Source organism: Nostoc sp. DedQUE02 (genome assembly GCF_034531035.1).
Lineage (GTDB): Bacteria > Cyanobacteriota > Cyanobacteriia > Cyanobacteriales > Nostocaceae > Nostoc.
Window position 1 is genome coordinate 1 of the sequence record NZ_JAVRBY020000005.1, and the last position, 115,343, is coordinate 115,343.

The window sequence follows — 115,343 nt, forward strand, 5'->3', positions numbered from 1 at the left end:
TATGGGTCAGCCACTTTATATAGTACATAAATACTATAAAATAGCGATCACGCTGTGCCAGTTGCGTAAGTCCTGAGCATCTTTGCGCGAGGTTCTAAAACAAAATTAAATACCGCCTAAATCGTTCTAGGCGGTATTGTAAATCTCTCAGTTTTTAAAAGAGTTGGAGTTAGGAATTATGGATTATAAATTGTAACCAATTCTTATCCATCATTTATCACTCATTACTCTTTATCTTCCCACACCTACATATTGGAATCCTGCGCGTACCAGAGTTTCGGGGTCAAGGAAGTTACGACCATCGATGATAACGGGGTGAGCCATCAGTTTTGCCATCTTCACATAGTCGAGGGTGCTGAACTGTTGCCATTCGGTAACAAGTACCAAGGCATCGCAGCCATCAGCTAGTCTTTCGGCATCGGTTTCTACTAACACGCCAGAAAGACCATGACGCATACCTGTTTGGGAGATAATGGGGTCATAGGCTTTGACTTTGGCTCCCAGTCGGTTTAGCTGCTCAATTAAAATGAGTGCTGGAGCGTCACGCAAGTCGTCGGTATCTGGCTTGAAGGTCAGTCCAAGTAGTCCGACTGTTTTGCCTTTGAGAATTTTTAGAACTTGTTGAAGTTTCTCCAAAGCAATCAATCGTTGACGTTCGTTAACACTGACAGCAGATTTGAGTAGCTGGGCTTCATAACCATAGTCATCAGCAGTGTGAATCAGAGCGGAGACATCTTTGGGGAAACAAGAACCACCCCAACCAATGCCAGCTTGTAAAAACTTGTTACCAATGCGGGAGTCTAGACCGATACCTCTGGCTACTTGGGTGACATCAGCACCAACGCGATCGCAAATATTAGCAACTTCGTTAATAAAGCTAATCTTAGTGGCTAAAAAGGCATTAGCGGCGTATTTAATCATTTCCGCCGAACTTAGGTCTGTTGCCAAAATTGGCACTGGAGGTAAAGATTGGTCTTCAGCGTACTTGCGTTCCACAATTGGGGCATACAGTTGTTGCATCAAAGCTACTGCCCTTTGACTATTGCCCCCTAGTACAATGCGATCGGGGTTGAAGGTGTCGTGAACTGCCGAACCTTCTCGCAAAAACTCTGGATTGCTGATTACGTCAAAGTGGGCCGCAACCTCAGGTAATTTGTCATCACTCGGCACTCCACCTGCGGGTATCAGTGTTTTCTGCCGCTCTGCAATACCATCTAGAACAAGCATCCGCACCCAGTCACCTGAGCCAATAGGTACTGTAGATTTATTCACTATGACTTTATAACCACCGTTGAGATTTTCGCCAATCCCACGAGCTACAGCTTCGACGTAACGAGTATCACTTTCACCAGTGGGTAAAGGTGGCGTTCCTACAGCAATAAACAGAATTTCTCCGTGGGAAACTCCAGCAGCAAGATCGCTAGTAAAATGAATCTTCTCTGTTTGAATGGCAGACTGCATAATTTCTGAGAGTCCCGGCTCAAAAATTGGGGACTGCCCAGACTTCATTAATTTAACTTTTTCTTCGTTGTTATCTACGCAAATTACATCATGCCCAATATGAGCCAAGCAAGCACCTGTAACCAAACCAACGTAACCAGTACCAATCACGCAAACACGCATTTTTTAACTCCTCATTTTTTTGGGCTTAGTTTTCAAAAAGAAGTTCTCAATTTGACACTTATACACTGGCAGTCAACTCAACCACTAAGGATAGTAATCCAGGGTGAGCCTGCATGAAAATTCAGAGCGACGCTAGACGCCACTCAGGTAGTTGAATTATTGACATCGCTTTGAATGCGATCGCGAAAATCTTCTATTGTCAGTTTTAACCCGTCTTGCAGAGGAATGGTAGGTTCCCAATTTAACCAAGTTTTTGCCTTTGTGATATCAGGCTGACGACGCCGGGGATCGTCCGAAGGTAGTGCCTCAAACTTAATCTGCGCGTCTGGATTGATCATATTTTGCACAGTTTGTGCCAATTGTAAAATCGTGTATTCACCAGGATTTCCCAGATTGACTGGGCCAATGTAGTCGCTATTCATTAGGCGGATGAATCCTTCTACCAAATCAGAAACGTAGCAGAAACTACGAGTTTGTGAACCATCACCGTACACGGTTAAAGGATTGCCCCGCAAGGCTTGAACTATAAAGTTGCTCACCACCCGACCATCGTTTTCTAACATTCTCGGCCCGTAGGTGTTGAATATCCGAACAACTCGAATATCAACTTTGTTTTGCCTGTAGTAATCAAATGCTAGAGTCTCAGCAATTCTTTTACCTTCGTCGTAGCATGAACGTATTCCAATGGGATTGACGCTACCTCTATACTCTTCAGTTTGGGGATGAACTTCGGGATCTCCGTATACTTCACTAGTTGAAGCTAAGAAAAACCTTGCTTTCACACGTTTAGCCAGCCCCAACATATTCAGTGTTCCGATTACGTTAGTTTTAACAGTTTTAACTGGGTTGTACTGGTAATGTACTGGTGAAGCTGGACAAGCTAAATGATAAATTTGATCCACTTCTAACCGAATTGGTTCAGTTATGTCGTGGCGGATTAGTTCAAAGTACGGATTACCTAACCATTTAATGATGTTACGTTTATGACCAGTGTAGAAATTATCCAAGCATATTATTTCATGCCCAGCTGCCATTAGTCGGTCGATGAGATGGGAACCAATAAACCCAGCACCGCCCGTTACCAAAATTCTCATAGTTTCCCAGTTACTTACAAATATTTTCAGTAGCTATTGCACTTACTTTTAGATTACCCAGCTTAAGGACAAAAATACAAAGCTAAAAAAGAATAAGGCTTAATCAAAAAGTATTATTGAATTTACCTATTTGTTTACACTTGTAGTTTTGTGATGTTTTTACCTGCTTTCTTAATAATTTCACTAGTAAAATAACAAACATTGTCTAAAAATTGTGGTTTTTTTACCCAAAGTTCATCAAATCTTTAACAAGATAAAGGGTCTTTAGTTTACTCAGTACTGCTGTACTTGATAAAATCCTTGCACGGAAGTTTATCGCATTTAGGGAGACCCCAAACGATCTTTATAAGACGCTACGTCTTATAGAAAGTACCTGGACTCTTTAATACCTTTGGGAGACCGCGCTGCCTTTCTTTGGGGGCGAAATCTTTTTGCTAAAAGCAACTAGACTGAACCTGGCTGAAATTATACAGCAGATGTAATGCTAGGAACTGTATTAGAAGTAATTATATTAGTTTGAGTGCGTTGCGGTTCTCCAAGCATGATTATGGAGCAAGTGAGTTGTCTAGCTAGCTGGGTTGTGACATCGCTAATGGCTAACCCTCCAGGACTGGTACGATTACGTATAAAAGGTAAAACGACTAAATCATATAATCGTGCTGCCTGCAAAATTGCTTGGGCAACATTTTCGTGAGCGATAATTTGAATTTCTGGGGCATTGGTCAAAGCTAATTTAGATACTAGTAAGGAAAGATGCGATCGCCTCCAAGCAATTTTACTAGAACTAGTGCGGCGATCGCACACATTCAGCACAGTAATGTGGCTCTGATTTGCCTCTGCCAACATCTGAGCAAATTGTACAGGCTGTAATGTCGGTGCTGTTAAATTTTCTACTGGTACTAAGATGCGCTGAATTTTTTTTGGTGATTCCACTAAACGTGTCACTGCTACTGGACAATGGGATGCCCAAAGTACACCATCAATCACATTCCCAAATAAACGCGCTCGCAACCCAGTCCGTTTACCCCAACCCATAACAATTAAATTAGCCTTTTGTTCACGAGCAGCTCTGCTAATTCCTTGAGCAAAGGCATCATCAATTCGCAGCACTGGTTCTGCGGCTACGCCCAAGGCTCGACTTTGTGTCGTGGCTTTAGTCAATAACCACTCACTCCGTTGTAGAGAGGTTTCCAACTGGGGTGCATCCATGTGAGCAGCAGCAGTGGCGATCGCCAGTGGTATAATTTTCCCTTGAGACTGACGCGCTAATAACGCCGCCATTTCAATCAAATACTGCTGGGTCTGAGGATTATACACAGGGACGACTATAGTAAAAGCATTCTCTGTTTCTGATGCGTTCTCGTTAGGTTGGGGTGGTGCTGGATCTTCGGCTGGTGAGGAATTCAAACCAACAGCTATTCGACTGGTCATTAACGGCCCCAAGGTTGATGTGACAAGCATTAAGACAATGACGCTGTGTAATACTTCTAGTGGCAGCAACCCAGCTCGATATCCAACTAACGTTGCTGCTAAGGTTGTACCAACCTGGGGAAGTGACAACGACCACATGGTTAGCATTTCTTGCCACTTGTAGCGGTAAACCAGTTTTGTCAAGAAAGCTGCAATCAATTTACTGGCAATCAAGCCGACTATCATTAACAGTGTTAACTTGAGCGTGTCTAGGTTGTTCCCAAAGGCAGGTAGATTGATCAGTAAGCCAAGGTCAACAAAGAAAATGGGAATGAACAGCACACTGCCAATAAATACCACCTTTTCTTTGACTGGCCCTTCACCCACAGCTTCATTCACCGCTAAACCCACTAAAAAGGCACCAACAATTTTTTCTATCCCAATCAATTGAGCGCCCACAGCTGCCAGAAACACAGAAAGCAACACAAATAAAAACTTGTTTCCTTCATCGTCTCCAGACCGCTTGAAAAATTCTTTGCCTGCCCAATCAAAGCCTGTGACAACGGCAACAGAGTAAATAATTAACCAACCCGACAAGGTGAGTAGTTTAGCAAAGCTGAATGCCCCAGCATGAGAGATAGCTACACAAACGGCTAATATCAGCACTGTACCAATATCTGTAAAAATTGTAGCTCCGATGGTGACAGTAATAGCTTCATTGTTTATCACTCCCAAACGGCTGATTATCGGATAAGCCAAAACGGTATAGGAAGCAAATAAAGAGCCAATTAAGATTGAAGTATTCCAGCCATACCCTAAAATCAACCCTAATGAGGCTCCCATCATCAGGGGTAGACTGAAACTCAAACTAGCAAATCCAAAGGCACGACTTTTTCTTTGGCGGAACTTTTCTAGATCAACTTCTAGCCCAGCGACAAAGAGCAAATAAATTAACCCAATGTCTGATAGCAGGTTAATCATTGGTGAGTCAGACTGAAATAGATTCCAGCCTGAAGGCCCAAGCACTAGCCCTGAGAAAACCAAACCCACTAATCCTGGTAATCTTAGCCGCTCAAACATTATGGGTATAACTAAGATAACCACCAGCAAAATAGCAAAGGGAACAATGGGTTCCTTGCCAAGAACTTGGGAAGTTGGTTCCAGAACAAGAACTTGTGATAAGAGTTCCATAGGTAGGAATTGAAGGGGCTATGGTAAAACTGCGATTACCTTGGGGCGATCGCCTGAGCGATATAAATAATAAATAGAGAAGCCACCTGAAAAAAATCAAAAATCTTAACTTACACTAACTAGGTAATTATTTTAGAACTAACTACCTACGGGTGGATTTGACTCAAAATGAACCGCAAGCGATCGTAGTCGTCTTTAAGTAGCACACTTAAGCTACGTCCAGCTTTAATTAGCCATTCTCGGTCAGCTTTGCGTAACTGGTATATATCTCGAATGGCAGCTGCGGTTAAAGACTCTATTGGCGCACCATTGATACAAAGTAGTGTCCGTAAAAAATCGAGTTCTTCAGTAAATTTAATGATAGCTTCTGGCTCACATTGATAAACAGCTTGATGAATTTGCGGGGGACGGGGTGGAAGATACTGATATACTCTTCGGTTATAACTTTGATTTTGCGAAGATAGTTCAAATCCGACGATCGCAGCCCTAAATTCTGTGCGGAGCATAGCAAATATTTGGGGTTGTTCCTCCCGTAAGTTTTGCAAGGACAACCCCAACGCTCTCGCCCGGTGTACAGAATCTATGGGCATAGTTGTGGCATAATACACTACCGCATAAATTTGATTGCCAGATTCTTCATCTACAGAACAGACCCAACTACCAAAGGGTGGCATGGAGGGAAAGCTTAAATCTTCCGGCTCTAAACACTGAGCTAAAAATTCTGTACTGGTAGTTTCAATCACCTCTGCAATGTGGTTCGGATGGCGATCGCCAGTGGCAAACTGTGGTAAAGGGAGGCGCATATTAATTTAGTCATTAGTCATTGCTCATTAGTCATTAGCCTTTGTCAAATGACAAAGAACTAATGACTAATGACTAATCTATTTAGCTTTTTTACGTCCGGCTGTGGTTTCTACAAGTTCTAACTCGCTCAGACGGAAGGTAACTAATTTATCCCAGTTCCCACCTTCAAATAATACGGCTACTTTGCCATCACTCAGCCGTTGCACGAGTCCTTCGTAGCGATAATAGGTATCTGCGGGATTGTTGACGCGAACAGTTGCTCCAGGCAGGATCATATTTTTAGCCTCGCTTGTTTCCTTTTAATAGCTTAATACTTGTGATTGGTCATTAGTCTTTGGTTCTTACAAATGACCAACGACCAATGACAAATGACGAATTAATAATACTTCTGCCTTTGTCGAAAATTTGCTACCGATTCGACTATTCCCAAAGAAATGAAGTTCGTCAGCATAGCAGAACGCCCATAACTCATCCAAGGTAAAGGGATTCCTGCCACAGGCGCTAAACCAACAGTCATGCCAACGTTCACAATAACTTGAAAAACGATCATGGACAAAACGCCAATAGCCAATAAGGAACCAAAGTTGTCTTTGGCAGTTTGGGCAACATGCAGCAGCCGCCAGCTAATTAAACAGAAAATAAACAGCACTACCAAGCAACCAATAAAACCGAATTCTTCCCCGACTGCCGAGAAAATAAAGTCTGTATGCTGTTCAGGCACAAAATTTAATTGCGTCATTGGCCCCTTGAATAGGCCCCATCCCCAAATTTCACCAGCACCAATAGCAATACGAGATTGAATTAAATGATACCCAGCGCCGAGGGGATCGTGATCGGGGTCCATGAATACGGTGAGCCGATTTTTTTGATACGGCTTCAGAATGTGGTTCCAGGCGAAAACTCCTAATTCGCCACCCAGTATATTGAGACTCCATGCACTGATAGCACCAAAACCAAATCTACGCCAGGGAAGAGTTTGCCAGCCCAGAATAGCCATCGCAACTGACCAAATTAGCCCTAATGGGCCAAAAGATAGTTCTTTGAATAAAACTATTGGCTCTGCTAATGGCCAAGATATACTAAATAAAATGGCAGCAACCACCGGAGAAATCATCAAAATTAACCAGCCTGGGTTAGCATTTGCCCAATAAAGCATTCCCAAGACGATCGCACCAAATACCATTGATGTTGCTAAATCGGGCTGCAAAAAGACTAATCCCCAAGGTATAGCGGTGATTGCCAGAACGCGGAAAACACTTTCCAGGCTAGAAGCAGTGCGTCTGTGTAATAAAGCTGCTAAGGTGATGATCATCCCTACTTTGGCAAATTCTGAGGGTTGCACGTTAAACCCAGCGATACTAATCCACCGTTGCGCTCCTTTGGCGCTAGTACCAGCAATCATCACGGCGATTAAACTGAAGTTCGTTAGTGAGTATGTTACCCAGTGCCACTGCATCAATAGTTCGTAACGGATGCGAGATAAAAACAGGGCTATAAGCACACCGATACCTGCTACCAACCAGTGCCACCACCAATCAGTTACTGGCTGCTTCAGTTCCGTACTGAGAATCATGACGCCGCCAAAGATACTGATAGCTATAGGCAAACAAAATAGTAGCCAATCTACAGACTGCCAGGGCTTAACCCAAGACTTCCAGCGAATTTTGGGGAGCGATCGTTTTAACAACATTGTGTCAGTTTAGACTTTAGCTTTAATTATTGGGAATTGGGAATTGGGCATTGGGGATTAGGGATTGGGCATTGGTTATTAGTTATTCTCCATTGCTTTTCTGCTCTCCTACTTCCCCACTTCCTAATACCCAGTCCCTAGTATTCCCAAGCTATAGCCCAGGAAGTAGATAGAAATTAAAATTTATAATTATGTCAGGGCAGCAACTGATACTTTACCAGCAATGGTAAGAGCGATCGCTGTTAATGCTTTTGCCGAAGCCGAATCTGGATCGCCAACAACTATTGGCACACCGCTATCACCACCGACTCGCGTGGAAATCTCTAACGGCACGCACCCCAACAGTGGCACTCCCAATTCAGTAGCTGTTTTGGAGCCACCACCAGAACCAAAGATGTCATATTGCTTATCTGGTTGATCGGGGGGAATAAAATAGCTCATATTTTCCACGATCCCCAATACCGGAACATTCATCTGCTGGAACATCCGCAATCCCTTACGAGAATCTAACAGAGCTACGTTTTGCGGTGTGGTGACAATTACTGCCCCAGCCATCGGCACTGCTTGCGTTAAAGTTAACTGAGCATCTCCTGTTCCTGGTGGCATATCTACAATCAGATAGTCCAGTTCACCCCATTCAACTTGATAGAGAAACTGGCGAATTACACCATTGAGCATAGGCCCCCGCCAAATTACTGGTTGATCTCGGTCAATCAAAAAGCCCATTGAAACTAATTTAACGCCGTGATTAAAAGCAGGTTCCAGGATCTCGCCTGTTTCACTAGAACGCACTGTAATTTGAGCATCAGACAGACCCAGCATGGTGGGATCATTGGGCCCGTAAATATCAGCATCTAGCAAGCCTACTTTTGCCCCAGTTTGAGCTAGAGCCACTGCTACATTCACTGCCACCGTACTTTTACCGACCCCACCTTTGCCGCTAGAAACAGCAATGATATTTTTGACTCCAGAAATGCCAGTGCGATCGGGTAAACTTTTTTGCTGCGGTGTTTCTGCCGTCACTTCTATGCTGACATCTGTAACGCCTGGGAGTTTTTTGACAGCTTTCTGACAGTCTTCGACAATGAATTCACGTAAAGGACAGGCAGGAGTGGTTAACACTAAAGTGAAACTAACCTTACCACCGTCAATTGTGACGTTGCGAATCATATTCAGTTCTACCAGACTTTTACGGAGTTCTGGGTCTTCCACTGGTCGCAAAATTTCTAAGACAGAACGGGAATCGAGGACATCGTACATAAAAATTCAAAATTCAAAATGAATAAATACATTTGTGGCGAACATCTTAGCTATTAACTGGATGCTTTCTTAAGTAAGGTCAGCTTAGTGTTATCACTGTCACTGCCGTAATAAAACTTAGCAAATTGCATTATCACCTAATAGAATCTTAACTTTCTTTGGGCATTGGGAATGGGGACACTTCGACTGCGCGGTAGTTGAATCTCGACTCACAACGACTACACGGTAGTTGAGCGTAGTCGTTGTGTCGAAACTCAGTGCATCCCTGGGGATTGGGGATTGGGGATTAGGCATTGGGCAAAAAAGCAGAGGAGAAAGACTTACTACAACTTCTCCCTTGCCCCCCTGCTCCCCTGCCCCCTTGCTTCTTCCCAAATCCTCAGTACTTAAAAATCAAAACAACTGTCATTAAGGGATTTTTTCTTCCCAGATACCGTTGGTAATGCTGTCTTTTCTACTGCTTCGACTAAAGACCTGGCAACGCGGTCTGCATAAGGACGGGATAAAGACCAAATCAGGGGCGATAACCAACCCCGTAGCGTTACCGAATAAGACAAACAAGTACCACAAACAGTTGACTCTACTTGATAAGTCAGTCGTTCCTCTATTCCAGGAATTGCCATCACTCGGATACTCAGCATTTCTCTAGGATTGACACGTTCCACAAAAATTCTGATGGGAATCGGCGAAAAGCGTGTAACAGCTTGAAAAATTAATCCTGGTTTGGGTACTAATCCGTGGGGAACATTAGTACTCTTAAGTTGTGGATGCCAGGAAACATCTGTTAAGTCAACCACTTTTTGCCACAGCTCATCTACAGAAGCAGAACTAATCTCTCGATACGTCCACACCAGAGAAGCGCAAAACCGACGACGTTTACGGTGGATGAATTTGGATAACCAACCTTGCATTTTCCTAATCCTCCTCCTCTCTAGACACTTTCTGGTAACTCTGGTATGGTGTGCAACTACGCTCAACCCCTAAATTAAAACTTTCTCAAAAATGCCTGAAAAATAGCAAGCCTCAATTCGGTACAAACCTTAACAGCCAATATCAGCAATATGGCAAAGAAGTTTTGAGCAGGCAAGTTTTACCCTTGATAATTAAAGGTTACGATTAAAGTCTAGTGTTTATACCAGAATGTTCCAATTAAGAATTTCAAAAAAAACTCATTCAATATACAAGCCTATACGCATTTGAGGGAAAATAACTCTAGTGATGCCCATCAATCGTATAAATGCTTAACCAGTAAGAAAAAGCGGGTTGGGCAAATAGAGCTTGATTGTTGGCGCGTGTTTTCCCCAAATTTTAAGATAAGAAATTTGTGGCTTTCTGGAAATTGTAATTTAGGTTCGGGAATCTATGTTGACCAACTCGCAAATACCAACTGTAGCAACAGAATCATCCAAGTCTTTGCCAGCAGCTGACGCTCAGACTAGGGTCAGTCAGTTTATGAAACAACTGCAAGACGAAATTACCGAATCATTGGCAAAACTAGATGGTGTGGCTAAGTTTCATGAAGATAGTTGGGAACGCCCAGAAGGAGGTGGAGGGCGATCGCGCGTGCTGCGAGATGGTGCAATATTTGAACAAGCAGGTGTAAATTTTTCTGAAGTTTGGGGTTCCCATTTGCCAGCCTCAATTTTAGCCCAACGCCCGGAAGCCGCAGGGCATGGCTTTTATGCTACAGGCACTTCAATGGTATTACATCCTCACAATCCTTACGTGCCCACAGTTCATCTAAATTATCGCTACTTTGAAGCAGGGCCAGTGTGGTGGTTTGGTGGTGGTCTTGACTTGACACCTTATTACCCCTTTGCGGAAGATGCGGCACATTTACACAAAACGTTAAAACAGGCTTGTGACAAACACCACCCAGAGTATTACCCAGTGTTTAAGCGGTGGTGCGATGAATATTTTTATCTGAAGCATCGTGACGAGACACGGGGTGTAGGCGGTCTGTTTTTTGATTACCAAGATGGTCAGGGTGCTTTATATCGCGGGCCAAATCCCAATGGAGAAGCGGCTATTTATAGCAATCAGGTGGGAACACCAGCAACCCGCAATTGGGAAGATTTGTTTGGCTTTGTGCAAGATTGTGGCAGAGCATTTTTACCAGCCTACGTACCAATTGTAGAACGACGACATGGGATAGAGTATGGCGATCGCCAACGGAATTTTCAACTCTACCGCCGCGGACGATATGTAGAATTTAACTTGGTTTATGACCGAGGCACTATTTTTGGTCTACAAACTAATGGACGCACCGAATCAATTCTCATGTCCCTACCGCCTTTAGTGCGCTGGGAATACGGCTATCAACCGGAACCCAATTCCCCCGAAGCCGAGTTATATGAAACTTTCCTTAAGCCTCAAGATTGGATCAACTGGACATCACCAACATCATCTCATTAGTGACTTGAAAATCGGGTATGGGGCATAGGGCAAAACGGTTCCGAGTTCGAAGTTCCGAGTTTTGAGTAAAGAAGTAAGATTCCCTACTCAGCACTGGCTCAACCTTAGCTAATCGCTAACAGCACTCATTACTCAGAACTCTTGAGGGGCATTGGTTATTAATTATTCTTCCCCTGCCTCCCCTGCCTCCCCTGCTCCCTCATCTCCCCCACTCCCCACTCCCCGCTATTTTGCTGAGTTAAACTACTAAAGTTAAGCACTTAGCAGAAAAAGGTGACAATTTTAGCTATGGCTTGTTAATCTCAAGTGACAGCATTACAAAATTCTGTAACTAGTTAATCTTAAAAGGAATGTCACGGGGAGGGCTTTAGTGATTCATATAGACCAAAAAACTTATACAACGCAAGACGGAAACACTGTTATTGTCCTGACACCAGCAGGCCGTCTGGATATAACCACTGCTTGGCAATTTCGCCTAAAGTTACAGGAGTGTATTTCCAAACTTAGTCGCCATGTAGTTGTAAATCTGGCTCAGGTAAATTTTATTGATAGTTCTGGTCTTACGTCTTTGGTAGCTGGAATGCGTGATGCTGATAAAGTCAAGGGCAGTTTCCGCATCTGCAATGTACATCCAGAAGCCAAACTCGTGTTTGAAGTGACGATGATGGATACTGTTTTTGAAATTTTTGAAACAGAAGAGGAAGCTTTAGAAGGTGTACCTCGTAGCATTGCCAGCTAAAAATGAGTAGGAGTTTGGAGTACAGACGCGACGCCAGTCGCTACAACGGGGGGAACCCCCGCAACGCGCTGGCTCATTAATCGCGTCTGTACAGGAGTTAATTCAAAATTCATGACTCATAACTTTATCTTATTTAATACTGATTTCGCTTGGTGTAGCGATAAGGCCCCATAATCGCTCCCCAAGTTGCTTTTCCAGTTGCTGGATCAATTCCTTTGTCGTAGCTGTGAAATTCTGTCGCTGTTGCTGCAAAACCTAAGGAAACAGAGATGGTATTGCCAAGATAAGTAAATCTACAAAGCGTCTCTGGTGGTGGGGTAGCAGTAAACTTATAGCGATCGCCAGCTAGTTTTTCCTGAGTAACTGTTAAGATACAACCTGGTAGTAAATCTAATTGTTGTGGTGTCAGTGTGTTCAAAAGAGCAGGGTTATGACCTGCGCCTCTTAATGCACCTGGATCTTGAGGCATATAATATTGTACTTCCACGGTTGTGTCAGAGTCGCTCCCCTGACGCAACCGAATAATTCGCTGGCGGTAAGGTTGATCTAGGGTAGTAACGTTAGCCTGTTCGGCAAACAAGGTAATGCTATCTTCTGTGAACAGATTAACTGGTCTTTGCCACAGGCAAAGGTGAACATACCAAACTGGTTCTGCTATGGCTTGTTCCCGATTATCAAATTCCCCAGCTAGGTACTCACCTAAAGCAATTAACTGTGGCGAGAAGTTCATAAATGCGATCTACGAATCATTAAGGATAATAATTTTTGGCTAGTTTTTTAGGAGAAAAGGTCTTATTTCCTGCGGCTACTAGCTTCTAAAATACTTTTGATGTGTCTATATTGTAAATGAAACCGTCCCCCGCTAAAAGCTCAACTTGGCAAAGTAGCCTTTAAGCGAGAAAATAAAGATACGTCGCCCTTAACATTTCTTTTTTCTTTGTGAATAACGTCCGTACAGTCTCTGATACAAAGCGAACTTTCTACAATCTTCACACCCGTCCGATCAACACTATTTATCGTCGGGTAGTAGAAGAGTTGATGGTGGAAATGCATCTGCTGTCAGTAAATATCGATTTTAGCTACAATCCAATTTATGCCTTGGGTGTCGTCACTACTTTTGATCGCTTCATGGAAGGCTATCAACCAGAACGGGATCAAGAATCAATTTTTAACGCCTTATGTCAGGCTATAGAAAAAGATCCGCAACGCTATCGAGAGGATGCCCAAAGATTGCAAGCTGTAGCTAAAGGTTTGCCAGTTAAAGATTTAATTGGGTGGTTAGCCCAAACTACTTACTTAGATAGAGATGCTGACTTGCAAGCACAACTGCAAGCGATCGCCAACAATCCTAACTTTAAATACAACCGTTTGTTTGCAATTGGTGTATTTTCGTTATTAGAACAGTCCGATCCTGAATTGGTTAAAGACGAAAAGCAACTCACTGAGGCGCTAAAAGCGATCGCTGCTGGTCTGCACATCTCCGATGACAAACTCAACAAAGATTTGGAGTTATACCGTTCTAACCTAGACAAGATGGCGCAAGCACTGATAGTGATGGCAGATATGCTCTCAGCCGATCGCAAAAAACGCGAGCAACGTAAACAACAATCAACTACCCCAGCTGCTCCTCCAAGTTCCAACGAATAGTTAGGAGATAGGAGTGATGAGTTAGGAGTTATGAGTGAGGAATTATTAACAATTCCTAACTCCTAACTCTTAGCTTTAGACGCCCAAGATTTTGTAAATTAAGCTGTTAATTATAGTCAGTGCAAATGCCCCGATAACAGCACTCCAAATGCCATAACGTAAGCGAAAGCCCTCTACTAACCAAGCAGCAATACTAAAACAAACCACGGCAATCATAAAGGTAAAAATGCCGGATAATAAGTCTAAGGTAAGCAAATTTGGTACTGCAAAAATAAGGCTTAAAATCGGTCTGACTATTGCCGTCACGATACCAAGCACTGCGGCAGAAAAGAAGGCTTTACCTGGAGTGTCAATTTCGACTCCCAGAGGCAATTTGCTAATTATCAACAAGCTGATAGCTGTTACTATCCAAACAATTAAAAGCGTCACGATATTCATGCCACAATCCCTGAAACGTGAATGGCAATTGGTGATAAATCACTTCAATTTATCGGTGGAAAAATCTTTAAAGTTCAACCAATTACTTATAAATTAGCAGAAAATTTTTCTCTAACCAAATTTTATTTTAGATATCTTTAGGTTTGGGAAAGAGATTGAATAGAAGTGGAGAGTGGGGAATGAGGGGCAGGGGAGCAGGGGAGAGTTCTTTTACAAGTTCTTTCTCCTCTGCCCCTTTGCCCCTCTGCCCCTCTGCCCTTATTTCATCTTTTAAGAGTAGGTTGGGTTTGTTTAGGTGCTACAGGTGCTTGGGATGTTGGTGGGTTAGAAATACCAGGATTGATAGGACTGATGCCTTGTCTAATTGGAGGTTGACCAGTTACCGTGGGCAAGGGTACGGAATTAGGGGCTAAGGGAAATTTAGGGGTAATATTCCCTTCGGAATTGACATCTGGAAGTGGTGTAGCACCAGGATTGATTGGGAAAGAAGGGATAGCAGGTTGGTTAAGTGAGTTTGTGGGTAGTTGAGATGGGCCAGGAATAATTCCTAAAGACACGCGATCGCCCCCTACTTGGCGCAGTAAATCCAATGTCTCAATTACATCATTGTAAGTTGCAGTTCGCGAAGCGTTCAGCACAACAACAGCATTGGGATTTTGTTGGAGATACTGTTTTAAACTCTGTCTCAAATTTTCCTGTTTTACAGGCTGTTTTTCTATGTAAGTATTGCCAACGGCATCGATAGTCACAATCACACTTCCACTCTGTGACGTTATTCCAGAGACTGTACTGGGACTGGCTTTAGGCAAATCAACATTTATTGCCTGTTGCCGTGTAAATTGTAATGCCGCTAATAAAAAAAACGTCAGAATACAAAAAACGACATCAATTAAAGGGATGATTTGAATTTGGACTTCTTCAATTGGAGTATGTAGATTAACTTTCATGTGTCACTCTAAAGCCTGGTTTGGGGGTTGAATTTTTGACTATTAATTAGCTGTATTCGGGGGTTCAGGAGGTTCAGGAAGCCTATTCTTTCCTGGCTTGCGGGGTGGAGTGAAATTTTCTTGTACGATCGCTGATGTACTATTGCTAAAATCAGGAGGAGACTGACGATAGAGCAATTCCATCTCATTCCCCGCCTTGCGAAAAACTTTGACTTGGTTGACTACAAAACTTTGAAATAGGCGGTAAAATACCAAACTAACTATGGCAACTATTAGCCCTGTTGCCGTACTAATCAAGGATTCACCAATACCAGTAGTTACCCCGGCGGTAGATTCAGTTCCCAAATCACCAATCCGAATTGAGCGCAGAGAGTGGATTAAACCCAAAACTGTGCCCAACAATCCTAGCAACGGCGCTAGGGCAATCACGGCTTCTAAAAGTTTTTCACCCCGCCGCATCCCAGCTAATTCGTCTTCTGCTGTAGCCTCCAGTGCTAGTCGAAAGGTTTCTGGATCATTTTTCGTTAAGCGTAGAGGGGCGTAGAGAAAACGCCCGACAGGCTGATCGTTTGCTTGTTTAGCAATGTCCGCAGCTACTTGCCAATTATCCTGGGCAGCATCTAAGATGCGATCGACTATTTGTTTTTCCTGAGTCAAAATTCGCAGCCAGAACCACAAACGCTCGAAAATCACACTCAAAGCCAGAATCGAAAGAACAAGCATTGGCCACATCGCTGGCCCGCCTTTATAAAACAAATCTAAAATATCCACTGTTTAAGTTTCCTCCCTCCATGACTAGAGCAAATGCGCTAAGGCATTTTAATTTTAGAGATTAATGCAAAATGAGGGGCTTCCAAAATATAAATTTCTCAAAAACCTCAAAAAACAGTGCAAGTATGGCCTATTTGATTGAGACTGCTATGGGAATCCGGTTTGATTACTGTAATCACTTGGCTTAGTTGGCAATAGGCAATAGGCAATAGACAATAGGCAAGAGAATTTTAGAAGATTAAGGTGTACCGAATTTTTTTCACGCAATCAAATATGAGTCCTATATACAAACTTGCTGCTGGGTAAGCAATTGAATGATAGATCGATAATTTTTGGCATACTTTTGCTAGACTTCCTTGTAACCTGGAGTTTAACTACAGGATATTTTCACGTAAAGGAGAACAAATTTTGGCAGCAGTCCGAGTCCGCCAGCATGTTAATCCACTTGGTAAAAAGTATCAAACACCAGCAAGTCCCCAAGACTGGGAAAAAATTTATGCAAAGCCAAATCAATCACTACATTTAGATATTGGCTGCGCTAAAGGACTATTTTTACTGAATATGTCCAAGATAGAACCCAATTGGAATTATTTAGGCTTGGAAATTCGGGAACCACTGGTGCTAGAGGCGAATAAGTTACGTTCTGAGTTCGGTTTAACAAACCTGCACTATTTATTTTGCAATGTGAATAACTCACTGCACTCACTTTTATCTTCGCTGCCTCCAGGAAGTTTACAACGCGTTACAATTCAATTCCCCGATCCTTGGTTTAAAACCCGCCATGCTAAACGTCGTGTAGTCCAACCAGAATTAGTCGCCGATTTAGCTACTTATCTTGCAGTTGGGGGAATTGTATTTCTGCAATCAGATATGGAATTTGTCGCGGTGGAAATGCGCGATCGCTTTGCTGAAAATCCAGCTTTTGAGAAAATTGGTACAGGAGAATGGTTGGCTGAAAACCCTCTACCAGTGCCTACAGAACGGGAAACATATACTCAAAACAAGGGTGAACCGGTTTATCGAGCTTTGTTTGAAAGAGTGAAAATTACAGATTAGAGATATTTGTAATCTCAACTCTGCCCCACAATAGCGGTAAACTTCTTCTAGTATTACTAAAGAGTGAGGCTTCATTAACTCAAAGAATGACGATTGCCTCATTAGCCCTATTATCTAGAAACCTAACTTTTATTGCTTACTAATATGCTTAATCTCCTAGTAAAGGGAGGGTGACGGTAAAGGTTGTACCGACTCCAACTTGACTATTGACTACAATCTCGCCTCCCTGTGCATCGACACATTTTTTGGCGATCGCTAGCCCCAAGCCAGTACCAGGGATGGTTCCAACATTATCTGCACGTTGGAAAGGTTGAAACAGCCGCTTTTGGTTTTCTTGAGGAATGCCAATTCCCCAATCTTGAACTCGGAAAATTACCGCTTTTTCCTGACCAATTAGTTCAAAACGCACTATGCCGCCCGGTAGTGAATACTTAATCGCATTACTAAGTAAATTGCCCAAAATGTGCCGCAGTAAGCTTTCATCCCATAGTGCATCGTCTAATTGCCCAAAACTGGCGAATACCAAAGTTAGATGCTTCTCATTTGCGAGCAATCGAACTTCTTCAACCATTTGGCGGCAAAAACCTTCTAAATCTAAGCAGATGAGGTCATACCCCAGTCTACCGGAATCAGCTTTGCCGATAAATGTAACCTCATCCAATAGCTGCGCCATGTTTTTGATTGCCGAACGAATCATTTGTAAATGATTCAGTTTTTTCTCTTTGGTCAATCTTTCATCTTGGTTTTGTAGTAATCCAGCAGCCAAGAGAATAGTATTTAAGGGATTGCGGATGTCATGGGAGAGCATCGAGACAAATTCAGATTTGAACTGGTTAAGTTCATTGGCTTTCACCAGTTCAGCAGTTCGTTCTTCAACCCGGGTTTGTAACGTTTCATTGACTGTGCGTAATGATTCTAAAACCTGCTTACGCTCGATCGCATAACGTAGCGATCGCACTAACACATCTACATTTACCTGGCGCTTGACTAGATAATCTTGCGCCCCTTGCCGCACTGCTTCAATTGCTAGCTCTTCGTCATTAGTATTTGTTAAAACAACGATCGGTATGCTTGGCGCTTGACCAATTAGAGGAGGTAAAGATGACAATCCTTGGCTATCAGGTAGAGTTAAATCTAATAAAATAACATCATAATTACATTGGCTTAGTTCCTGAAGTGCTTCGCCCAATCGCGTCACATGAACCAGAGTAAACTCTTGGGACTGGGCTTGCGTCAGAAACTCTTGCAACAACCTAGCAGAAGCGAGGTTATCCTCAATTAACAAGATTTTTACTGAGTAGCTCACAACCATAATCTTCAGGTTTTACCCCCTATTGCTGCTCTATCTTGTCATTTGTCATTGGTCATTGGTTATTCTCCCCCTGCCTCCCCTGCCTCCCCTGCCTCCCCTGCCCCCGGTCACTGAGCGTAGCCGAAGTGCTGCCCCCTGCCTCACTCCGATGGTAGCGTCACAGTAGAAAGCCAAAAATCTTCAATACTCTTGACAATTTGGAATAGCTGGCTAAGGTTGCGGGATTTAGTGATGTAGCAATTCACATGTAAATCGTAGCTGTGAAAAATATCATCCTCGTTTTTTGAGGTTGTTAGCACAACAACTGGAATACGCTTCAGTAGTGGGTCGGCTTTTATTTCCGCCAGCACTTCTCGACCATCTTTTTTAGGCAAGTTCAAATCCAGCAGAATCAGGTCAGGGCGGGCTGCATCAGCATATTCACCTTCTTGGCGTAAATAAGCCATAGCATCTATACCATCCCTGACCGTTACCACTTGGTAAGGAACTGAACTATTTTTCAACGCTTCTTGGATTAAGCGAATGTCAGCTTTATTATCCTCGACCAAAAAGATGGTTTTGTGTCTTTCTCCCGTTTCTACGCTCAAGTTCGCGTCCTCCAACTGGAATCGTAAAGTAGAAGGTTGCGCCTTCACCCAGTTCTGACTCTACCCAGATCCGCCCCCGGTGACATTCGACAATCTTCTTACAGATGGCTAAACCCATACCTGTACCAGTATATTCATCCCGTGTGTGTAAGCGCTGAAAAATTACGAAAATGCGATCGCTAAATTTCGGGTCAATGCCAATTCCATTATCCCGAACTGAGAATAGCCATGCATCTTCTATTCTTTCTGCTCCCACATGGATTTGTGGCGACTGGTTACTGTGGAACTTGATGGCGTTACCGATGAGGTTTTGGAATAGCTGCATCAGTTGGGTGCTGTCAGCCATGACTACGGGTAAAGGATCGTGGGTGATAGTGGCCCCAGTTTCATTAATGCGTTGACGCAAATTGCCCAACCCCCGTATTAAGGCTGTCTCTACATCGTTCATTTGAAATGCGATCGCTTGCATATCCACTTTCGAGTATGCCAACACATCATCAATCAACGTCTGCATCAGGTTAACTCCCTGCACAGCGTAGCTAATAAACTCCTGAGCATCTTCGTCAAGTTCTTCGCTATACCGCATCTCCAACAGTTGCACGTAATTCACGACTTGATTGAGCGGTTCTTGCAAATCATGGGAGGCGACGTAGGCAAACTTTTTCAGTTCGGCGTTAGAACGTTCTAAATCTTGTGCTAACTGGGCTAATTCATCGGCTTGACGCAGCACAATATTAACAATTGCTTTCCGCAATTCTAATGCTGCTTTAACTTCTACATCTTTCCAAGGTAAAGATGTTAAGCGAACCGTTTCTTTCCACAGTTCAAATGATTTGCGCGGACACAGACGGACATTTCCTTCTGACTGGTTAACTTCAAACGCCTTATTAGGATCGCCACCCCAATTTACAGTTTGAATTACTTCCGGTCGGAACCACAAAACATAATTGCGCTTGGCGATGGGAATAGCTAATAAACCACTGGCGACATTTTTAAAACTTTCGGCATCTGGATAAATCTGTGGCAAAGAATCTGTATAGAAAACTTCTTCTTCAACATTATTTTTCAGCCATTGGACTAAAAAATTCAAATCTTCTTCTCTAGGTGTTTCGCCAACTACCGTGCAATTTCCGCCAAAACACACGGCTGCACCTTGAGCGCTAGCCAAATCTAAAAGATGCTGCGGGTTTTTAACTAAACCATCTATGAAGTTTTCTTCTTGAGACATGTATTCAATCAAGATTGATTGAAGGTGTGTCAAATTTATCCGGTGATAGTAGTCTTCTGTCTCTTCTCTAGCCGAGATTTCTGCAAATATTACTCGCCCCAAAAATTCGCAGGCTTTACGCAATTCATAGGAAACTTGTTTCGGGGATTGGTGATGACAAGCAATTAATCCCCAGAGTTTTTGGTCTTTAATTAAAGAGATAGTAAGCGAAGCACCAACACCCATATTATGCAAGTACTCTGTATGACAAGAAGCAGCACTTCTGAGAATAGAGTTGGTTAAATTAATGGGGCGATCGCTAATTGGATTATTGACAGGAAAAAGTTTTACTGGCTGAGAATAAGCATCTGGGATAATTCTGATCGAATTGGCAGCAAATAATTTTCTCGCTGGTTTGGGAATATCTGACTCTGGGTAATGCAGCCCTAAGTATGGTTCTAGGCTTTCTAATTTTTCTTCAGCGACAACGGAACCATGCCCATCATCATCGAATTTATACAACATTACCCTGTCAAATTCCGTTATTTTCCGAACTTCTTGAACGATAACTTGACAAAAGTCCCGGAGATTTGCTGTTTTTTCTAGTTGATTTATAGAAGCTCTAGCTAGATGATAAAAGCTTAAAAACGGAATATTTTCTTGAGTAAGAGCAGGTTCTAGCTCTAGGATTAAAAATCCTTCAGTATTGCGGTGAAATACTGCATCAAATACTACGTATTCATCACCTTTTTTTCGCACCCAAACTTTGGTGGGATTGATGAAATCAAGATTTTCCCCGGATAGCCCTGTTTTAATTCTCTCTATTTGAAAGGGATCTAGTAAATCTTCTAGTTTTTTGTGCAACATGTTTTCGGGAGCAATTCCGAAAATCTTTAATGTATTAGTGCTAACTTGTAATATTTTTAGCTCCGGCTCCTCTAAGACTAAGAGGACACCATGAGGCTGAATTTGGCTAGAAATATGAATCGGTGCCTCTTTCAAGCTAATTAAATTAATACCTGGGAATTGTAAGTTTATTTCCATAACGATCCTCCACTGTTGTCTGGGAGCATCAAAACTAGAGTATCTATAATAACGAAGAATGATGAATGTAAAAAATTTTGTAATTTTTCATTCATCACTTTTACTTAGTATCTAATTTCCCATGCCCTGATATTGCGTTTTGCAGTATTAGTTTTATCTGCTTGCGCTTTGAAAAGTCTAACAGTCAGTAAACTTACATAGCGATAAGAAATGTGAAAACCATGTGATTAAACAATTCTGTATATGTGTAGCTATGTTAACAAACAGAATTCAGAATTGAGTTCTGCGTAAATATCAGCTAGCGACTACTAGAGATATGAGTGAAAAAGAATTAGCACTGCTACGTCTCTATAAGGGTTATAGGTAACGCATATTTAATCTCACTAGATAACTACTAAACAAATGAGTGTAGAGACGTTGCAATGCAACGTCTCTACAAGTGTTTCAGCTAACGCATAATTAATTTCACCAGGTGACTACTGAATTCTGACTCCTGAATTCTGACTTCTGAATTCTGACTTCTGAATTCTGACTTCTGAATTCTGACTTCTGAATTCTGACTTCTGAATTCTTCTTGAATCAAATCCAAGAGTTGAACCACATTCGCAGCTTATAATCGTGAGGTGAGAGGGGTAAACCCAAATAAATGGGCATCCAGAAAATAAAAGCAGCCAGAATCATAAAAGTAATGGTGACACCTAACACCCGGAGTTGTTGATAATAACTGCGAAGACACTGATCAACAAACCAAGTGATCGCTAAAAATACAAACACCACTGCACACATATAGTGGTAGATAAAAACGCACCTCGTAACTTTCACCCAAGGTAATAAGTTAGCAGCATAATTTATAACCAAGTACAAAGCAATCCAAGTATCAACGCTAAGAGTTTCAGGCACAGAAAAACGCTTTTCCTTCACCCAAGGAATTACGACTTGCGATACTAGCATTCCTACTAAAAACAACATAGCAGCATCACCAAACCACCATAAAAATGGATTACCCATTGCATGGACATCATAAATAACTTGTCCAGCACCAGCAGGCAAAGGTGGCCCCATTACAGGTAATGGTTCGGTGATACTTTCTGCCGTTTGATAATAATATGCCATTGGTCGAGTCATCAAAGGCCATTTATACCAGGCAGCACAATAAGGATGCACGTTAGGACTATTGCCACCTAAATGTAAATGAAATTTCAAAATTTGCTGATGTACTGCAATAAATCCATAAGTTTTATCTAGTTGGAGGTGGGGAATCCAGATGATGCTGTAAATAAAAGCTGGGATAATTCCTAGATAAAACAGCATCTGAAAAATATTTAGCTGAGTCAAGTTTTGTAGTGGTGTCTGAGATGCAGAAAATGACGGAGATGAGGGGGAATAAGTACTAACTCCTGACTCCTGACTCCTGACTTCTGAATCACTTTGATTACGCTCAGTGATCACCTGGCTTCTTTCCAATGAAGGGGATGTAAAAAGAAGTTTGGAGTTAGAAAAAGAATGTATCAAATGAATTACCCAAGCTGCTATCCAAATTAGATAAGCACCTGACAGGAACCATAAACCGTTCCACTTAGTACCGACTGAAGCACCAAAAGTAATGCCAGCAAAAACTAACCAAAAAGAACGCCGTCGGTTTTGGTTATCTAATGCCAATAATAAAAACCAGTGACCTAATAAACCAAAGATGACGATATAAATATTACTTAAAGCATAGCGAGACTCAACTAGAAAAATGCCATCACAAGCTGTGAAGAAACCTGCAAGCAGAGCAAAGCTACGCCGATAACTCAATTGATAAGCGATCGCAGCTACAACTAAAGGTATAAATGAGCCAGTAAGAGCATTTAACCACCGATAAGTCCAAGGCGATCGCATTGAACCTGTCAGTCCATTTACCGTATCTTGCCAAAAAGGAATATGACTGCCAATCCAAATGCCGATGCCGATCATATATTGACTTAGCGGCGGATGAGCATTAAAAAATGGCGTATGCGTGAGATAATTATTACCAAATTTTGCAAAGTAAACTTCATCAAATACCAGAGTGTTGAATCGCTCCAGCCCCCAAAACCTTAAGGCAAGTGAGAAAAGAAATACACTTACCATCCCAATTCGGAACCACTTTTTAGTCATTAGTTATTAGTCATTAGTCATTGGGCATTGGGCATTGGTTAATAATTAATATCCCCTATTCCCCGTTTCCCTCTATTTTTACAGGTGCATCTAGTTGAAACAGGAGTAGTTCAATGCCGTAATACTTGTTTGTCCGCCCTATTTGTTTCATACCCAATCGTTCTGTTACACGGATTGAAGCATGATTTTCTGGCTTCACTACGGCATAAATCACTGGCAAGTTCAGCACACGAAATCCATAGTTGAGCATAACTCGTCCTGCTTCTGTTGCATACCCTTTACCCCAAGAAGCTCGCCGTAAGTGCCAGCCTACCTCATAATCTTGAGTAGGTAAACCATCTTTGTCGGGTAATTGTTTAAGAAGGATAGTTCCTACAATTGTTGTACTTTCCTTTTCGACAATTGCCCAAGATCCAGTACCATTGTTGCGTTGATGCATTCGCTCGATGCCTTCAATCAAGCGCTGATGCTGTGACTCAATACTTGCGGGGCGAGAAGATTTACCAAGAAAGTGCGTAACTTCAGGGTCACTGTAAATTATAAAGGCTTGTTCGGCATCGTGTTCGGGTATCCAACTGCGAATGATCAAGCGTTCGGTTTCCAAAAGATTTGTCATCTTGCTTTTGGCTAAACTAAATTGCCATTCTGCAAAATAGTAAGATACTTATAGTTAAGCAGTCAAAAGTTTTATAGACAATTACATAAACAAAATATGGCGATCGCTATGCTATGGGCAAGTATCCAGAAGTTTAACTACCGTTGGCTATGCGATGGCAAATTCTGAATTTTTCCGCAGTTCTTCAGACCGAAATCCCAATACAATCCGATCCTTCGGCACACCAGCCCTTACTAATTCTGTTGCTAACCCCTCTTCAGTACCATCACGTTGAATCCAAATTTTGTCATCAATAATATCAATGTGAATTAGACAGCCGTGAACACGACGCGTTGCAGTTGGAGAGAGTTCTGGCACTGGCTCTCGACCAAGAATCATTACCAAATATCGATCCTGTTCTTTATCAAAAATAGTTTCATGCTGAATATTGCCGTAAGAGTAAGGAATCTTTGTATGTTCAGCAAGAATGCTGCAAATTAGCTGCCTGTATTGCTCCAGATTAGCCATCGGACAATAACCTCCCGCTTTGGATTAAAAACGATGAGAGGAATTTTGTAATCTTCCAATATAAGTTTACCAAGCGGTTCTTCCTCAAAAATGTCAGTAAAAACATCCTCATGAACAGCGATATACAAAACCCTATCTGGATAATTGCGGGACATTACAGCAAGATAGGTAAAGTACTGACCAATCGCCTGTTCTAGGTCTGCTACTTCTGAGTCACCACTGAAGGTTTTGATTTCTACAGCAATCTTTTGTGTTCCTTTTTCGGCGATGAGCAACTTTTCGGCTGCCAAATCCACGTAAAGATCCTTTTTTCCCCACTTCAAATGAAATGGATCGTCGGTAATCGTCCAGCCATCTTTGATTAGGGCATTTTTGACGTTTTCGTGGTAGCGGTCTTTATGGCATAAATTACTCGAATTACGAACTTGTACTGAGCGTAGCCGAAGTATTACTACCCTCGACTTTTGCCACTTCCAGCATCGTCTTTAAAACCGAATCAGGATTGAGACTAATTGAGTCAATTCCTTGTTCAACCAAAAACTGAGCAAATTCTGGATAGTCGCTGGGTGCTTGTCCACAAATGCCGATTTTGCGATCGCATTTTTTCGCTGTTTCTATGACCATTTTCACCATTCCTTTCACAGCTGGACTACGTTCATCAAACAATCTCGCTACCAACGCCGAATCTCTATCTATCCCTAGTGTTAGTTGAGTTAAATCATTAGAACCAATCGAGAAGCCATCAAATACCTCAGCAAATTCCTCAGCCAGAATAACGTTACTAGGCAACTCACACATCACATAAACCTGCAAATCGTTAACACCTTGCTTTAAACCATTTTTTGCCATCTCTGTTAAAACCAACCGCCCTTCATCGGGAGTACGACAAAACGGAATCATCGGGATAACATTTGTCAAACCCATTTCTTCCCGTACCCGTTTAATAGCATCACATTCTAGAGCAAAAGCTTCTCTGTAGCCTTCATCATAGTAACGCGCCGCCCCCCGCCAACCCAGCATAGGGTTTTCTTCGTGGGGTTCAAACTGTCGCCCACCTAATAAATTGGCATATTCATTACTTTTAAAATCTGACATTCGCACAATCACAGGTTTGGGATAAAATGCCGCCGCAATTCTACCGATACCTTGAGCTAATCTATCTACAAAATACTGGGGTTTATCGTCGTAAAGTGCAGTAATTTCAACAATTTTAGCTTTGGCAAATTCATCTTTTAATAAATCAAAATGAATTAATGCCATTGGATGAATTTGAATTTGGTTAGCAATGATAAATTCTGTCCTTGCTAAACCTACCCCATCGTTGGGAATTGCCGATAAACTCAATGCTTCTTGGGGATTACCCACATTCATTAAAATTTGAGTGCGGGTGCGGGGTAAGTTTTCTAAAGGAACTTCTTCCACTTCAAAAGGTAATAAACCTGCATAAACTTTTCCTTCTTCCCCTTCAGCGCAAGAAATTGTTACCTCTTGACCAGGTTTTAAGATTTCTGTAGCATTGCCACATCCCACGATCGCAGGTACACCCAATTCTCGGGCAATGATTGCTGCATGGCATGTTCTACCACCAGAATTAGTAACAATTGCACTGGCGCGTTTCATAATTGGTTCCCAATCAGGGTCAGTTCTCTCTGTCACCAAAACTTCCCCAACTTGGAACTGTTCGAGTTTCTGAACATCCAAAATTAGGCGTGCTTTCCCTTGACTAATCGCTTCCCCAATCGCCCGCCCCGTAACAAGGGGGAGTGGAGATTGGGAAGATTTTTCTCTATTCCCTAATAACAACCGATAACTCCGCAAGACATTTCCCGTTTTCTGCGACTGCACGGTTTCGGGACGCGCTTGCACAATAAAAAGTTGATTTGTAATTCCATCTTTTGCCCACTCGATATCCATTGGAGTGGAAATACCGTGGACTTGAGAATAATGGTCTTCAATTAAACACGCCCAATTTGCTAGTTGTAAAATCTCCTCATCATTCAGGGCGAATTTACCTCTTTCTCTGGGCGGAACAGAGACATTTTTCGTAAATTTGGAGCCGTCATCATAAATCATTTTTAGTTCTTTACTACCCAATTTTTTATCAATAATTGGGCGGAAACCAGCTTTTAAAGTTGGTTTAAAAACATAATATTCATCAGGATTTACAGAACCTTGAACAACGTTTTCACCTAACCCGTAAGCGGCTGTAATTAGTGCAGCATCCTTAAATCCGGTTTCTGTATCAAGGGAGAACATCACCCCAGAGGTTGCTAAGTCAGAGCGCACCATTTTTTGCACACCCACAGCCAGAGCAATGCTAAAGTGGTCAAATCCTTTGGTATGACGATAAGAAATGGCGCGATCGGTAAATATGGAAGCAAAGCACTTGTGACAAGCTGCTAAAACTCCTTCAGCGCCGACAACATTGAGGTAAGTTTCCTGCTGTCCAGCAAAACTAGCATCGGGTAAGTCTTCGGCGGTGGCGCTAGAACGGACTGCAACATCTGTCTCTGCGTTGTATCGTTCACAAAGACTTTGATAAGCTGTAGCGATCGCCTCTCGCAATTCTACAGGAAATGGGGTGTGGATTAATAGCGATCGCGCTTTTTTCCCCCGTTCTCGTAAATTTTTGACATCTTCAACATCCAAGTCAGCAAAGAGTTTGCGTAGCTTTGCTTCTAACCCTGCTGATTTGATGAAATAACGATAAGCGTAAGCAGTAGTGGCAAATCCTGTGGGAACGTTAATACCTTTGGGCGTTAGCTGTTGAATCATTTCCCCCAGTGAAGCATTTTTACCACCAACTACGGGGATATCAGCAATACCAACTTCATCAAACCACAAGATGAGCGATCGCTCTTGGGAAGATAGAGATAATGTGCTTGTAGATACTGTAGTCATAATTACCTTTTAAATTTATACTCAGTTTCTCGGTGCGTAACCACTAACCACAAGGCAGAAGTCAAAAGTTGACCCTGAGCGTAGTCGAAGGGTCAAAAGTATTATGGAATAAGCTCTTTAGTAATTTTTAATGGTTGATCTATTTCCGCCGTGGCGTACTAGTATATTTTTCCCATATTCAATTTTAGATATTACAGCTAGTAGCGTGATTTTGGATTATGAAATTAAATACCATACAGTTTATAAATAACAATTATTCGGGATAATGGCTTTATTGTTATATCGGATGTAATACATAATGGCGCAGCTAGAACGACTTCTAAAAATGGCAGAAGATGAGCTAACTGAGTACAGCACTGATGCCCGTAAAATTGAAAAGCTACGGCGCAAAATAGGTTTATCAGTGTCCGCAGCCGAACAGCGACAAGTCAAAGAGGCATTACTCGCTAGTAAGCAATCTTCTAATATGATTACTCAAATTGTGGAAGAACAAAGACAAGCAGCAGCTTTACCATTTTGGGGAATTGCTGGATTGGGTTTATTATTCGGAATTTCTTTAAATCAACCTGTATGTTTGTTAGCTGCTATAGTTGGAACTGTATTAGCTTTTAGAATTCAGAAATGGGGTTGGCAATTACAGGCAAGTCGTCTATTGTTACAAACATTGGAAGATATTGAAGCGCGTATTGCCCAACCGAATAAGTAACAAAACAGATCCATTTTATAGAGAAAATATCTCTATATACTTGTATTTTAATATACAAATTTATCGCATGGTCACTTGATTGACACCTCTTAATTACTTAACAATTCCTTTGGGATCACCATAGCAAAAAAAATTACATATTGGATTTGATTCAGATATTTATTCATATAATTTTTGTGCAATAAATGCTACATGACTTATTGACAGTAGGTATTTACCATAACTATGGGTTGTTTCAACTTCAAAGCCCACGCGCTGGAGTTCACTTTCAACAGTTGTCGCTTCGTATAACCGCAAGTAGTGTACTTCGTCAGATCGTCTATAGTGTTCCCCTAGTTTGCGGAAGCTAGATAATTCGTCGAATCAAAGTTTTTTGCTCTTGATCCTCTTCCCTCCTACCTCCTGCCTGGTTGTTGAGCGTAGCCGAAACACTACCTCCTGCCTCAAAACCCGAAATTTTGTACTTGATGCAAATGAAAATTGCTGTATTATTCCTTATTGCCTCTTCACATAAATTGTGTAACTAGGTAGATGTGAGGCATCTGTTTGAGTTTTCACAAGTCGCCAGTCAATATCTATATATAAATGCTCAAACACTTGAGAAGTTGCTAAGTATGTTTTTTTTAATTCATTAGCATGATTTACCTCTAGATTTTCTAATTTGAGGGCTTGAGGCAAATCCTCTTTTGACGCATTCAGTTTGACTTTAGTATTAACTACATTAGTAAACCATTTGTAGACTGATTCTAACGTTAAAGGAACTTCTCTATTTTTAAAAGCCTGAAATCTATCAATGTTTTGAAGATCCCATTTTCCATTTTGAACTCCATATTTTTGGAGGATCATGAAATCATAAGCTGGTAATTTTGATTGAGAATTATCGGATAAAGACGACTCTTTTCCCAGTATATAGCGAGCTATATTTGCACAGTAACCATCATGCTGAAAAATTTGGAATGACTGCTCTTGTATTCTTTGCGGTAAACTTTCATGAAACGATATGGTAGACCAGATTGGTGTCCAAACACCCACCAAAAGCCGTAATTGCTCTGTAACACTAACAACAGGATTGTATTGATTCAACTTTATAAAATAAGGAAGTAATTCAGTTTTATAAAAATTAATTTCGGCATTCAAACTTTCTAGTTCTCGACCTTGAACTCGTGCTAAAATCTCTTTTTTGACTTTTAGTGTTTTTTTAGCACTTAATTTATCTTTTAATAAAAGGTCGAGCATTACTATTTACCTTTTTCTAATTTTTTTAGATGACTTGGTTAAGAATTAAAAACTAGTGATAGTGCTCATAAAGGTATTATGCATCCTTTGCTTTTGTAAAAGTTAGAGCCTCTTCGCTCCTGCTTTTGACAGTTATTAAATATTTATGTGCTTGATATTATCTATATTTTACTCAGAAAATAGTGTGATCCAGATCACTGTAAACTATTACACTATGGCGCACACTGCGGTTCAATACGCTTATTTGTGTATATTTTTGTTACTTAAAAATTTTAAATAATAAAAAGTGAAGAATTAAAATTTTAATCCTTCACTCTTCATACTTCATTCGATATTTATTTCTATGATTCTCTTCCCGATGCCCAGGTATCACGCCATTTTACAGTACCTTCTTTGGCAATCACCCAACGGCGATTTACAAGATTTTCGCGCAGGGGCGATCGCCCTTCCCGCCACATGGCATATTTATAAGAAATCAGCTGACCAGCACTCTCATTAAAGGGAATTTCAGCAAACCAAGTATTGGTGTTGATGTACTCTAGGGGATAGGCTTTGCCAATATCCCAGTTACCTAACTCTGGACAATCTCCTGTCACCACAATAATTTCACCAGGTTTGGTTTCCACACCATTGAGTTGGACGCGGACAATTGTTTGTGCTTTTATGCGTTCGCCAACGTGGCTGAAAACAATCACTCCCCGTTCTTCTAGTACTAGGTCATGAATCTTGCCATCTTTCACCTCATACTTGTTGCGAGTCACCACGCAGGTATGTTCGCCATCGGGCAATTCTGTTTCTACTTCTGGTAAAGTAACTTCTCCTCCCCGGTTTAAAGCGACAAAACACGCGGAGTCACGATAGCGGCGTACATAGCAGTAAACATCCGGTGTTAAGTATTTTTGCCAGTGGCTACCCATTGACACGGCTGGATTCAATCGTCGTAAGCCAGACAGCAGCCTGATGCAACGATAAATCTCACTCTCAGTATCCCAACTTTCCATCATCGGGCGGTTATATGGGTCGTTACCGCCATCAGTATCGTTATGCAGATATTGTTCTGTGCCGTAATATATGCAGGGAATGCCGCGACAGGTCATAATTAAGGCGATCGCCACCTTCAGCATCGCTGGATCGGGATTCAGCGATTGGAAACGGGACATATCATGGTTATCAATGAAAGTAATTAGTTCTGTTGCCCCTTTATAGCGATAATCTTGGTCAAAAATATATTGAATTGTTTCAAATCCCATTTCTGAACCTTGCCCTAGTGCAGCTCGAATTGCCACGCACAACCCAAAGTCTAGAAGTGTCATGCCTGAGTGATTGGCAAATTCTACTGAGCGATCGTCATCAGGATTACTATAAATCCATTCACCAAATATAAATACATCTGGTTTGTGATTGCTCATCTCGCCAGTGAATTCTTGCCAAAACCAAATCGGCATGTGCTTGACAGTATCCACCCGCAGTGCATCCACACCCCGGTCTAACCATTGTTTAATTGCTGACTTAATATACTCCCGATATTCTGTATTATTTTCATTAAAGGTTGCCAGACCAGATAGTTCACAGTTTTGTACTTGCCAATCATCTTCCCAATTTTGCACTTCACCATAGTGGTGATACCAATTATTAGCATCATTATTGAAATCAGCAATTTTGACACCATCATCATACAATTCACCTTTACTACCGCTAGTATCAGGTGTACTATGGTTGCAGACAATATCCAGCACTAGCTTCATATTGCGCTTGTGCATTTCTGTAATTAACCGATCGAAGGTTGTATTTTTTTCTTCTTGAGTGGCGTTTAAAGAAGGGTTTTCTCCCTCCGCAATGAATCGAGGATTAATCCGTTTAAAGTCTTTTGTCCAATAGCCATGTATTGCTGCATTGCCAACAAATAATTCTTCAACCTGCTCAAACAGGGGAGTTAACCAAAGAGCGGTAACTCCCATATTTTTGAGATAATCTAATTTATCGATGACACCTTGCAAGTCGCCACCCCAGTACTTACCCCAATCCTGCCTAGTTGGATCGTACAGTTCTGAGTTTGCACCTTCGCTGTTATCTGGATCGCCATCATAAAAGCGATCAACTACGAGAAAATAAATTGTTTCCTGACGAAATTCAATATCTCTGGTGTAAAGAAACTCTAGAGCAATCTCAATATCTAACTGCGGTTCTTGTATAAGAGCGTCTACATTTTCCTTTGCAGGATCTACTTTATATTGATCTGGTGAGAACTGGGATGGTGGGGTTTGTACCATAAAAAAACTCAAAATTTCATCTAATTCACACTTGCAGAACCAACAGTACAACGTTTTGAGTATTGTCTGTCACTACAAACTTCGGTATTGTTACATCCTGCCTACGGTGTAGGTATCTATCGCTAGCTAGTTTATAATTCTATCGATAGATATAATTCATCTGCTAGAGGATAAAAACGAAGAAATATAGCAGTTATTGACGATAATTGCTTGATTACAAAAATTTACAATATTTAATTAAATTGACTTGCGGTAAACATTGAGCCTAGCTCGTGTTTAAGTGTATATTCGACAACAGATTTTAGAACACCTCAACTCCTTGGAGATTAGCTCTCAACAAGGTTTAGTTAGACTTGAGCAATACTGAGTAAATCACGTCGTTAGCCAACTTTTTCTCTAGAAGATTCGCTCCATTGGTAAACTGACCATTGTCACTTTCAATCTGTTATTACTATCAAGGAATTAATTTAGGTAGCAATTATGACCAAATATGACAAGGTTTTTAACTCACCAAAGACATCAGAGGAATCACTAAGTCCAGAGGAAGCGGTGGCGGCGATCGCAACTGTGACTGCGATCGCTGATTCATTGATTGAAGATGTTGATGCAGATAGTTTAGCGGGTATCCTCTGGGAATTCGAGGTTTTTGAGGAATACTCAGAAGATGAAATCGCAGAAATAGTTGATAGACTTATCTCTATTGCCGAAGAAGAGGGAATTGGGCCCCTGTTTAATGTTGCTAAAATATCTCTCTCAGATGAATTAGTGCTGGATGGTTTTGCAGCTGGGGTAATAGTACTGTTAGACGATAATCTCGCCATCCCCAAACCGAAACAAGCCTACCTCAAAAAGCTACAAGCAGCCTTAGAACTTGAGGATGAAGAAGCAGAGGAAATTATCAAGGAGGTAATCGCAGCCTTTAAAGAAGCAGAAGAGGAAGAATATGCAGACAATGAAGATGAGGCAGTAGTCATCGAAGATTTTAGTCAACAGAGCTATGAATCTCCATTAGGTAATTTTACCGTGCCAATTCCCGTTGATCCGCAGCAGGGCGGTAGAATTCAGAGCCAGGAAGGAGTAGTGGGCTTTTCTGATGACATCGGTACTTTGCTGAGAATCGATTATTATCCTTTTCCCCTAGAACAGTTAGAGGAACTGGAATCTGTTGGACAAGAAGAATATTTACAAACAATTTTAGTAGACAAGTATGTACCCCAAGCGATTTTCGCCAATGTACCAGATGCTTCTGTGGAGTATAGCGAATATCTAGAAAATACTTTGCGAGGTGCTTACTACGTCTTAATCGATATGCCCAAAGGTTCCACGATTTCTAAGCAAGAAAATAATGGAACTGCGATGAGATTAGATGCGTACCGGGGGCTGCTCACCTTTATCAGTGGTGAATTTTTGTATATAGTTAGTAGTCAGCACAGCTTTATTAACGGCGAAACTCCCGATTCCATTGAAGAAGAAGCCGAAGACATCAAAGAGAGTATTTTAGAGTTTGTTGAGACTATAGAGTTCACTTAGTACAGCATTTTATTCATTCGTAGCGAATTAAATTTGGTAATACTCTGTAATGCCAATGCATCGGCTTGCATTAAATTTGCATTAAATATGTGGTGAAAAGAATCTAGAGACGTAGCTGTGATACGTCTCTACAAGGATTCTGGATAACGCATATTTCATTTCTAAAAATGTCTATTCGCTCTGGCTTTACTTATCTGATGTACATTTGGAAAGGGCGATGTCTGACGACAAGCCTAGAGAAGAGAGGAAGTCTCCGGCTTTGCACTGGGTGTCTACGGTTATAATTTTTCATGACAATAACCCTGCTGAACAATCGCTATCAAATTATCCAGGTAATCGGTGCTGGTGGGTTTGGCGAAACCTTTCTAGCAGAAGATGTCCACATGCCTTCTCGCCGTCGTTGTGTAATTAAGCAACTAAAACCGATAACCAATAATGACCCGCAAACCTACCAGCTTATCCAACAGCGTTTTGAACGAGAAGCAGCAACCTTGGAGTATTTGGGTGAAAGTAGTCACCAAATTCCTAAACTTTACGCTTACTTTTCTGAAAATGGGCAATTTTACCTTGTCCAAGAATGGATTCACGGTCAAACCCTGACAAAAATTGTCGAAGCCAAAGGATTTGAGAGTGAAACTGCTGTTCGGCGAATTCTCTTGAGTCTGCTTTCAGTTTTAAATTATGTCCACAGCAAAGGCATTATTCACCGGGATCTCAAGCCAGATAACATTATTCTCCGTTCTGTTGATGGTGAGCCAGTTTTGATTGATTTTGGTGCAGTCAAAGAAACAATCCGTTCAGTGGTGAATTCTCCAGGATACCCCACGCGATCGCTCGTCATTGGTACGCCTGGATATATGCCTAGCGAACAAGCCGTTGGCCGCCCAGTTTACGCCACTGATATCTATAGTTTAGGTTTAACAGCAATTTATCTGCTGACTGGCAAACACCCACAAGAACTAGTAACCGATCTCAAAACTGGGGAAATACTTTGGCAAGATCACGCCCCTCATATCTCTTCCCAATTGGCTGCGGTACTCAATCAGGCAATTAAGCCTCATGCTGGCGATCGCTACAGCACTGCCAGTAAAATGCTACATGCCTTGCAATCTACGAGTAATATACCTCCTGAGTTAGCTGCAAATACTCCCACAGTTGGTTTTTCTCCCACTACATCAAGACAAACTCAGCCATTATATTCTCCGCAAAATAATTCTGCGATTCCAGGTTCTTCCACTCCTAGAAACTGGCAAAAATCGGCTGTGATTGTTGGTAGTTTGCTGGTAGGCGGCTTGATTGGTGCAGTAGTAATTCCTAGCATCATTCGTCAGCAACAACCAGAAACAATCATTGCCACAAATCCTACACCATCGCCAGAATCTTTTCCGACTCCTGCATCTCCCGAACCGCCCGTTTCTTCGCAAACTTCTCCAGTCCCAGTTATCCCTAGTTCACCACCACGACAGCGAGTAATTCCCAATCCTTTGCCAACCTCTAATTTCCCAGTTGTATCTATACCAAAACCAGAAAAAGAGCCTGTTACTTCAGATACTCCAGCACCAGTAGCAGTATCAACACCACAGCCAAAACCAAAGAATGAGGCGACAGTTCCTATACCAGAAGTGCGTTCCACACCACAAAACAACGATCCGTCACCTAGTAAATTAGTTACCACTATCAGCAGTCGAAACGTTCCCGCATTTCCTACAGGCACACCAAGAAGCGCCGTAGAAGCTACCCTCGGCAAACCAAATCAAGATTTAAAAGGCGCATGGGGCAAGACTCGTGCTGTGGTTTACAAACTAGTGCCAAACAAAATTGACCTTGGCTACTTATTTGATCGTAATTCTAAAGCGTTGCGCCAAACTGAGGTATCTTTTGCTCAATCAGTAGACCCACAAGTAATGGAAGCTACCTTAAATGGAATGTTAGGTGGACAAGCCACTGAAGAAATAATGCAGGGACTTAAACAGGTACAACAGCGCCAATCTGATAATTTTAGTTTTAAGAATGGCTCAATTAAAGGTCAGATTATCCGCCAACAATGTGATTTTATTTACATCAGCATTTGGGATGCAAATTTACATGATTTTGTGAATCCATCTACAGCTAAACAGTGTTAATTTCCTGAAAAACATCATTCTCAAAAGTTAGATTTTTGTATCCTAGAAGACAGATTCAGTATTCAATATAGTGCTTACAAAACTAACTTTATTGGGCTACAATCAAGACAATTTCAGTCTTCCCAAGCACAAAAACCCAATTTTTAGAATCAGTGGATTTGTTTTCTAGGTTTTACAACTAAACTCATAAAAATCTATCTTTCCCATACCCAATGCCAATCTCTACTTTCAAACTGAGTTTCAAATTCTTAATCTTCATAAAGTTATAAATATCATTATTAAGTTTTTAATAATACTTGTCTCAACTTCTACATTCATGTCGTAAAGTGCGATCAAAATTGTGTAATCTGAAGACAGCAAAGCTAAATTATTCAATTGAGGTCTGATGACTCCTACAATCATGCGTCAGCTTTGGTCAGTGGTTGAAACCGCCCAAGCCAAGCTCCTCTTACAACTGGATGATGCTAGCTTGGTGCAGTGGTTAGTGAAACAAACCGAAACGCAAGTGTTGTTAGATTCTAACGAAACTGATTATCTGTGCCACTACATTCAATCTCGGCTAGCCCTTATACGCGATCTTGCCCATGAACGTCAGTGTTCATAATACCTACGGCGGGCTACGCCAATGCAAAATCACGATTAGTTGATTGATAGTCAAGTGTTATTACTATTGACTATTAGCTTTTTGAGGAAAATAACCTTCTACTAAACAGTCAGAGCCTACTACACGCCAACGAACACGTTCTAAAGACAATGCCTCAGTCATGGTAGTAAAACCTAAATCACCCACTGGTGTGGGAGCAATACTACCACCAATGATTTTCGGGGCAATAAATGCCAAAACTTTTTGCACTGCTCCTTGAGCGATCGCACTAGCAGCTAGGGTACCACCACATTCCCACAGCACGCTACAAAAACCTCGTTCATATAAGTACGCCATTGCCTTATCCGGTGTAAGTGATGTTAATTCCACCACCTCCACACCCTGCTTGAGCAACAGTTCTTGAAAATCGGGGTTAGCACCTTTCTGTGTCAACACTAAAGTTTGAGCATCCGCAGTTTGCCACAGATGGGCACTTTCCGGTAAGTTGAGATGGCGACTCATCACCACCCGCAGGGGATTATGTGCCCCCACTTGGTGGCTAGTTAAATAAGGATTATCCTGTCGTACTGTATTACCGCCGACAATTATGGCATCGCAACCCGCCCGCAGTTGATGTACTTCGCTGCGGGCTTCTTGGCTTGTCACCCAAGCGCTATGACCAGAGGTAGTAGCAATTTTGCCATCTAAAGTCATGGCATATTTTAAAATTCCCAAAGGTCGCTTGTAGAGAATGCGATGCACAAAAGCTTCATTTAGCTGGCGACAGGCTGACTCTTCTACTCCTACCAACACTTCGATCCCCGCCGCCCGTAAACGGGCGATACCACCTCCTGCAACTAGGGGATTGGGATCAACCATACCCACCACTACTTTTGCTACCCCTGCTTCGATCAATCCTTCCGAACAAGGGGGAGTACGCCCATAGTGATTGCAAGGTTCGAGGCTGACATAAATTGTTGCACCACGAGAGCGATCGCCTGCTGCTTTTAAAGCAAACACTTCTGCATGAGGCTCACCTGCACGAGGATGAAACCCTTCGCCAACAATCTCGCCATCCTTGACAATCACTGCTCCCACTAAAGGATTTGGCGAAGTCCGCCCTAAAGCCCGACGAGCAAGTTCCAAACACCGCAACATCATGCGAGAGTCAAAATCACTTCCTACTCTTTTCTCAGTTGAATCCACCGGAGGCGTATTTTCTGGAGTGTAGTTAGATAGAGATGCATCTGCTTGAGCAACCACTGGGGAATTATCCATAATTTTAGGCAACACTGTAAATATTCTGCACGCGATCGCACAGCCTCTCCACAAGAGAATCGCGCTTTGTTCCTGATAATTAAACAGTAATATCTAGGCGCTATTATTGGCTGTGTTTACTTGCATCAGCCTGTAATATTCACATTACAGTTCAGGGTAACTTGAATCCATATTGCCAGAGGTTGCCCAAATTCCATAAAAATTTAGGTTACAGGGTACAGAAGATAATTTTCTTTACTGTCACCTGTAACTTATCCCTTGTTAAGTGCTAATTCTTGTACAGACAAGGGTTAATCGCGTCTCTCTTTTATTGCTCTAACAATTTCATCCGTTGCCACCAAAGATTCAGGGGATAATAGACCACAGGTGCCCACAGACTACTCAGAATGGCAGAGGCTAGGGCGACACGCTGATAATATGTCCAAATATCTGTCACTTTGCGTTCGTTGCCGAGCAAAGTTAATTGCAATCCAAAGATAGTTTCTGCCAAAACTGCCAAAACAAAGACAATTACAGCAATTGAAATAAAATCTTCTTCGATAAAACGCTGTTTTTGGAGCAGACCAGTTAAAGCCCCCACTATACCTAAACTGATGGCATGAGTCGGGCTAAGTGATGTCATCGAATCTTGAAGTAGCCCCAGAACTATACCTGCCAATGCTCCGGCAAACACCGTGCGCTTCACACTCCAAGCTACCACCCAAATTAACAGCCAGTTAGGGCCAATACCCAATAATTCCATACCTGGGAACCGGGTTGGCAATAATAGTAAACATAACAGTACAGAACTAGCCGTCACTATCCAACCCAACAGCTTACGTACACCGGGATGCCAACGAGCAAGCGGCTGAATTCGGAATTTCGATTTTCGCTCTGACGATTTTGGCTTTTTCTGCCTGCTACCACCAAATGCAGGAATCTTCATTTTTCTATGGATTTTTTCAAAAAATTTACTTAGACTTTTGCGGCACTTGATTTGCCGACTCTTGGTTTTCTGGCTTGGGATAAACAGCTACCCAATCGAGAGAGCGGATTGGCGGAAAAAGCTCAATTTTCGCCACTGATGCCGGGAGTTTCTTTAAATCCAGCGACTTAATTCGTCCTACTGCCAAACCGGAGGGAAATTTTTGACTATAAGTAGATGTGGAAACTAAATCTCCTACCTTCACATTTGGGACTTTTTCATAAAATTCCAATACAGCCTCCGCAGAAGAATCTCCTCGCAAAACGCCTTTAGCTGCCGTGCGGCTAACCGATACACCCACTTGACTTTTGAGGTCACTGATTAACAACACACGGCTAGTATTGGGAGTTACACTCTCCACTAAACCTACTAATCCACCTTCTGCCTTAACTATGAAGCCTTCCTGAATCCCCGCATTCGCACCGCGATTCAGAGTCACTTGTTGCCACCACTGGTCAGCACTACGTCCTACTACCCGTGCTGGAATTGGCCGTGATGCCAATGGCTCTTTTTCCACATAGCCTAATAAATCTTGTAACTTTGTCTTTTGACTTTCCAAATCTACTATACGGGTTTGCAATTCCATTATCCGGGCATCTCTGAGACGCTCTTCTGGAGTTGGCCCTGACTGCAACATCTCTAATGGACGGGTAATTGCCTGATATGTCTCAAGTACCAATTCACCTTGAGTCTGTCGCAATATCCAAGCACTACCAACTACTAAAGCTAACAGCCCAATTTGCAACCCTTTACGATCCCACCAACGCCGTATTGTCACCATATATACCTACATGTACTTATATAAATTAAGTTCTACTTGGATTCTATGTATATAAAACCCAAATAGAACTCAAATAGAACTCAATTCTGATATTTTTTTTGTTACATATTGCGAGAGCTTTCGATAACAACTCGTTCCAACTGTTTAAAGTTTTCTAACACACGACCTGTTCCCAGCACAACACAGCTCAAAGGATCGGCAGCAATGTGGGTAATAATCCCTGTTTCATGGCTAACAAGGGTATCTATGCCTTTAAGCAAAGCACCGCCACCAGCTAACATAATACCTCTGTCAATAATGTCTGCTGCCAGTTCTGGCGGTGTGCGTTCCAATGTCCGCTTCACAGCTTCGATAATTACTGATAGCGGTTCCATCATACTTTCACGGATTTCCGGCCCTTTGATTGTTACAGTTCGCGGTAGACCAGAAAGCAGGTGTAAACCTCGGACTTCCATCATGGCGTCATTGTCATCACTAGTCGGATATGCAGAACCCATCCGAATCTTGATTTCCTCGGCAGTACGTTCACCAATGACTAAGTTATGAACTTTTTTAATATACTGAATAATCGCATCAGTCAGTTCATCTCCGGCAATGCGTACTGATTCGCTGATCACCGTACCTTGAAGACTCAGTACTGCAACTTCTGTTGTCCCACCACCAATATCGATAATCATGTTACCAGTTGCTTCGGCAACAGGTAATCCTGCACCAATGGCCGCAGCTACAGGTTCATCGATTAAATAGACTTTTCTGGCTCCTGCTTGATGAGCTGCATCCATAACAGCTCGCCTTTCTACTCCTGTAACACCACTGGGAATACCAATGACAATTCGGGGTAGGATTAGAGATTTACCTTCATTTACACGCTGAATAAAGCTTTTGAGCATCAGCTCGGCTATATCAAAGTCAGCGATTACACCATCCCGCAAAGGACGGAGAGCAATCACATTTCCCGGTGTACGACCGAGCATTTTTTTGGCTTCTTCTCCTACTGCTAGTGCCACCTTTTCATTGACATCGATAGCAACTACAGAAGGTTCTTGTAGTACAATACCTTTACCAGATACATAAACCAGGGTGTTAGCGGTACCGAGGTCGATACCCATATCCCATGATGTGCGAAAGTTCCTAAAAATACCCACGCGTCTGTAAGCCCCCTATGTGCGATACTTCTTGACTACAACGGTAAGAGTTAATCGTGCTTGATTCGATTATGTTTGTATCCTAAGTTGAGTAAACTAGACAATATTTTTATATGATTCCCAGAAATATTTAGTATGTCTCAAGCTTCGTACTTTTTGATATTCTCTGGTTAGATTAGTATATCCGTATATTTTTATGTGTTTACTCCAAATAATGTGTATAAATTTTCAAGTCAATTATATTGTTAACTGTTTAACACATTATTTTCAAGTCTTTCACAATTCGCTATGATGAAAGTCAGAATTTCTAAGTACGTTTGTACTGAAAGGTAACACGATGAGTATCAATGTTGTCAACCTCATTGGTCGTGTAGGCGGCGACCCAGAGATTAAGTATTTTGAGTCTGGTAGTGTGAAGTGTAGATTGACACTAGCTGTTAATCGCCGCACAAAAGAAGGCGAACATACCGACTGGTTTAATTTAGAACTATGGGGAAAAACGGCGGAGGTAGCAGGTAATTATGTACGCAAAGGCAGACAAATTGCTGTCAAAGGTTCTCTGAAGTTTGACACATGGAGCGATCGCCAAACAGGAGCAAACCGCTCATCACCAGTGATCCAAGTAGATCAACTGGATTTATTAGGCTCTAAGCGAGATGGAGAAGGCGGTACAGGAGATATGTCTCCAGAACATTTTTAATTGGGCATTGATTATTAGTCCGTTGCCTTTACAAATGATAAAGCGCAAAGTCGAGCCAGTCGCTTGGGCGGGTTTCCCGACTTGGGCTAACTGGCGTTGAGCGCCGCAAGTCGGCGCTCAGACTTTGTTAAGAGAGGACTAATGACAAATGACTAATGACTAATAACTAATTTGCAGCGTCACCGATGCTTCTACTTGCTGTTCACCACCAACAATAGGGGTGGAAGCATCAGCCGACTTAGCAGCCTCAGCCCGTAAAAACATTGGTGGTGGTGGAGGCGCACTAGCATTATTAACTTGAATGCTGACTATTTCTTTGGATTTAAAACCTAAGGCACTGAAAACGGCATCGGCTTGCTGCCGCGCGTCTTGAGTAGCTTCTTTTAATGCTTGCTTTTGAGCAACGGCGATCGCTTCATCATTCGCAACAAAACTGATACCGTTAATTTGCGTCGCACCGGCTTTGACTGCATCATCCAATAATGTCCCAGCTTGCTCAACAGGAATTCTAAAGCTTACAGTGTTAGTGGCAGCATAGCCTGTAATTTGCTGCACATTATTGGTGTAGCTGTAAACTGGGTTGAGGCGAATACCAGTAGTTTGTAATTTTTCAACATTTTTGCTCTTGAGAAACGCAACCACAGCAGATGACCTTTGGGCAGCTTCTTGCTGTACCCCCTGGGCTGTTTTCCCCTGAATCTCTACTCCTAAATTTACTTGCGCCAGGGTTGTCGGAATTGTTTCTACTCCCCGACCACTAACACTAAGGGTTCGCCACAATTTATCTTTTTCTTGTGCCAACGCAGGTAAGACAAAAGTTGCACATAAAAGCATTGCTAAAGGCAGTATTTTCCACAAGTTTCCCGATGAAAACTGAGAACCGGGTAAAGCGGATCTAGTCATAATATTTGCACTCCTCAAAGTATCCACAGATGTTTCTGATCAAGGTATGTAGCAATCTGGTGGTGGCTATTGAAAATCAACAACCACCACAAGTTTTTCACAACTCAAGTGCGATCGCTAGATACGATTTGTATGTTCTTACTTTGACACTGCGATCGTTAAAAGTTGAAATGGTTACATTTTTGGAAACTAAAAAAATTACACTCGTACTTTCTCAAGCTAGTTTTAAGGGTTTGTAGTAAGTACTTTAGTGCTGATAAAATCAAAGACTGAAGCCTTTACACACGGAAAAGTTAGTCGCTTATGGGGAAACCCAAGACCGCGCTAACTCACTACGAACTTGACACAAATTAATTTTAAAGAAGCAGCTGATAGCGTTTCCATAGGATGTTTTTCAGAAACGCGTCAAAATCAAAGAGAAGGATTTTCAGAGAACCCATGCATTTGTTAGATCCAATCAGCTTCTCTTTTCCTCTGTTGGCCAGCGCAACACAAGCCGCAGACAGTTCAATGGTAGTAGCAGCAGTGCTATTAAGCTTAGTAGTCGTTTACCTCGCCAGCAAAGTTGGTGGAGAGTTATCAAACCAAGTGGGTTTGCCGCCTGTCTTAGGCGAACTAGTAGGTGGTGTAGTAGTAGGCATCTCTGTTTTCCACCTTTTAGTGTTTCCAGAAGGCAGCACAGACAGTTCTAACTCTTTGATCATGTCCTTCCTGCAAATCACTGCTGGTTTAACGCCTGAAGCCAGTCCAGCAGTGTTTGCAGCCCAGTCTGAGGTCATTTCGGTTTTGGCAGAATTGGGTGTGATTATTCTGCTGTTTGAAATTGGCTTGGAGTCGAATTTAAAAGACTTAATGGCAGTTGGTATCCAAGCCACTGTTGTCGCAGTAGTTGGGGTAGCAGTACCCTTTGCTGCTGGTACTGTGGGACTGATGACTTTGTTTGGTATTAGCGCTGTACCCGCAATTTTTGCGGGGGCAGCTTTGACTGCTACTAGTATCGGTATTACTTCTAAAGTGCTGTCAGAATTGGGGCGACTCAATTCTAAAGAAGGGCAGATTATTCTCGGTGCTGCGGTAATTGACGATGTTCTGGGAATCATCGTTTTAGCGGTAGTTGCCAGCCTAGCTAAAGATGGCGTGGTGGATGTCAGCAAAGTCATTTATTTGATTATCAGTGCCACTGGTTTTATTTTGGGAGCAATCCTACTAGGCAATGTTTTCAATAAGTCCTTTGTCGCGATCGCCGATCAACTCAAAACACGCGGTGGACTGGTAATACCAGCATTCATCTTCGCTTTTGCTATGGCATACTTGGCCGCCGTCATCCACTTAGAAGCAATTCTGGGAGCTTTTGCGGCGGGTTTAGTCTTAGAAGAGACAGATAAGCGCAAAGAATTACAAAAGCAAGTCTGTCCCATTGCTGATATGTTAGTGCCAATTTTCTTTGTAACTGTCGGGGCAAAAACCGATTTGGGCGTATTAAACCCAGCAATTCCCGACAATCGTGAAGGTCTAATTATGGCAACCTTCCTGATCCTAGTAGCCATTCTCGGTAAAGTAATCACAGGTTTAAGCGTGTTTGGTCAACCGGGAATCAACCGTTTAGCGATCGGTGTGGGGATGATTCCCAGAGGTGAAGTTGGATTGGTGTTTGCTGGTGTCGGCGCAGCCAGTGGCGCTCTCTCGAAACCATTAGGAGCAGCAATTATCATGATGGTTATCTTGACAACCTTTTTAGCTCCTCCCTTATTACGATTTGTATTTCCAGACCCAAAAACGGCAGATGCAGGATCAGATCAACTGATTTTAGACGGTTCTTCTGGGACTTCATTGGTAATTGAATCACCTCAGTCGAAGATGCCAGCATCAAATGACAGTGGCAATTTGGAAATAACCCCAGAATCTAGCGATCGCTAATCAAATTCTTGGGTAAATTATGACTGAGTTCTGAGCATAAATTACTCAGAACTCAGGACTCTGAATTCAGTACTATCACCGTGCTGTGAAGATTTGACGATTATGCAGTGGAAACTTCTGTTCCTAAATTTCCGTCCCGTCTGATTGTAGAATAATCGTCTGTTTATAATTTCTACCAGCATTCGGAATGTTATTTATTTCCAGTCTCCCTTGGCTTGTGAGCCTTTGTTTGAATATTTTCCAGGTAATTAGGGAGTAACACCCATAAGTTTTGCTAGATCATCTGACAGTAATGGGAATTATTTACTTAGTGCATTGATGGCAAAAAATAAAAAACAGTTATCAGTGAACGGTTATCAGTTATTTGTTTTCTAGCTTCCTTAGAAGCCAGAATTCCTACCTCTAAAGGTGGAAAATTTCACATGGGAATTTAGACCCAATATAAAACCTGATAACTGATTTAAGCGTGTCTTTATACCAGCTTAAAAATCAAAAAAAGGCATCAAAAATCAAGTCTAGGTGATGGCGGTGTGATGATTTACCAATGAGTTGAGATATTGACGGCTCCCATGAACGTGAATTAGGAGAAAGGACTGTGAAATTACACTGGTTACTACCCAGCACGATTGGAACTATCTTCATGCTATCGTCGCCGGTAATGGCTGCGAGGCTTGAATCTTGGCGCTTTGATGCCAATCAAAACAGGCTGGAAATTAATACTGTAGGAACTGTTCAACCCCAGGCACAATTAATTTTCAACCCGACTCGCTTGGTAATTGATTTGCCAGGAACCACATTTGGCCGTCCGCAGCTAACCCAACAGGTGGGCGGTGGAATCCGCTCGATTCGTGTTGGACAGTTTGATATAGATACAACACGTATAGTTGTCGAACTGACTCCTGGTTATACTTTAGACCCCAAACGAGTGCAATTTGTTGGCACAACTGGCGATCGCTGGACGGTGCAATTACCTAGACCGGAAGCCGATAAAGTCGCATCTTCTCCCAGAAGTGCTTACAGTGTAGTTACCCCAGACTCTAAACCTCAACCTAATATTTCAAGGGTTGCCACTACTACACGAGGGGCGACTCAAATTGAGCATTTACAAGTAACAGGTGATGGGTTGTTCATTCGTACCAGTGGTGCTAATCCGCCAATTCAGGTAATTCGCAGCCGCGATCGCGCTACCATTTTCGTGGATATCTCTGGCGCATCTCTATCACCACGTCTGGCGCAGCAGAGTAGTATACCCGTTAACAAACATGGTATTAGCCGCGTCGAATTCACCTCATTGCAAACTCAACCTCCTGGCGTTCGTCTGGCTTTGCGGGTAGATAAAAATAGCCCAGATTGGCGAGCAAGTAATAGTAACAGTGGTGGTTTAATAGTTTTACCTAATCGTGTTGTCACCTTGCCTGGGAGTAATAATTTAAACAACCTATCGGACAATCAATCACAACCACCGTCCTTTCCTAGTAGATCATCTGCCAACAACTCGCCAGCAACAATTGAGTCTGTGCAACTGGCTGATAATGGCACACAACTGCTAATTAGAGGCAACCAACCGTTATCTGCAACGGGAACCTGGGATAGATCCTCTGGTGTGTTTCGCGTCACAATTACCAATGCGAAACTTGCTCCCAGAGTCACAGGCCCGACTTTTGCTCCCAACAGCCCAATTCTCCGGGTACGTCTGCAACCCCAACAATCTAATACTGTCGTTGTCTTAGTTCAACCGGCAGGCGGTGTGCAACTTGGGCAACCCAAGCAAATCGGCGAGCAACTTTTGGTACCAATACAAGGCTCTCGGCGGGTTGTCAGCCTTCCCGGAAGACCCCCCTTTGCTTTACCTGGGCTACCACCGCCAAACCGGGGGCCATTCCCAGACCCAAACAATCCTAATCCCCAGCCCCTAACCCAACCACAGCGCCGAGTTACCAATGGGCGAGTGGTAGTGATTATTGACCCTGGACATGGTGGTAAAGACTCAGGAGCGCTTGGCATTGGAGGGGCACGCGAAAAGGATGTTATCTTACCTATTGGTAAAAGACTTGCTGAGATTTTGCAGCAAAATGGCGTACAAGTAATTATGACGCGGGATTCTGACTATTTTGTTACCCTTCCAGGACGGGTGCAATTAGCAGAACGAGCTAATGCTGATGTGTTTGTTAGCATCCACGCTAATTCCGCAGGTGCAAGTCGTCCCGATGTTAATGGCTTGGAAGTCTATTATTACGATAGCGGACTGGATCTAGCTCGCGTCGTCCGTAGTAGTATTCTCCAAAGTATTGGTACTCTCAAAGACAGGGGAGTACGACGAGCCAGATTTTATGTCCTCAGAAAAAGTTCCATGCCTTCCATTCTCGTGGAAACGGGTTATATGACTGGTCGAGAGGATATGGCGAGACTCAGAACCTCAGCTTACCAAAATCGAATGGCAGAAGCGATCGCTCGTGGCGTTCTTCAGTATCTAAAGAGAAGATAAGTAATTTAGTCTAAATTATTGAGTAAATACATCTAATCTTTACCATTTTTATCCAATTTAGTAGTAAAACAATTTAAGTATTCTTGCGGCGGGATAGGAGTAGCTTCTTTGTTATTGTCATCTGATGCAATGCCAGTAAAAAAATTTTGGATTTTAGACTTCGGCTACGCTCAGTCGAACGATTTTGGATTTGTATCACCTACAAGAGGTGTTAGTGTAGCAGGACGCTAATCTGGCAGAAAACTAAAATCGGGAATCTAAAATTTAAAATTGGCAGTCTAATTTATCTAGGCTAATGGCATGGCAAAATCTGAGGAGCGTGCTATATTTTACGCCATTAGCTGTGTCTTAATAACAGCGCAAAACTCAATTGTGCTCGGTGACGGTGTGAGGATTTGCCAATATGTTGAGATGTTGACGGCTCCCATAAATGTGAATCAGGAGAAAAGACTGTGAAATTACGCTGGTTACTATCCAGTACTATTGGAACCATCTTCATGCTATCGTCGCCGGCAATGGCCGCGAAACTCGAATCTTGGCGTTTTGATGCCAATCAAAACAGGCTGGAAATTAATACTTTAGGGAATGTTCAACCCCAAGCACAATTAATTTTTAACCCTACTCGTCTGGTAATTGATTTGCCAGGAACCACATTTGGCCGTCCGCAGCTAACCCAACAGGTAGGCGGTGCAATTCGTTCGATACGTGTTGGGCAGTTTGACGAACAAACAACCCGCATAGTAGTTGAAATCACTCCTGGTTATACTTTAGACCCCAAAGCAGTACAATTTGTTGCGACAACTGGCGATCGCTGGACAGTGCAATTACCTACGCCAGAAGCCGAAAATTTACCCTCAAAAAACACTGAGGGGCAACAAGAACAAGCTATAGCCACAGCAACTTCACCCAGAACATCTCCACCAGCATTTCCCCCAAGGAATATTTACAATGTGGTAACGACAGGCTCTTTCAATCCACCTAACAACAGAATGCTTGTCGCCAGGGTTACTCAAATTGAGAACTTACAAGTCACAGGCGATGGTTTTTTTATCCGCACCAATGGTGGTAATCCTCAGATTCAGGTAAATCGTAGCAATGATCAAAAAGCAATCAACATCGACATTGCTGGTGCAACTTTATCACCAAGTTTAAAACAGCGTGATTTGCCGATTAATCGCTATGGTGTCAGCCGTATTCAGCTCACCCAACTGCAAACAAGCCCATCTGTTGTTCGTCTGACTTTACAAGTGGACGAAAATAGTCCAAATTGGCGAGCAACCACTAGCAGCGTTGGTGGTTTTGTGATTCTACCTAGTCGTGGCGTTGCCCAATTGCCTGGAAATAACAGTCCACGCCCCATACAACAACCTAGTAACACCTCAACCGCTACCATTCAGTCTGTGCAACTGGCTAATAATGGCACACAATTGCTGATTAGAGCCGACCAAACTTTATCTGCTATAGGAGGCTGGGATAGAACCTCTGGTCTTTTCCGCATCACTATCAACAATGCTAAGTTAGCTCCCAAAGTCACAGGCCCTACTTTTAATCCTAATAGCCCGATCCTGCGGGTACGCCTGCAACCACAAGAATCTAATACTGTCACTGTTTTAGTTCAACCAGCAGCCGGAGTGCAAATTGGGGAACTCAACCAAGTTGGCGACCAGCTTTTAGCTTTAGAATTACGCCGTGGTAGCAGCATCACAGCGCCAATTACTTTACCTCCCCTGCCATCACCAGACCAAGGTCAATTACCAAACCCTATAGATAATCCCCGTCCCATCTCCCAGTCCCGGCCACGTCCCTCGGTTCCGAGAGGGAAATTGCTAGTAGTTATTGACCCAGGACATGGTGGAAAAGACTCAGGCGCTCCTGGTCTAGGTGGACTTTTAGAAAAGGATGTAATTCTGCCTATTGGTAAAAGGGTAGGAGCAATTTTAGAGCAAAATGGTGTACAAGCGGTGCTAACGCGGGATGCCGACTTTTTCGTAGAACTTCAGGGACGGGTAGACATTGCCAAGCGAGTTAATGCGACTTTGTTTGTCAGCATTCACGCTAATTCCGTTGATAATCGTCCTGATGTCAATGGCTTAGAAGTATATTATTACGATAGTGGTTACAATCTGGCTGAAGTAGTTCGTAAAACCATCCTCCAGGATATCGGTACTATCAAAGACCGAGGAACCCGCAAAGCCAGATTCTATGTTCTGAGAAAAAGTTCTATGCCTTCGATTTTGGTAGAAACAGGCTATATGACTGGTTACGAGGATAATCCTCGATTAGGAACACCAGAGTATCAAAATCGGATGGCAGAAGCGATCGCTCAAGGCATTCTCAAATACTTACAGCAGAGGTAATATAGTACAAATTACTAATTAAAGAGGTGGTATTTAAACTTCTTTGACATACAAAATTTAGTGGTCAATTTGCAGATTGTCTGCTAAATTCTGTATTTTAAATCCCAAAACCTAAATTAATATCTGCCTGTGTATTCATCTTCCATCTTTGAAGCGAATCTTGACGATTTTTCTGAGCAAGAACCCCAACGTGCCCCAATTGGTATCTTTGATAGTGGTGTGGGTGGGCTGACAGTACTGCGACAAATATATCGGCAACTCCCCAATGAATCAATTGTTTACTTTGGGGATACAGCTAGACTTCCTTACGGAATTCGTTCACAAGCAGAAATTTTACGATTTACACGTGAAATTATTACCTGGCTACAACAGCAGCAGGTAAAAATGGTGATTATGGCTTGCAACACCAGTTCTGCCCTAGCCCTAGAAACCGTGCGTCAAGAATTCAGCATACCGATTTTGGGAGTAATCCTACCGGGTGCAAAAGCTGCCGTGCAGCAAGGAAAGCGGATTGGTGTAATTGCTACTCCAGCTACAGCAAAGAGTAATGCTTATAAGCACGCCATACTCGAAATTGCTCCTGATGTCCAAGTCTGGCAAGTTGGATGTCCAGAGTTTGTGCCACTGATTGAGCAAAACCGCATTCACGATCCTTACACTGCTGAAGTAGCACGAGCCTACCTAGAGCCTTTATTAGAGCAGGAAATTGACACCTTAGTTCACGGCTGTACCCATTATCCTCATCTAACGCCAGTACTGCGATCGCTCCTCCCCTCTCAAGTCCAGTTGGTCGATCCAGCTGTTCATGTTGTGGCAGCTTGTGCCCAAGAGCTAGACTTACTAGGCTTAAGAAATACTCACTTACCACTGCCAACTCGCTTCGCTGTTAGCGGTTGTCCGCAACAGTTTTCCCAATCAGGAGTGCAGTGGCTAGGCTATACCCCAATGGTTGAAGAGGTTTCCTTCACTGATATAGCTATTTCTCAACTCTAATAAACTAATTAGTCCTTAGCCCTAGTCTTTGGAATCAAAACAAATGACCAAGGACTAAGGACTAAGGACTAAGGACTATTGCCTATTGCCTATTGACTATTAACTGATATCTCCTGCTTGTGTTTTCCTTCAGCAGATGAAGGGAAACTTCTAGGAACAGTCTTTGTACCTGTTCGCTTCGCCAGTGCTAATAACAGGTAGACTGTGAACAAATATCCAGAGGCTAAAATAAAAATCATCATAGGTATATTTCCGTAAATCATTGTTCTACTAGCACCCTTCTAAACGAATATAAAATTACATAAAATTAGTAGAACCTCAGCCAAGCAAGTGCATTCTTGATGGCTGTAGTTTCATACAGTAAAATTACCTATAGAGATAAAATCCTCTACGGACAAAGAATTTATGATTTAATGCGATTTCTTGCAGACCATAGATCCCACAGCAGTTAGATTGCCGTTTAGCAATCTAAAACTGCGATTCTCAGCGATCTACTTGATCTGCTTTATTTTTGCTCAAACTGCTGTGAAAAGAGCAATGTTTGCGCTCAACGTGCGCTGATGACGTGTAGCGGCTTCCCATAGGGATATCACATAGCTCCAAACCAGGAGTTTCGCATATCGTCGAAAAAATTAAAGAATTTATTCCTTTAATCTAACCAACGAATATTTATTTTAGACTCACAACACTAAGTCAGTAAAATCAACTAGTAGCTGACTTACTTTTGGGATGTGAATAGCTTACAAAATTTAAAATTCCTATATTTTAGCGTAACACAACGACCCGGAATTTTGAGCCTATTCGGCTGCTAAATTTCAAATTTTTTGAGGAGCTACACCTCAATCTGGAGAAATTTAGCCTTACCGATTGATGATAAGTATAGATACTCTTACTTTTGTCAATAAGTAATATTGCTTAAATCATCTTTTGAACTGTGACAGTAAAGGTGAGACGATCAACTACTTAACACAATTTCATTGAATATTTATTTTCGTGTACTGAGAATTCATGTTTTGAGTTAGTTTAAAATCTGAGTTCACATAAAATAAGCACAATTACTTATTGACAAACGCATTAACAACCTTAATTATCACCCATAGACTCATAAAAATGGGATTACCTGATGAAAACTTTGCGCTGGCACAGGGTTATCTTAAAATGAGTGTAGGATATGTAAACTTTCGTAACCTAAGTCAGAGTCCGCCCATACATGACCCCAGCCACCTCCCTGTTTACCCCTGTGGAAGCAGACCTGCGACTACTAGCAGATAACCTAAAACAGCTAGTTGGAAATCGCCACCCCATTCTGTTTGCAGCAGCCGAACATTTATTCGGAGCTGGGGGAAAGCGTATCAGACCAGCAATTGTCCTGCTAATATCGCGGGCAACAATGTTAGAACAAGATATCACACCGCGTCATCGCCGCCTTGCTGAGATTACAGAAATGATTCACACAGCAAGCTTGGTACATGACGATGTGGTAGATGAATCAGACGTGCGGCGAGGCGTTCCTACCGTTCATAGTTTGTTCGGGAACCGCATTGCCATCTTAGCAGGAGATTTTCTCTTTGCCCAATCGTCCTGGTATTTAGCAAACTTGGACAATTTGGAGGTAGTGAAACTGCTCTCACAAGTCATTATGGATTTGGCTACTGGGGAGATTCAGCAGGGACTTAATCGTTTTGATGCTGGTATCTCTATTGAAACGTACATTGAGAAGAGTTATTACAAAACAGCTTCGTTAATCGCCAATAGTTCTAAAGCTGCTGCGTTACTTAGTGAAGTCTCGCGAGAAACTGTTGAGCATCTGTATAGCTACGGTCGTCATTTTGGTATAGCATTTCAAATTGTTGATGATATTTTAGATTTCACCAGTACAACAGATACCTTGGGTAAACCAGTGGGGTCTGATCTCAAAAGTGGTAATCTGACTGCACCAGTTTTATTTGCTTTGGCCGAAAAACCATCTTTAGAAGTGCTGATTGAACGAGAGTTTGCTCAAGAAGGCGATTTAGAGCAAGCACTAGCACTGATTCAAGATAGTCAAGGTATACAGCAGGCGCGAGAGTTAGCTGCTCACCATGCTAAGTTGGCAATTGAACATCTTGCAGTTCTCCCATTTTCAGAATCCCACCAGGCACTGATTAACATAGCTGAGTACACACTGAGTCGCCTCTATTAAATCAGTTATCATTCTCAGGTAGAAAGTGGGAATTTAGATGTAGGTGTGTTGTGGCTTGCGTAACGCACCGAAAACCTGAAATGCTGTGTTAACGCTTTAATGTACTAAAGCAGTTTTATGTTTAATTAAATCCGCTTATTTAACAGGTAGAAAGTGGGGTTTTTTAGAAGTTCTTAGGGATTTCCAAAAAATAAATTACTACTACTTGTGGGATGGATAGTGTTCAACTGAGCGCTAACTCTAAAGACTTGCCCGCTTTTGGTTACTGGGTAGCTCACAATCAAGAATGGGATATTTTTTATGTGAAAGTTTTTAAGTATAAAACTCTGCTTCATTAGGAAACTAAAATTTGAAAATGGAAAAATGTTCACTGATAACTATTTTTTAATCAATTTTAGGTTTCACCGAAAGTTGAGTCGATCGCATGGTGTAACGGAAAGAAAAATTTCTTTTTTCACTGATTTAAAAAACTTTTTTAAAGAAATTTGAGATTTAAAAATTTGGATGTGGGATTGTATCTAAAAAACCCCACATCCAAATTTTTTCTATGCAATATCAGGGGGGATCTGTTTAGGCGATCGCTGTTGTCGTAACTGTTTTTGCATGAGTTTTTCTAGTTCAGTTCGCCGAACTTCGACGGTATGAGTGGTCTTACCCGGCGTCTCCAAAAAAACGATACTATCTACGGGTTCTAATGCCACCAATTGGAACAAAATATGGGTGACAGGAGTAATTTTAGCTAGCATTTGAGGGTCAAGCCCATCAGGGGAAATTAGAGAGACATCCTGTATGGTAGGGAAAGCGTAAATCACACGTTTTTCTAATCCTGGGTTAGCACGATTGCTCAATGTAGTTAAAACCCAGCTTGACTCCGAATTCTGGAGAATATAGTACTGGGAGTAGCGTAATTTTTGAGCGATCGCTCTCAGGGCAGGAGCAATTGCTGCAACAAGATGTGGTGTAATACCATCGCGGGGTGCATTGTCAATCAGCAATTGAATTTGTGCTTCTAAATCCATAATGACTTGTATACGACTCTTGGGTAATGGCAATAACATCTATCAAGTGTGAACAATCCCATCAGAATTGGGAATAATAAAATCAGCCATATCCTCAATATAGGATTGGCCTGCGTTTAGCTTATACGTAAAACCAAACTAGCCAATACCCACAGTCCTACAGGTTGTATTTAAGTTAAGTTAGGGTCTTTTGAAAACCGAGACTATGAATTCAGCCGCAACCGCAACTATTCCATCTGCAACTATTCTGGGAGAAAATTCTACAGGCGTGGAGGCGATCTTTCAACTCCTGTCCAAGGAGTTTCAGCAGTCAACTAAAGCTTCGGAACAGAATTGCCACGATGTAGCAAGACGTATCACCACCGAAGTCTACCGGATTTGTCATGAGAGTAAACGTATCCAAGCTTCTGGCTCTGTAGAAAGCTCGGCGATGACCTTGGCTCGGCATCGGCTGCAACAATGTCTCAGATACTATCAGTTGGGTTCAAATCGGGGCAGAGTCGAATTACACAGTACTTTGAGTGCAATTATTTATCGATACATTAATCCTCCTCAGAGACAATTGAGCTATCAAGGGCGGCTGACAATCATCGAAGATTTCCTCCAGAGTTTTTATCTAGAAGCGTTGAACGCTTTCCGGCGAGAAAATCAACTTGGTGCTACTTATCGCCCGCAAACGCTCTTGGAATTGTCCGAGTATATGGCATTTACTGAGCGCTACGGCAAGCGACGCATTCCCTTACCAGGCCGCCAGCAACAGCTAATTATCCTGCGGGCACAAACTTTTTCCCAACAGCAGCCGCCAGAAACCAGCGTAGATATAGAACAAGCCGCAGAAGGTAGCAATAATGAAGGTGACGGTTCTTGGGAAGAGCCAGCAATTCACCAATTGCGCTCCACAATGGCAACCCAAGCCGAACCCGAACCCGAAGAAGACACTTTGCGTTCTGTTGTTGTTACAGAATTAATGAATTATCTCGAACAACGACAACAATCTGACTGTGCTGATTACTTTTCTCTCCGCCTCCAAGATTTATCAGCACAAGAAATTGAGTCGATTTTAGGTTTAACTCCTCGTCAGAGAGATTATTTGCAACAGCGCTTTAAGTATCATCTGATTCGGTTTGCCTTGTTACACCGTTGGGAATTAGTTCACGAGTGGCTGGAAGCTTCTTTACACACCAATCTGGGCTTAACTCCCCAGCAATGGCAAGTATACACAGCACAGCTGGACAATAAGCAACGGTCTTTATTAGAGTTGAAGCAACAAGGACAAGCTGACGAAAAAATAGCAAAAACTTTAGGGCTGTCAATGGCACAACTGCAAAAACGATGGTTTAAGATTCTTGAGCAAGCTTGGGAAATTCGTAACTCATTAGTTTCCGGATCAGGTGCATCTACTCATGAATAGTGACTCAGAATCCTTACAACACCAGTGTCTCGATTGGTTATTGACAGATGATGTCAAAAATAACGAGCGATCGCTAGAATGTGAGGAAAATGACGGGGTAAAAAACCTCCTCAAAGAAGCCACTGCTTCAAAAAGCAGTGAGCCAAAATTGGGAGGAACGCCCCAGACCTTTCAATTGGGAGAAATTCCTACTGTGCAAGATCGTTTTCAAGCTGTCCTTAAGAATCGGTTACAAATCCAAGCCCAAGAACACCCACCGTTGTTTCCTTGGGAAACACAATTAATTGAATATCCTGATTTTGTTGATGAGCCGTCAATGACACTCGTTCCTAGCTGGGGATGGATGGTACAACAGTCAAAGTTGACCTTGCCAACTCGCTTACCGGAAAGAGTTTTCCAGCAATTGCTAGAACAATGTCAGGCTTTAGTGACATCTTCAGTGCCATTGGGGGCAAAATTAGTTCAAGTGGTGGAGAACTTTTTTCCCAATGAGTCTCAAGCACTAAATGACATAGCTGGATTGGTGCTAAGAAGCACCTATCGCTCTGCAAGTACTCTGGAGACAATGCCCACTATTGAGAGCGATTACTCAGATTTACAACCGCGTCAACAGATGGCTTTGTCGTTGCTAGCAGCTAAACAACTGCTAGAAAATCTGACTCTACCAGTTTCAGCAACTAGTCCAGTGGTAGAAAGACAATGGCTAACCAGTGTTGGTGCTTTGAACATCAGAGTAGAATACCAGTCTCTAGGTAAACTTACGAAGTTGCTTGTGCAAGCTGAGTTACCTGTTAAAGGAACTTTGACGCTGCGGGGAAGTGGCACTTTAGCAATGACAACATCTTCGACTTCGGGATACTTAAATGTAGAGTTAGGCTGCGAGCAACTTAACCCAACTTATACCCTGGAAGTTGAGTTTCCAGAAATAGACGAACAGCCGTTGTTGTTTGTGATTAATCCCACAATTTAGTTGAAATTGCCAGCGCTAGCACACTATGTCAATCAACGCCGATATATATTAAGAGGATTTTCCTGGTTTTGAAGCTTATCTTATTTTTCAACAAGCGGTCATTAGGGTGTCTACGAGAAGCAGTTATTACAAAGACACAGGGACGCGGGGATAGAGGGACATGGGGACATTGAGAAAGTATTTGATTTCTCGATTTACCGCGTCAACCGTTTCTCGTGTATCTCCATCTCTACCCCGTATTTATCATTTTTTTGACACAGTAGTAGGGTAAGTAATGACTCCCCCTCCATTGTGTTTTTTGCATCTACATCATTGCTTCTATTAGACTCAAATGTTTAATTTATCCAGGATGAATCGGTTTTGGCGTATCCCTGTAGGTAATTTCTGGCGGCAAAATCCACAGGATTCGCCTTTGATTGAAGTGGAAGATTCAATTTTATTGCGGGTGCTGGTGCTAGCGTTGGTTATTTTGGGAATTGTGGCGACGGATATTGCTGCTGAAACTTCATTCAGTTTTTGGGCGTTACCTCTGAGTGTTGTGGGTGCAATTTGGAGTTATTATCGTCGCCGCGATCGCAATGTTGCAATTAAATTCTGCATCGCCATCGGAATGTTAGTAGCACTGGGTGCTTTCTTTGGGCGATTAGTCGGAGAGTTGAATGATACGCGGTTGGGTTTGGCAGAGTTATTAATTCAACTCCAGGTGTTACACAGCTTTGATACACCCCGCCGGAAAAATTTGGGCTATTCGATTGTTATCGGACTGATTTTATTGGGTGTAGCAGCAACCCTAAGTCAGACTTTAGCATTTGCACCTGTGTTGCTGTTATTTCTAGCGATCGCTCTGCCAACTTTAGTATTAGATTATCGCTCGCGCTTGGGTTTGCAGCCATTAAAAACCCAAAAGGAAAAATTCAATCAGAAGAATTCCTCAAGTCTTAATTTTAAATTTTTAATTCTAACTTTTTTGCTAATTGTCGGTCTGGGACTGGCAATTTTTGCTGTTTTACCTAGATTCCCTGGCTATCAGTTACGAAATTTTCCTGTAAGTTCTGCTATTCAAGTAAAAAATAATTTTACAGGACGTAGTATCATTAATCCCGGTTATGTCCGCCAAGGTAAAGGTGATAATCAAGGTAGTGGTAGCGGTGGTACGGGACAAAATCAAAATGGTCAACCAGGTAAAATAGATAATAATTTTTATTACGGTTTTAATAGCCAAATTAACCAAAATTTGCGGGGCGAGATGAAACCCAAGGTTGTCATGCGGGTGCGATCGCAAGCTGAGGGTTTTTGGCGAGTATTAGGATTCGATCGCTATACAGGTAAGGGATGGGAAGTTTCTCGCAATGAAAATGTTACGACTGTTAGGCGATCGCCTTGGTCTTACCAAATTTTTCTTTCCCCATCTGTACTTACTGGTAAAACCCAAGAAGTAGTGCAAACTTATACAGTGGTGTCAGATTTGCCTAACCTGATTCCAGCGATGACTTATCCCAAAGAAGTTTACTTTCCAGCACCAGTGATTGCTGTTGATAAAGAAGACGGATTGCGATCGCCTGTAGAATTATCAGAAGGCTTCACCTACACAGTAGTTTCCCAAGTGCCATACCGCGATCGCACTTTGTTAGGTGAAGCTTCGACTAAATATCCACCACAAATTAAAAAGCATTATCTGCAAATTCCTCCCGAAATTGCTGAAAAAGTTCGGCAACGTACCGAAGAAATCCTCGCTAACTACAATCAAGAAAAAGTTGCAAAGTCTGCTAAAAGCTTAGATTCACCCTACGAAAAAGCTCTCTACTTAGCTCAATATTTAAAGCAACGCTACTCTGTTCCCCAAAATCCCTTAGACCTACCTTATTTGAGTGAAAAAGAAGATTTGGTAGAAACATTTTTGTTTAAGCAAAAGGGAGGCTATCCAGACCACTTTTCAACAGTTCTTACGGTAATGTTGCGTTCCATTGGTATCCCAGCGCGGTTGGTAGCAGGGTTTAGTGCGGGAGAATTTAATCCATTTACAGGGCTATATGTTGTCCGTAATACTGACGCTTATGCGATGACGGAAGTGTATTTTCCGAAATATGGTTGGTTTGCCTTTGACCCTATTCCCAATCATCCTTTGATTCCGCCATCCATTGAAGACACTCAGACTTTTAGTGTGTTACGCCAATTGTGGCATTGGGTTGCTGGCTGGCTACCTTCTCCGCTGACAGGTTGGTTGAATAATGTATTTGAGACAATATTTAAGTGGGCGATCGGAGCGATCGCTTGGTTTTTAGCTTTATTCTCTCAAGGTTGGTTTGGTGTATTAACTGGCTTAATTGTGGGAACTACAACCGCTTTCTTCGCTTGGCTGGGTTGGGGTCAGTGGCGAGAGTGGCGCAACCGCCGATGGTTAAATAAATTGCCAGCGATGGAGAGCCTTTATCAACAAATGTTGCAATGGACAACCCAAAAAGGTTTAGGCAAACATCCAGCACAAACACCTTTAGAATATGCCAGAGTTTCATACCAACATCATGCTTTAGCAACTGCTGAGGTTATAGATGAAATTTGTCAAGCTTATGTTGGCTGGCGTTATGGCGGTCATACACCTAACTTGCAGCGATTGCGACAAAGATGGCAAGGTTTGAAAAAAGCTGCTAAGTAACTCATTGATAAATTACATAAAAAGGTTGTCCGTGGGGCAACCTTTTTAATTTCAATGTCAGAACCAAGCTTTTTTACGTCTTCAGCGAGAGATGAAGGTAAAAACTCGCCAACATTGAACTTAACCTCGCATCTGCATCAAATTTCCTGAAGAGTAGCGACGCAAACCGTAGTAGAACACACCTGCACCAACCAACAGGACGGTAGTTGACCCAACCACTGCTAGCGCCGTATGAATCAAAGATAGCGATCGCAATGCTTCAATCGGCAAATAAGTCACAAATCCAGCCGGAATCAACGTGTACAAAAGGAGTTTCACCGTTCCCTCAAACAAAGTCGCTGGATAGGTACTGAAGGTAAGCATGGCATTTCGCCACTGTTGTGTCAGTCCTTCGGAATTGCCCAGATAAAAGCTGAGGCTACCTGTCAAAATATTAAAGCCCACGAACAACGTCGCCACTGAAACTGTCAACCCAGTAAACAATGCCAAATGCACTGCATCAGGCTTGACAAAAAATAAATAAACCCCATACCCAAATAGCATATCTCCCCAAGATGTAGCATTCATCCGCCCTAGTAGTAGGTGCGGTAAAAGCGCACGAGGGTACAACATCCACACATCCAACTGTCCTTGGACAATTAAACTTGTCAGTTGCAAAGCGTTACCGCAGATAGTATGAGCCAAACCAAATCCTGTTGCGGCGATCGCCCACAAAGTAACTACATCTTGTACCGTCCAGTCACGTAGCACTGGAAAACGTGTGAAAAACAGCCCCCAAAATGTTACCCACACTAGGTTATTCAGTACCATCGCTAGCACTTGCGTCAGGAATGCGCCACGATATTCTAAGTGAGCATTCAGATTGAGGCGAATATAAGCGCCAGCTAATTGTAGGTAAGAAAGTAAACGCCAAAACATATCAACCTCCATGCGCGTGGATACGTTTAACTGCTGTGCGGTATACAAGGGCTACTAAGAGAGCCAGCACACCGATAGCAACTGCCTGCCGCACCAATAATTGACTGGCAAAAGCTAAATTGGGATGCACAAATAAACGCGCTGGGCCATACAAAATACTAGCGAAGGGTAGAACTTGTAGTACTGGCTGCCAGGTTTCTGGTAGTAGTTCCAAAGGAATCAGCATCCCACCCAAAATCATCGTCAACCGAGAGTAAATGAGCATTAGTCCGGTGGTATTTTCCAGCCAGAAAGCTCCTAAACCCACTAAGAAGGTTGCCAAAAAATCTAGGACAAATGCCAGTGGTAGCGCCACTACGAATAATAAAATTCCTCCTAAACTTAGAGGAATTGTGCCGACAAACAGTAGTGCAACTAAGGATGCGATCGCAACATTCAACCCAAAGCGCACTGTCCGCTCTCCCAAAGTAGTCCACAAACGATACAAAGGGTAAGATAAAGGGCGTATTAGTTGCACTGCCAGCGCTCCCGTCCGTACATCCTCGTCTACCTCTAAAGCAACTTGGGGGCTGGAGAGGACAATAGACTCAGTAATACCCAGATACCAAAGCATCTGAGCCAGCGTTAAACCTCCCAGTTTCTCTGCATCCGTCTCGGCATAGGTGACACGCCACAGTTGTAAAAAAATGTAGAGAATGACAAACAAAAAAATTCCTCTAGAAGCAACTTCTCCCCAATAAGCCAGGTTGGAGCGAGCTGCCGTCAAGCCAATCCAGGTATATTTATTGAGACTGTTCACTGAATTATGAGGCTGCCTGAGCATAAATGTGTGCAATTACCTCTTCTAGCGGTGGGTCTTCAATTGCAATATCAGCCACTGAACCCGCTTGGAGAATTTTAGTCATCACAGTTTCAATTGGTGTGATGCGGGTATTAACCTCCAGCTTGAGTCCATATTCGCCAGCTTTGAGTTGCGTCACTCCTGGGAGGCTGATTTGGGCGGGAGAGGTATGAAATTTCACGCTAAGAATCTTTGAGCCAAGGTATTGGCGGCGCATTGCCGAAACTTTGTCATCAAGTACTACCCGCCCATGATTAATTACCACTACTCGTTGCGCCACTTGTTCAATGTCGCCTGCATCATGGCTGGTGAGAAATACTGTTACTCCCTCATCGCGGTTCCACTCCCGGATGAGGTCGCGTAATTCCTGACGCGCAATTACATCCAGTCCAATTGTGGGTTCGTCGAGAAATAGTACTTTCGGTGCATGGAGTAAGCTGGCTGCTACTTCTGCTCGCATTCTCTGACCTAAAGACAATTTACGTACTGGGGTATTCCAGAACGGGCTGAGGTCAAAACGCTCAACTAGTTGGTCGCGACGTTTGATGTATTCTTGCCGATTCAGATTATAGATTCGCGCCAGTAGCTCTAAGGTATCGCGGGGAGGTAGGTGATACCATAACTGCGATCGCTGTCCAAACACTACCCCAATCTGGTACGCTAGTTCGCGCCGATTTCGCCAAGGGTTTAATCCCAATAACCTGGCTGTGCCAGATGTGGGCTGTAGTATGCCTGTCAGCATCTTGATTGTAGTGGACTTCCCCGCTCCATTTGGCCCAATGAAGGCGATCGCTTGACCATCTGGAACGGTCAAACTAATGCCATCTACGGCGACAATCTCTTTATGAGTGCGGTTGCATCCCCAACCCCGACTCAGAGTAAATATCTTGGATAAATTTTCCAGTTCTACGGCTGCCATCACCGATGAACCTCTGTTGGTGATTTTTATACTACAAATATAATACAAAAACTGATGGAATTGGGGATTACAACCCCAAAAAAAAACCCGCCGTAGCGGGTTACACAACAAAACTATGAACAATGAAAACTTGATTTAGCTGGAATACCTCATCTCAGCTTCCAGTTGACGAATCAGTTGTTCGTCGCCTTTTGCTCTGGCTACTTCCAAGCGATGCTCTAAGCTTCTTTGAATATTCGCTCTGTGAGCTTCTCGTGATTTGCTCAAACTTTGTAGTCTATTTTGACTCATACTGAATTACCCTCTTTAATTTTTTGCTTTATATCTTGTATTCTTAACATAGCACACAATTTGTAGCTGTTGCTACAGAATTTTATAGCTTTATATATATTTTATCTTAAATATGTCTAAAGAGCAGATACAACGACCACTTATAACTTTGCTCAGTGATTTCGGCGATCGCGATGTTTATGTAGGCATAATGAAGGGAGTTATAGCCCAAATCAACCCCAGACTGGGGGTGATAGACTTAACGCACCAAATTCCGCCACAAGACATCGCCGCAGCTAGATTTAACCTGATGAATGCTTATGCCTATTTCCCGGTTGGAACAGTGCATTTAGCAGTAGTAGATCCGGGTGTGGGAAGCAGGCGACGAGCGATCGCAGTAGAATTTGCTCAAGGGTTTCTCGTAGGGCCAGATAATGGTATCTTTAGCGGGGTACTCAGTAAAAGTCCTGCGATCGCCGCCGTCGAACTTACAAATCTTAATTATTGGCGAACTCCTCAACCAAGCAAGACTTTTCACGGTAGGGATATCTTTGCCCCAGTGGCAGCTAATCTTGCTAGTGGTGTCCCCCTTAAACAGCTAGGACAAGAAATTGATCCAGCAAGTTTAGTAAAGCTGGATATAGGCGACTACAAGCAAACAACAACTGGTGTAGTGGGTTGTATTCAATATATTGACCACTTTGGCAACCTAGTGAGTAACATTCCGGGGAGTTACGTGCAAGGCAAAACTTGGTATGTACAAGCAGCTGGGTTGAATATACCAGGCTGTGAAACTTACGGTGATGTTAAACTGGGAGAGATTATAGCTATAGTTGGCAGTCATGGCTGGATAGAAATTGCCATTAATAATGGCAACGCTCACTTACATTTGCAGTTAGATCGTCAAAAATCGCTTCAGGTTGTACTAACTTAAATACCGATAGCACCCTCCGCTTTTGCCTTAGTCCCTGCTACATCTAGCACTCTCAGGTAAGTTTCTCGGTCAGATTCTTGCCAATCTTTGCTTTGTAAATATTTCTACAACTGGCTGTAATCGACATTGCAGGCTGTGGTGATTTCTACTTGCTTCAATGAGCTAGAATTAATAGTTGTGTTAACTAAATTAGTGTTTCCTGGGTTTTTGCTCTCAGACTTAGACCGCGTTAACGAATATCCAATCCAGATCAAAACAGCAAATATACCTATAAGACTTGCTGTGATTAGTAAAGTTAGTGCCAGAACAGTCTGATTATTCTTTGCAATTTTTGGATGCTTCTGATTAGTTTTAGAATGTCCCAAGTAGAATTTAGTTTAACCTACCAGATAATAGATGGATATTTTAGCTTTTTTTGACAATTGTCAAGATTAATACATATACAAAACAATCTTCATTAGCCAACTATGACTACACAAACACTCTCTGCACCAGAAGTTTATCAAGGTCAGTTTGGAGAATTTACAATTACTCAGAGCGATCGCACTGGCGTAATTATCTACCGTGCTGGGTTGGTGGTAGCAGCATTGAGCTTTGCAATCGGCAGCGCTTTGGTTTTACTCAACAATAACCCGACTATTGTAACTGCACTTACACCTCTATATGCTTGTTTTAGTCTCGCTCTTGGTGTAAGTTTATTTACCATCCATATTTATATGGCATCACTGCACCGAGCGTTGCAAATTTTTTGGGCGATCGGTAGTATAACATCAATGATTCTGGCAATCACTAGTAATGAACCTTTAGCTCTTGCTGTTTACAATCAGCCGATGACACTATTTGGAGTTGGTTTTATCTTCGTTGCTTTGACAGGTATTTACTTTAAAGAGGCTTTTTGCTTCAATCGCCTGGAAACCAAAGTATTAACCCCAATAGTACCGATATTGTTGTTAGGACATTTAGTGGGAATTTTACCAACTCAGGGAGAAAGTGTTTTATTAGGAATTTGGGCAACCTTATTTTTGGTGTTTGCCCTGCGAAAGACAGTGCAAGCAATTCCTGCTGATATTGGCGATAAGTCGGTGTTTACCTACTTGAAAGAACAACGTTTAGCTAAGGTTTAATGCAGGCAAAAAATCGTCGGTGTCAAAAATTTCCAAAAATCAAAATAATCAAACGCCAAGAAATGTGGACACTTACGGCTCAGGGGTGGGCGATTGCGATCGCTTTGATTGCTTACTTAATATTTGTCATGCTTACTCATGTACACTCATTTCTCGCCGTAACTTCCCCGATCGAATCAGCAGAAGTATTAATTGTTGAAGGATGGCTACCAGATTATGCTATAGAAGAAGCTTTGACTGAATTTAAAAACGGTTCTTATCGTCAAATAATTACTACCGGAGGTACATTAGGAAAAGGAAGTTTTCTTACCGGTTATAAGAACTATGCAGATGTGTCAGCCGCCACCTTCATAAAACTCGGTTTAGAAGCAGAAAAAGTAGTAGCAGTTCCGACACCTTTCGTAGTTAAGGATCGTAGTTATGCATCTGCTGCCGAATTTCATCGCTGGCTATCCAATTCAAATTTACAGATAGAATCAATTAATCTTTTTTCTTTGGACGTTCATGCTCGTAGGAGTTGGTTTCTTTTTAAAAAAATACTTAACCCTAAAATTAAAGTTGGTGTAATTGCTGCAAAAACGCAAGATTATAGTCCAAGCAAATGGTGGGGTTCTAGCGAAGGTGTGCGGACAATTATTGATGAAGGTATCGCTTATATTTATGCACGGTTTTTGAATTGGCAAGCCTAACAGTGATAATTCGTAATACTTCGGCTTACCTCGACTTCGCTCGGCACAAGTCGCTCAGTACAAGTTCGTAATTCGTAATTCCCAGATCCCCTAATTTTCAAAGAAATCGGGGATCTATCTGCTGACCTGCTTACTTACCCAGAATTTGTAATAATGCTTGCCGATAAATTTTTAGGCCCTCTGTATTCAGATGATCGCCATCACTGGTCAAATTTTCTTTAAGAACATTATTTTCATACAAGGGTGCTACTCCTGCTGCTGCAACTGGCACTTTTTCTGCTTCAGCAATTTGGTTAATCAGAACATTAATTTGTTCAACTCTAGAATTTGGGGCTGCTATAGTTGGATCTGAGCTTGCTGCAACTGTTGAATAGAAAGCCGGAATGAGAAAAATCTCTTTAGTTCCTATTGTTCTTATAAGTGCGATCGCCTCTTGCAAATTTTTGCTAAATAATTCATCACTAATTTTATACAAAGCATCATTTCCACCTATGGCAATAATAGCTTTTTCGCATTTAACCTTGGTAGGAATTAAACTTTTCAGTTGTTCCAGTAAAGAGATTGTACTTAGACCATTTAACCCAAAATTAAAAGTACCATCTCCCAGGGTATTACCAAGTTGAGCCGAAATAGAATCGCCAAATAAGCAACCTGAGAACTGTTTATCTTGGGCAGCAAGTGTCTGATATTGCAGGGCAATTTTCCCTAAAGGTGAAGAACTTACGTCGTCTTTCGGTGGCGCATCAGCAGAATCAGAAGATAAATTTGCCATACCGACTAGCTTCTGAATTTTTGACACCTCAATAACTAGTTGACTACTTGGATAGGCTTCTAGAAAGGTGGTTATTCCTAGACCTTCTGGTGATTTTGCTCCGATGATAATGGCAGATCGTAGTGCTTGTATACTCGCTTGATCGCGACGGGCGATCGCTTGGGAAGCAAAAGATAAAATTTGCTTGCCCATTCCTGTGTTTATCAGCTTATCTAAAGCCACAATATCAAGCGACATTTTCACCTGAAGGGCTTCTTGGAACTTTTGTTTCTCCTTAGCACTAAGGTAATCTAGGAAAGATTGCAAATCGCTAGAAGCCTTTTGCGTCTTGTCGTAGTTGCGTATATCTGCCACTGGAATCGATTGCTCAAACAATCCGTACCTGACAACAATCTTTTCGGCAGCCAAACTAGGCAACAAACCAACACAACTATGCACCAGTAAAAATATTAAGCACCCAGATAGGCTTATTAAAAGACGATAGAAATATTTCATCACAGAAGATCAGAAGATAGATAGTCAATAGTTAATAGTCAAGAGTCAAGAGTCAAAAGTCAAGGGGCATTAGGAATTGGCGCAGCCTCTTGTAGAGAAGTATTAGGTATGGAGAAGAGACAAGGGAGAGACTTGTTCAATAATTCCTCCATCTTCCTCTCCCTCTCCACATCAACAGCCAACCTCAATTTGGGAATACTCAATCCAGTAAGTGTGAGGATAGAACAGTGGTAGAAGAAGGCGCATATTGGTTAGCTTGGGCACAAATTTCGGGAATTGGCCCGGTATTACTGCGACGGCTGCAACAGCATTTTGGTACGCTGGCAACAGCTTGGAACGCTAGCAAGGTAGAGTTGGCAGAGGTGGAAGGTTTGGGTTTCCAAACACTAGAAAAAGTAGTACAACAGCGATCGCGTTTGCATCCAGAACAATTATTTACCAAGCACCAGCAGGAAAATTCCCATTTCTGGACACCAGCAGATGCAGATTATCCCCGCTTACTGCTAGAAACTCCGAGTCCACCACCGATTTTGTACTATCGCGGTGAAGTCGAACTCCAAGAAAATCTCGGACAAAAACCGATGATTGGAATTGTCGGAACTCGCCAACCCTCAGAATATGGTATTCGTTGGACTCGCCAAATTAGTACAGCTTTGGCTAAAAATGGCTTTACAGTTGTTTCTGGTATGGCAGAGGGAATTGACACAGAAAGCCACATCGCCGCCATGAAAGCAGGTGGACGCACGATCGCAGTTTTGGGGACTGGTGTCGATGTCATCTATCCACATAAAAATCGGGATTTGTACAAGCAAATTTTGACGGCTGGGTTAGTCGTGAGTGAGTACCCCACAAAAACCCCACCCGATCGCACTCACTTTCCCCGCCGCAACCGAATTATTGCAGGCTTAAGCCGCGCCATACTGGTAATGGAAGCGCCGTTAAAATCTGGTGCTTTAATTACTGCTACCTATGCAAATGAATTTGGTAGAGATGTCTATGCATTACCTGGAAGACTGGACGATCATCCGTCTCAGGGGTGTTTAAAGTTACTCAGTCAGGGAGCTTCTTTCATTCTTAAAGAGCTAGACGAACTGTTAACAATGCTAGGAGCCATACCACAAATTGATGGAGTTGAGGCTTATACAGCACCAGAACAGTTAATGCCAACTTTATCGCCAGAATTGCAAACGATAATGGATGCGTTCGTCGTAGGCGTACCGGAGGTACTCGCAAGTGAAGCTTTACCCTTTGATTTTATTGTCCAACAAACCGGTATGGCTGCTGGCTCAGTTTCCAGTGCTTTGTTACAGTTGGAACTTATGGGTTTCGTTTCGCAATTACCAGGAATGCGGTATCAAAAAAGTTGAGAAATAAAAGATAATAGTATATTTGAGCTTTTTAACTTTGTTTTTAACGATTTAACTAACAGATTTATGGGAATATAAAAATACAATTTTTATATAAAATAAACTAATTAAAATCATGAATCAATGGGCTTTTGAATACCAAGTAGAAAATATAGGTAAATCTGTTATTTTGCACGCAGACTGTTTCGAGTGGCTGAGTAGAATACCAGAAAATAGCATTCATGCAGTAGTTACAGATCCACCTTACGGGGTGAAAGAATATGATTTTGACCAGTTGCTAAAAAGAGCAAATGGAAATGGAGGTATTTGGAGAATTCCACCATCATTTGATGGACATCAACGCGCACCTCTACCACGATTTACAGCACTTACTACCAAAGAACGTTTAACCTTAAAAAATTTTTTTGTAGAATGGGCAAAATTAGTGATACATGTACTTCGCCCTGGTGGTCATGTTTTTATAGCAAGTAATGCATTTCTTTCCCAATTAGTTTTCTCTGCTTTAGTTGAGGGTGGTTTGGAGTTTCGTGGAGAATTGATTCGCCTGGTGAGAACACTTCGTGGTGGCGATCGCCCAAAAAATGCCGAAGATGAATTTCCTCATGTGTCTTCCATGCTCAGAGGATGTTATGAGCCGTGGGGTATTTTACGAAAGCCGATACCAGTAGGGATGAAACTCAGCGAATGTCTGCGAGAATTTCAAACTGGAGGGTTAAGACGCAACAGAGATGGTACACCTTTGGGTGATGTTATTGCTAGTGAGAGGACACCTCAGAAAGAACGGGCTATTGCAAATCACCCAAGTCTCAAACCACAGTCTTTTTTACGTCAGATAGTTTATGCTGCACTGCCTTTAGGTGAAGGTATAATTGCTGATACTTTTATGGGTTCTGGTTCGACAGTTGCGGCGGCGGAAGCTGTTGGTGTCTGCTGTATTGGTATTGAGCGTAATTTAAATTATTATGAGATGAGTTGCAATGCTATTCCTAAGTTAATAAATTTAGAAATGGCTTCCTCGAACGTTACAGATTTACAGCTTACTTTATGGTAAATTAGGAATTTGATAAATCCAGTTGGACATCATTTTTTGATATCCAGATTTAGTAACACTGGCAGTTATTGTTCTGCGACTAATTTCCGAACGTCCAGAGAATGACCAATCATTCTTCGTAAGGCTAGCACCAACAACCTTGATAAAACGAAATGGCTTTGGCTCAATACCTTGAACAGCATCACTAGGACGGTTACTATCAAAAACAAATACAATCAGCCAAGTATCTTCGGGATTATGTCCCTGCCATCCACTTTGATAACGAGAAGCTTTTACTTCAATACCAATATGAGAATGCTGTACAGAGTTTTTAGGAAACATCCCAGCAGGAATTAAATCAGGATGTCCGTTATGATATTGATTTTTAACCAGGCTAGAGCAGTATTTCGGAATATTTGAAATCATGAATTCTCCAACCATAGTGCTAAAGTTGGCTGGCATCAGCATTACCTCAAGACGTTCTATTTCTTTGCTGTAAAGCTGTTGATTGATAAAGCCTAAAAACTCTATAAAATTATTCATTGCCAAAACGATGTGTTCAATTTTACAGTCGTATGGCAGAGTCGCATTAAGATTAAAACCGTTACTCTCAATGGGGTGAGGTTGGCAGGCAATCAGATCTAGTTCGCCGCTCATTTATGAGGGGGTGATGGATGTCATAAACAATACAAAACGATACAAATTCAAAAATCCCAAATTAATTATCGTGGAGGATAATATTGGGGATTCATAACTGGAGATTGATAACCGTTTGCTGGTACAGTACTTCCCATACCGTTAGGTACAGGACTCACAACAGGAGGCTGATAAATGCTCATGGGCACAGTGCTTGTTGTAGCATTGGGTAAAGCAGGATTTACAACCTGGGGCTGATAACCATTTGCGGGTACAGTGTTTGTAGTAGTGCTGGGTGGGACAGCAATCTTGCTAAACTCTTCGTAGGCAACACGAGAAATTGAGCTAATCAATTTTTCGGCGCGAGGATCGTTTTCAGGGCGTTGTACCATTACAGAGGCTATGTAGCGCTTGCCAGTTGGAACAACAATTAAACCTGTATCTGCCAACATTGTGCCGATATCACCCGTTTTGTGATATGCTCTTGCACCTGTTCCCAAACCAGATGGCAGCAGAGTGTCTTTCTGGGTGCGACGCAAGATATCGAGCATAAGATCGCGTGATGGCATACTTACTAAATTGCCCTGACTCACAATCGCCATCAAATTTCCTAATTCCTTGGGACTAGTGGTGTTTGTCCCTTGCAAATCTGGGAGTTGATTGCGAATCATCGTGGCTGTCAACCCCCAACTGCGGAAACGCTGGTTTAAAGCGTCAATGCCTCCCAGTTTGGCAATCAGCATATTTGTTGCCGTGTTGTCGCTGATTGTAATCATTTTAGTGACGACTTCCAAAGCAGCGTACTTGGTTCCCGGTGGTTTGTATTGCAGATTTCCCGAACCGCCAGCCACCATATCCTGTTCCATCGTCAGCATTTCATCCAGGCGAATTTTCCCCGCGTCTACATCTTGGAAAAAGGCAATCAGAATCGGCACTTTAATTGTGCTAGCTGCCGGAAAACTGGTTGAGCCATTGACATCTACATAATTACCAGTATCCAAATCTACTAAGAAAACTCCGGGTGTAAGATTTGGGTTGGTGTCCGCCAAATTTTGCACGGCATTTTTCAAAGAGGTAATTTCTTGAGATAGGTATAGACTCGAAGATGCAGCTGGGATTGGTGTAGGTTGTGGCTGCGATCGCGCCACATTACTATTAGATTGCGATGCCGAATTTGTGCTAATACGATTGGCTGGGTCTAATACTGACAACACCGTGCCCACAATTGCGCCCATCCCAACACCCACAATCAATAACCGCAAAACATACAATACGGTTTTGGCCATTGGCTTTAACTGGGTTTTTCGCGATGAGCGTCTGCCTGTTTTTGGCTTTTCCATCCGCACTGTTTTAACCATCACAGCACCTGGTCGGAAGGGAGGAATTTTTCCCTTTACACTAGGTATTGGTTTTACTGCCGTTGGCATAACTAACCCCGATTTTACCCTACGTGTAGCGCCAGAGATTGGGGGAGGACTGATTTGATTTTTTGGGCGTGTTAACGCCCCGTCAGATCCATTTTTAGTTTGCTGCTGACTGTTAGATTTAACTCTCTTTTTTACCACTTTTTGAACTTTTTGTGGCTGCTGGCGGCGATTTAAGGGTTGACGCCGCGAGAAAGCTGTTAGTTCGTCACTTGACTCTGACACAGTTACTCCTTGTGACCCACTTGACTGTTTTCTTGCAGACTCCTGACCCAAAACTTAATCTTTAAGCAATATTAATACTCAAATTCCACTTTGCCACTAAGTAGCATTTATGCGTTTAGTTTAAGCTATATTAAACTTTTTGGGGGGATGATTGCGTATATATTAAACGAATTATTACAAGTTTTCACTATCCTTCTGGTTTTTAATGGCCCATTCTACCTGCTGCAAAATTCCTCGCAGCATAGCTACTTCCGCAGTTTTGAGATGAGCGCGATTATATAATTGGCGAAATTTTGCCATGCGACTAGCTGCTGTATGGGGATACACATAGCCAATTTTCAGTAATGTTGATTCTAATTGCTGATAGTATCCTTCTACAACATCTAAGGGTGCAAGTTCAGTTTGGGGTAAGGTTTGAATGTCAGGCTGGGCACATTGTGACAATTCATAACAACAGATTGCTACAGCAGTAGCCAAATTTAGGGCAACATAATCTTGACTTGTGGGAATGCCAACAAACCTCTGTGCATAATTTAATTCTTCATTGCTTAATCCCCGGTCTTCTCTGCCAAAAATCAGTGCTGTGGGTTTTTCTGGTTCCTCCAGTAACCAGGGTAGTGCAGTGCGGGGATTTTCTAAGGGTGTTTCTAAACTACGAACGCGACCAGTGGTAGCGATCGCCCGTACACATCCATGCAATGCTTCTGGTAAGGTTGCCACTATTTCCGCAGATTCTATAATTTCCTGAGCGTGAACAGCCATCATCAGAGCTTCCGTCGATAGCGGATCGCATTGGGGGTTCACTAATACTAAATTATATAGACCGAAATTTTTCATTACCCTGGCGATCGCGCCGATATTGATCGGCCCAGCTGGTTCTACCAACACAATTCTTAATCCAGCCAAGCCCATTTTTTGCCTCCTGCGATCGCACCGGTACTTACAGACTAATTTTCAGCATCGTGGTTCTGCTGAAGAGTTTCCTTGAAATCATTTTAGCTGTGTAAGTGAATGCCTGCGTCAGGTCTGAACAGTTCAGCGCAATCTTTGCCGTTCAGCTAGTCGTTCGTCACTATTTATTTGTAGTAATCTAATCGTTGTACGTCCCATAGGCGTTAATCCTACTAGATTCAGTTCTGAAAAGGTGGAGTGTTCAGCCCATTTCTGGGTGCGTGGGTTAAAGAGAAAACTAAAAGCCCCTGTTTCTGGATCGAAAGATCCTCAGTCAGTGCCTTTATGACGATTACATCGCCAGCAGGTGAGGGCTAAATTATCAGCATTTGTTGCGCCACCGTGCTTTTGAGCAATAACATGATCAATCTCATGGGCAAAGAAAGCAACTCCTACGGGTAATTGGCAATATTCACATCTGTAGTTTGCGCGTTCTTCTACCAGTCGGCGAAGAACAACCGGAATATAGGTTGCACTCACGGTCAGCTGGTCAAATAAGATAAGTTACCTGCTTTAATCATCACAACTAAGTGTTCAATACGTTCATATTCATCTAGTTCTTTCAACTCCGTGGGTGTGAGTTCACCTGCGTTACTGCGTGTTAGCAAGGTACGCAATCGTTCTTGCATTTCGGGAGTAGGTTTAAATTCAGCAATTTGTTCAGGAGTGGGGTTGCTAGCCAAAAAATCTAAGATATATCGGTAAACTTGTGCTGGTACAGCTGGTTGTTGGAGGCTCAATGCAAGTAGTTCAGGTAAGCGATCACCTACTTGTGCTAGTTGTCGAGATAATTCCTCTGATACTTCTAGAATGATTCTTGGCATGGGGATTGCATTGGCAATTTACTATTATTAAATGATATATCTCGGATATATCTCGGATATATCCGAGATATATCATTACTCTGGCGATCGCTCCGACATTACTCACCCCAGCTACCTCTACCAAGACAATTCTTAATCCAGCCAAGCTCATTTCATTTTTTACCTCCTGCCCCCTACCTCACTTCGACTACGCTCAGTGACCACCTGCCTCCTGCCCAAATATGTCTCACATTCTTGTCGAAAATCTCAGGAAGACTTTCTTTGTGTCTGAACGTTCCTCTGGGCTTTTCGGTTCAATACGAGGACTTGTGCAGCGAAAAACTAAAGAAGTTTATGCCCTCAAAGGAGTTTCGTTTTCCCTGGAACGGGGAGAACTTGTAGGATACATTGGCCCAAATGGAGCTGGTAAATCGACCACGATTAAAATTTTAAGCGGTATCCTCGTACCTTCCAGTGGAAAATGCCTAATTGGCGGACGAACTCCTTGGAAAGATCGAATTAAGCACGTTAATCATATCGGTGTAGTGTTTGGTCAAAGAACGCAACTCTGGTGGGATTTGCCAGTGATTGAGTCTTTCGATTTGCTGCGGGATATTTATCGAGTTCCCCAATCAGAGTATCGCCAGACACGCGAAGAAATGATTGATTTGCTTGGTCTTGAAAGCTTTCTCTCGACTCCGGTGAGGCAGTTAAGCCTTGGTCAAAGGATGCGATGTGACTTTGCAGCCGCCATGCTTCATAGACCGGAAATTCTTTTTCTTGATGAACCCACTATTGGGCTTGATGCAGTTTCCAAGCTTGCAGTCAGAAAATTTATCAAAGCGCTGAATAAAACTCATCAAGTAACCACGATCCTGACTACCCATGATATGGATGATATCGAGGCATTGTGCGATCGCATAATTATTATTGGTGGAGGTGAAATCCTTTGTGATGGAACTTTAGCAGCATTGCGTTCTCAAGTTTCCTCGCGTCGGTACTTAAGAATCGACTTAGCAAACGATGATTTCTTTTTTGAACAACAAGGAGTCAGTATTATCTCTAAAGAAGGTCGCACCGTAACTCTAGCCTTCGATCCCACAAAGCTTTCTGCTGCGTCTTTGATTAGCCAAGTTACCTCACAACACGAAGTAGAGGATCTTTTTGTAGAAAATCCACCTATTGAAGAGATAATTGCCGAACTTTATGCAATTTCAGCAGGTATTGTCCCATGAAAGCATATTGGTCACTGTTTGTTGCTAGATTTACACTGCTATTGCAATACCGTGCTGCTGCTTTGGCTGGTGTTGGAACTCAGCTTTTCTGGGGGTTAGTGAAAGTAATGGTTTTACAGGCATTCTTTACTCATACAACCTCTGCTCAACCTATCACTTTTCAACAAGCTGTAGGATATGTCTGGCTGGGACAGGCGTTTCTGATGGCGATTGTCCCTTGGGGAGGTGATAGAGATATTCAAGAACTCATCCGAACTGGTGCTGTCGGATACGATCTTCTTCGACCCACAGACCTTTATAATTTTTGGTTTACTCGCGCATTAGCACTTCGTACAACGCCCCTGATACTTCGTAGTATTCCGCTTCTTGGTGTCACAATTTTCCTTTTTCGCATTTTTGGGCTTGATGAATGGTCGCTTTCTTTTCCACCCTCCTTTGCTTCTTTTGTTGCCTTTTTTATCTCTTTTATTGGCGCAATTTTACTTTCGTCTGCATTAACTATGCTTTTGACTGTATCAATGATGTGGACGATTTCGGGCGAGGGAATTAATAGCATTCTACCTACTCTTGTTAGTATCTTCTCTGGCATGATTGTTCCGTTGCCACTTTTCCCTGAGTGGAGCAAGCCTTTTGTGAATGCACTTCCTTTTTCAGGATTAATCGACAAACCTTTTCGTCTTTTTACTGGAAATCTTCAACCAAACGCCCTATTTAATATATTGCTGCATCAAGCTTTTTGGATAGTAATCATTATTATCCTTGGGCGTGTTCTTGTGAAATATGGCATCAAAAAGCTTGTAATTCAAGGAGGATAAGTAAATAATTTGTAATTCTTAATTTTTAATTCTTAGTTTTTTAATAATGAAGATAGATTTATTTATTTATTTATTTGAGATAAAAATTATCAAGCGACTATGAATGATTTTCTGCTATACCTTCGATATATTTCTGTATCTTTCAAGTCGCAAATGCAGTACAAAGTTTCTTTCTGGCTGCAAGTCATAGGGCAGTTTTTAGTAACTGCTGTTGAATTTTTTGGAGTCTGGGCACTTTTTAGCCGTTTTAATAGTATTGGTACGTGGACTTTAAATGAAGTTGCTCTCTTTTATGGAATAATTAATATTTCTTTTGCTTGTGCTGATGCGCTTGGAAAAGGGTTTGACTCATTTACAACAATAATTAAAAGTGGAGACTTCGACCGTTTACTTGTTCGTCCACGCACCACAGCACTTCAGCTTTTAGGTAAAGAGTTTACCTTGAAACGAATCGGAAGATTATTTCAAGGAATTGTTGTTATGTGTTGGTCACTTTCATCTCTCCACATACCTTTAACTTTTAAAACTTTATGGCTTTTAGGCACTTCATTTTTTGGTGGAGTTGCGCTCTTTGTTGGCATTGTCATTATGCAAGCAACTATCACCTTCTGGACTATTGAATCTCTCGAAATTATGAATATCCTCACTTATGGAGGAGTGGAAACGGCTCAGTACCCTCTTGCAATTTATAGCAAGTGGTTTCAACGATTCTTTACTTTCTTGATACCGCTTGCTTGCGTCAGTTATTTTCCTTTGCTTGCAGTACTTAAAAAAGAAGATGCTTTTTTAGTGCCTTTGTGGTTTTGTTATATATCGCCAATCGCAGGCATTATCTTTCTAATAGTTGCACTCCAGCTTTGGAAAATAGGAGAGCGATACTATTGTTCTACTGGGAGCTAAACAAAATTTTAGCTGTGTACTCAAGCATATTTTAATTGGGCAGATCGCACTTTTCTGAAGATTCTGATTAAATACCTTGTAGTATTGCCTGATTTTACTAAACAATGCCACGGGAAGCTCACATGAAAAACTCCAGGAAAGGTTGGTTAGGTAAAAGACTCAAAATTACTCTGATTTTTCTGTTAGTACTGGGGCTATTGTTCGTGGGATTTACTACCTACACTGTGCGCCAATCTTTTGCTCAAGAAAGTGGCACAATTCAATTACCTGAACTGAAAGCCGAAGTAAGCGTCCAGCGCGATAAATGGGGAATTCCCCACATTTATGCTGCCAATTCTCACGATTTATTTATGGCGCAAGGTTATATCCATGCCCAAGATCGGTTTTGGCAAATGGACTTTTGGCGACACATTGGTTCTGGGCGACTTTCAGAAATGTTTGGTTCTTCTCAACTTAATACTGACAAATATTTACGGACAATGGGTTGGGCAAGGGTGGCGCAGCAAGAAATTCAGGAAATGAATGCAGAGATGAAGGCATACCTGGAAGCTTACGCCGATGGTGTTAATGTCTATTTGACAGAGCATCAAGGCAGCGCCCTGAGTCTAGAATACGCTGTGCTAAAGTTTCTCAATCCTGAGTATAAGCCAGAACCGTGGCAAATATTGCATTCTCTGACTTGGGGTAAGGTAATGGCTTACGATTTGGGCAGAAATTTCGAGAGCGAAATTGAACGTGCTATTTTGCTCAAAACCCTTCACCCAAATCAAGTAGAAGAACTTTTTCCGCCTTACCCTAAAGACTTGCCAGTTATTTTACCTGAGTTAGAGCAAGGAGAGGAAGCAGAGGAAGCAGGGCGAGTGAGGGACAATAATGTTGAAGTACTTTTCGATTCTCCAAATGTATTCTCTGCTTTAGAGTCAATTACTAAGCCGATGATAGCTTTAGAACAACTCATCGGGCCTACAGGAATAGGTATCGGCTCGAACAACTGGGTAATATCTGGTCAAAAGACAGCGACAGGTAAGCCAATCTTGGCGAATGATCCCCATTTAGGTGTGCAAATACCCTCTATATGGTACGAAGTTGGTTTGCACTGTACACCCAAGAGTGCAGAATGTCCCTACAACGTTTCTGGCTTTTCCTTTGCGGGAATGATTGGAGTAATTATCGGTCATAGCGATCGCATTGCCTGGGGTGTCACCAATGTAGAATCTGATGTGATGGATTTATACATTGAGAAAATTAACCCAAATAACCCCAATCAGTATGAGGTCAATGGCAAATGGGTTGATATGCAACTCCTGCAAGAGACGATTCAAGTAGCCGGAAGTCAGCCGATTGTCCAAACGGTACGCTATACCCGACATGGGCCGATTCTCTCTGATGTTTCGCCAAATCTAAAGCAATTCCAGTCAAGTCAGCCGTTAGAATTACCGCAAAATTACGCCGTAGCCCTGCGTTGGACAGCCTTAGCACCTTCGAAACTGGGGTATGCCATTCCTCAAATTAATCGCGCCCAAAACTGGCAGGAATTCCGCACTGCTGCTAGCAATTATGATGTCCCGGCTCAAAATTTGGTCTACGCTGATATTGATGGCAATATTGGCTACCAGATGCCTGGTAAATTTCCCATCCGCGCTAAGGGAGATGGGCGTTATCCCGTTCCGGGTTGGACGGATGAATATGAGTGGCAAGGCTATATTGACTTTGAGAAACTGCCCAAAAGTTTCAATCCACCTCAAGGTTATATTGCTACTGCCAATAATTTAGTTATGCGTGAATATCCTTACTTGATTACCGCAGACTGGGTTTATGGCTACCGAGCCAAGCGGATTGTTGAAATGATTTCACAAAAAACTCAGCCGATTTCTCTAAAGGATGTGCAGCAGATACAAGGTGACGATCGCAATCTGAATGCACAAACACTAGTGCCACTACTACAATCTATCACTGTTGATACACCTCGTTTACAAGCAGCCCAAAAACTACTGCGAGATTGGAATTTGCAGTTGGGAATGGCATCGCCTGCTGCTGCTGTGTTTGAAGTATTCTGGAAACATTTGCTAGCAAATACATTTCACGATCAGTTGCCTGAAAAGTACTTTCCTGATGGAGGTGATCGCTGGTATGCTGTGCTAGCAAATCTGGTCAAACAGCCCAATAGTTCTTGGTGGGACAACCGCAACACCGCAAACGTTGAAAACTCCGACCAAATCCTTCGGCAGTCCTTGATAGAAGCCGTGGATGAATTAGAACGAATTCAAAGCCAAGACCCGAAAAACTGGAATTGGGGCAAGCTGCATACCATTACTTTTCGGAATGCCACCTTGGGGAAATCTGGGGTTGCACCGATTGAAGCTTTATTTAATCGTAGTGCATTTGCTACATCTGGTAACGGCGAAACAGTGAATGCTAATCGCTGGAGAGCAAATAAATCTTTTGAGGTGACTGATATTCCTTCACTGCGGATGATTGTAGATTTGGGAAATTTGGATACCTCACTAGCAATTCACACCCCTGGACAATCAGGACATGCTTTCCATAGCCATTACAACGATATGGTTGAACCTTGGCGCAACATTGAATACCACCAAATGTTATGGGAATCAAAGAATGTTACAGAAAATACGACTACAACACTGAGATTAATTCCAAAATTGGTAGAGTAAAGGACAACAGCACTATCTAATTTAAAATTGCCTTGTTTGCGTGTAATTACATACACGTTTTCAAGGAAATGAAGTATAAAGTAACAGGGCAGAAAGAAAAAATCAAGTTTAGAAAAAGTATTTTCTCTAACCATCCATTCCTACTGTCCAACTTTCACGAAATATAGTTGGAGATCATAGAATCTATGCAATGCGTATTTAAGCAAAGTTTTATACTTTCAGTCACTACTGCGATCGCTTTATTATTTGCAGGTTGTGGCGAAAGTAAAGTTGCTCAATGTAACAAAGTTATAAAGGTTGCCAATCAGGCATCTACTCTAGGTCAGGAATTCGCTAAAAATCCCAATCCCGCAAAAGGTTCCAAAGCTTTAACTGAACTTGCTGGTAAGATAGACCCACTTGCCAAAGAGATGAAAGCACTGGAAATTAAGGATGAAAAATTGCAAGGTTTCCAAGGACGCTTTCTCACACTGTATCAGAACATCAGCAAGGAGTTGAATAATGCAGCAACAGCCATAGATAAAAAGAATCTACCAGCCGCAAAGGGCTTTTTGGTATCTCTGCAAAAGAGTAGTAGCGAAGAAAGTTCAATAGTCAACGAAATTAATAGCTACTGTTCTGGCAAATAATCAATTCTCCTCTGCTTGGAATCTCGATCGCAAAAATAGCGGTTAAATAGTCGGTCGATAACCACCAAAAACAGCAAAGCTAAAATTTTTGTACCAGCAATCCACATTTTGGAACCCAGCCGCTTCTAACCAGCTAAGTTGAATATCCAGGGTTGCCATGCGATCGTATTCCATGCGTTTTTGTGCAGCCTTAAGATCCTCTTCTGAGATATTTTTCGCGCGGACAGAATCTAGCCAGTGTTGATGGTAAAGTTTTTCTAAATCAGGCGTTTTGCCCAGAACTTGATCGGCGTTGACAAATATCCCTCCAGGATTGAGAACATCATAAATCCGTTGATAAAGAAGTTCTTTGTCAATATCTGACAGATGATGAATCGATAAGGCAGAGATTATCAGATTATACGAATCACCTAAATCAGTTTCAATATAATCACCAATTAAGATTTTGGGAGATTTACCCATCTTGCTAAATCTCAATTTAGCTTTTTCTAACATCTCAGGGGCTAAATCTAGCAAAGTGAACTCTGCATTCGGGAAGACGGACTGAACCATACCTGAGTAAAGTCCAGTACCAGCACCCAAATCTAGAACCTTCAGGCGTGCAGTGCAATCTCCTGGGATGATTTCAACAGCTGTTTTGTAAAAGTCATCAAAACAGGGAATTAAAACACGACGTAAGTTATCATAATCTGCTGCGGCAGAATTAAAAGCTTCTTGAATATTCATTTTTTAATCTTTAATAGAGGTAGAACTTTCTGTTTTAACAACTCAATTAAAGCGGGTTCCATATACTCATATTCATCTGGTATATCTAAACATATAATTTTTTTATCTTTCAGAAAAGGCTGAAAATTTTTGGATAGTTTATTTTTATGGGATTTTTCCATTACAAAGATAATATCGGCCCAGTGAATAGCCTCTGTTGATAATGGTACTTCGGCATAGCGATCTAAGCCTGCCGAGTCTGTTTCAAGTCCTTCATATTCAGAAAACACAGCCTCGCCGGTGGGACTTCGTAGTTTATTCTGGCTACAGATAAATAAAAGCTTTTTCATTGAGAGTTTTTTACCGATCTAACTCTAAAAAAGTTATTCAACATTCAAAATGTAGGATAATAATTTTCTAGTTCAGGCCGATTTAACTCTAGAAATATATCAAAACATCCTATGGGAAAGAATGGAATTACATTCTTGGAATAAATTATTTTTTCATTGCCTTGTGTTATGTCAAGACTCCTGACTAAATCTGTTCTTTTAACTCCGTGATGAGATGCAAACCCCGTAGCTATTTTATTCAAACCTAAACATAATTTTTCATTGCAATTATCAATACCTTCCGTAAAATACAAAAAAAGCGATCCATTTTCTGATGATATATTTGTTATATACTTTATTTCGTATAATTTGATATCATTTATTTGATTTTTAACTTCATTAACAACTCTATTTTTATAATTTTTTGCTATAGATTCATTAGCATAAATCTTGATTATTTTATTTTCATAGTCAACTTTGTAGTATGGCTTGACTGGACTTGCTTTCAAGTCTTTTATACTAACATTAATTTTTTCTTGTGTTTCTTTATTAAGAAAATGACCTTTTAATTCTGGGCTGTTATTTTTTCTCTCTTTCTGAACATTCTTTTTTTGTAATATTTCTGTAATTGATGCGAATATATTTACAAAATTTATATCGATTGTATCATTTAATTTATTACCACAAGCTTTACAAAGTATATTATTGGGTTTTAGCCTACCTATTAAGGCATTTTGAATAATATGTTCCTTATGTTTTAAAGCAGGTTATTCACTAAATTTATCTTTATCTTTAAGATAAACTTTTTCATCAAACATTTCCCTGCCACACAAATAGCATAAATTCATATTCTTCTTATTAAATGAAATTAACTTTACTGAAAAAGTGAGTACCCGCTTTCAACATAAACATAGACTGTTTACAATACACTCAGGTAAGTTTGCTCAGAATTCATCGGCAAAATCCGCAACTTCCGATTTTTAAGGTCTGGTTCTAACCCTAAAACTTCCATTGGTGTTACACCCAAAAGCGCATAAGGTACTTCTGTAAGTTCCAGACAATCAAAGGTTCCTTGACGCTCTGCAATACTAAGTTCAACATCTCGGAAAATTCGCCCCTGCTTAACTCCACCAGCAGTTTCTACCTGGGCTTCTCCACCTTGGACTAAACCTAGTTGACTAATAATGTTAGCAGGTAAACACAGCAAAGTTGCGCCCGTATCAACTAAAACATCATCCAGAATATAAGAGCGAACTTCCTCCGAAGAAATAAAGCCTCGTTGAGCCAAAACTCGATCAATTCGATTCGTGACAGTGAGGGTAACTATTACTTGCCCCATTTGCTTACCCTGAAGATTCGGTAGTATTAGCTTACCCATTTCAGCAAACTCCTGAAAACACAATATTTTTAAGAGATGCCCTAAAACACAAAGACGCAAAAGCACTCTTTGCGCCTCTGCGTCTCTGCATCAGATATTTCCTACTTACACCATCTCTGATGAAGCCTGCATCATCTGCTGCGGCTGCGGCTGGAACATGAACAACGAGTACACCACATCTCGGCGAATGTTAATCATCATATCCAAGAACAATTCGTAACCCTCGCTCTTATACTCAATCAGTGGGTCTTTTTGCCCATAACCACGTAATCCCACTGATTCGCGCAAGGCATCCATTTGTTGCAGGTGTTCCCGCCACAAGGTATCAATGCGTTGCAAGATAAAGAAGCGTTCTGCTTGACGCATAAGTCCGGGTTGAACTTGGTCAATCTGCGCTTCTTTGAGGTCATAAGCAATTCGCACCTGTTCGTGGAGGAAGGCTTTAATCTCGCTGACGGTGATATCTTCTAATTGACTCGCTTGTAAATCTGCTAGCAGATAGACGAATTCTTTGACTTTCTCAACCAATTTTTCTAACTCCCACTCTTCTGAGGGCAACTCTATATTGATGTAAAAGTCAACGATGTCATCCATCGTTTTTTCAGCGTATTTAATCACCTGTTCTTTCAAATCTTGACCTTCTAGCACTCGGCGGCGTTCGGCATAAATAGCACGACGTTGATTATTCATTACCTCGTCATACTCAAATACCTGCTTCCGAATGTCGTAGTAGTAAGTTTCAACTTTTTTCTGCGCGCCTTCCAAACTGCGGGTAAGCATCCCAGACTCGATGGGCATATCTTCTTCTACGTTGAAGGCTTTCATTAATCCAGCAACGCGATCGCCACCAAAAATTCGCAGTAGGTTATCCTCTAAGCTGAGGAAGAATCTCGTGGTTCCAGGGTCGCCTTGTCTTCCTGCACGTCCCCGCAACTGATTATCAATCCGCCGTGATTCGTGGCGTTCTGTACCAATTACGTGCAAACCGCCAATTCCTACTACCTCATCATGTTCGCGGGTAGTAAATTGTTCATATTCCTGCTTAACCCGATTGTAAGCTTCCCGTAATTTCTGAATCACAGGGTCATCGATGGGAGCTTTTTCTGCCGCCACAGCTACTTTTTCTTCAGCTTCGAGTTCTGGTAAACTACGTTCACCATACTCACGCACTGCAATTTCTACTGCATCTTTGAGTAGTTTTTCTGTTTCTTTTGTCAACTGAGTCGGGAAAATTTCTGGTGAAGCCCGCCAAGTTTTGACTTTCTTACCAGGAACAAAGCCTTGACCACCACCATGTCCTATAGGCAATCCGGCTGCTCTTTGCACGCCAAAGGCATCTTCATCTTCTGGCATGACGATCCGGGGCATAAAGTATTCCCGCAGTTTCAGACGTGCCATGTATTCGGAGTTACCACCGAGGATGATGTCTGTACCTCTACCAGCCATGTTAGTAGCAATAGTAACAGCACCTTTGCGTCCGGCTTGAGCGACGATTTCCGCTTCACGTTCGACGTTTTCCGGGCGGGCGTTGAGTAATTCGTGGGGAATCTTCAGATCCTTCAGTAGTCGGCTGAGAAGTTCGGATTTTTCCACACTAGTGGTTCCCACTAATACAGGTCTGCCGAGTTCGTGCATTTCGGCACATTCTCCGGCGATCGCCCCCCACTTGCCTGATTCTGTCTTAAAGACCATATCAGACAAATCTTCGCGTCTGCGATCGCGATTGGTGGGAATTACCGCAACTTCCAATTTGTAAATTTTTTCAAATTCCGGTTCTTCAGTTTTTGCCGTTCCGGTCATTCCACCCAGTTTTGGATACAGCAAAAACAGATTTTGATAAGTAATTGTCGCTAGAGTTTGAGTTTCTGGCTGAATTTCTACGTGTTCTTTGGCTTCAATCGCCTGGTGTAGCCCATCGCTCCAACGTCGTCCGGGCAGTACCCGTCCAGTAAATTCATCTACAATTACCACTTCCCCATTGCGGACGATGTAATTTACATCTTTAAGGAAAAGTTCTTTGGCTTTAATTGCATTGAAAATGAAGTGTGCCCAAGGATCTTCTGGGTCAAATAAATCTGTGACTCCCAAAAGATTTTCTGATTCAGCAAACCCTTCATCTGTCAACAGCACGTTCCGAGCTTTTTCATCCACATCATAATGTTCGTCTTTTTTGAGTGTGAATGCGATTTCAGCAGCTTGCAGATATTTTTCTGTAGGTCTTTCCACCTGCCCAGAAATAATTAGCGGTGTCCGCGCCTCATCAATTAAAATCGAGTCTACCTCGTCAATCACGCAATAATTGAACGGGCGTTGCACCACATCTGCCATTGATGTCGCCATGTTATCCCGCAGGTAGTCAAACCCTACTTCGCTGTTGGTAACATAAGTAATATCACAGTCGTAATTTTTCTGACGTTCGCTGGGAGTCATGCTTGACTGAATTAGCCCCACACTCAACCCCAAGAACCGATGCACTTGTCCCATCCATTCCGCATCTCGACGAGCCAGGTAATCGTTGACGGTAACGACGTGTACACCTTTACCACTAAGGGCATTTAAGTAACTCGGCAAGGTGGCGACTAGTGTTTTACCCTCGCCGGTTTTCATCTCGGCAATTTGCCCTACGTGCAAAATGATACCGCCAAGGAGTTGGACATCAAAGTGCCGCAAGCCTAAGACTCGCCGTCCTGCTTCCCGAACAACGGCGTAAGCTTCTGGCAATATGTCATCTAGGGTTTCGCCTTTAGCGAGCCGTTGTTTAAATTCGACGGTTTTCCCTTTTAACTCATCATCGGAAAGAGCCTTAATTTCTTCCTCTAAAAGGTTAATTTCAGTAACAGAAGGTTGGTATTTTTTAAGCTTACGAGCGTTGGGGTCGCCCAACAAAAGTTTTAGCATGGCAGGTTATAGAACTGAATCAAGGGGGATGGGAATTAAAGGGTTGGCATTGATTATAAACATTTAACCCAGCCTAAACGTCTTGGTCGTGGATGGGTGTGAAATGAGAATTACCTCAAAAACAGGAGAAAAACTAGCCAATCATTTAATAAACTGATTGGTTTTAACTCTTATCTTATATTTAGTCTTTCTTCATAGTATCATTTTGCCCCCAGATGGGGCCAGGATGCGGGAAGAGGGGAGCAGAGGAGAACTTTCTCACAGGATCTTTTCCCTCTGCCCCCTATCTCATCTGCCCCTCTGCCTCTTGTGATGTCAGGCGGCGGAAATTGTAATCATTAGCACTGGGATGACAGCTTACACAACTGCCAATCTGGACAGGACGTGGTAATTTAACTCCTGGATGCAAAGCTTTAAAATAACGCGAGTTGTTGACGCGATATGGTGTTTCTTCGTCGTCTAGCTGCACACGGGAGAAAGTCGAAAGATATTTCCACACCAAGATGCGGGGCGGATCGACTAAAGGCTGGAGTTGTGCGCCGTAGTGCTGCGAGTCTTGCAGGATATTTTTCCAAGTTTGGGTAGGTAAAACGGCTGGTGGTATAGCAATGTGACATCTAGAGCAGTTTTCCAAATACAATTCTTGCCCTAGTTGGTATTGTGCAGGTACTACATCAACAGTGCCAATTTCAGCAGGAGGAGTCGCACTTTGAGCGTTAGTTGCCAAGGCTAGAAGCCAGCCCATAGCTAAACTCCACGTTACAATTACCAGAAGTAAACCGAAAAATTGGCGTTTGAATTCACGTTCGGCGCTTTGCTGTAGTGCTTGGTGTTGGCGTAGCCCGCCGTAGGCATCGCGGGTTTTGCGCTTAACAAAAATTGACATTCCTCACATTCCCAGATATTTAAAAGTGGCGCTTGTGCTAATCATAAGACTTACGGAGTATTGGCAGTGTTTTATAATTTTGCGTAAGCAGTTTTGGCAAGCAACGCATTTTTACATATCCAAAACAGTAATATAAATGTCTATTCAGCGCACTACTGAACTATGCAAGGAAAAATGTTCTAGTAGTTTTAACCTAATACCAATTCTGTATGAAGATGCGCCAAACTAAATAAGAAACGAACCGCAAAGGGCGCAAAGAACGCAAAGAAAGAAGCCAAGAGAATTTAGCGCAGCCTCACAAAGAAATAGTATAACTCACTAGAAAAATCAGCCACAATATCTCGGATTTCATTTGCACCAATATCTTCTCGGTCAGATTTGGAATAAATCGTTAGTAGCAAAATACTTGTAGGTGACTAAACTTGACAAATCAATCGGTATCCAGCACTCTGCCTTTTTGGATACTACTTTCTCACCTTATAAACAACATACTTCTCACCAATGCCCGCAATGCGTAGGCGTAGTCCGCCTTCGGCATCGCCGACAAAATTTCCTTGTTGTAATTGCTTAATAATTGGTTGAACATCAGAGTGAATATTGCGAAATCTTTTTGATAGTCTGTAAAGTTCTTGCTCAAACTCATCGGAAAATTGAATTAAAACTGCATTATCACTCTGCATCAATCCTGTCCCATAGCTCACTGATTGGTCTAGTTTAACCAGATTTTGCTTGCTGCAAGGCTATTATCAAGCTGGCTTTACTCTCCTCAACGGGTGTATCATCAGGGTCAACCTCTTCTGTTTCTGCTTGTTTTGGTGCAAACTGACCCAGAAAGAACCAAAGTAAAAGCGTAAAGAAATATTTTCCCCAGCAAGAATATAGAGTTACCACCACCTCGGATAGCTGTTTTTTAGCTCATCGAAGTCACGTTACCTTAAGGAATAGAAACCGATCGCAATAATCGCTCAACAACAGTCCTTGAATTGCGTCCTCCTCTAGGAATAAGGCGATGGCACAGAACATAAGGGACAAGGAATTTCACATCATCGGGTATAGCATAATCACGCCCTAATATAAAAGCTAGCGCTTGAGCAGCCTTTTGTAATGCTAATGTGCCACGCGGACTGACACCAAGGGCAATTTCCTCATCTTGACGTGTTGCCCGCACCAATTCCAGGATGTACTGTTGCAAGGAAGTTGCCACTTTGACTTGAGAGCAGAGGTAACGCAATTGCTGTACTTCTGCCAAGGTAATACAAGGCTGCAAATCAGCAACTTTTACACCATTTTGGAGATTTTGCAGCATCAGGAGTTCTTCTGCCTCAGAAGGATAGCCCAAACTCAGCGACAACATAAACCGATCCATTTGCGCTTCCGGCAGAGGAAAAGTACCTTGATACTCGATAGGGTTTTGAGTGGCAATCACAAAAAACGGCTGGGGAACTGCACGAGAGACACCATCAACTGTTACCTGATGTTCCTCCATAACTTCTAATAAAGCTGACTGAGTGCGGGGTGTGGCGCGGTTAATTTCGTCAGCTAATAGCACATTGGTAAAAACTGGCCCAGACAGAAAAGTAAATTCGCCGCTTTTTGGATTCCAGATGTTAGTGCCGGTAATATCGGTTGGCAGTAAATCGGGAGTGCATTGTAGCCGTTGAAACTTGCCATCCAGCGAACGAGCTAAGGATTTAGCGAGCAGGGTTTTACCAACACCAGGGACATCTTCTAAGAGAGCATGACCACCACCTAACAAGGCGACTAGCACTAAGCGTATTGCCTCAGCTTTGCCAACGATGGTAAGAGCCAGATTTTGTGTTAAAGCGTCGATTTTTTCTCTCATGCGTTGTGGGGAGTGGGGGGAGTAGGGGGAGCAGGGGAGCAGGGGAGCAGGGGAGCAGGGGAGAAGTTGCAGTAAGTTTTTTCTCTCTGCCCTTCTGCCTCTTTGCACCTCTGCCTCTTCCCATACCTAATGCCCTATCTATTGTTCCCACTAAGCACTCAAAACTTCTCTAGCAACAACGCAGTCAAGTTGAATTTGTGTTTTCAGGGCTTCGAGAGAAGGAAATTTTTGTTCGGGGCGCAAAAATTTAACTAGCTGCACAACGAGTTTTTCGCCATACAAATCACCAGACCAATCCAATAAATGTACTTCCACAGATGAATAAGTACCATTTACAGTTGGGCGATTACCGATATTCATTACGCCCAAGTTCTCACTAGGAGACACATCTGATGTTTCACTGAGAGTAAAAACGCGGACAGCGTAGACTCCTTGACGAGGCAAAAACTTTTCTTTTGGTAGTTGGAGGTTAGCGGTGGGAAAGCCAATTGTTCTGCCCAATTGTTGACCTTGAACGACATCACCAAGGAGGGTGTAGGGGCGTCCTAGTAGTAGATTTGCGTTTTCGATGTCTCCCTGCTCAAGGGTTTGGCGGATCAATGAAGTGCTAATGCGGGCATCCTGAGCCGGAGTAGTAGTGGTGCAACTACTTTGGGTGGGTGAGTCACCTGTATAAGTTTGTAAGGGAACGATGGTAACGGGAATATTATGCTTGGCGGCGAGTAATTGCAAATCCTTGGCAGTACCACTGCGCTTTTCGCCAAAACAAAAATCCTGCCCGATGCTAATTTGTTGGCATCGCAGTTGTTGCACGAGAATTTTTTGAAAGAATTCTTCGGGGGTTAACGCAGACAATTCTTTGTCAAAGGGTAGTAGTACTAGTTGTTCTACCCCAAGCGATCGCAATTGTTGGACTTTTTCATCCAGTGGCGTTAACAAAGTCCGGGGTTGCCCCGTAAAGAACTCTTGTGGATGGGGGTCAAAGGTGACAACTGTTGAGTAAGTATATTCTTGATTTGTTAGTTGACTTTCCTTTGACTGCGGACTACTAACTACTGACAAGTGACCACCAGCGTGCAAGACTGGTTGAATTACCTTTTGATGCCCAAGATGAACACCATCAAACTTGCCAAGGGCAACAGCAGTCGGCGTTAGCAGCCCTTCACTTGAAGAAGCAACCCGCACAGAACACCCATTTTTAGACAAATTTAGCACGTGGATTCTGAGATTTTAGGTTTATTGTAGCTATCAGCAGGAAGCTACCCTATGGTAAACCGCCTTGAGGAGGATATTCACCAACTGCCCATGAGGTCTTGTGCTATCAGCCAGGGTGTTGATGCCACCCCTGTTAGCTATCAGCCAAAAGCCTAACCCAAAGGAAGTCGCCCAAGATGATTTCTTGTGCCATTAGCTTGACAGCTAATTGCTAAGTCCAGATAATCCCAAATACTAGAGCTAAAAAGGCTCTAGTTCTGTGTTGAGACTGTAACGAGGTTTTACCCCGACATCAGCCGCAATCTTAGGGCGTCTGTGGGTATCTAGGCTGTGTTGATGAATCTATAAAGTTTGTCCTCCTGTTGTCGCCCTGATCCTGTGTCGGCGTGACAACTCTGGTTAGCGTTGTCTCACCGTGCAGCCAACAGGTACGCTCTCGCGCTGAAAGCTTCTGATCACCAATCTAATCTAAAATCTCTAATTCCTCCGATCGCAATCTTTAAGTAGAAAACTTACTAACAGGAAAAGATTCTGATAAGGCAACTGAGGTGGGAATCTGAAGTACTAATCCTTCCCGTGCCATGATCGCACCAGGAAATTTCGTAGCTGCTTCTTTGCCAACACAATCTAAAAAGTCGTCATCGTGCGCGGGGTCATGGTGATAAATCACTAGAGTTTTGACGTTAGCAGCTTGTGCTACTTTTACCGCTTCTTGCCAGGTAGAATGTCCCCAACCAATTTTTGGAGATTTTGGCGAGTGATATTCTTCGTCTGTATAGGTAGAATCGTAAACCAAGATGTCGGCATTACGAGCTAGCCACAGCACGTTATCATCAAGTCGGTCAGGAAAATGTTCGGTATCAGTAATGTAAGTAGCAGCACCACCACGCCAGTTGACGCGGTATCCTACGGCTTCACCTGGATGGTTTAAAGGCGCTGTTTCTACGGTAACGTCATCAATGTGGATTGGTTGCCCCGGTCGAATGTCGTAGAAATTTAAATTAGCTTGCATAATTTGCAAGGGTACGGGAAAGTTCGGGTGCAACATTTGATCGTTGAGGCGCTGTTCTATGGTAGAACCATCAGGTGCGATCGCGCCGTAGATATGAAAGTCATTCCCCTTGACAAACCCTGGGGTAAAGAAGGGAAAACCCTGCATGTGATCCCAGTGAGAGTGGGTAAAAAATATGTGAGCTTCTAACGGCATTTGGCGCAACAGAGATTGCCCCAAAACATGTAGTCCTGTGCCAGCATCGAAAATTAAGCGCTTATCGCCCGCTTGCATTGATATGCAAGGGGTATTACCGCCGTAACGAACGGTGTTTGGCCCTGGACTGGGGATGCTGCCACGAACGCCCCAAAATTGTACGGTAAATTGATTCTCTATCCTAGACATGGGTGTTGCTTGCTGGACTGAGCGGGCGATAAATGAAAAAATTGCTGCTTATTTTGTCTAAGTTTATGTCGTCTTACCGATATTGGTAGAGGGAGGATTTCTTGGTAAAACAGCATACCCTGTTTCTGGCTGATTGTGTAAATGTGAATGAAATACTGTCAGTTAAAAATTTTCAGCTTTTGGGGTGAATGTGTATCAGTTATTTCAGAGTGCCCCTACGTTATAGCCTACATTTTTCTATGATGCATTGACATCAACCTACTTTTGTCCCGATCAATCAAATGATTCATGGAAAATTGAATTCCCACTCAGATAATTTATCTAATCCAGTTGCGTAAGTAAGATTGTATTGTAACGGAGTTATACTGATGTAGTTTTTACGTACAACATGCACATCTAACGGTACATTTTGAGGCAGATTTGATTCAGTTGCGGGTTCTACATCCTCAATTACCTCTCCAGTTAACCAGTAGTACGTTTTTCCACGAGGATCAACTCGTTTATCAAACACATCAATGTAATGCCGTAGACCTTGACGGGTAAGAGTAACTCCGGCAATTTCTGACCATTTGACCGCAGGAATATTGACGTTGAGCAACATTAAATCTGGCAGTGGTTTTTGGGCTAACTGGTCTACGAGAATTTTGGCAAACTTAGCACCAGCTTGAAAGTCTTTAGATGTGTGACTCATAAGACTCAGCGCTACACTGGGAATGCCTTCAATTAGACCTTCCATTGCCGCAGAAACAGTACCGGAATACAAGATTTCAGTTCCTAAATTCGCACCTTGATTAATGCCAGAGAGAACCAAATCGGGGGGAGTATCTAGCAAAGCCCACAGTGCCAATTTGACGCAATCTGAAGGCGTACCATCGCAAGCCCAAGCTTTGACAGCAGGATGAAAAATTGACTCTACAATTTCGGCGCGAATGGGTTGGTGTAAAGTTAACCCGTGTCCAGTTGCCGATCGCTCTCGATCTGGGCAAACTACACTCACATCATGGCCTGCCTCTGCTAAGTAATTGGCTAGGGTACGAATCCCCAAGGCAGAAATGCCATCATCGTTGCTAATTAGTAATTTCATAGTCATTAGTCATTGATCATTAGTTATTAGTTATTTGTTATTAGCCATTTGTCAATGTCTGAGGTCACAATCAGCAAAAAAACATTTATACTAACTAGACACTGTGGCGGAACTTTACCTACCTTTAAGACAATTTGCTCAATTCCCAAGTCTTGTTAAGTTGGATGTTAGCTGGATTTACCCGAAGCTGTAATAGCCCAATCGTCTCTAACTGGTAAACAGAGGTTTAGTTTCGATCCTCACATACGGCTGATATTAATGCCATAGCTATAAGTTGATTTATCGACCAGTTCACAGCTTTTAACTATAGACTAATGACTAATGACTAATGACTAATAACTAATGACTAGCAATTTAGAAGCTCAACTTTTAGCACTGCGGCAGTCAGGAGAAAAAGCGATCGCCGCCGCCGACACCCTAGAACGTCTGGAAGAACTCAGAGTTAACTATCTGGGTAAAAAAGGGGAACTGGGGGCGCTGTTGCGAAGTATGGGGCAGATGAGTGCAGAGGAGAGGCCAAAAATTGGAGCGATCGCTAATACAGTCAAAGAATCCTTGCAAACTAGTCTAGACCAGCAACGCGCTGCCTTAGAAGCCGCACAAATTCAAGCTTTGCTAGAGGCGGAAACTCTAGATGTAACTATGCCGGGAATTTACAGCCCCCAAGGTCGCATTCATCCCCTCAACGGGATTATCGACCGGGCGCTGGATATTTTTGTTGGTATGGGCTACACCGTGGCTCAAGGCCCAGAGATGGAAACAGATTATTATAATTTCGAGGCTCTCAATACCCCGCCTGACCACCCCGCGCGTGATATGCAGGATACCTTCTACCTGCCAGATGGTAATCTTTTACGGACTCATACATCTTCGGTACAAATTCGTTACATGGAAAGAGAAGAACCACCGATTCGGGTTGTGGCTCCAGGGCGAGTTTATCGGCGAGATAATGTAGACGCGACTCACTCAGCAGTTTTCCATCAAATAGAACTTTTAGCCATTGATGAGGGATTAACGTTTACAGACCTCAAAGGCACAATTAAAGTATTTTTACAAACAATATTTGGCGATTTGCCAATTCGCTTCCGCGCCAGTTATTTTCCGTTTACCGAACCCTCAGCAGAGGTAGATTTGCAGTGGAATGGTCGCTGGTTAGAGGTGATGGGCTGCGGGATGGTCGATCCAAATGTACTTAAGTCTGTGGGTTACGATCCAGAAGTTTATACAGGGTTTGCTGCTGGTTTTGGTGTAGAACGCTTTGCAATGGTATTACATCAAATCGATGATATTCGTCGGTTGTATGCTAGTGATTTGCGGTTTTTGCAGCAATTTTAGGCATACGTAATAGTTATGTACTGCAAACAAGTTAAGAATAAATAATGACTTCAGTTTCCAGGTTAGATCAAGTTCTAGAAAGCATCGAAAACTTATCAGTAGATGAACAAGAAACATTAATTGATCTGATAAGTCATCGGTTGGCAGAACGGCGGCGTTCTGAAATTGCTGCTAATATCGCTCAAGCACAAGTAGAATACCAATCGGGAAAAGTTTTCCGTGGTACAGTTACTCAAATAATGGATGAGTTACGCAAGTGATAACTGTAGTTTTGGCATCATCGTTTAAACGAGCATTTAAGCGATTGGTACGACGACAGCCAGAATTATTAAGAGCGAATTGGAGAGCGGTTAGCACTACTAACCGCCGATCCATTTGATCCATTGTTGCAGACTCATAAACTTAAAGGCAAACTGTCTGGAGCTTGGGCGTGTTCAGTGGACTATGATTGTCGCATTGTCTTTAACTTCGTGCAAAATATAGAATCTGGGGAAGAGGAAATTTTGCTAATTGATATTGGCATTCATAATGAAGTTTACTGAATTGTAGGTGCTGTTTTAATATTTTCCTACTGACTAATTTTCGATTTAGGATTGAATAATTCAATGACTGCGATCGCTGGTAAACGTCTAACGCTTGAGGAATATTTGAAGTATGACGATGGCACGGATAGTCATTATGAACTGGTGGCAGGTGAGTTAGTTGCAATGCCACCTGAAAGCCCAAAAAATGTCCAGATATCTCTCTTTTTGCTGGTAAATTTCCTCAAGTTCTTCCCAGTTAATCGGTTAAGTAACAAAGTTGAAATTGTTGTTGCTGGTTCTCGTGCGACAACTCGCATTCCTGACTTAGTTGTGCTGACGGATGAACTTGCAACCGCCTTAGAAGGTGCAACGCGATCTACAATCACTTTGGATATGCCTCCTCCAGCATTAGTTGTCGAAGTTGTTTCTCCTGGCAAAGCTAATGAAGATCGGGACTATCGCTACAAACGTTCCGAGTATGCCGCAAGGGGAATTGCTGAATATTGGATTGTCGATCCACAAATAAATGTAGTTACCGTACTGATATTAGTTGACGGATTTTATGAAGAAACCAGATTTACAGGAAACAGTGCGATCGCTTCTACTATTTTCCCAGAGTTACAATTAACCGCAGAGCAAGTACTCAACACTGGAGAAAGCAATGCGGTTAAAAGGCAGACAGATGAACTGATTTGATAAGTGCGATCACCGTCGTAAATTTAAGTGTATTTACCATTCATAATTAGCTAATTTTTATATTAGAAGTATAATCATTCAATTCAATATACACCTTATGAACGCCATTGAAATAATAAATTTTAATTTACAAAAATATAAATGGCATCCTATTGAGCAATATTATTCAGTCATAGTAGATGCAATGCAAAAGTATCAGGCAAATCCTCCTGATATCATGATTAATAATATGAAGGATACAAACTATGTATCAGCGTATGAAGATTTAACAAAATATAAACAATATTTTTTTGAAAAAGATAGAGCAATCAGTTTAGATGATTTATGTAGGAAGTTTAGAAGTTGTCCTAATGGTGTAACTTCTGAAAACTTTAAACAAGCATTAAAAGAATATAAAATTGAATTTGAAAAAAATCCTAAAATTATAGATCCATTTGATATTTAGCAATTTTATAATCTGGCAAAACCGTGTCCTTCATTGCTGTAAAGTATATATTGCACTAGCAAACAAACCCATTAGCGATCAAAACTATTGGTAAACTAGAGGCAAGCCAGTTCTGCTGAGTGATTTATTCTATGTTTGCTGAAACCTCCTCGCGCTACGTTACCCGTAACCCTGAAATTTTGAGTGGAGAGCCAATTATTATAGGTACTCGGACATCTGTTCGTGCCATTGTCAGTTTATGGCGATTGGGGATTATGCCAGAAGAAATCCCGAACCATTTACCACATTTAACCCTGGCACAAGTATTTGATGCCTTGAGTTTTTATCTCGATCATCAAGCCGAGATTAATGAATACATTGAGCGAAATCAAGTACCTGATGAATTAATACATCCATCTGTAATTAAAAATATTAAGGTGGTCGGTGAATGACACTAACCACCATCTTGAGACTTTATTTAACTATTCCTGAATGCCAGGGATATCTGCCAAAGGTTCAAATCTACCACTTAAGTATTTGGCGAGAAACTCTTCTGCGATCGTAAGCAAGGGCAGTTAGCGGCAATTGTCACAATGTCCGCAACGCAGGTTAGCTGCTTCTTTATCAAAACCAAAGGCATTTAACAAAAATTGCCAACGACACTGTTTAGTTGTTAGGTATTGCTGCATCTGTTTAGCAGCGTGTAATTGCGTCAGTGGTTGATTTCCCGCTTTTTGTCCAATGATGTAATGGAAAGGATCGAGCCAGTTTAGCTGACCGTTGCTATGGAGTAAAGCTAGCGCCGTTGCACCTTCGGGAAATTGTCGGGTTACTGCATTCACTTCTCCCTGTTTTGGTAATTTTTTCACAAGTTGCTGCGCTATTTGTTGTTGCGATCGCATTTGTTGTTGAAAAAATTCTTGTCTTTGCTTGTCTTCTGGATCTAACCACCCTGTAGGTTCACTTACCAATGTCAACGCTTCAGCCGGTTTCCCATCCCTTCCAGCCCGGCCAATTTCTTGCACATATTCAGATAACAAATGTGGCGCGTGAAAGTGGGCTACCCAGCGAACATCTGGTTTATTTATCCCCATCCCAAACGCACAGGTACACACAACAAAGGGGATTTTACCACCTAACCAGCTTGCTTCTACTGCACGGCGTTCGCTTGCACCCAATCCAGCATGATAACTTGCTGTAGCATAACCCATCTCTGCTAACCATTGGGCTAAATCTTCACTATCGCGCCGAGTGCGAACATAAACTAATCCCGATTGTTGCGGTCTATTTTGAATAAACTTTAATAATTGTTGTTTTCTCCCCCGTGGTGTCCAAGCAATCCGAACGCTGGGATGCAAATTAGAACGGTAAGGATTCAAGCGAAAAATCTCTGGTTGCTGTAATTGTAAAACTGTTTGAATTATCTTTTGGGCTGAGGGGTCAGCAGTAGCAGTAAAAGCAGCAATGCTGATTTTTGTTCCTGGTGGTTTTGATTTTAGCAATGCCGGACGCACCGCCCCTAATCTGCGATAAGCTGGACGAAAAGTATCACCCCACTGCACTAAACAATGAGCTTCATCCAAAATCAAACCATTAAGTTGCAATTGCGGGTGACATAATCTTTCCCACACTGGCACACTTAGTAAAGTTTCTGGTGACAAATACAGTAATCTTAGCTGTTGGCGTTCCAAAGCTTGCAGAGTTGTACGGCGTTGAAATGAAGATAATTCACTATGCAAAAGTGCAGCTTTTTGGTGGCTTTGTAGTAATTCCTGAACTTGGTTTTCCATTAGCGCTACCAAGGGCGAAACTACCAAGGTTAATCCTGTTTGTAGCAATGCGGGAAGTTGAAAACAAATCGACTTACCGCCACCTGTGGGCATAATAATCAGTGCATCTTTTTGTGCTAATAAACTGCTGACAATTTCTCCCTGTGGTGGGCGGAAATCTTCATAACCCCAGATTTTTTGAAAAGCAGCGCGGACTTCTTGCCAAGATTTTTTTGGAGGCTGGTTCATAATCAATGGTAGATGCACCCATATCCTTGAATGTTGAATATAGCCTCTGTTATCCAGTTAATGGTTCAGTAATTTCATCAGCTTAGGTTGCAACGCACTGACTGCAAGAATGAATTAGAATTAATTATTACGCATCAACATATTAAATAAAAAATTCAGACAGATGAATGAAGAATTAAAACATAAATTTTACATCAGCACTGATAAATCTAAATTGAATATTCAAATTATTCATGATTTTTTACAAACTTCTTATTGGGCTGAAAACATACCGTTAGCCACGGTGGAAAAGTCAATAAATAATTCTTTATGCTTTGGACTTTATGAAGGTAATCAACAAGTTGGTTTTGCAAGAGTTATCACTGATTATGCAACTTCTGCGTTATTAAAAGATGTTTTTATTCTGGAACCTTATCGAGGACAGGGTTTAGGAAAATGGTTTGTAGAATATATTTTAGAATATCCAGAATTGCAAGATGTTCAAAGGTGGATGTTAGGTACAAAAGATGCTCATGGACTTTATCGCCGTTATGGTTTTAAAAATTTGACAGAACCAGAAAAAATCATGATGCGTTTAAATTTTAATGCTGATCAAGCATAAGAAAGAGGGTATTTTAAAAGTATTAGGTGACTACAAGTCGCTACTACACAAACATAGACGCTTTGCGGCTTCTCGCAGGGTAGTCCACCTGCATAGATTAACACAAAATCAAGGGTTTGCTAACCTGCGGAGGTAGTTTTTGTCTCGTGTAGGCGCGGCTTCTAGTCACCAGTGTTACTGATTTTGGGAATGGAAAGGACAACCACCTGCCGTTAATTTCTGAAGAAAGACATTATTATCAAAATAATGCTCTAGAGACTCAATCTTCAAATCATCAGTGACGCGAGCAATACTAACTCCGACGATTTCTATTGTTTCACCTGTGGGTGCATAGTCCTTGTAGGAACCATTAAATGTTCCCCAATGTCGCCACTTAAAGGTAACATTAGGCGGCCCCGAAAGGACTTCTGTTAATTCCCAAAGGAAGCCATTAGGAAAGGCTGTATGAAAAACTTGAAATGAAGATTCAAAGGTTTCTGTTTCAGAGTTATATTGCTCAGTTTTACCCAAAAACAGGTTATAAGTCCCTTCATCTGCAACATCCTGAGCAGTGAATTGTTGTCCGCCATTGGTACTCATCTTAAACTTATCAGCAACAATCGAAAGCCACTGTTGAGGATTAGATTTATTAGAAGCTTCCATCTCAAAAGTGCGAACTAAGTTTTGAGCGATCGCTTCTAATGAACCTTCAGGATGCTGAAATTTGCTCTCCTGATGAAGAAATTCATTGGTGTAAGAATAATCCGGGCGTTTTCCTTCTCGCCACTGTACTTCTTCATCATGAGCAATCACTATATCTCTATCTTGTACCCAGAGTGGCAATTCTGTTGTTTTCTCGCTACTCATACAAGCTGACTCGCTATAAACATCGTTTCTCAGAATAAAGTTTTTTGGATATTAAATAAATCAGAACATATAAAAAGTAAAAAATATTCATAATCAACTTAATTGGCTTGACTTTTTGCACAAATACAATTGAAAAAATCAAGTTTCAAAGCCAACCACGGGCTGATACCGTTTCTTTGTGAAGCTGCGCCAAACTCTCTCAAACTCTTATCTTGGCGTTCTTGGCGTTCTTGGCGGTTCGTTAAAAAATTAAATGCATTTTCATACAGAATTGGTATGACTGGCGATAAATTCAGAACTATCTGGGAAGACGTGCTGAGTGACGGTTTTAGTACACAGGCGATCGCTGCCCTCTGCCTCTTATCAAGCGCACATAATATAACTCCTCCCCAATGTTGGAAAGGAGTTTTTTAGCATCAGTTAAAAACAAGATGCGGTGCTTTTATTATGGGTAGTTTGACAGACTAAAATTTTAGACTTTCTGTGCAGATACTTCCTCTGGCTTTTCTTGAGTTTGCAAAGATGCATACAACCTATTCAACGCATTTACATAAGCTTGCGCTGAGGCCACGATGATATCTGTGTTTGCTGCATGACCAGAAAAGACTTTAGATTCATAACGTAAACGAATCGTTACTTCTCCAATGGCATCAATACCTGCTGTTACTGACTGCACAGAAAACTCAATCAACTGGTTGGGCACATTCACCACACGGTTGATGGCTTTGTAAACTGCATCCACTGGCCCAGTACCGATCGCAGCATCGGTTAATTCTTCACCATCGGGGGTACGCAGAGTAACTGTAGCAGTGGGACGGGCGTTGCTACCACAGGAAACTTGCACCAACTCTACCCGGAACAAATCGGGTGCTTGTTGAATTTCATCGTTAACGATCGCTTCCAAATCCCAATCGGAAATTTCTTTCTTTTTATCTGCTACTTCTTTGAATCTGACGAAGGCTTTATTTAATTCAGTATCTGACAGTTCAAAGCCCAATTCTTTCAACCGAGTGCGGAAAGCATTTCTACCTGAATGTTTACCCAAAACTATTTGATTGTCTGTCAAGCCAATCAATTGAGCATCCATAATTTCGTAGGTGAGTTTGTTTTTTAACACACCATCTTGGTGAATTCCAGACTCATGGGCAAAGGCATTCGCCCCAACGATCGCTTTATTTGGTTGTACTAACATTCCCGTCAAATTAGAAACTAAGCGTGAGGTTTTGTAAATTTGTCGGGTGTCGATGTTTGTCAGAGATTCTTGAGAATCTGCTGGTCTGCCGAGATAGGGGTTAAAATATTGCCGCCGCACGTGCAACGCCATTACCAATTCTTCTAATGACGCATTTCCGGCTCGTTCGCCAATACCATTGATTGTACATTCTAGCTGCCGTGCGCCATTTTTGACGGCTTCTAAGAAGTTAGCAACTGCCAAGCCTAAATCATTGTGACCGTGAACGGAAATAACCGCTTGGTCGATGTTGGGCACATTTTCAATAATGCCCTTAATGATGGCTCCAAATTCGCTAGGGGTTGTGTAACCCACAGTATCGGGAATATTAACTGTTGTTGCACCAGCTGCGATCGCACCTTCTAATACTTGGTACAGAAATTCTGGATCGGTACGAGCCGCATCCATCGGCGAAAATTCTACATCTGTCATGAAGGACTTGGCATAAGCTACCATTTCTTGTGCGATCGCTAGCACTTCTGCTCGTGACTTCCGCAACTGATACTCTAAATGAATATCAGAAGTGGAAATAAATGTGTGAATTCTGGCGTTAACTGCTGGTTTTAATGCTTCGGCAGCCGCTTCAATGTCTGCTTTAATTGCTCTTGCCAAACTACAAACTACCGGGCCATTTTCTGTCCCAACAATTTGAGCAATTTTCTTGACTGCTTCAAAATCTCCGGGACTAGCAAAGGCAAACCCTGCCTCAATTACATCTACACCCAGACGCGCTAATTGCTTGGCAATAACTAGCTTCTCGTCTATATTCAAAGTCGCTCCCGGACACTGCTCTCCATCTCGCAATGTCGTATCAAAAATGATGATTCGATCTGTTTTGTTTGTCATTTGCCTTTTGTTGTTTAGTATTTACTTGTGGCTTAATATATCTTCAACCTTAGTTTTTCTTTTACTCTTACTTTTGTAAATAATTGCTAAGGATATTAACCTTCGGTTTTTTCTATTTGATCTCTGATATCATTTAAATCTATATATCTATCAGTAGCATTCCGTAGCTCTCTGGCAATCATTCCTTCAGTTGATACTACCGTAATATGTGTATTTTTTGAGCGTAATAGTTCGATTGCTCTTTCAAAATCTCCATCGCCACTGAATAATACTACTCTGTCATACTGGTCTACTGTATTAAACATATCTACAACAATTTCAATATCTAAATTCGCTTTTTGCGAGTAACGACCGGACGTATCATCATAATATTCTTTCAGAATTTTAGTTCGTACTGTATATCCTAGACTAATTAGAGCATCTCTGAAACCTCGTTGATCTTGTGGGTCTTTTAAGCCAGTGTACCAGAATGCATTAATTAATGTTGTTTCTGATTGCTCATGTTTGAAATATTCTAAGACGCGCCTTGGGTCAAAAAACCAGCCATTTTTTTGTTGAGCATAGAACATATTGTTTCCATCTACAAAAATAGACAGACGATTCATTGGAGAACCCATACAAATTTACACCTAATAATATAAATGAATTTAGATGGAACAATAGATTATAGCAATTTTCAAATGCCTTGTTTGCTAATATCTATAAAGTAGTTCTTTTTCTATAGCTTTTATCCTACCTCTTTCAAGGCATAAAAACGCCTGAAGATTGGAGTTGATATCCAGGGTGCTAACCTTATTCACCTCCAGCACTACAAGAGCCACCCTGCGATCAAAATCTACCAATAAAATTGACCTAGTAACAGCTTTCATCACTCCATAACATTAAAGTTTACTCCTAAAGAGGTATAACATAAGCTTGATGTAAGATATAATTTAATGCTTATATGTAGGTAAAGCTATCAGTATCAGGAAACGCTTTGTCGAGATTATCAACATTGCCCAAGAAACACAACACAGACTTGGGACAGCTTTAGGTAGAGCATCCAGTTAGGATCGTACTTGTTGGTTAGGTTAGGATAAAATCTTGCCACAATCAAATTTACAGGCAGATTATCTCCGGCTCTGATCTGTGAGACAATCACTAGTTGTAACTTACTGAATACAAAAAGAAGAAATGAGGCAATGCTAGAGTAGGAATCTCTTGGACGCTAGTACCAATAAAAGTTTGTTGATTGATAAAAGATACTTTACAAATGTATAAGATTGTCATTTAAGTATTATTTCAATGTGCTTACACTAAAACGTGGTCTGAATAAATAAAAGTGTTGGACTTAAATCAATCAGTAACACGATATGGCAGAAGAAACTACATCTACCTTAACTAAAAACTATGTCTCTGCTGCCAATAAACTGTCAAGTAAACCGACAAAAGTAACTTCGACAGCATCAGTTCGCCAATCCAGGTGGATGGTTCGCTTAGGTCATCTCTTTGCTGGCACTTGGGCAATCGGAGCAGCATTGCTGAGTGCTTCTGGGTGGGAATCGGTTCAATTGATGGAAAATCAAGTGCTTTCTGGCTTTTTTCAACTGCGTGGCCCGATTGTGCCTCCAGAAGACATTGTAATTTTAGCAATAGACGATCAGTCAATCTCAGTTCCCGAACAGTACTATAAAACAGATCCGAAACAGTATGCCTACCTAGAAACACTGAAATCTTATCCTTATCAACGTGCTGCATACTCGCAGGTAATCACAAAATTGATCCAAGCAGGCGCTCGCTCTGTGGCATTAGATGTCGTTTTTGACACTAAAAGCAGTTACGGGATTACAGACGATCGCCAACTGCAAACAGCATTGCAAAAATATGGCAGCAAAGTTACCTTAGCAGCCATCTACGAAAATTCCCAGACGCACCAGGGGTCTTTTATACAACTGACAGACCCACAGCAGATGTTTCGCACAGGGCCAGTGTCCATTGGCTCAGTTAATTTTCCCTTAGAAGTAGATGGAAAAGTTCATCGATTAGCAAGTGAGTTTCCCAAGTTATTAGGTGAAGATAATTTATTTACCAAAAAGCGACTATCCTTTGATGAAGAGGCTCTGAGAGCCGCACAAGTAAATTATCCCCGACCAAAGGGCGATCGCATTTATTTTTGGGGGTCTGCGGGTACATTTGAGCAAATACCCTTTTGGCACGTACTCGATCCAGAAAATTGGAACACCTATTTGCAGCAAGGAAAGTTCTTCAAAGACAAGATCGTGGTAATTGGTGCAACAGATAAGTTAAACAACAATTATTATCCAGTCGCTGCTAGCAAAAGTACTGAACTTATGTCCGGCGTGGAAATTCACGCCAATGCGATCGCAACTTTGATGTCAGGGAAAGCGATCGCTCCAGGAATTCGCAGTCTACCATTGCAGGGTTTGTTTGTGCTAATGCTAGTTGGCACTACAACCTTAATGATTAGCACACGCTTGCGTAGTATCAATAGATTTTTGTATAGCCTGGCTCTGTCTGCCACTTGGGGAGGAATTAGCTATGGGTTATTTATCTATGGTCAGTTAATTTTTCCCACTACTGTACCAATGATTGCGATCGCGATGACCGGACTTTGCTACCTGGGAACCTCAGTACTGAGAGAAAGCATTAGAAAACGCCAACTAGTAGACATTTTTCAGAAGTATCAAACTTCTGCCGTTGTCCAAGAAATTATCAGCCAACAAGATGACTTGCAATACCTAATCCAGCAACGAGATTTAGCCTTATCAGGGAAAGTCTTGGCAAGACGCTACAAAATTGTCAAAGTTCTCGGTTCCGGTGGATTTAGTGAAACCTACATTGCTGAAGATACTCAACGTCCTGGTAATCCGCAATGTGTTGTCAAACAACTAAAAGCAGCCAACACCAAACCAGAAGGATTGGAACTTGCTAGACGTTTATTTAACTCAGAGGCGCAAACACTCGAAAAATTGGGAATGCACTCACAAATACCTCAACTTCTGGCGTATTTTGAAGAAGATGAAGAATTTTATTTAGTGCAAGAACAGATCGTTGGTCATACTTTAAATCAGGAACTCCCAGCAGGTAGAACAATTGCAGAAATTGCAGCGATCAAGATTGTCAGGGACTTATTGCAAACATTAACATTTGTCCATAAAAACAATGTGATTCACCGAGATATTAAGCCCAGCAATATCATCCGCCGACACTCAGATGGAAAACTGGTATTGATTGACTTTGGTGCCGTCAAGGAAGTTAGCATCAAACAGCTTGATCGCCAAGAGCAAACCCCCTTTACCATTGGTATTGGTACTCAGGGTTATGCACCAAGCGAACAATGTTTTGGCCGTCCGCATTACAGTAGTGATATCTATGCAGTGGGTATGGTTGGGATTAAAGCCTTGACTGGTGCAGCACCCCGTGAGTTCGATAGAGATGCTGATGGGGAGCTAAAATGGAGCGATCGCTGCCAGGTGAGTAACTCCCTAGCCAAGATTCTCAGTAAAATGGTGCTGGATGACTTCAAACAGCGATATCAGTCTGCATCAGAGGCTCTTAAGGATCTTGAAGCTCTTGAAGCTTTTGACGATTTGGTAAATCCCCAAAGCAGATACTATAGTCCACAAGATGACTTATTAATGAATACTTTAGATGAATTAAGCGCTCCCACAAAATCTTGCTCAAAATCATCCTCAGAAACTCCAGAAAAGGAGTAGCGATCGCCCAATCATGACTAAGTTATATTGCATCTTGTTATATTTACAAAACTTAGAAGTGCGATCGCTGGTGGCGAGGTGTTGGTTTGCAGATAATTATGGGCAATCAAGTAAAGTTTGCATCTCCTCTGCATCCCTAGTCATTCCCAATTGCTCAAAACCATTAATAGCCTGAGTTGATAATTGAGAGGCTTTTTGGACACTTCCCCATCTTCTCTCCCAGCGCGCAAGAGAACGTTGATAACGAGCTAGACGGCGTTTATTATTGCTGCTTTCGGCGACAGTTAAACCTTTAATTAATAGCTTTTGAGCTTCATCGCGATCGCCTTGTTCGATGGCAATATCAGCAAGCCAATTTTGAGCAGAATTAATCACTCGATGCCAATTAATTTTTTCTGCACTTTTCATCACATCTTGAAATAGCTTCTTGGTTAAAAAATATTCACCTTCTGAATAAAAGATTTCAGCCCGATGGTAAAGCACGGGAATAAAATAACGGATGTGCTGTCGCTCCTCTAAATTCGCCTCAATCACCAATTTTTCTTCTACCATTAGCCAGTGGCGTGCATCTGGATAATTATTCTGTCTGATTCGCAGTCTAGCCATATTTTCGGCTAAGTCAGCTTGAACGCATGAATCTGCATGGTCGCGTAAAACCCATGCTCGCTGCAATATTTCGTCTGCTTGTGTGAGACTTTGGGGCGAACACTCCCGAATTAGCAGCCAGGTTTTGCGGATCATGAATTTCACCAAAGATGACCATTCACCACGTCGTTCTGATTGTTCTATCAGCCATTGCAACCAATCGAGGCGATCGTCCCAATAAGCATAGAGATTGGCGTAGTGGTTCAAGAGCAACCATAAATCCCTAACTTCTACATAATGGTCTTGGTTTTTACACCAATAGAGTACTTCGCGGAGATTTCCTTCCTCTTCCTTTAACCTGTTGTAATGTATCCAGTCCTCCCAATCTTCTCCGCCGTATCTGTAAGCAAAATTTAGATACCATTTCACCCACCGTTTCCGTGCTTCTTTCTCAAAATCTGGGTAAGCAGCTAATTGTGCTAAAGCATACTCACGAGTCAGAGAGAGCATTTCGTATCGCTTAGTTTCTTGGTTCAGATTCACTAACGAGAGTTGCTGCAAACGTACCAAGCCCTTACTGACGGAATCAGGAGCAGATGTCAGTCCAGCAACTTCAGCCACAGCAGCTTGGATAGGAGAGTCAGGAAAAATCGCCAATGACATTAGTAACTTGTGGGGTGGCTGTCCCTTCGTATCTTGCACTGATTTCTCAAAGCAAAAACGAGCCACATCGCCTGTAGCAGAGGCTAACTGCTCCAATACGAAGTTCAAAGAGTAGCCACTAGAGACTTGACCGAGTGCGTAGACAATAGCGAGGGGGATTCCTCCAGTGCGATCGTAGAGCAAGCTAGAGTCTTCATCTTGGATAGTTATACCTTTCTCTTCTGCTTGTTGCTGAATCAACTGCAAACCATCATTCAGGGGCAAGTTTCGCAGACTGATTGGCAGCAGGGCAATTCGTTCGCGGGTAGTAATTACTACTTTGACGCAAATGGGCAAATTGTATAGGAATTCTATAACCTCATCCCTATCCCTGTCCTCTATAGTCTCCATATTATCCACAATCAGAAGCGTTCGCTGTTTAGAAAGACATTGGCGTACACGGTCAAATTGGTCATTGGGAGGAGATTGAATAATAGTAGAGTCGCTTAAAGCATTGGCAATCACCCGAAAAATCTCGCGCAGGTTATGCTGTCCTTGCTGCCGTTGCAAAATCATATCGGGAATCAGTTCTTGTTGTTTGGCTGAAGTGAAAATAATTGCATCAAATTTAGGTGCATCAGAACTGTTTTCGTTACTAGCCTTTAAGCACAGGTAAGCAGCTGCTAACACCAGCGCGGTTTTCCCTACGCCACCAATGCCATGTACTGTAATCATGTGAGCGCCATGCATCGGCAAAAGCCTTTCCAGTAGCTTTTTCATATCTGCTTCGCGCCCAATAAATTCTGTGTAGGTTGGTGATGGCAGATTGTGGGGAATAGAAGTGCTTTCGGTACTAGATGCAGCAACACCTCTGCGATATCCATGTCTCTCTAGAATGTAAATCAGGTTGCTTGACCTAACGCTGTTGTCTGGTTCTCCTGTCAAAGTTTCAATATCTCGATAGATATTGCTCAATTGCACTCTTACACCAGCGTTATCTCTGTATAAGTCCTGACTTATCCTTGTCAAGCTATACCCACATAGCAACCCAAGTAACAGGTCTTTCTTAGAATTTTGCCTATATCGCTCTTGAATTTTAGACTCCAAATCAGTCAGTAAACGATCTATATCCCAATCCTGTAAAACCTTTTGATACCAGACTTTAGACAGATTCCCACCCTCTGACTGATCTGACATAAATATCACCCTATTAGTTCTGTTGTTAAATGTTGGTTAGCAACATTTTAACTAACAAAACTTTGAGTATGTTGTATTAGTAATTTTTAACTAACAAATTTTTAACATTGCTAATTACGCTATTTAAGGTCAATTTAGTAGGCTAATTACTAAGTTCATAATTGTTGGTAACAGGCTGCATCCAAATGGAACATCTATCCTGACAACCAAGCAAAAACTCTGGCTGAATTATTGTTTTCACTTCTGACAACAAAGGAGTACTGAATGAATAAACTAATTCAAACTGTAAGTGTCTTGGTTGGTCTCAAACAAGCTCGACTTTATTTTCCCGAAGAAAAACAAGTTTGTGTCTTTAATAAACTTCCGACACTTTACCGTGAGTTTACACCAAAGTCTGTACAAGAATCAATCAACGAATTGCAAGAGCGATTAAAAATTCAAGGTTTACTCGCAGAGGTTACTGGAAAATTTGACTTAGAGACAGACGAGGCAGTAAAAGAATTTCAAAAAAGAAATAATCTTTTAGCAGATGGAGTGGTTGGCCCGTTGACATGGGCTTGCCTTTTGTACCCAAAACTTTCTCGTAATCAAAAAATTAAATCTCCAGAATTAAGGAAGGCGGTTAAGGAACTGCAAACTATCCTTTATGATGAAGGATTTTTGAAAAAAGAACCTACTAGCTTTTTTGACAGTGCAACAGAAAGAGCGGTGAAACGCTTTCAAAGAATTTATGGATTGAAGAATGATGGCATTGTTGGGGCAGCAACTTGGGCAGTACTGCTGGGAATGCGACAAAAAATTGATAAAAGCTTTCCGAGGTTAATTTATTTTTTGTCGCCGCAATCATGGTTTTTATGGGAGCAATTTTTGATGATTTGTTGCATCCTATTAGGTATTTATTATAGTCCTATACCAGGTCAGGCTCCTAAATTCACTACTGCCTTAGCAACTGCGTATGGACTTACTTGTGTAGTGCCATTTCTGTTAGAAAATTTACCGCTTAAGCCTTCACTCAAGCCTAGCTTATCTATCTTGCAATATGCTCCTTATGTATTAACTGGTATCTTTTGGAAACCAATTATCAATTTCTTGGGGCAATTGTTTAATTAATCATTCGGTAGTTGAACAATTGATGAGCAATCAAATTTTTGCATTGTGCCTTTAAAAAGTGCGATCGCTTCCGTCCGAGCGTAGGCGATCGCACTTCTGGGCAGCAACAGCACTAAAGAAAAAATTCAGCCGATTAAGCCATTGATGCCAGACATGAATTAGCCTTGCACGGTCAAATTCAAAAATCTCTGCTTCTTCACCTGGCAAGGCTATGACAATAAGAGCATGGTTAATTTTGCAGTTAAAGAGGCGATCGCTATAATACCGATTTATCGCACCACCATAAGCAGCTAGTTGTAAAGGCTTGTCATAAAGCTTATCAATCCTCAGTTTTGGTTCCTCGGCTGTAGTCCATTCAATTAAATGCGGAACACCTTGATAACGAGCAACTAAATCAACTTTCCCAGCGTAAAGTTCTTTATAGTTAGGCACGGCTTCTTCAACAAGTTGAACATCGCTAAGTTGGTTTAGCACAGATTGAACGCTATCCCAGTAAGGCTGAATCAGGCTGTTGTCAGGTTTGGGCGAGTAACCTTGCAGGTATTCCTTAATTAACTGGTGTAAGGCATTTCCTCGACAACGGCTGTTAGCAGCGATTCGATTTGCCTCTGCATCGCCAACTTTATTACGCCAATAGGAAAGGGCGGCTAGAGACTTTGGTGGCTGTGTCGCTTTTAAAACTGTGGTGACAGCAGGAAGAAGAACGCCACTATTGCCTTGATAGTAGCATCGTCCGTTGATGTAGGTAGATTTCATAAGTGTTGTGAATGACTACATCAACTAGCTTCGAGGGCTGCTGTCTGAGATTGTGTCTGAGTCAAAAGTCCAGAGTGTCTGACTTTGTGTATGAGTACGTATGACTTTTAATTAAGTCAGTTAAAATTATTCAAAATTGCATATTTAAAATATGACTGGGCGATCGCTTAAAGCATCTCTAAAAGGAATAGAACAAGCAAACAAAGCTTTAACTCGTAATGCTTTGGGTAAAAAGGCTTTAGCCTTAGAGTTAGGAATAGCTCGATCAACAGTACATAACTTTTTTAGCGGTAAGGCAATTGACCGACTGAATTTTGAAGAAATTTGTAAAAGGCTAGGTTTAGATTGGCAAGATATAGTTACTATTCCAGTTTGCAAATCTCAAACAGAGGAACATCAAAATCCAACATCAAAAAATTATGATTTTGTGGGGCGTGAGGATGCGATCGCACACCTCAACAACCTTGTTAACGAAGGTGCAAAAGTTATTCTAATTCACGCAGAGGGCGGTATAGGTAAAACAACTTTGGCTACAAAATGGTTTGAGCTTCAGCGTTTAGAATATCTTGATCTGCGTGTAGGAAGTACACCCCAAAACCTGAATTCAGTAGAAGATTGGGTAAGAATCAAGCTTATAAATTACTTTAAAGTAAATCCAGAGCAAAATTTTATTACTATGCTGGAGCAATTGAAAATCCAGCTAAAAACTAAAAAAATTGGTATCTTAATTGATAATTTTGAACCTGCTTTAATAAATGGCGAGTTCATAGAACCATATTATAGCTATTATGTAGAACTATTAACCGTACTAGCTGATAAGAGTGTACAGTCGATAACGCTTATCACAAGCCGTGAGCAAATTTATGAGCATACAGTAAAACGTCTTCAAACTTTTACGAATTATAAGTTGGAGGGATTGAAGCAGGAGTCATGGCAACAGTATTTTGAAACTTGCAAAATTAGTATAGATGATGCTGCTCTTAGTGAAATGCACCAAGCTTATGGTGGAAATGCTGAGGCTATGTTTATCCTTAGTCCTGAGATTCTCAAAGAAGCTCAAGGAAATTTAAAAGTTTATTGGCAGGATAACCGTGAAGATATATTAAGACATAAGACTATAGAAAAACTTGTTCAACGTCAGTTTGATAAGCTCAAAAATGATAATGTCCAGGCTTATAAACTTCTCTGTCGTTTTGGATTTTACTCTAATCAAGGAATCAACGTACCAAAAATATGGCTATTTTGTTTGCTTTGGGATGTACCAAAAAATCGGCGACAACGGGTAATTGATGATTTATGCGATTATTCTTTAATAAAAATTCGTGAAAAGGAATATTATCTTCATACATTTATTCGTGCAGCATCTTTAGAAAATTTCAGTTTATTTGTTAATGAATTAAATAACGATCAGCTACCTTTAATTAAACAACAAGTTGATGCAATTTTAGAAGCAGAATCTGAGTTGCAATTATTGCTTGTCTGGGTACAACAAAAATCATCTTCTGTCAAATCTACTTTTAATCAAGCAAGTATTAGAGCCTTTTACTTGTATTTAGCACTTAGTATTAATCATGCCATTTCTCATCTATGCCCTAATCCTATTGTAGCCTTATTTGAAGAAGATTTTAATCCTGAAATAGCTTTTGTTCTAGGTCTAGAATTAACAGAAGAATCTGACAAATTTAATGATATCTATTTTGACCTTGAATTAGCCTATGCTTTTGGTGATTCTCCTAAAAAAACTTATCTTAAGCATTATGCTCTAGAACCTGAATTAGTAAAATTACTTCAAGCCTTGGAGGATAAGATTCTGGACTACAGTACTTCCATGTCTTTCTTGTATGGTGGAAGATATGAAAATTCTTGGCAGGATCATTGGTCAAATGAAGTAAATGATTTAGCTGAAGAATTAAGGTTAATGTTAATTAAATATCGCAATATTGGGCATGAGTGGAAGTTTACAGAAAGGGAACGGTACTTAGTTCAACAGTATTACAATGCTAATAAATTACTTGTGGATTGCCTCAAGAAAGCTTCGGAAACAGTCCGATCGCACATCGAAGACACCCTACTCTTACCCATCGCTGAAATAGAAAAACGACCATTCAAAAATTAAATCAAATAAAGGCGGGTGCGGGGATTGAACCCGCTAATCCCCACAATGGTGGAGACGTAACCGATAACCCTAAATTCTTCGGCCCCGAAAGGCAAGTTGCGAACAAGGATAACCCGCCATGAAGTATGAAGGATAAAGTGTTTCATCCTTTACCCTTCAGCAATCTCTACAATTCACCCGTAGCTAGCATCTGGATGATCCGAGGCGTACCTGGGTCGAACCCTGCCAAATCCCAAGACAGCGAATCTTCAGGATCTACCAAAGTAATTTGGTAAGGTGTCAAGGTGACATACACCGCCTTGACGTTAGGATTTACCTTTTTGCGGTACTCCTTCAGCGCTTGACTTGGATGCTTATACCCAGCCCAACTTTCCGAGTCAGTCCAAAAGCAGACTACATCTGCTTTAAACTTATTCTTAATCATCCAGTCATAAGCTACAGATGCATCCGTTCCACCAAAGTTTTGATTGCTAGCTTTGCGAACCGCAGAACTAAAACTATCTTTGGCAGTGATACCTAATTCCCGGAATTCCGTAGCAAAACCACGAATCATGTAGTTTTTCTCTGCTTTTGCTGTCACCAGTGCCATTGTGGTGGCAATTTCACAGCAAGTCAGTCCCATATCTGCAACCATACTACCCATAGAACCAGAAACGTCTACGGCGTGCATGAATACTTTACCTGTGGGTTGCACAACATCAAAAGACAGTTCAACTGCCTTTTCTAAAATGTCCACAATCCGAGGAACTGGGTTCCAAGTTTTCTTACTGCGTCCTAATGTTCCACCAGATTGATATGTTTTGAGTGCTTTCAAAACATCAATCGGATGGATGCGACCCTTACGCAGATGTTCTCTGCGATTAAGAACTGCTTCCACTTGCAGCAAATTGGCGCTTTCATCGGTTCGCAACACACCCAGTTCAGTTAAAGAACCCAAGTTACGCAACATTGCACCTATTGGCATTTCCTGAAATAGCAGTTGCCAAGCAAGCTTATCCATTTTGCCCACAGGTGCAGCCATTTCGTGGGTTAAGCGTCCTTGGGAAATAGCTTCATGGGTTTGGGTAGGATTCTGCTTCAGCCACTCATACCACCAAATCTGCGCTAACGCTTCTGAGGGGATATCTGCTGGCAATTCTTCCCAGCCTCTAACTACCCACTCAAATAGTTGACGGTGATTTTCTGTAGGCGGTTTGACATGGAACAACCGCAACGCATCTCGGTGGGAGAAGCCTTGACGTTGTTGATATTTCAATAATTGATAAGCTAAACCCTTGACATCTTCCCTTGAGAGCCAAGTTTTACCAGCTTCCCGCACTACTTTGCCAAATCCCCGCAGAGATTTGGTGTAGTTCAACCATTCGTAGAAGTGGCTACCAGTACGGACAACTTGCGGAAATATTTCACCAAACGCCTGTTTTGCTTCTGGTGTTTCACCCATTGATAGCAACACTAAAGCCAAGATAGGCGCACTGTTATTGATGGCGCGTCCATCGCTAGCATACAAAATTTCTTCGGCTACACGGCCAGCATTTTCGGCAACAGCTTGTTTGACAACTGTCACAAAATCTTCTGTTAATTCCTGTTTACCAGCGTAGTAAGTGCTTTTTGCTGTGCCAACCAACAAACAACGGCGCAGCATTTTCCAAATACCAGCATCAAACATCCAGCCGCCAGAACGTCCCTGAACCATTTCTGCTTCTCGTCCGGGGATAGGTTGATTTTGGGGTGTAGTTGTCTTCTTTTTAATGAAAAAATTGTAATTCATCGCTTCATCTCCCGGCCCTTGCGGGCAAAAATGAAAGGTGGCAGAGCAGGATTTGAACCTGCGACATCCGGCTTATCAGGCGATAACCCTAAATTCGTCGGCCTTTTCAGGCAAGGTGTGAACAAGGATGTTTTTCGGCGCTCTATCCAAACTGAGCTATCTGCCACATGAAAATTTTGGACTTCGGCTACGCTCAGTCGAACGATTTTGGATTTTAAATTTATCAAAATTATTTGGTGTAGCGGAGCAGGATTTGAACCTGCGACCTCTCGAACCCTAATCGATAACCCTAATTCGTCGGCCTTTGCAGGCAAGGGGTGAACAAGGATGTTTAGCGCTCTACCTCTGAGCTACCCGCCACATGAAAATTCAAAATTCAAAATTCAAAATTAAAAATTCAGGACTAGATTTGGTGTAGTGGAGCAGGAATCGAACCTGCGACCTCCCGCTTGGCAGGCGATAACCCTCAATTCGTCGGCCTTTTCAGGCAAGGGTTGAATAAGGATGTTTAGGCGCTCTAACCACTGAGCTACCCACCACATGAAAATTCAAAATTCAAAATTCAAAATTCAAAACTAGATTTGGTGTAACGAAGTAGGATTTTTACCTACACCTCCAGAAGTTTGATCGGGGGTGTTTTAGTTATATGCGATAACCCTCGATACGTCGGCCCTTCCGGGCAAGGTGGGCGCTCTGCCATTTGAGCTATTCGCTACTGGTGAAAGCTAACTTCCTCATGAAAGTTGACTTGTATTATTAATGTAGTATGTGTATTATCTGTTGTCAAGGGTCTGACAAGCTAATTTAGAATTATTGCTTTGGAAAGAAAAGCTGATATGTATTACGATCGCCATACATCTCAACCCCCTTCTTTTTTCTGGTAAACACTTTTGCGCGTAGTTTACCGCACTTCGGCAAGGCTCAGTGACCACTGTAGGCATCGCAGACCAATGTTATATGAGCAAAAAGTTAATAAGCCTATAACACTTACTGAATAAAGCTTTTGCCGAAAATTTTGCCGCAACTTTGCCAAACGATACAAAAAAGTGTCTCAATTTTTGCCAATATAATAATATTATTTCCCAAAATTCACTTGGCAAAAATCGGCATGAGTGAGAAACCCATAGAAGGTAACGGTAAGGCTTTTCTCGTTCTACTTTTGCCCATCTCGTTTTTGATTATTTTCCTAGTTGCTACCTGGAGAATTTTACTGGCAGCAATTTTGCTGGTAATTGGCTTCAAGCTTTGGCAGGAATATCAATGGCAACAGTGGACTGTACGAGTTAACCCAATTTTTCATCAGTTAGTTCGCGAAAATCAGGGCAGACTTACGCCAATGGACTTGGCAATCAGAGGCAATTTTCCTGGAACAACGGCAAAACGCTATTTGGATGGTAAAGCTTCGGAATTTGGTGCGAGTATAGTTAACTCTGATGAGGCAGGGCAGTCTTATTACTTTATAACTGCCAGCATTCTCGGCAATATTCTTGATAGTAGTGAGCCTGTTAAAGAACTTCCGGCTCAACCAGTTACTAAAACAGCGCGATCGCTATTAGCACCACCACCAACCCCGCAGGAGGAAGAACCAGAAACTGAATCACTTCCACAACAAACACATGAAGAAACTAAACTATCGCTGGAAAAACAGTTAATTTTTGGCTCTCTGATTCAATCTGAACTTGCTAAACGGCTAAATGTCTATTCCAGTACGGTTTATAAACGGCGAAACGATCCAGAATTTCCTGAGTGGAGTCGCAGCAAAGACCCTGATGGTATTGCCTGGTCATACTCGGAAAAAACTAAAGAGTTTTTCCCAGTGGAGGAAGGATAACAATTCAAAATTCAAAATTCAAAATTAGAATTTTGGAATTTTTGTTTGTAAACCTACAGCTTCGTTGATGGAATTTAATCCGTTTTGTTCTAGCTTGGAAAGTAAACCAGCTAAAATTCGGCGTACCATCAGCGGCCCTTCGTAAATCCAACCTGTATAAACCTGAATCAAGCTAGCACCAGCAGTAATTTTTTCCCAAGCATCTTCTGAAGAAAAAATTCCACCAACGCCAATAATTGGCATTTCTCCTTGAGTTTGCTGCCAAATAAAACGAATTACCTCAGTGGAGCGATCGCGCAATGGTTCACCACTAATTCCGCCTGCTTCTTCCTGGGGTGATTTGCCTGTTTGCTCAATAACCTGGGTTTTCAGTCCATCACGGCTGATGGTAGTGTTAGTGGCGATAAGTCCCGCTAGTTGGTAGGTTTTAGCAAGAGTTATGATGTCAGCGATCGCTTCCCATGATAAATCTGGCGCTATCTTGACAAAAATTGGTTTGTGTGCAGTATTTTCTTGTTGTAATAAATCTAAGATGGCACTGAGCATAGAAGCATCTTGGAGCGATCGTAACCCTGGTGTATTGGGAGAAGAGACATTAACAACAAAATAGTCTCCCAAATCCTTGAGTAAGCGAAAACTATCGAGATAATCCTGTGCGGCTGCTTCTAGGGGAGTTATCTTAGATTTACCCAAATTTATCCCTATGGGTATCGATCGGATTAACTCATGCTTTCCTTGTTCCAAACGTGCCGCCATTGCTGCTGCACCACTGTTATTAAAGCCCATTCGATTGAGAGCAGCTTTATCCAACGGCAAGCGAAACAAACGAGGAGGTGGATTTCCTGGCTGTGCGTGAAAAGTTACAGTTCCTAGTTCTGCAAAGCCGAAACCCAGGTTAGACCAAGTGTCAGCAGCTACTCCATCCTTGTCGAAGCCAGCTGCTAACCCTACAGGATTTGGAAAGTTTAGCCCAAACAAATTTTGTTCTAGACGGGAATCGTACAGACATAAGGACTGCTTTAGGCGTTGGTTTACCCAACTAGCAGGAGGGCTAATATTTTTTTGCGATAGCCAACTAAAACTACGAATCGTCTGCTGGTGTAACCACTCCGGGTCTGTTTTGATCGCATTGAACAAAAGCGGACTAATTGCAAATTTATAAATATCCATTAGCTTTTATTTTTAGAGCTATTGCAGATCATTCCACTTGGGATTGTCTAATTTTCTCGCGGACTAGCTGCTCAAATTGATCCATTGAAGCGATCTCAATTCCAGGTTCATCTTGTAGTCTGTCCATGTATACTTGGAATGCAATCTGGTCTTGTGGATGTTTTTTCACGTAGTCTCTCAATTGCTCTCTGCTCATTGCGGCAAGATTTATATCGGTCATAAAAACCTCACTTTTCCGTTTGGGTAAATTAGCACTTCTATGTCATCGCCAGCCAAGATATAAATTTGGTTGGTTCTCTCATCTAATCTGACTATATTAATTGGCTGAAGTACATTACTTAATCTGACGCAAACTAAGAAAAATTCAACGGTTTGTTTTGCTGTAGGTACTTGTGGGTACATAACCGCTTATTAAGCTGTTCAGGTTCAACATAAAAGACTTGTGGCAATATTACTCAGGGTGCTTTTCTGGGCATCTTATATATTACAAGTTATGTTAACCAATAAATCAGATGGGGCAGCCGCAAAAACCTATAGCCGCCGAACAGCAGATCCTCTCTTTGGGGCGCGTCCTCCAAAGCCTCAGAGAAGAGGATGATGTTGACGTTCTGATTGAAACTACTATTTCTTATCTCAAAGAATTTGACTACAAACTGATTTGGATTGCTCTTTACGATCGCCTGAATCACATATTATTCGGAAAAGGGGGCATCACACCCGATCGCGACATGAGCTTTTTACGCCAAAGAGTTGTTCTCAGTCCTGGGGATTTATTAGAGCAAGTAGTCATTGAACAGCATCCTTTAGGCGTAGCTGATTTGCAAACTGAAATTCGCGCCGCCGAATGGCGAAAAGTTGCCGAAAAATTCCAAATCCAAGGAACGATTATTTTACCGATTCGCTACAAAGACCGTTGTTTGGGCTTGGTATTACTGGGTTCAGAACGCTGGGGCTATCTACTGACAGGAGAAACAAAAGCACGTTTGATGATGGTTTTAGGTGAACTGGGGGCAGTGCTTTATCAAAATGAAATGCACAAGCAGCAAAAGCAAACCAGGCGAAGCGATGAGCCATTATTAGAATTGCTAGAAAATTTACGCACCCTCAGCAACCTGAATCAAAGACTTGAAGCAGCAGTGCAAGCAACTCATAAATTTGTCTCCCCCAGCCGGACAAATGTTTACTGGTTTGAGCGCGAAGGGCGGTACTTTTGGTGTCGAATGAGCAATCAGCTGGTCAAAATGGATCGCAATTCTAGCAGTCAGCAAGCAGCAGGAATGACTGTACAGGACTTGAGCGATTTTTATTATGCTTTGGCAGTTAACCAAATAGTTTCCATTGGTGATGCCCGCAGTTCTTTAAAAAGCCATTTTACGGCTAAATTGCTGCAACGTTTGAAGGTGCGATCGCTTCTGGCAGCTCCAATTTTCTGGCAAAAGAACTTAGTCGGTTTTCTGGCGGTGGAAAGCAATGAACCTCGCATCTGGACTGACACAGACAGAAATTTTGTCCAAGGTGTTGCTGGTTTAATTTCTCTGGTTACACCTACCGAAAGCATGGAAAACACTATCAAACAGATTCAAGACGATGCCCAACTGACTAGCCAAGTTGCCCAAGGTATTTATAGCGAAAATGACCTTCAGACAACTTTACATAGTTGTGCTAAAAGAGTTTTAGCTCGATTAGGTGCTACCCGCTTTTTACTGTTGCAGTATGACCCTGAACAGAAAAATTATCAATTTACTTACCAAAGTCAGCCCCATAATCGTCGACCGTTGACATTTACCCTTCATAGTCTCAAAGAATTAGATGGGCAGCTTTTGCAAAGTTCAACTCAGGCGGTGGAAATTGAAAACTTAGATGAAGATTTACGCTTTTTTAACTGGCGACCCTTGTTGTTAGAGAATGGTGTGCGATCGCTACTTATTTGTAAATGCACTCATGAGCATATACCAGCAGTACTTTTAATCATTACTCATGAAACCCATCGTTTTTGGACAACCCTAGAAAAAGAATTGCTGTGGGCTGTCAGTCAACAGATTGGTGTAATTGTTCGTCAGTGGCAATTACATAACCGCACTACCCAGCAGCAAAAAACTACCCAGGCATTTGAGCAATGCCTACGCATCCTGACACAATCTCAGAACAGCATCGAGGTTGAAAAAAAGCATTTAGAACGTACAGCACTCGAACAAATAGCATCAATTTTGGGTTGTCCCTTAGCGGTAATGCTATCGTGGACACCTGGTCAAAGTTGGGCAGAAATTATTCCTGGAGTGCTTGACAATAGCCAATTTGGGATTTTTTCTGATGCATCTATTTCTATTCAGGCTGAAGCCTTAATTCAGTGGGCACTTGCCACAGAGAGTTACCTAACTTTGAAGACAGATAATTTACCCTCGGAAACCCGGAAATGGTTGAGTATTCCAGAAAAAAGTCAAATTTTTGTCATGGCATTACGTACAAATGCTGATTATGAAACCACAGGTGTAGTCTTGCTAGTAGACTATCAACAGCGTCGTTGGTCAGAACAAAACCTCAGTGCAACAGCAACTTTGATTTCTCAATTAGCCTGGTGGCGTCGTCAAAAGCAAATTACCCGACTTCTAGAATCCACAACCGAGGAATTACGACAACTCAACTGGTACAAACATCGTCGTCTAGAGGAAATTCAAAGAATAACGGCGCACTCCCTGAAACAAATACACGATTTGGGCATTCCTGCAAATGAACTGACTCAGATGCGCTACCAGCTATTGCTACGGCAGTTAGACCATACAACCACCTCCATGAGTGGGATGCTAAAACTTGAACACTGGCAGCTGCATATTAGTTGGGAAACTATGTCCATAGCCAGTTTACTGAAGCGATCGCTCGAACGCATCGAAAATTTACTTAAACAACAAAAGTTGTGGATTGGAGTACATGGTTTGGGACAACCAAT

At 42.0% G+C, this 115,343-nt stretch carries 101 protein-coding genes, 4 tRNA genes and 1 pseudogene (1 of these 106 running past the window's edge); 40 read left to right on the top strand and 66 right to left on the bottom strand.

What is annotated here, in order from left to right; genetic code table 11:
* Nucleotides 1-231: 231 nt before the first annotated feature.
* The 8 genes from RMX98_RS06635 to RMX98_RS06670 form a co-directional block, all read right to left on the bottom strand.
* Nucleotides 232-1,623 carry a UDP-glucose/GDP-mannose dehydrogenase family protein gene (locus tag RMX98_RS06635; RefSeq protein WP_322677921.1) on the bottom strand — a complete coding sequence of 464 codons (1,392 nt, stop codon included), beginning with the start codon at nt 1,621-1,623 and terminating at the stop codon, nt 232-234.
* A gap of 143 nt (nt 1,624-1,766) precedes the next feature.
* The gene (locus tag RMX98_RS06640) at nt 1,767-2,717 is read right to left on the bottom strand and encodes a UDP-glucuronic acid decarboxylase family protein (RefSeq protein ID WP_322677922.1); all 951 of its coding nucleotides are present in this window, start codon (nt 2,715-2,717) and stop codon (nt 1,767-1,769) included.
* A 465-nt stretch (nt 2,718-3,182) separates the two neighbouring features.
* The gene (locus RMX98_RS06645) at nt 3,183-5,318 is read right to left on the bottom strand and encodes a cation:proton antiporter (RefSeq protein WP_322677923.1); all 2,136 of its coding nucleotides are present in this window, start codon (nt 5,316-5,318) and stop codon (nt 3,183-3,185) included.
* A gap of 146 nt (nt 5,319-5,464) precedes the next feature.
* Nucleotides 5,465-6,121 carry an HAS-barrel domain-containing protein gene (locus RMX98_RS06650; RefSeq protein WP_322677924.1) on the bottom strand — a complete coding sequence of 219 codons (657 nt, stop codon included), beginning with the start codon at nt 6,119-6,121 and terminating at the stop codon, nt 5,465-5,467.
* Between the two features lie 78 nt (nt 6,122-6,199).
* Complete coding sequence (locus RMX98_RS06655; RefSeq protein WP_179066960.1) at nt 6,200-6,397, bottom strand: NAD(P)H dehydrogenase subunit NdhS; 198 nt, start codon at nt 6,395-6,397, stop codon at nt 6,200-6,202.
* Between the two features lie 101 nt (nt 6,398-6,498).
* On the bottom strand, nt 6,499-7,812 hold the full coding sequence (gene rodA, locus RMX98_RS06660) for a rod shape-determining protein RodA (RefSeq protein WP_322677925.1): 1,314 nt from the start codon (nt 7,810-7,812) through the stop codon (nt 6,499-6,501).
* Nucleotides 7,813-8,001: 189 nt separating this feature from the next.
* Nucleotides 8,002-9,072: an Mrp/NBP35 family ATP-binding protein gene (locus RMX98_RS06665; protein WP_322677926.1), complete on the bottom strand. Its 1,071-nt coding sequence runs from the start codon at nt 9,070-9,072 to the stop codon at nt 8,002-8,004.
* 386 nt (nt 9,073-9,458) lie between these two features.
* Nucleotides 9,459-9,983 (bottom strand): SRPBCC family protein, encoded by a 525-nt coding sequence (locus RMX98_RS06670; RefSeq protein ID WP_322677927.1) that lies wholly within the window; start codon nt 9,981-9,983, stop codon nt 9,459-9,461.
* A 451-nt stretch (nt 9,984-10,434) separates the two neighbouring features.
* On the opposite strand from RMX98_RS06670, the gene hemF reads away from it, so the two are divergent.
* Nucleotides 10,435-11,487: an oxygen-dependent coproporphyrinogen oxidase gene (gene hemF / locus RMX98_RS06675; protein WP_322677928.1), complete on the top strand. Its 1,053-nt coding sequence runs from the start codon at nt 10,435-10,437 to the stop codon at nt 11,485-11,487.
* A 370-nt stretch (nt 11,488-11,857) separates the two neighbouring features.
* Nucleotides 11,858-12,226, top strand: a complete 369-nt coding sequence (locus RMX98_RS06680) for an STAS domain-containing protein (protein ID WP_012411454.1) — start codon at nt 11,858-11,860, stop codon at nt 12,224-12,226.
* A 133-nt stretch (nt 12,227-12,359) separates the two neighbouring features.
* On the opposite strand, the gene RMX98_RS06685 is transcribed toward RMX98_RS06680, so the two are convergent.
* On the bottom strand, nt 12,360-12,956 hold the full coding sequence (locus RMX98_RS06685; protein WP_322677929.1) for a chromophore lyase CpcT/CpeT: 597 nt from the start codon (nt 12,954-12,956) through the stop codon (nt 12,360-12,362).
* Between the two features lie 209 nt (nt 12,957-13,165).
* Between RMX98_RS06685 and psb29 the strand changes: the two genes are divergently transcribed.
* On the top strand, nt 13,166-13,873 hold the full coding sequence (gene psb29, locus RMX98_RS06690) for a photosystem II biogenesis protein Psp29 (protein WP_322677930.1): 708 nt from the start codon (nt 13,166-13,168) through the stop codon (nt 13,871-13,873).
* A 75-nt stretch (nt 13,874-13,948) separates the two neighbouring features.
* Here psb29 and RMX98_RS06695 read toward each other — a convergent pair whose 3' ends face one another.
* From RMX98_RS06695 to RMX98_RS06705, 3 genes are all read right to left on the bottom strand, one after another.
* Nucleotides 13,949-14,311, bottom strand: coding sequence for a phage holin family protein (locus tag RMX98_RS06695; protein ID WP_322677931.1), 363 nt, complete (start codon nt 14,309-14,311; stop codon nt 13,949-13,951).
* Nucleotides 14,312-14,574: 263 nt separating this feature from the next.
* A complete protein-coding gene (locus RMX98_RS06700; RefSeq protein ID WP_322677932.1) occupies nt 14,575-15,258 on the bottom strand; it encodes a biopolymer transporter ExbD in 684 nt (227 codons plus the stop codon).
* Nucleotides 15,259-15,300: 42 nt separating this feature from the next.
* The gene (locus tag RMX98_RS06705; RefSeq protein ID WP_322677933.1) at nt 15,301-16,029 is read right to left on the bottom strand and encodes a MotA/TolQ/ExbB proton channel family protein; all 729 of its coding nucleotides are present in this window, start codon (nt 16,027-16,029) and stop codon (nt 15,301-15,303) included.
* Between the two features lie 408 nt (nt 16,030-16,437).
* Between RMX98_RS06705 and trmB the strand changes: the two genes are divergently transcribed.
* Nucleotides 16,438-17,085 (top strand): tRNA (guanosine(46)-N7)-methyltransferase TrmB, encoded by a 648-nt coding sequence (gene trmB, locus RMX98_RS06710; RefSeq protein WP_322677934.1) that lies wholly within the window; start codon nt 16,438-16,440, stop codon nt 17,083-17,085.
* 148 nt (nt 17,086-17,233) lie between these two features.
* On the opposite strand, the gene RMX98_RS06715 is transcribed toward trmB, so the two are convergent.
* The 8 genes from RMX98_RS06715 to ppsA all read right to left on the bottom strand — a co-directional run bounded on the left by RMX98_RS06715 (nt 17,234) and on the right by ppsA (nt 27,398).
* Nucleotides 17,234-18,397: a hybrid sensor histidine kinase/response regulator gene (locus RMX98_RS06715; RefSeq protein ID WP_322677935.1), complete on the bottom strand. Its 1,164-nt coding sequence runs from the start codon at nt 18,395-18,397 to the stop codon at nt 17,234-17,236.
* A gap of 140 nt (nt 18,398-18,537) precedes the next feature.
* A complete protein-coding gene (locus RMX98_RS06720; RefSeq protein WP_322673272.1) occupies nt 18,538-18,984 on the bottom strand; it encodes a response regulator in 447 nt (148 codons plus the stop codon).
* Nucleotides 18,932-21,235 carry an ATP-binding protein gene (locus tag RMX98_RS06725; protein WP_322677936.1) on the bottom strand — a complete coding sequence of 768 codons (2,304 nt, stop codon included), beginning with the start codon at nt 21,233-21,235 and terminating at the stop codon, nt 18,932-18,934. The genes RMX98_RS06720 and RMX98_RS06725 overlap by 53 nt, the downstream gene beginning before the upstream one ends.
* A gap of 579 nt (nt 21,236-21,814) precedes the next feature.
* On the bottom strand, nt 21,815-23,374 hold the full coding sequence (locus RMX98_RS06730) for a dolichyl-phosphate-mannose--protein mannosyltransferase (RefSeq protein WP_322677937.1): 1,560 nt from the start codon (nt 23,372-23,374) through the stop codon (nt 21,815-21,817).
* Nucleotides 23,375-23,429: 55 nt separating this feature from the next.
* A complete protein-coding gene (locus tag RMX98_RS06735) occupies nt 23,430-23,990 on the bottom strand; it encodes a GNAT family N-acetyltransferase (RefSeq protein WP_322677938.1) in 561 nt (186 codons plus the stop codon).
* 147 nt (nt 23,991-24,137) lie between these two features.
* Nucleotides 24,138-24,497 (bottom strand): XisI protein, encoded by a 360-nt coding sequence (locus RMX98_RS06740; RefSeq protein ID WP_322677939.1) that lies wholly within the window; start codon nt 24,495-24,497, stop codon nt 24,138-24,140.
* The gene (locus tag RMX98_RS06745; RefSeq protein WP_322678016.1) at nt 24,467-24,946 is read right to left on the bottom strand and encodes an element excision factor XisH family protein; all 480 of its coding nucleotides are present in this window, start codon (nt 24,944-24,946) and stop codon (nt 24,467-24,469) included. Before RMX98_RS06745 ends, RMX98_RS06740 begins: the two co-directional genes overlap by 31 nt.
* Nucleotides 24,915-27,398, bottom strand: coding sequence for a phosphoenolpyruvate synthase (gene ppsA, locus RMX98_RS06750; RefSeq protein WP_322677940.1), 2,484 nt, complete (start codon nt 27,396-27,398; stop codon nt 24,915-24,917). The genes RMX98_RS06745 and ppsA overlap by 32 nt, the downstream gene beginning before the upstream one ends.
* Before the next feature lie 298 nt (nt 27,399-27,696).
* Between ppsA and RMX98_RS06755 the strand changes: the two genes are divergently transcribed.
* Nucleotides 27,697-28,104: a hypothetical protein gene (locus tag RMX98_RS06755; protein WP_322677941.1), complete on the top strand. Its 408-nt coding sequence runs from the start codon at nt 27,697-27,699 to the stop codon at nt 28,102-28,104.
* Nucleotides 28,105-28,599: 495 nt separating this feature from the next.
* On the opposite strand, the gene RMX98_RS06760 is transcribed toward RMX98_RS06755, so the two are convergent.
* Together RMX98_RS06760 and RMX98_RS06765 are read right to left on the bottom strand one after the other, a co-directional pair.
* Nucleotides 28,600-29,340: a hypothetical protein gene (locus tag RMX98_RS06760; RefSeq protein WP_322677942.1), complete on the bottom strand. Its 741-nt coding sequence runs from the start codon at nt 29,338-29,340 to the stop codon at nt 28,600-28,602.
* A gap of 341 nt (nt 29,341-29,681) precedes the next feature.
* Entirely contained in the window at nt 29,682-31,610 is a 1,929-nt protein-coding gene (locus RMX98_RS06765; protein WP_322677943.1) for an alpha-amylase family glycosyl hydrolase, read from the bottom strand.
* Between the two features lie 480 nt (nt 31,611-32,090).
* Between RMX98_RS06765 and RMX98_RS06770 the strand changes: the two genes are divergently transcribed.
* From RMX98_RS06770 to RMX98_RS06780, 3 genes are all read left to right on the top strand, one after another.
* The gene (locus tag RMX98_RS06770) at nt 32,091-33,140 is read left to right on the top strand and encodes a hypothetical protein (protein WP_322677944.1); all 1,050 of its coding nucleotides are present in this window, start codon (nt 32,091-32,093) and stop codon (nt 33,138-33,140) included.
* Between the two features lie 290 nt (nt 33,141-33,430).
* Entirely contained in the window at nt 33,431-35,263 is a 1,833-nt protein-coding gene (locus RMX98_RS06775) for a protein kinase domain-containing protein (RefSeq protein WP_322677945.1), read from the top strand.
* A gap of 385 nt (nt 35,264-35,648) precedes the next feature.
* Nucleotides 35,649-35,867 carry a hypothetical protein gene (locus RMX98_RS06780; RefSeq protein ID WP_322677946.1) on the top strand — a complete coding sequence of 73 codons (219 nt, stop codon included), beginning with the start codon at nt 35,649-35,651 and terminating at the stop codon, nt 35,865-35,867.
* A gap of 63 nt (nt 35,868-35,930) precedes the next feature.
* Here the strand turns inward: RMX98_RS06780 and ribD are convergent, their stop codons facing one another.
* From ribD to RMX98_RS06800, 4 genes are all read right to left on the bottom strand, one after another.
* Entirely contained in the window at nt 35,931-37,124 is a 1,194-nt protein-coding gene (gene ribD / locus RMX98_RS06785; protein WP_322678017.1) for a bifunctional diaminohydroxyphosphoribosylaminopyrimidine deaminase/5-amino-6-(5-phosphoribosylamino)uracil reductase RibD, read from the bottom strand.
* Between the two features lie 307 nt (nt 37,125-37,431).
* Nucleotides 37,432-38,049 (bottom strand): rod shape-determining protein MreD, encoded by a 618-nt coding sequence (gene mreD, locus RMX98_RS06790; protein ID WP_322677947.1) that lies wholly within the window; start codon nt 38,047-38,049, stop codon nt 37,432-37,434.
* A gap of 25 nt (nt 38,050-38,074) precedes the next feature.
* Nucleotides 38,075-38,869, bottom strand: coding sequence for a rod shape-determining protein MreC (mreC, locus tag RMX98_RS06795; protein ID WP_322677948.1), 795 nt, complete (start codon nt 38,867-38,869; stop codon nt 38,075-38,077).
* Between the two features lie 101 nt (nt 38,870-38,970).
* Nucleotides 38,971-39,978: a rod shape-determining protein gene (locus RMX98_RS06800; RefSeq protein WP_322677949.1), complete on the bottom strand. Its 1,008-nt coding sequence runs from the start codon at nt 39,976-39,978 to the stop codon at nt 38,971-38,973.
* Nucleotides 39,979-40,351: 373 nt separating this feature from the next.
* Here RMX98_RS06800 and RMX98_RS06805 point away from each other — a divergent pair, with 373 nt between their 5' ends.
* Entirely contained in the window at nt 40,352-40,714 is a 363-nt protein-coding gene (locus tag RMX98_RS06805; RefSeq protein WP_322677950.1) for a single-stranded DNA-binding protein, read from the top strand.
* A 159-nt stretch (nt 40,715-40,873) separates the two neighbouring features.
* On the opposite strand, the gene RMX98_RS06810 is transcribed toward RMX98_RS06805, so the two are convergent.
* The gene (locus tag RMX98_RS06810; RefSeq protein ID WP_322677951.1) at nt 40,874-41,617 is read right to left on the bottom strand and encodes an SIMPL domain-containing protein; all 744 of its coding nucleotides are present in this window, start codon (nt 41,615-41,617) and stop codon (nt 40,874-40,876) included.
* Nucleotides 41,618-41,646: 29 nt separating this feature from the next.
* On the opposite strand from RMX98_RS06810, the gene RMX98_RS06815 reads away from it, so the two are divergent.
* From RMX98_RS06815 to murI, 5 genes are all read left to right on the top strand, one after another.
* Nucleotides 41,647-41,856 carry a hypothetical protein gene (locus RMX98_RS06815; RefSeq protein WP_322677952.1) on the top strand — a complete coding sequence of 70 codons (210 nt, stop codon included), beginning with the start codon at nt 41,647-41,649 and terminating at the stop codon, nt 41,854-41,856.
* 199 nt (nt 41,857-42,055) lie between these two features.
* Nucleotides 42,056-43,534 (top strand): cation:proton antiporter, encoded by a 1,479-nt coding sequence (locus RMX98_RS06820; RefSeq protein ID WP_322677953.1) that lies wholly within the window; start codon nt 42,056-42,058, stop codon nt 43,532-43,534.
* Nucleotides 43,535-44,129: 595 nt separating this feature from the next.
* Nucleotides 44,130-46,019 (top strand): N-acetylmuramoyl-L-alanine amidase, encoded by a 1,890-nt coding sequence (locus RMX98_RS06825; RefSeq protein ID WP_322677954.1) that lies wholly within the window; start codon nt 44,130-44,132, stop codon nt 46,017-46,019.
* Nucleotides 46,020-46,471: 452 nt separating this feature from the next.
* The gene (locus RMX98_RS06830) at nt 46,472-48,376 is read left to right on the top strand and encodes an N-acetylmuramoyl-L-alanine amidase (RefSeq protein ID WP_322677955.1); all 1,905 of its coding nucleotides are present in this window, start codon (nt 46,472-46,474) and stop codon (nt 48,374-48,376) included.
* A gap of 129 nt (nt 48,377-48,505) precedes the next feature.
* Entirely contained in the window at nt 48,506-49,369 is an 864-nt protein-coding gene (murI, locus tag RMX98_RS06835) for a glutamate racemase (protein WP_322677956.1), read from the top strand.
* Nucleotides 49,370-49,458: 89 nt separating this feature from the next.
* Here the strand turns inward: murI and RMX98_RS06840 are convergent, their stop codons facing one another.
* Nucleotides 49,459-49,611, bottom strand: a complete 153-nt coding sequence (locus tag RMX98_RS06840) for a hypothetical protein (RefSeq protein WP_322678021.1) — start codon at nt 49,609-49,611, stop codon at nt 49,459-49,461.
* Nucleotides 49,612-50,579: 968 nt separating this feature from the next.
* Between RMX98_RS06840 and sds the strand changes: the two genes are divergently transcribed.
* The gene (sds, locus tag RMX98_RS06845; RefSeq protein WP_322677957.1) at nt 50,580-51,551 is read left to right on the top strand and encodes a solanesyl diphosphate synthase; all 972 of its coding nucleotides are present in this window, start codon (nt 50,580-50,582) and stop codon (nt 51,549-51,551) included.
* Between the two features lie 545 nt (nt 51,552-52,096).
* Here the strand turns inward: sds and RMX98_RS06850 are convergent.
* Nucleotides 52,097-52,570, bottom strand: a complete 474-nt coding sequence (locus tag RMX98_RS06850; RefSeq protein ID WP_322677958.1) for a hypothetical protein — start codon at nt 52,568-52,570, stop codon at nt 52,097-52,099.
* Nucleotides 52,571-52,775: 205 nt separating this feature from the next.
* Here RMX98_RS06850 and hetZ point away from each other — a divergent pair, with 205 nt between their 5' ends.
* From hetZ to RMX98_RS06865, 3 genes are all read left to right on the top strand, one after another.
* A complete protein-coding gene (gene hetZ / locus RMX98_RS06855; protein ID WP_322677959.1) occupies nt 52,776-53,981 on the top strand; it encodes a heterocyst differentiation protein HetZ in 1,206 nt (401 codons plus the stop codon).
* Nucleotides 53,974-54,951 (top strand): PatU, encoded by a 978-nt coding sequence (locus tag RMX98_RS06860; RefSeq protein ID WP_322677960.1) that lies wholly within the window; start codon nt 53,974-53,976, stop codon nt 54,949-54,951. The genes hetZ and RMX98_RS06860 overlap by 8 nt, the downstream gene beginning before the upstream one ends.
* A 349-nt stretch (nt 54,952-55,300) precedes the next feature.
* Complete coding sequence (locus RMX98_RS06865; RefSeq protein ID WP_322677961.1) at nt 55,301-57,604, top strand: DUF3488 and DUF4129 domain-containing transglutaminase family protein; 2,304 nt, start codon at nt 55,301-55,303, stop codon at nt 57,602-57,604.
* A gap of 120 nt (nt 57,605-57,724) precedes the next feature.
* On the opposite strand, the gene RMX98_RS06870 is transcribed toward RMX98_RS06865, so the two are convergent.
* From RMX98_RS06870 to RMX98_RS06885, 4 genes are all read right to left on the bottom strand, one after another.
* Nucleotides 57,725-58,522 carry an ABC transporter permease gene (locus RMX98_RS06870; RefSeq protein ID WP_322677962.1) on the bottom strand — a complete coding sequence of 266 codons (798 nt, stop codon included), beginning with the start codon at nt 58,520-58,522 and terminating at the stop codon, nt 57,725-57,727.
* Nucleotide 58,523: 1 nt separating this feature from the next.
* On the bottom strand, nt 58,524-59,321 hold the full coding sequence (locus RMX98_RS06875; RefSeq protein ID WP_322677963.1) for an ABC transporter permease: 798 nt from the start codon (nt 59,319-59,321) through the stop codon (nt 58,524-58,526).
* Nucleotides 59,322-59,325: 4 nt separating this feature from the next.
* Nucleotides 59,326-60,282 (bottom strand): ATP-binding cassette domain-containing protein, encoded by a 957-nt coding sequence (locus RMX98_RS06880; protein ID WP_322677964.1) that lies wholly within the window; start codon nt 60,280-60,282, stop codon nt 59,326-59,328.
* Between the two features lie 135 nt (nt 60,283-60,417).
* Nucleotides 60,418-60,573, bottom strand: coding sequence for a hypothetical protein (locus RMX98_RS06885; protein ID WP_179064081.1), 156 nt, complete (start codon nt 60,571-60,573; stop codon nt 60,418-60,420).
* A 112-nt stretch (nt 60,574-60,685) separates the two neighbouring features.
* Here RMX98_RS06885 and RMX98_RS06890 point away from each other — a divergent pair, with 112 nt between their 5' ends.
* The 3 genes from RMX98_RS06890 to RMX98_RS06900 all read left to right on the top strand — a co-directional run bounded on the left by RMX98_RS06890 (nt 60,686) and on the right by RMX98_RS06900 (nt 63,299).
* Nucleotides 60,686-61,486, top strand: coding sequence for an SAM-dependent chlorinase/fluorinase (locus RMX98_RS06890; RefSeq protein WP_322677965.1), 801 nt, complete (start codon nt 60,686-60,688; stop codon nt 61,484-61,486).
* Between the two features lie 467 nt (nt 61,487-61,953).
* Nucleotides 61,954-62,610, top strand: a complete 657-nt coding sequence (locus RMX98_RS06895) for a DUF2301 domain-containing membrane protein (protein ID WP_322677966.1) — start codon at nt 61,954-61,956, stop codon at nt 62,608-62,610.
* Nucleotides 62,610-63,299, top strand: coding sequence for an ElyC/SanA/YdcF family protein (locus RMX98_RS06900; RefSeq protein WP_322677967.1), 690 nt, complete (start codon nt 62,610-62,612; stop codon nt 63,297-63,299). Before RMX98_RS06895 ends, RMX98_RS06900 begins: the two co-directional genes overlap by 1 nt.
* 130 nt (nt 63,300-63,429) lie before the next feature.
* On the opposite strand, the gene RMX98_RS06905 is transcribed toward RMX98_RS06900, so the two are convergent.
* Nucleotides 63,430-64,509, bottom strand: coding sequence for an alpha/beta hydrolase (locus RMX98_RS06905; RefSeq protein WP_322677968.1), 1,080 nt, complete (start codon nt 64,507-64,509; stop codon nt 63,430-63,432).
* Nucleotides 64,510-64,793: 284 nt separating this feature from the next.
* On the opposite strand from RMX98_RS06905, the gene dprA reads away from it, so the two are divergent.
* Together dprA and RMX98_RS06915 are read left to right on the top strand one after the other, a co-directional pair.
* Nucleotides 64,794-65,933: a DNA-processing protein DprA gene (gene dprA, locus RMX98_RS06910; protein ID WP_322677969.1), complete on the top strand. Its 1,140-nt coding sequence runs from the start codon at nt 64,794-64,796 to the stop codon at nt 65,931-65,933.
* Nucleotides 65,934-66,048: 115 nt separating this feature from the next.
* On the top strand, nt 66,049-66,984 hold the full coding sequence (locus tag RMX98_RS06915; protein WP_322677970.1) for a DNA-methyltransferase: 936 nt from the start codon (nt 66,049-66,051) through the stop codon (nt 66,982-66,984).
* Here RMX98_RS06915 and RMX98_RS06920 read toward each other — a convergent pair.
* The 5 genes from RMX98_RS06920 to RMX98_RS06940 all read right to left on the bottom strand — a co-directional run bounded on the left by RMX98_RS06920 (nt 66,976) and on the right by RMX98_RS06940 (nt 71,023).
* The gene (locus RMX98_RS06920; protein ID WP_322677971.1) at nt 66,976-67,620 is read right to left on the bottom strand and encodes a hypothetical protein; all 645 of its coding nucleotides are present in this window, start codon (nt 67,618-67,620) and stop codon (nt 66,976-66,978) included. The two genes, RMX98_RS06915 and RMX98_RS06920, sit on opposite strands and share 9 nt — an antisense overlap.
* A 65-nt stretch (nt 67,621-67,685) precedes the next feature.
* Nucleotides 67,686-69,248, bottom strand: a complete 1,563-nt coding sequence (locus RMX98_RS06925; RefSeq protein WP_322677972.1) for a serine hydrolase — start codon at nt 69,246-69,248, stop codon at nt 67,686-67,688.
* 174 nt (nt 69,249-69,422) lie between these two features.
* Entirely contained in the window at nt 69,423-70,160 is a 738-nt protein-coding gene (locus RMX98_RS06930) for an RNA methyltransferase (RefSeq protein WP_322677973.1), read from the bottom strand.
* Between the two features lie 309 nt (nt 70,161-70,469).
* Nucleotides 70,470-70,679: an HNH endonuclease signature motif containing protein gene (locus RMX98_RS06935; RefSeq protein ID WP_322677974.1), complete on the bottom strand. Its 210-nt coding sequence runs from the start codon at nt 70,677-70,679 to the stop codon at nt 70,470-70,472.
* 2 nt (nt 70,680-70,681) lie between these two features.
* Nucleotides 70,682-71,023, bottom strand: coding sequence for a hypothetical protein (locus tag RMX98_RS06940; RefSeq protein ID WP_322677975.1), 342 nt, complete (start codon nt 71,021-71,023; stop codon nt 70,682-70,684).
* Nucleotides 71,024-71,286: 263 nt separating this feature from the next.
* Between RMX98_RS06940 and RMX98_RS06945 the strand changes: the two genes are divergently transcribed.
* The 5 genes from RMX98_RS06945 to RMX98_RS06965 all read left to right on the top strand — a co-directional run bounded on the left by RMX98_RS06945 (nt 71,287) and on the right by RMX98_RS06965 (nt 77,253).
* Nucleotides 71,287-72,237 (top strand): ATP-binding cassette domain-containing protein, encoded by a 951-nt coding sequence (locus tag RMX98_RS06945; RefSeq protein WP_322677976.1) that lies wholly within the window; start codon nt 71,287-71,289, stop codon nt 72,235-72,237.
* Nucleotides 72,234-73,052 (top strand): ABC transporter permease, encoded by an 819-nt coding sequence (locus RMX98_RS06950; RefSeq protein WP_322677977.1) that lies wholly within the window; start codon nt 72,234-72,236, stop codon nt 73,050-73,052. The genes RMX98_RS06945 and RMX98_RS06950 overlap by 4 nt, the downstream gene beginning before the upstream one ends.
* A 153-nt stretch (nt 73,053-73,205) precedes the next feature.
* The gene (locus RMX98_RS06955) at nt 73,206-73,952 is read left to right on the top strand and encodes an ABC transporter permease (RefSeq protein ID WP_322677978.1); all 747 of its coding nucleotides are present in this window, start codon (nt 73,206-73,208) and stop codon (nt 73,950-73,952) included.
* A 122-nt stretch (nt 73,953-74,074) separates the two neighbouring features.
* Entirely contained in the window at nt 74,075-76,624 is a 2,550-nt protein-coding gene (locus RMX98_RS06960) for a penicillin acylase family protein (protein ID WP_322677979.1), read from the top strand.
* Nucleotides 76,625-76,809: 185 nt separating this feature from the next.
* Complete coding sequence (locus RMX98_RS06965; RefSeq protein WP_322677980.1) at nt 76,810-77,253, top strand: hypothetical protein; 444 nt, start codon at nt 76,810-76,812, stop codon at nt 77,251-77,253.
* 42 nt (nt 77,254-77,295) lie between these two features.
* On the opposite strand, the gene RMX98_RS06970 is transcribed toward RMX98_RS06965, so the two are convergent.
* The 13 genes and pseudogenes from RMX98_RS06970 to surE form a co-directional block, all read right to left on the bottom strand.
* Entirely contained in the window at nt 77,296-77,979 is a 684-nt protein-coding gene (locus RMX98_RS06970; protein WP_322677981.1) for a class I SAM-dependent methyltransferase, read from the bottom strand.
* Nucleotides 77,976-78,308, bottom strand: a complete 333-nt coding sequence (locus RMX98_RS06975) for a low molecular weight protein tyrosine phosphatase family protein (protein ID WP_322677982.1) — start codon at nt 78,306-78,308, stop codon at nt 77,976-77,978. Before RMX98_RS06975 ends, RMX98_RS06970 begins: the two co-directional genes overlap by 4 nt.
* 44 nt (nt 78,309-78,352) lie before the next feature.
* On the bottom strand, nt 78,353-78,796 hold the full coding sequence (locus RMX98_RS06980; protein WP_322677983.1) for a hypothetical protein: 444 nt from the start codon (nt 78,794-78,796) through the stop codon (nt 78,353-78,355).
* 144 nt (nt 78,797-78,940) lie between these two features.
* Nucleotides 78,941-79,030, bottom strand: a pseudogene (locus RMX98_RS06985) (hypothetical protein); the annotation flags it as partial.
* Between the two features lie 176 nt (nt 79,031-79,206).
* Nucleotides 79,207-79,665, bottom strand: coding sequence for an aspartyl protease family protein (locus tag RMX98_RS06990; RefSeq protein WP_322677984.1), 459 nt, complete (start codon nt 79,663-79,665; stop codon nt 79,207-79,209).
* A 105-nt stretch (nt 79,666-79,770) separates the two neighbouring features.
* The gene (gene secA, locus RMX98_RS06995) at nt 79,771-82,563 is read right to left on the bottom strand and encodes a preprotein translocase subunit SecA (protein WP_322677985.1); all 2,793 of its coding nucleotides are present in this window, start codon (nt 82,561-82,563) and stop codon (nt 79,771-79,773) included.
* 283 nt (nt 82,564-82,846) lie between these two features.
* Nucleotides 82,847-83,449, bottom strand: a complete 603-nt coding sequence (locus tag RMX98_RS07000) for a cytochrome C (RefSeq protein ID WP_322677986.1) — start codon at nt 83,447-83,449, stop codon at nt 82,847-82,849.
* A gap of 464 nt (nt 83,450-83,913) precedes the next feature.
* Entirely contained in the window at nt 83,914-84,129 is a 216-nt protein-coding gene (locus RMX98_RS07005) for a hypothetical protein (protein ID WP_322677987.1), read from the bottom strand.
* Between the two features lie 34 nt (nt 84,130-84,163).
* On the bottom strand, nt 84,164-84,343 hold the full coding sequence (locus RMX98_RS07010) for a hypothetical protein (protein ID WP_322678022.1): 180 nt from the start codon (nt 84,341-84,343) through the stop codon (nt 84,164-84,166).
* Nucleotides 84,344-84,383: 40 nt separating this feature from the next.
* The gene (locus tag RMX98_RS07015) at nt 84,384-85,292 is read right to left on the bottom strand and encodes a MoxR family ATPase (RefSeq protein WP_322677988.1); all 909 of its coding nucleotides are present in this window, start codon (nt 85,290-85,292) and stop codon (nt 84,384-84,386) included.
* A 150-nt stretch (nt 85,293-85,442) separates the two neighbouring features.
* Nucleotides 85,443-86,507 (bottom strand): bifunctional riboflavin kinase/FAD synthetase, encoded by a 1,065-nt coding sequence (locus tag RMX98_RS07020; protein WP_322677989.1) that lies wholly within the window; start codon nt 86,505-86,507, stop codon nt 85,443-85,445.
* Between the two features lie 499 nt (nt 86,508-87,006).
* Nucleotides 87,007-87,903 (bottom strand): MBL fold metallo-hydrolase, encoded by an 897-nt coding sequence (locus tag RMX98_RS07025; protein ID WP_322677990.1) that lies wholly within the window; start codon nt 87,901-87,903, stop codon nt 87,007-87,009.
* Nucleotides 87,904-88,189: 286 nt separating this feature from the next.
* Nucleotides 88,190-88,987, bottom strand: coding sequence for a 5'/3'-nucleotidase SurE (surE, locus tag RMX98_RS07030; protein ID WP_322678018.1), 798 nt, complete (start codon nt 88,985-88,987; stop codon nt 88,190-88,192).
* 342 nt (nt 88,988-89,329) lie between these two features.
* Between surE and pheS the strand changes: the two genes are divergently transcribed.
* From pheS to RMX98_RS07055, 5 genes are all read left to right on the top strand, one after another.
* Nucleotides 89,330-90,322, top strand: coding sequence for a phenylalanine--tRNA ligase subunit alpha (gene pheS, locus RMX98_RS07035; RefSeq protein ID WP_322677991.1), 993 nt, complete (start codon nt 89,330-89,332; stop codon nt 90,320-90,322).
* A gap of 44 nt (nt 90,323-90,366) precedes the next feature.
* Entirely contained in the window at nt 90,367-90,582 is a 216-nt protein-coding gene (locus RMX98_RS07040; protein ID WP_190730807.1) for a hypothetical protein, read from the top strand.
* Nucleotides 90,583-90,927: 345 nt separating this feature from the next.
* The gene (locus tag RMX98_RS07045; RefSeq protein WP_322678019.1) at nt 90,928-91,542 is read left to right on the top strand and encodes a Uma2 family endonuclease; all 615 of its coding nucleotides are present in this window, start codon (nt 90,928-90,930) and stop codon (nt 91,540-91,542) included.
* Between the two features lie 97 nt (nt 91,543-91,639).
* On the top strand, nt 91,640-91,987 hold the full coding sequence (locus tag RMX98_RS07050; protein ID WP_322677992.1) for a hypothetical protein: 348 nt from the start codon (nt 91,640-91,642) through the stop codon (nt 91,985-91,987).
* Between the two features lie 131 nt (nt 91,988-92,118).
* The gene (locus RMX98_RS07055; protein WP_322677993.1) at nt 92,119-92,418 is read left to right on the top strand and encodes a DUF433 domain-containing protein; all 300 of its coding nucleotides are present in this window, start codon (nt 92,119-92,121) and stop codon (nt 92,416-92,418) included.
* Nucleotides 92,419-92,541: 123 nt separating this feature from the next.
* Here the strand turns inward: RMX98_RS07055 and RMX98_RS07060 are convergent, their stop codons facing one another.
* On the bottom strand, nt 92,542-93,984 hold the full coding sequence (locus RMX98_RS07060) for an ATP-dependent DNA helicase RecQ (RefSeq protein WP_322677994.1): 1,443 nt from the start codon (nt 93,982-93,984) through the stop codon (nt 92,542-92,544).
* 163 nt (nt 93,985-94,147) lie between these two features.
* Between RMX98_RS07060 and RMX98_RS07065 the strand changes: the two genes are divergently transcribed.
* Nucleotides 94,148-94,585, top strand: a complete 438-nt coding sequence (locus RMX98_RS07065) for a GNAT family N-acetyltransferase (RefSeq protein ID WP_322677995.1) — start codon at nt 94,148-94,150, stop codon at nt 94,583-94,585.
* Nucleotides 94,586-94,759: 174 nt separating this feature from the next.
* Here RMX98_RS07065 and RMX98_RS07070 read toward each other — a convergent pair whose 3' ends face one another.
* Entirely contained in the window at nt 94,760-95,431 is a 672-nt protein-coding gene (locus RMX98_RS07070; RefSeq protein ID WP_322677996.1) for an ester cyclase, read from the bottom strand.
* Nucleotides 95,432-95,560: 129 nt separating this feature from the next.
* Between RMX98_RS07070 and RMX98_RS07075 the strand changes: the two genes are divergently transcribed.
* Nucleotides 95,561-95,845: a hypothetical protein gene (locus RMX98_RS07075; RefSeq protein WP_322677997.1), complete on the top strand. Its 285-nt coding sequence runs from the start codon at nt 95,561-95,563 to the stop codon at nt 95,843-95,845.
* 58 nt (nt 95,846-95,903) lie between these two features.
* On the opposite strand, the gene RMX98_RS07080 is transcribed toward RMX98_RS07075, so the two are convergent.
* Both RMX98_RS07080 and RMX98_RS07085 read right to left on the bottom strand, forming a co-directional pair.
* Nucleotides 95,904-97,508 (bottom strand): 2-isopropylmalate synthase, encoded by a 1,605-nt coding sequence (locus tag RMX98_RS07080; protein WP_322677998.1) that lies wholly within the window; start codon nt 97,506-97,508, stop codon nt 95,904-95,906.
* Between the two features lie 95 nt (nt 97,509-97,603).
* Nucleotides 97,604-98,125, bottom strand: a complete 522-nt coding sequence (locus tag RMX98_RS07085; protein ID WP_041565194.1) for an NYN domain-containing protein — start codon at nt 98,123-98,125, stop codon at nt 97,604-97,606.
* A 735-nt stretch (nt 98,126-98,860) separates the two neighbouring features.
* On the opposite strand from RMX98_RS07085, the gene RMX98_RS07090 reads away from it, so the two are divergent.
* Nucleotides 98,861-101,224, top strand: coding sequence for a CHASE2 domain-containing serine/threonine-protein kinase (locus RMX98_RS07090; protein ID WP_322677999.1), 2,364 nt, complete (start codon nt 98,861-98,863; stop codon nt 101,222-101,224).
* 96 nt (nt 101,225-101,320) lie between these two features.
* On the opposite strand, the gene RMX98_RS07095 is transcribed toward RMX98_RS07090, so the two are convergent.
* Nucleotides 101,321-103,648, bottom strand: a complete 2,328-nt coding sequence (locus RMX98_RS07095; protein WP_322678000.1) for a tetratricopeptide repeat protein — start codon at nt 103,646-103,648, stop codon at nt 101,321-101,323.
* A gap of 264 nt (nt 103,649-103,912) precedes the next feature.
* On the opposite strand from RMX98_RS07095, the gene RMX98_RS07100 reads away from it, so the two are divergent.
* Nucleotides 103,913-104,758, top strand: a complete 846-nt coding sequence (locus RMX98_RS07100) for a peptidoglycan-binding protein (protein WP_322678001.1) — start codon at nt 103,913-103,915, stop codon at nt 104,756-104,758.
* 51 nt (nt 104,759-104,809) lie between these two features.
* On the opposite strand, the gene RMX98_RS07105 is transcribed toward RMX98_RS07100, so the two are convergent.
* Nucleotides 104,810-105,514, bottom strand: coding sequence for an exonuclease (locus RMX98_RS07105; RefSeq protein ID WP_322678002.1), 705 nt, complete (start codon nt 105,512-105,514; stop codon nt 104,810-104,812).
* A gap of 151 nt (nt 105,515-105,665) precedes the next feature.
* On the opposite strand from RMX98_RS07105, the gene RMX98_RS07110 reads away from it, so the two are divergent.
* The gene (locus RMX98_RS07110) at nt 105,666-107,630 is read left to right on the top strand and encodes an NACHT C-terminal helical domain 2-containing protein (protein ID WP_322678003.1); all 1,965 of its coding nucleotides are present in this window, start codon (nt 105,666-105,668) and stop codon (nt 107,628-107,630) included.
* 166 nt (nt 107,631-107,796) lie between these two features.
* Here the strand turns inward: RMX98_RS07110 and RMX98_RS07115 are convergent, their stop codons facing one another.
* The 5 genes from RMX98_RS07115 to RMX98_RS07135 form a co-directional block, all read right to left on the bottom strand.
* The gene (locus tag RMX98_RS07115; RefSeq protein WP_322678004.1) at nt 107,797-109,398 is read right to left on the bottom strand and encodes a TROVE domain-containing protein; all 1,602 of its coding nucleotides are present in this window, start codon (nt 109,396-109,398) and stop codon (nt 107,797-107,799) included.
* 37 nt (nt 109,399-109,435) lie between these two features.
* Nucleotides 109,436-109,564, bottom strand: a tRNA-OTHER gene (locus RMX98_RS07120).
* Nucleotides 109,565-109,632: 68 nt separating this feature from the next.
* A tRNA-OTHER gene (locus tag RMX98_RS07125) sits at nt 109,633-109,759 on the bottom strand.
* A gap of 49 nt (nt 109,760-109,808) precedes the next feature.
* Nucleotides 109,809-109,938 (bottom strand) — tRNA-OTHER (locus RMX98_RS07130).
* Between the two features lie 42 nt (nt 109,939-109,980).
* Nucleotides 109,981-110,114 (bottom strand) — tRNA-OTHER (locus tag RMX98_RS07135).
* 392 nt (nt 110,115-110,506) lie between these two features.
* On the opposite strand from RMX98_RS07135, the gene RMX98_RS07140 reads away from it, so the two are divergent.
* Entirely contained in the window at nt 110,507-111,229 is a 723-nt protein-coding gene (locus tag RMX98_RS07140; protein WP_322678005.1) for a hypothetical protein, read from the top strand.
* Nucleotides 111,230-111,253: 24 nt separating this feature from the next.
* On the opposite strand, the gene RMX98_RS07145 is transcribed toward RMX98_RS07140, so the two are convergent.
* The 3 genes from RMX98_RS07145 to RMX98_RS07155 are packed head-to-tail and all read right to left on the bottom strand — an operon-like array spanning nt 111,254 to nt 112,801.
* Nucleotides 111,254-112,399 carry a quinone-dependent dihydroorotate dehydrogenase gene (locus RMX98_RS07145; protein ID WP_322678006.1) on the bottom strand — a complete coding sequence of 382 codons (1,146 nt, stop codon included), beginning with the start codon at nt 112,397-112,399 and terminating at the stop codon, nt 111,254-111,256.
* A gap of 28 nt (nt 112,400-112,427) precedes the next feature.
* Nucleotides 112,428-112,619 (bottom strand): DUF6887 family protein, encoded by a 192-nt coding sequence (locus tag RMX98_RS07150; RefSeq protein WP_322678007.1) that lies wholly within the window; start codon nt 112,617-112,619, stop codon nt 112,428-112,430.
* Nucleotides 112,616-112,801: a DUF6888 family protein gene (locus tag RMX98_RS07155; RefSeq protein ID WP_409880741.1), complete on the bottom strand. Its 186-nt coding sequence runs from the start codon at nt 112,799-112,801 to the stop codon at nt 112,616-112,618. The genes RMX98_RS07150 and RMX98_RS07155 overlap by 4 nt, the downstream gene beginning before the upstream one ends.
* Nucleotides 112,802-112,911: 110 nt before the next feature.
* On the opposite strand from RMX98_RS07155, the gene RMX98_RS07160 reads away from it, so the two are divergent.
* Nucleotides 112,912-115,343 carry the 5' portion of a GAF domain-containing protein gene (locus RMX98_RS07160; protein WP_322678008.1) on the top strand. Its footprint extends 490 nt past the window's final position, so the window shows 2,432 of its 2,922 coding nt (coding positions 1-2,432); it begins with the start codon at nt 112,912-112,914; its stop codon lies beyond the right edge, outside the window.

Bases quoted from the DNA above. Each gene is read 5' to 3' on its own strand.
- RMX98_RS06645 (WP_322677923.1), bottom strand. From the start codon at position 5,318: ATGGAACTCTTATCACAAGTTCTTGTTCTGGAACCAACTTCCCAAGTT.
- RMX98_RS07085 (WP_041565194.1), bottom strand. From the start codon at position 98,125: ATGGGTTCTCCAATGAATCGTCTGTCTATTTTTGTAGATGGAAACAAT.
- RMX98_RS06970 (WP_322677981.1), bottom strand. From the start codon at position 77,979: ATGAATATTCAAGAAGCTTTTAATTCTGCCGCAGCAGATTATGATAAC.
- RMX98_RS06820 (WP_322677953.1), top strand. From the start codon at position 42,056: ATGCATTTGTTAGATCCAATCAGCTTCTCTTTTCCTCTGTTGGCCAGC.
- RMX98_RS06950 (WP_322677977.1), top strand. From the start codon at position 72,234: ATGAAAGCATATTGGTCACTGTTTGTTGCTAGATTTACACTGCTATTG.
- RMX98_RS06815 (WP_322677952.1), top strand. From the start codon at position 41,647: ATGTTTCTGATCAAGGTATGTAGCAATCTGGTGGTGGCTATTGAAAAT.
- secA (WP_322677985.1), bottom strand. From the start codon at position 82,563: ATGCTAAAACTTTTGTTGGGCGACCCCAACGCTCGTAAGCTTAAAAAA.
- RMX98_RS07155 (WP_409880741.1), bottom strand. From the start codon at position 112,801: ATGTACCCACAAGTACCTACAGCAAAACAAACCGTTGAATTTTTCTTA.
- RMX98_RS06700 (WP_322677932.1), bottom strand. From the start codon at position 15,258: ATGAAAGTTAATCTACATACTCCAATTGAAGAAGTCCAAATTCAAATC.
- RMX98_RS06640 (WP_322677922.1), bottom strand. From the start codon at position 2,717: ATGAGAATTTTGGTAACGGGCGGTGCTGGGTTTATTGGTTCCCATCTC.
- RMX98_RS06685 (WP_322677929.1), bottom strand. From the start codon at position 12,956: ATGAACTTCTCGCCACAGTTAATTGCTTTAGGTGAGTACCTAGCTGGG.
- RMX98_RS07060 (WP_322677994.1), bottom strand. From the start codon at position 93,984: ATGAACCAGCCTCCAAAAAAATCTTGGCAAGAAGTCCGCGCTGCTTTT.
- RMX98_RS07055 (WP_322677993.1), top strand. From the start codon at position 92,119: ATGTTTGCTGAAACCTCCTCGCGCTACGTTACCCGTAACCCTGAAATT.
- RMX98_RS07065 (WP_322677995.1), top strand. From the start codon at position 94,148: ATGAATGAAGAATTAAAACATAAATTTTACATCAGCACTGATAAATCT.
- RMX98_RS07040 (WP_190730807.1), top strand. From the start codon at position 90,367: ATGACTTCAGTTTCCAGGTTAGATCAAGTTCTAGAAAGCATCGAAAAC.
- RMX98_RS07050 (WP_322677992.1), top strand. From the start codon at position 91,640: ATGAACGCCATTGAAATAATAAATTTTAATTTACAAAAATATAAATGG.
- RMX98_RS07025 (WP_322677990.1), bottom strand. From the start codon at position 87,903: ATGTCTAGGATAGAGAATCAATTTACCGTACAATTTTGGGGCGTTCGT.
- RMX98_RS06890 (WP_322677965.1), top strand. From the start codon at position 60,686: ATGTCTAAAGAGCAGATACAACGACCACTTATAACTTTGCTCAGTGAT.
- RMX98_RS06880 (WP_322677964.1), bottom strand. From the start codon at position 60,282: ATGGCAGCCGTAGAACTGGAAAATTTATCCAAGATATTTACTCTGAGT.
- RMX98_RS06990 (WP_322677984.1), bottom strand. From the start codon at position 79,665: ATGGGTAAGCTAATACTACCGAATCTTCAGGGTAAGCAAATGGGGCAA.
- rodA (WP_322677925.1), bottom strand. From the start codon at position 7,812: ATGTTGTTAAAACGATCGCTCCCCAAAATTCGCTGGAAGTCTTGGGTT.
- RMX98_RS07145 (WP_322678006.1), bottom strand. From the start codon at position 112,399: ATGGATATTTATAAATTTGCAATTAGTCCGCTTTTGTTCAATGCGATC.
- RMX98_RS06895 (WP_322677966.1), top strand. From the start codon at position 61,954: ATGACTACACAAACACTCTCTGCACCAGAAGTTTATCAAGGTCAGTTT.
- RMX98_RS07110 (WP_322678003.1), top strand. From the start codon at position 105,666: ATGACTGGGCGATCGCTTAAAGCATCTCTAAAAGGAATAGAACAAGCA.
- ribD (WP_322678017.1), bottom strand. From the start codon at position 37,124: ATGGATAATTCCCCAGTGGTTGCTCAAGCAGATGCATCTCTATCTAAC.
- RMX98_RS06775 (WP_322677945.1), top strand. From the start codon at position 33,431: ATGACAATAACCCTGCTGAACAATCGCTATCAAATTATCCAGGTAATC.
- RMX98_RS06730 (WP_322677937.1), bottom strand. From the start codon at position 23,374: ATGACTAAAAAGTGGTTCCGAATTGGGATGGTAAGTGTATTTCTTTTC.
- RMX98_RS06840 (WP_322678021.1), bottom strand. From the start codon at position 49,611: ATGATGATTTTTATTTTAGCCTCTGGATATTTGTTCACAGTCTACCTG.
- RMX98_RS06860 (WP_322677960.1), top strand. From the start codon at position 53,974: ATGAATAGTGACTCAGAATCCTTACAACACCAGTGTCTCGATTGGTTA.
- RMX98_RS06965 (WP_322677980.1), top strand. From the start codon at position 76,810: ATGCAATGCGTATTTAAGCAAAGTTTTATACTTTCAGTCACTACTGCG.
- RMX98_RS06805 (WP_322677950.1), top strand. From the start codon at position 40,352: ATGAGTATCAATGTTGTCAACCTCATTGGTCGTGTAGGCGGCGACCCA.
- RMX98_RS06870 (WP_322677962.1), bottom strand. From the start codon at position 58,522: ATGTTTTGGCGTTTACTTTCTTACCTACAATTAGCTGGCGCTTATATT.
- RMX98_RS06780 (WP_322677946.1), top strand. From the start codon at position 35,649: ATGACTCCTACAATCATGCGTCAGCTTTGGTCAGTGGTTGAAACCGCC.
- RMX98_RS06755 (WP_322677941.1), top strand. From the start codon at position 27,697: ATGGCGCAGCTAGAACGACTTCTAAAAATGGCAGAAGATGAGCTAACT.
- RMX98_RS06740 (WP_322677939.1), bottom strand. From the start codon at position 24,497: ATGGCTAATCTGGAGCAATACAGGCAGCTAATTTGCAGCATTCTTGCT.
- RMX98_RS06900 (WP_322677967.1), top strand. From the start codon at position 62,610: ATGCAGGCAAAAAATCGTCGGTGTCAAAAATTTCCAAAAATCAAAATA.
- RMX98_RS06810 (WP_322677951.1), bottom strand. From the start codon at position 41,617: ATGACTAGATCCGCTTTACCCGGTTCTCAGTTTTCATCGGGAAACTTG.
- sds (WP_322677957.1), top strand. From the start codon at position 50,580: ATGACCCCAGCCACCTCCCTGTTTACCCCTGTGGAAGCAGACCTGCGA.
- ppsA (WP_322677940.1), bottom strand. From the start codon at position 27,398: ATGACTACAGTATCTACAAGCACATTATCTCTATCTTCCCAAGAGCGA.
- RMX98_RS06930 (WP_322677973.1), bottom strand. From the start codon at position 70,160: ATGGGCTTGGCTGGATTAAGAATTGTGTTGGTAGAACCAGCTGGGCCG.
- surE (WP_322678018.1), bottom strand. From the start codon at position 88,987: ATGAAATTACTAATTAGCAACGATGATGGCATTTCTGCCTTGGGGATT.
- RMX98_RS06850 (WP_322677958.1), bottom strand. From the start codon at position 52,570: ATGGATTTAGAAGCACAAATTCAATTGCTGATTGACAATGCACCCCGC.
- hemF (WP_322677928.1), top strand. From the start codon at position 10,435: ATGTTGACCAACTCGCAAATACCAACTGTAGCAACAGAATCATCCAAG.
- RMX98_RS07045 (WP_322678019.1), top strand. From the start codon at position 90,928: ATGACTGCGATCGCTGGTAAACGTCTAACGCTTGAGGAATATTTGAAG.
- RMX98_RS06670 (WP_322677927.1), bottom strand. From the start codon at position 9,983: ATGCAAGGTTGGTTATCCAAATTCATCCACCGTAAACGTCGTCGGTTT.
- RMX98_RS06960 (WP_322677979.1), top strand. From the start codon at position 74,075: ATGAAAAACTCCAGGAAAGGTTGGTTAGGTAAAAGACTCAAAATTACT.
- RMX98_RS06800 (WP_322677949.1), bottom strand. From the start codon at position 39,978: ATGGGTATCGACCTCGGTACCGCTAACACCCTGGTTTATGTATCTGGT.
- RMX98_RS07015 (WP_322677988.1), bottom strand. From the start codon at position 85,292: ATGAGAGAAAAAATCGACGCTTTAACACAAAATCTGGCTCTTACCATC.
- RMX98_RS07140 (WP_322678005.1), top strand. From the start codon at position 110,507: ATGAGTGAGAAACCCATAGAAGGTAACGGTAAGGCTTTTCTCGTTCTA.
- RMX98_RS06635 (WP_322677921.1), bottom strand. From the start codon at position 1,623: ATGCGTGTTTGCGTGATTGGTACTGGTTACGTTGGTTTGGTTACAGGT.
- RMX98_RS06885 (WP_179064081.1), bottom strand. From the start codon at position 60,573: ATGAGTCAAAATAGACTACAAAGTTTGAGCAAATCACGAGAAGCTCAC.
- RMX98_RS06725 (WP_322677936.1), bottom strand. From the start codon at position 21,235: ATGGAAATAAACTTACAATTCCCAGGTATTAATTTAATTAGCTTGAAA.
- RMX98_RS07115 (WP_322678004.1), bottom strand. From the start codon at position 109,398: ATGAATTACAATTTTTTCATTAAAAAGAAGACAACTACACCCCAAAAT.
- RMX98_RS06920 (WP_322677971.1), bottom strand. From the start codon at position 67,620: ATGAGCGGCGAACTAGATCTGATTGCCTGCCAACCTCACCCCATTGAG.
- RMX98_RS06865 (WP_322677961.1), top strand. From the start codon at position 55,301: ATGAATCGGTTTTGGCGTATCCCTGTAGGTAATTTCTGGCGGCAAAAT.
- RMX98_RS06915 (WP_322677970.1), top strand. From the start codon at position 66,049: ATGAATCAATGGGCTTTTGAATACCAAGTAGAAAATATAGGTAAATCT.
- pheS (WP_322677991.1), top strand. From the start codon at position 89,330: ATGACTAGCAATTTAGAAGCTCAACTTTTAGCACTGCGGCAGTCAGGA.
- RMX98_RS06940 (WP_322677975.1), bottom strand. From the start codon at position 71,023: ATGCCAAGAATCATTCTAGAAGTATCAGAGGAATTATCTCGACAACTA.
- RMX98_RS07005 (WP_322677987.1), bottom strand. From the start codon at position 84,129: ATGCAGAGTGATAATGCAGTTTTAATTCAATTTTCCGATGAGTTTGAG.
- RMX98_RS06765 (WP_322677943.1), bottom strand. From the start codon at position 31,610: ATGGTACAAACCCCACCATCCCAGTTCTCACCAGATCAATATAAAGTA.
- RMX98_RS06665 (WP_322677926.1), bottom strand. From the start codon at position 9,072: ATGTACGATGTCCTCGATTCCCGTTCTGTCTTAGAAATTTTGCGACCA.
- RMX98_RS06975 (WP_322677982.1), bottom strand. From the start codon at position 78,308: ATGAAAAAGCTTTTATTTATCTGTAGCCAGAATAAACTACGAAGTCCC.
- RMX98_RS07150 (WP_322678007.1), bottom strand. From the start codon at position 112,619: ATGACCGATATAAATCTTGCCGCAATGAGCAGAGAGCAATTGAGAGAC.
- RMX98_RS07105 (WP_322678002.1), bottom strand. From the start codon at position 105,514: ATGAAATCTACCTACATCAACGGACGATGCTACTATCAAGGCAATAGT.
- RMX98_RS06735 (WP_322677938.1), bottom strand. From the start codon at position 23,990: ATGACAAATCTTTTGGAAACCGAACGCTTGATCATTCGCAGTTGGATA.
- RMX98_RS07090 (WP_322677999.1), top strand. From the start codon at position 98,861: ATGGCAGAAGAAACTACATCTACCTTAACTAAAAACTATGTCTCTGCT.
- RMX98_RS07095 (WP_322678000.1), bottom strand. From the start codon at position 103,648: ATGTCAGATCAGTCAGAGGGTGGGAATCTGTCTAAAGTCTGGTATCAA.
- RMX98_RS06955 (WP_322677978.1), top strand. From the start codon at position 73,206: ATGCAGTACAAAGTTTCTTTCTGGCTGCAAGTCATAGGGCAGTTTTTA.
- RMX98_RS07100 (WP_322678001.1), top strand. From the start codon at position 103,913: ATGAATAAACTAATTCAAACTGTAAGTGTCTTGGTTGGTCTCAAACAA.
- RMX98_RS06770 (WP_322677944.1), top strand. From the start codon at position 32,091: ATGACCAAATATGACAAGGTTTTTAACTCACCAAAGACATCAGAGGAA.
- RMX98_RS07070 (WP_322677996.1), bottom strand. From the start codon at position 95,431: ATGAGTAGCGAGAAAACAACAGAATTGCCACTCTGGGTACAAGATAGA.
- RMX98_RS06650 (WP_322677924.1), bottom strand. From the start codon at position 6,121: ATGCGCCTCCCTTTACCACAGTTTGCCACTGGCGATCGCCATCCGAAC.
- hetZ (WP_322677959.1), top strand. From the start codon at position 52,776: ATGAATTCAGCCGCAACCGCAACTATTCCATCTGCAACTATTCTGGGA.
- mreD (WP_322677947.1), bottom strand. From the start codon at position 38,049: ATGAAGATTCCTGCATTTGGTGGTAGCAGGCAGAAAAAGCCAAAATCG.
- RMX98_RS07080 (WP_322677998.1), bottom strand. From the start codon at position 97,508: ATGACAAACAAAACAGATCGAATCATCATTTTTGATACGACATTGCGA.
- RMX98_RS07000 (WP_322677986.1), bottom strand. From the start codon at position 83,449: ATGTCAATTTTTGTTAAGCGCAAAACCCGCGATGCCTACGGCGGGCTA.
- RMX98_RS06655 (WP_179066960.1), bottom strand. From the start codon at position 6,397: ATGATCCTGCCTGGAGCAACTGTTCGCGTCAACAATCCCGCAGATACC.
- RMX98_RS06760 (WP_322677942.1), bottom strand. From the start codon at position 29,340: ATGCTCGACCTTTTATTAAAAGATAAATTAAGTGCTAAAAAAACACTA.
- mreC (WP_322677948.1), bottom strand. From the start codon at position 38,869: ATGGTGACAATACGGCGTTGGTGGGATCGTAAAGGGTTGCAAATTGGG.
- RMX98_RS06695 (WP_322677931.1), bottom strand. From the start codon at position 14,311: ATGAATATCGTGACGCTTTTAATTGTTTGGATAGTAACAGCTATCAGC.
- RMX98_RS06715 (WP_322677935.1), bottom strand. From the start codon at position 18,397: ATGGTTGTGAGCTACTCAGTAAAAATCTTGTTAATTGAGGATAACCTC.